Origin of the sequence: Microbacterium sp. NPDC090281 (genome assembly GCF_044769635.1) — a bacterium.
Classification (GTDB): domain Bacteria; phylum Actinomycetota; class Actinomycetes; order Actinomycetales; family Microbacteriaceae; genus Microbacterium.
In genome coordinates, this window is the sequence record NZ_JBIVYH010000002.1 from 931361 (window position 1) to 1041592 (window position 110232).

A 110232-nucleotide genomic window follows, 5' to 3' on the forward strand; every position below is an offset into this window, starting at 1 on the left:
TGAGGCACAGCACGGTGGCCACGAGACCGGTGCCGAGCGAGAGCATGAGCGCCGAGAGAGCAGCCTCCGACGTCACATCGGCCAGGAAGGTCGACCACTGCACCCGCGCGACGAGTGCCGTGAGCGGCAGGATCAGGAAGACCAGACCGATCAGCGCAGGAACCGCGAGCGCACGTGGAGCGTAGCCCCGTGCGCCGGCCGCACTCATGGAGCCCCGAAGCCGAAGTCCGCGAGGATCTTCTGCCCCGCCTCCGACAGCACGAACGCCACGAACGCGTCGGCAGCCTCAGCGTTCGGCGCATCGGAGAGCGCCGCGATCGGGTAGTGGTTGACGACCTCGTCGGCGCCGTCTGGCACGATCACCTCGACGTCGTCACGTCCGATCACGTCGGTGGCGTACACGAGTCCGGCATCGGCTTCGGAAGCGGCGACCTTCGTGAGTACAGCCGTCACGTTCTGCTCGAGGCTCGCGGCATCGACCGTCACACCCGCCGCCGAGAGCAGCTTCGCGGAGGCCGCGCCACAAGGCACCTCCGGCGCGCACAGCACCGTGGTCACACCGGCCAGATCGGCCAGGGTATCGACACCGCCGGGGTTGCCCGCCGGCACCGCGATCACGAGGGTGTTGGAGGCGAAGAGCGTCGGGTCGACCGCGACATCGGCCGCCTTGTCCATGTTCGCCTCGTCGGCGGAAGCGAACACATCGGCCGGTGCACCTTCGAGGATCTGCGTGACCAGGGTCGATGAACCGTCGTAGACGGGGCTGAACTCCACATCGGGGTTCTCAGCGGTGAACGCCTCGCCGATCGCGTCGAAGGCCCCTGAGAGGGATGCCGCGGCGTAGACCGTGAGCTCGCCGCTCACGGTGCTCTCCTTCGCGGTCGCCGACGGTGACGGGGTGTTCTCCGCGGCAGCTGCGCAGCCGGTGAGGGCGAGCGCTGCGACGGCGAGGACGGCGACGGCGGAGCGGCGGAGCGTGCGGTTCATGTCAGCCTTTCGGTACTTCGACGACGACCTGAGTCGCTTTGACGGATGCGGTGGCGAGCGAACCGACCTCGAGCTGCAGTTCCGTTGCAGCTTCCGAAGACATCAGCGAGACCACGCGATGTGGTCCGGACTGGATGTCGATCTGCGCCATCAGTCCGTCGATCTGCACGCGGGTGACGATGCCGACGAATCGGTTGCGGGCGGAAGAGACCACGTCGCCTGCGATCTTCGCCTCTTCGGCGAGGGCCACGGCGCGCGCGGCGACCGCATCGCCGGGGATCTCGGACGGCGCCGCATCGGTGACGGGCAGGAGCCCCTGCTCGATCCAGCGCCGCACGGTGTCGTCGCTCACTCCGAGCAGCTGAGCGGCACGAGCGATCCGGTAGGTCTGCATGGCGTGAATCTACCGCATATGCGGAGAAACTCCTCGAATAAATCCGAGATTGCGACCGCCGCCTCAGTATGTCCACCGAATGGCCTATACCGCATACGTCAGATTTCCGCGAAGATGGCTGTTCGACGCACTGGAGGGGCTCTCGACGATGACGGCACCGAATCAACCGACGGACGACCTGTCCGACTTCGCCGAGCTGATGACCCACGAGCAGGAGTTCCTCTCCCCTCGCGATCGAGTCGATCCGGAGGTGCGCCGGAAGCGCAGGCGGCGGGGGCTCATCATCACGGGGGCCTTCATCTTCCTGCTGCTGGCTGCGGCCGGTGGGTACATCGCGTGGGCTCTCACCACTCCCGTGAATCCGCCGACGGTGACCACCCAGACGCCGCAGGTCCCGACCGTCGAGGCTGCGTCGATAGCCACGCCTCCGGCGGGCGCCTCGGCGCTCAGCGTCGCCGGTGCAGACGCCTATCTGGGCGAGGGAGCGAGCGGAATCTGGTCGTCGAGTGGAACCGGCGATCCCCTCCCCATCGCGAGCATCACCAAGCTCGTCACGGCATTGGTCATCCTCGACGCCGTCCCGCTCGCCTCCGCCGACGACCCAGGCCCCACGATCACCTTCAGCAAATCCGACCACGACCTCTACGACCGGTACTACGTGATGGGCGCGACCATCGCCCCCATGCCCACGGGCACCTCGATGTCGCTGCACGATGCCCTGGCCGCCATGCTGATCCCTTCGGCGAGCAACTACGCCGAGGCGCTGTCGTCCCGGATCTTCGGATCGCAGAACGCGTTCCTCGGCGCGACGCGCGATTGGCTCTCCGCCAACGGGCTCGCCGGAACGACGATCACCGAGCCCACCGGCATCAGCCCCCGCAACACGAGCACGCCGTCCGACCTCCTGGCGATCGGGAAGCTCGCCGCCGCGAATCCAGTGATCGCTCAGATCGTCGCGACCCCGTCGATCTCGCTCCCCGGCGCCGGTCAGCTCCACAACACCAACGGCCTCCTCGGAACCAGCGGGATCACGGGGCTGAAGACCGGCACGCTGGGCGAGGGCACCTACAGCCTGCTGTACACCGCGACCCTCGTCGTTGGCACCGCCGATCCGCTCGCAGTGACCGGCGTCGTTCTCGGAGGATCATCGCGCGAGTCGGTGAACACCAGCGTGATCGCCACACTGGACAGCCTCCGTAACGGTTTCCACGCGGTGCCTGTCGCGACATCCGGGCAGGAGGTCGGCACGATCGCGACGCCCTGGGGTTCCACGGCCCGGCTGGTCATCGGCGAGGAGGCATCGATCTTCACCTGGTCGGATACACCGATCACCGTGACGATGGACATCAAGACCCCGCCGACCTATCGAGATGGTTCGGCGGTGGGGACCGTGACCTGGACCGCGGGCCCGAACACCGTCACCGCCCCGGTCGAGATCAAGGGGAGCATCGACCCGCCGTCCGAGTGGTGGCGGCTCACCCACCCGTCCGAGCTCGGCTCGATGACGGATGCCCGAGACTGAGACACCATGCAACTGCCGGGCATACGCTGAACGCATGCAGCCCCTCGTCGCCCCCGCCGCCGCGCTGGACCCGGAAGAACTCGTGCGCACCGCGCGGCACGCCGTGCTCGCCGGTATCGGCGAAGAAGGGCAGCGCCGCCTGAACGCCGCCCATGTCGCGGTCGTCGGTGCGGGAGGCCTCGGCTCACCGGTGCTGCTCGCACTGGCTGCGGCGGGGATCGGCTCGATCACCGTGATCGATGATGACGTCGTGGAGCTGACCAACCTGCAGCGCCAGCTTGCACACCGCGTGGAAGATATCGGGACCAGGAAGACCGCCTCAGCCGCGCGCGCGATCACCGCGCTCGCCCCGCAGACCGTCGTGACCCAGGCCGCCGAACGCCTCGACGCCGCCAACGCTCGGCGCCTGCTCGAGGGTGCCGACGTGGTGGTCGACACGAGCGACTCCTTCGCCACCCGCCGCGACGTGGCCGCTGCGACCGAGACGCTCGGGCTGCCGCTCGTGTGGGGTGCCGTGCAGGAGTGGCACGCGCAGGCCACCGTGTTCTGGTCGCGACCGACCGAAGGAGACCCTGTGGTGCTCACCGACCTCTTCCCGCTCGACACCGAGGGCGAGCCGCCCAGCTGCGCCCAGGTCGGCGTGCTCGGCGCCCTGTGCGTGCAGGTCGGCGGGATGCTCGCTGGCGAGGCGATAAAACTCGTGACCGGAGCGGGCGAACCGCTGCTCGGACGCCTGGCCATGATCGACGCACTCACCGGTCGACAGCACGAGATCGCGATCCGGTCGGCTGCAACAGCGTCGGCATCGGCGGTGTCGGCATGAGCGGCCGTCGGACGGTCGAAGAGCAGCTCGACCGCGTGCTCGACGCCGTGCAGGTGCTCGAGGCCGAGACGCGCCCGGTGCGGGATGCTGCGGGGCGCACCCTCGCCGATCCGGCGACTGCCGCCCACGACATCCCCCTCTTCGACAACTCGGCGATGGACGGCTTCGCAGTGCGCGAGGCGGATGTCGCCGGCGCATCCGAGGAGCATCCGGTCTCCCTGCGAGTGGTCGCCGACCTCCCAGCCGGCATCGCGACCGACCCTCCTCTCGGCCGAGGTGAGGCTGCCCGCATCATGACCGGTTCGCCGACCCCGACGGATGCCGACGTGATCGTGCCCTTCGAGGACACCGCGGGCGGGCTCGCCGATTCCCTCGGCGAGGTACAGGTGCTGCGGGCGCCGGCCAAGCCCGGCGTCTTCGTGCGGCGCCGAGGGGCGGATCTGCATGCGGGCGACGAGGTCGTGCTCGCCGGCGAGCGCCTCGGGGCCTTCCAGGTCGCGGCCGCCGTCGCCGCCGGCATCGCCGAGGTCACGGTGACGCGTGCGCCTCGGGTGGCCGTGGTGTCGACGGGCAGCGAGCTGCTTGCCCCCGGCGACGCCCCGGAGCGCGGTCGCATCCCCGACTCGAACGGTCCGCTGCTGGAGCAGCTGGTGGCGGATGCCGATGCCGAGGTGGTGCTGGTCGCGCGCGTTCCCGACGAGGCCGACGCCGTCAAGGCCGTCACCGCCGAGGCCACAGCGCTCGGGGCAGACGTGATCGTCTTCACGGGCGGCGTCAGCGCCGGGGCTTACGAGCCCGTGCGCGGCGCCTTCGACGGCGGTGGCGAGGTCGAGTTCAGCGCCGTCGCGATGCAACCGGGCAAGCCGCAGGCCTTCGGGGTGCTCGAGACCGGGTGCCTGGTCTTCGGGCTTCCGGGAAATCCCGTGAGCGTGGCGGTCTCGTTCGAGGTGTTCGTGCGACCTGCGCTGTTCGCGATGCAGGGACGCACTCAGATCCACCGCCCGCGTGCGCCGTTCACCGCCGACGCGTCGTGGACGCCGCCACCCGGTCGTCGCCAGTACCTTCCCGCCGTCGTCGATCTCGCCGCGCGCACCGTGCGTCCGGCCACCGCCGGCGGATCGGGTTCGCACCTGGCCGGCGGGCTCGCCCGTGCACACGCGTTCGCGATCGTGCCGGCGGAGGTCGAGACCGTCGCCGTGGGCGATGTGATCGATGTCATGCTGGTCGGATGAGCTTCCCTCACCTTGACGCGGCGGGCCGCGCACACATGGTTGACGTGACCGCGAAGCAGCCGACCGTCCGCACCGCGACCGCCCGAGGCTTCGTGCGCTGCAGCGACGACGTGATAACCGCCCTCCGCGACGGCACCGTGCCGAAGGGCGACGTACTCGCCGTGGCGCGCATCGCCGGAATCCAGGCGGCCAAGTCCACCCCCGCGCTGCTGCCGCTCGCGCACGTGATCGGCGTGCACCGGGCGAGCGTCGACCTCGAGATCGTCGACGACGGCGTGCGCATCGAGGCCACGGTGGGCACGGCCGACCGCACCGGTGTCGAGATGGAGGCACTCACGGCCGTGTCTGTCACCGCCCTGGCGATCGTCGACATGATCAAGGGCGTCGACCGCGCCGTCGTGATCGAAGACGTGCGCATCGTGGCGAAGTCGGGCGGACGCTCTGGCGACTGGGTGCGCCCCGGCGAAGCCAACCCCTTCGTCGAATCCCGGAACACCGGAGACGCCCGATGACACGCGTACGCTACTTCGCCGCGGCCGCCGAGGCCGCAGGCACCGACAGCGAGGAGCGCGGCGAGACTTCGCTGGTCGCGTTGCGCGCGGAGATCGTGGCCGAGCATCCGGCACTCGCCGGCATCCTGCCGCGCTGCGCGGTGCTCGTCGATGGCGTCCGCACCGACGGCGACCTCGCCCTCGACGACGCCGAGCTCATCGACATCCTCCCGCCGTTCGCCGGCGGTTGACGCGAACGGCTCAGCCGCCGATGCCCTTCCACGACGACGTCCCGTCGACCTCGAGCTGACGCTTCCACACGGGGAGGTCGCTCTTGATCGCCTCGATGACCGCCCGACACACCTCGAACGCCTCGGCTCGATGCTCGGAAGCGACCGCGATCACGACGGCCGCATCGCCGACGTCCAGGTGTCCGATGCGATGGCTCACGGCCACCACGGCCGGGGCCGACGCTCCGGCACCAGCCTCTTCGGCGATCCGCCGCAGCGTCGCCTCGGCATCGGGGTGAGCGCTGTACTCGAGCCCGACCACCGGCGTGTCCGCGTCAGGGTCGTTGTCTCGCACTCGACCGACGAAGGTCGTCACCGCTCCCAGCCGGGGGTCTTCGACCGCCCTCAGGTGCGCATCGAGATCGAGGCCCTCCTCCGACACCGCTGCGATTCTCACGTCGTTCATGAGTGGTCTCCACCCTCTACTTGGTCCAGGATGTGCGCGGCGACGCCGAGCACCACGGGCATGCCGGATGCCACGGCGCGCGTGGATCCGGGAAGGTTCACCACGAGCATGCCGGCGGGGTCGACGATGCCGGCGAGCCCACGCGACAGCACCGAGAGCGGGGTGTCGGCGAGGCCGCTGCGGCGCAGCTCTTCGGCGATACCCGGGATCTCGCGGGTGATCATCCGTCGGGTTCCCTCCGGCGTCAGGTCGCGTGGCCCGACACCGGTTCCCCCTGTGGTCACGACCAGCCGGATTCCACGCGCTGCCGCTCTGCGAAGAGCATCCGCCACCGAGTCGACGCCGTCTGCGACGATCTCGGCATCCGGGCAGTGCCACCCTGCGTCGCGCAGCAGACCGACCGCGATCGGGCCACCGCGATCCTCACGCTCACCCGCGAAGGATCGATCCGAGACGGTGATCACACAGGCGGGGAGCGGCGTCATGGCTCCACCCTAGGTCGCACGGATCGTCACCGCACGGTTCAGTTCACCCGGACGAGCGAGCGCTGCCACCCCGAAGAACCGTTCGGCGCGATCGGCGCACGCTCCTCGATCTGCAGGTCGCCGTTCTTGTTCACCGCGCGCACCGCGACGTAGTGCGTGCCGGGCGTCGCATCCCACTCCATGAACCACTGCACCCAGGTGTCGTCGTTGATCGGAGCCGACAGCGTCGCCGCAACCCAGTCGCCGTCGTCGATGCTCACCTCGACGCGCTCGATGCCCACCGACTGCGCCCAGGCGACCCCGGCGATCGGGATCTTCCCGGCCTCGACGGCCTCGCCGATCTTGGGGGTGTCGACGCGGGAGGCGAACTTGATCGGGGCCTCGGCGCTGTAGCCGCGCGGCGTCCAGTAGGCCTCATCGTCGGCGAAGGTGGTGACCTTGAGCTCGGTGAGCCACTTGGTCGCCGAGACGTAACCGTAGAGCCCTGGCACGACCATGCGCACCGGGAACCCGTGCTCGAGCGGCAGCGGCTCCCCGTTCATCGCCACCGCCAGGATCGCGTCGAGGTTGTCGTCGGTCAGCGCCGCGAGCGGTGTGCTCGCCGTGTAGCCGTCGACGCTGCGCGAGAGCACCATGTCGGCGCCGGACTTCACGCCCGCCTTCTTCAACACGTCTCGTAGCGGAACGCCGAGCCACTTCGCGTTGCCGACGAGCTCGCCGCCGACCTCGTTCGACACGCACGTGAGCGTGATCGCGTACTCGTCGAGCCCCATGTCGAGGATGTCCTGGAAACTCATCTCCACCCGCTGGTCGACCATGCCGTCGATCACGAGACGCCAGGTCTCCGGGTCGATCGAGGGAACCGTCAGGGCGGTGTCGACACGGTAGAAGTCCTTGTTCGGGGTGAACAGCTTGCTGAGCCCCGGGATGTCGAGTTCCGCGCCCTGCGGGACCGGCACGGTGCTCTTCGGCGCTGGCAGCTTGAGCGCACCGCGGATGGCTTCGACCGACGACACGGCCATGCTCACGGTGCGAGCGGTGATGCCGACGATCAGTGCTGATGCGCCGGCGACGGCGGCCAGGACGAAGAACCGACGACGGTCGAACCCGGGCCGGATCGTCTCGCCGTCAGATGCCTCGACATCGGTCGCTGCGGTTTCGTTCTTCTCGTCCGCTCGGACGCCGACGACGGAGGCTCTCCACCCGCGCAGACGCCGGCAGAGGAGGACGAGGATGAACGAGCCAGCGATCGTCCCGAGGACAGGCGGGAGGAAAGCGAGCGGCGCCACGGCGGCCCGGGTCACGATCGCCGCCGTCGAGAGAACCCCCGCGATCACCAGTGCGATCACGCCGAGCGGCGGGCGCACCAGCTGCAGGATGCCGGCGACGGCCGAGGCGATGAGCACTGCCAGGCCGAGGCCGGCCAGCAGCGCGATCTTGTCGTACTCGCCGAAGGTGGCGATCGCGAACTCTTTGAAGGGCTGCGGCACGATGTCGATCACGAACCCGCCCACCGCGAGGATCGGACTGGCCGCGCGCGCGAAGAGCAGGGCGAACACCTCCGCCGTCGCGAGGAAGACGCCGCCGCCGATCACCCCTGCGAGGGCGGCCCAGACGAAGAATCTCTTGCCACTACTGTGCTGCGCCATGGTCGTCTCCCGTTCCACCGTCGCCGGTGCTCCCCCGTTGTTCGGAGCCGAGGCGCGATCGGATGTGAGGAGCTTCGGGAGACGCCTCCGCGGTCAGAGGCGACGTACGGTGATGGCCTCGCGGCCCTGGGCCTGCCGCAGCGTGCGCATGCACCGCGAGCACAGGATCTCGACCCGACGCGGATGGCCCTCGCCGCAGACGCAGTCGACCGTGACGCGCCACTTCGCCTTGCGTCCGCACGGCTGGTAGCCGTCGTCGTCGCCGTGGTCGCACTCGCAGATCTGCCGCCCGCGGTCAATGCCCGCGAGTTCGTCGACGCCCGCGAGCTCATCGACATCGCGCTCGGCGTCCACGGACACGGATTCCTGCGTTCTCACCACTGACCGATGTTCCCAGGGCCGGAGTGCACGCGCAACACAGCTCGAGGCCGCGAGAGGGTCTTGCTGCTGCGGGACGAGAGTTCCTGGACTAGACCCCGACGACGCGCGGGTCGATCGGGGCGGTCGGCGCAGAGGGCGGGGCAGGAGGGGGCGGCGGGGCGAGCTGGCGCAGCGGAACGCCGTGCGCCTCGCGGTGCAGACGCTCCATCCGGCTGTCGAGCTCGGCGGCGGCATCCGCGGCATCCGACAGACTGTCGACGAGGTGAGAGGGCACCTGGTTCGAGAACTTGTAGTAGATCTTGTGCTCGAGACTCGCCCAGAAATCCATCGCTATCGTGCGGAACTGCACCTCGACCGGCACCGACAGCGCACCGGTCGACAGGAACACGGGCACCTCGATGATCGCGTGCAGGCTCTTGTAACCGTTGTCCTTCGGGTGCGCGATGTAGTCCTTGACCGTGCGCACGGTGATGTCGTCCTGCGCGGTGAGCAGGTCGAACAGACGGTACACGTCGGCGACGAAACTGCACGTCACGCGCACACCGGCGATGTCGGTGATCTCCGCGCGGATGCGGTCGAAGTCGGGCTCGTCGATCCCCTTGCGGGCGATCTTCTCGACGATGCTGTCCGGCGACTTCAGCCGACTCTTCACGTGCTCGATCGGGTTGTACGCGTGGTCGTGCGTGAACTCGTCGCGCAGGATCGAGATCTTCGTCTCGACCTCGCGCATCCCGAACTCGTACTCGCGCAGGAACCGCTGCAGCTCGTCGCGCAGCTCGCGGGCCTGGTTGATCGTGTCTTCGGTGACGTGAACGGTCGTCATGCCATCGACGTTACGGCTCCGTGATCGGAAACCGCTGTGGATCCCCGATGTCCCTACGGTTCACGAACGGGTTGACGCGACTTCCGAGGCGGCCTAGAACGGAGCACATGACGACAGCAGGCGAAGACTGGACCAGGGCCTACATCGAGGCGTGGAGATCGAACTCCCCGGAGCGGATCGGGGCCCTCTTCAGCGACGATGCCCGATACCTCACGAGCCCCGACTCCGAACCCCGTGTCGGACGTGAGGCGATCGTGTCGGGGTGGCTGGAGGACGGCGACGAACCGGGCACCTGGACCTTCGAATGGGAGGTCCTCCACGAGGTCGGCGACTTCGTGGTCGTCCAGGGCCGCACGCAATACCCGGCCGAGCGCGACTACCTCAACCTCTGGATCTTCCGGCTCGCACCCGACGGACGGGCCACGGAGTTCACGGAGTGGTACATGCCGCGTCCCCACGCGGAGAGCTGACTGCGCGAGCGCCGTCGCCGATCCGTCGATCACGCGTCGCGCGGAGGGGAAGCGGATCCTGCCCCGACCGACGCAGGGACCACGGCATCCGCCCTCGCGTCGACGAGGTGCTGGCCGGAGAGCACGCCGGGGAGCCCGCGCCCGGAGCGGGTCGTGAACGGAAGAACGATCGCGGCGAGGAACAGCACGGCAGCGGCGAACCCGAAGAACCCGCCGGGCAGCTGGAGCGCACTGATCCCGCCGATGCCGCCCGCCCAGCGCAGGACCCGCGCGAACGGTGCCGGCAGGCGCGACCCCGTGTACCGGAGCTGCACCGCGATGTCGCCGACCGAACGACCGCCGATCAGGATCAGCACCAGGAACAGACTCGAGGGGACGACGGTGGCTGCGGCGGATGCGAGGGTGCCGTCGAGCACCGCAGCACGGTCGTTCGCGACGAACTCGAGCCACACCTGCACGGTCACCCCGGCCCCCATGCTCAGGAATCCGTAGGCGAGGAAGTCGCACAACATCGCGATCGCGCGACGACCGCGGGTGACCGGACGGGGAAGGTCGGCCTCGGGGCTCGCCTTCGCGCCACGCAGTGACCGCGGGACGAGGAGCGCCACGATGCAGCCGACGACCGCGCCGAGGGTGTTCGTCATGAGGTCGCCCACGTCGAAGAAGCGATACGCGCAGGGGTAGACGCCCCACACCCCGGTCAGCTGCGTCGTCTCGACCAGCAACGACAGTCCGAACCCGGCGGCGAGCGCCGTCAAGACGCCACGATTTGCCAGCACCCGCACGAAGAAGCCGAGCGGCACGAACAGAAGCACGTTGAACACCAGCTGCAGCAGAGCCGGCTGCCGCAGTGGATTGCCCGGTGCCGCGAACGCCTTCTGCACGTCGCGCACCACCGACATCGGATCGGTGATCGCTCCGACGCAGCGGATGGTGTCGGGGTCGGGCAGCGGAAGCAGGGTGTAGGTCCAGGTCGCCCAGAAGTAGATCAGGGCCGACAGCCAGAGCAGCGTGCGACCGAGGCCGAGTCGCCCGCGCCGGCGATAACTGACCGCCACGAAAGGCACGAACAGGACGATGCCGAAAGCCACCCCTATCGCGATCGCGATGAATCCGAGCAGCACCTGATCTTCCACCGCGTGCCAGTGTAGCTTTGCGCGTAAGGATTCCGTGAGGACAGCGCATCCCCCCGTAGGGATTCCGTGAGGATCGCGTGAGGATGCCATCAGGAGGCGTAGTGTCGCCGGACGTGTCAGACGAAAACAGGGAGAGCGCGGACGCACCGCCGCTCGCGAAGCGCATCCTCATCGGAGACCCGCTCACGAGCGCTCAGGTCGACGATCAGCTCCTCCCGAAGCGGATGGCACTGCCGATCTTCGCGTCCGACGCGCTGAGCTCGGTGGCCTATGCCCCGCAGGAACTGGTGATGATCCTGCTGATCGGCGGGCTCACCTTCCTGTCGTTCACGCCGCTCGTGGCGAGCGCCGTCGTGGTGCTGCTGATCGTGGTCGTGCTCAGCTACCGGCAGCTCATCAAGGCCTACCCGTCTGGCGGTGGCGACTACGAGGTCGCGTCGAAGAACCTCGGCGAGATCCCCGGTGTGATCGTGGCGGCAGCCCTCCTGGTCGACTACGTGCTGACCGTGGCCGTGTCGGTCGCATCGGGTGTCGACAACATCATCTCGGCGGTGCCGGGACTCGATCCGTTCCGCGTCGAGCTCGCGGTCGGCTTCGTGATCCTCATCATCATCGTGAACCTCCGTGGGGTGCGCGAGGCGTCGCTCGTGTTCGCGATCCCCACGTACGTGTTCATCGCCTCGGTCGGCGTCATGATCGTCACCGGCCTGATCCGCACGTTCCTCGGCGACGCGCCGGTGGCCTCGAGCGCCGACTTCTCGGTGCAGGCCGAGAGCCTCGGTCAGGCGGCCGTGATCCTGCTGATCCTGCGCGCGTTCTCGAGCGGATGCTCCGCCCTCACCGGCGTCGAGGCCGTGTCGAACGGTGTGCCCGCCTTCCGGGCACCGAAGGTGCGCAACGCCCAGTCGACCCTCGTGCTGATGGGATCCATCGCCGCCTGCCTGTTCGCGGGTCTCACAGCCCTCGCCCTGATCACCGGCGTGCACTACGCCGAGAATCCGTGCGACCTGATCGGCTTCGACTGCACGGCCCCGCAGCCCAGCCTGATGGCGCAGATCGCCGCAGCGACGTTCGGCGGCGGCAGCATCGCCTTCTTCATCGTGCAGGCCGCCACCGCCTGTGTGCTGCTGCTCGCCGCCAACACCGCGTTCAACGGGTTCCCGCTGCTGGGGGCTGTGCTCGCCCGCGACGGCTACGCCCCGAAGTCGCTCAACACCCGCGGCGACCGCCTCGTGTTCTCGAACGGCATGATCCTGCTCGGCATCGGCGCGATGATCGTGCTGGTGGTGTTCCAGGCGAAGCTGACGACGCTGATCCAGCTGTACATCATCGGCGTGTTCGTCTCGTTCTCGCTCGGGCAGATCGGCATGGTGCGGCACTGGCGGAGAGTGCTTCGCGGCCCTGCGGAAGGCGCGGCCGGTTCCGGGATCGACGGAGCATCGACATCCGATCGCCGCTCGGCGAAGATCGGCCTCATCATCAACTCGGCCGGCGCCGTCATGACCGTGCTGGTGCTCCTGATCGTGACGATCACCAAGTTCACGCACGGCGCGTATCTGGTGTTCTTCGCGATCCCGATCCTCGCGTTCCTGATGCTGGGGGTGAAGCGGTACTACCGCGACGTCGAGCATGAGATCGCGATCGACGACACCACCAAGTTCGGCGCGACCGGCGACCTCGCCATCGTGCTCGTCAACCGGCTGCAGAAGCCGGTCGTGAAGGCGATCGACTACGCGATCGCCGCCAAGCACGGCAAGACGCTGGCGGTGCACGTCGCTGTGGCCTCCGACGATGCGGCCGCACTGCAGAAGGACTGGGCCGACCACCTCGTGCCGATCCCGCTCGTGATCGTCGAGTCGCCGTACCGATCGTTCGCGCAGCCGGTATCGCAGTTCATCAAGCAGTACCGCGAGAAGCACGGCTCGTCCGTGGTGACCGTGTACCTGCCGCAGTACATCGTGGGGCACTGGTGGGAGTCGTTCCTGCACAACCGCCGCGCCCGTCGCCTGGCCAATCAGCTGATGCTCGTGCACGGGGTGTCGATCACGCTCGTGCCGTGGCTGCTCGACTCGTCGGAGCTCATCTACGGCCGTCGCTCCCGTCCGCTGCCGGGTCAGGAACGCGGGGGCCGTCCTGTGGTCGTCAACGGTCGCCGAGCGCACCGGCCGGGCGGCCCGCCTCAGGACGGCGCACCCGAGGCCTGAGACTGCTTCGACCCGGGCCCTCGTCCTTCCGGTCGCACTTCCCGTCGTCTTCGCGGCGCGCGAGCGGCAGGAAGTGCGACCGGAGCGGTCTCTCGAGCGAATCTCCGTGATGCCTCGGCTGTGCCCCCAAAAGCACAAGGCCCAAGGCCTGCTGAACGATGCCTTGGCCAACGCTGACGAGTCGATGGCCCCCACGATCGGTACCCATGATCGCGAGTCTGCGTGGAGGCGAACACCAGCGGATCCGCATACAACCGATCCAACCAGATCACATACTCGGAGCCGATCGACTGATCTGCCCCTGGCTGAGACCGGATGGGGTCTCTTGCTGCTTTCTCCCGCGCCCCGCTGGGGGCGCCAAGAGGCCCCTGGCCACGAACCGGAGGTCTCTTGCGTGTCGTCAAGCCCAGGATCTTGACGGCTCATCTGCCTAAGGGGACCCTTCAGCGGGAGTGCGACATCCGACAGTTGAATTTCAACCAAAACTCTTTCCGCCAATGTGAGGGCGTAATGGTACGTTTAGGACACCTTCTTCCGTCCTTCACGAAACGCCCTCACGGAAAGCCCACTCATGACCGACACCGCCTCTCTCTCTGACACCGCTGCCCCCGCACCAGGCAACAGCAAGCCTCGCTCAAAGGGCGGCGTACCGCGTGTTCCGCTGGCAACCGCTGAGTCTTATGCCCGCTCGCTTTGGAACACTGCAAGGCGAGCAGAAGCCATTCCGATCGCGGTCGCTCGCGCTATCAGCGGCAAGCCCGATGCCAAAGCCGAAGGCGGCGCATGGCGCACCAAGGCCGCTTCCCTGAGGGTGTTCAACCTCGTCGCCAGGTTGAGCAATGAGAACTTGAAGCTTAGCGAGATCGGTCTCGCTTTGGTCGATGAGTCGAACCCTGACGGGCAGAAGCAGGCGCGCCGCCAAGCCATTCTGAGCGTCCCCGCGTACCTGAAGCTTCTCACCGACCACAACGGCAACCCGCTACCGGCTGAAAGCACCGTCGCCACAACGTTCGAGTTTCAGTACGACCTTGCGACCGCGGCAGCGAAGGAGGCCGCAGGAGTATTTGCCGCATCGGTGACGCATGCAGGACTGATCGACGCAAATGGCAACATCCAGATCGACACGTCCGAGGTCCCTTCCGAGCTGCAACCCGAGACGTCAACCATGGCCAAGCCGGCAAAGACAACAAAGTCAACAAAGACAACCGCCGAAACCACGCCTAGCGAACCTGTTCCTCACACGCCGGAAAATGAACAGACGAACTTCAACGCCCCGCCGCCGCGTAACGCTGCTGGCGGATCTGCTGCACCCGTCGGTGTCAACGTCACGATCGACATGTCCAAGTGGCAGGCGGACGATGTGCTCTCTGTACTGAAGGTGCTTGGGTACGGGCGCTCGGGTGAGTGAGCCTGCGGGTGTTGTCGAACACGGACTATTCGTAGTTGACGTAGACGTCCTACTCGCAGGCGTTCGCCACTTTGCAACCGGCGGAGGGGGGTCCGTTGATGCAAACGTAGTCGAGGTCCTTGAGGACGCCAGGTTGCTTGAGGCAGGAAGCTTGACTCCGGAGGGAATCACGCTGTTTCGCACTGCCTGGGTGTCGAAGCAGCGGGACGCTGCATTGCGAGCGCTCGGACAGGCCCTTCGTGCAACTCTCCCAGTCCAGGTCATCTCTCAGGAGTTGAATAGCTACGGGCCAGTGCACGAAGACGGGGTTCGGGATCTCCTGGCGCACCACCGCATCCTCCCTCCGGATAAGCCTGTTGATCTGATTCGCCGGACGTTCAAGATGCTAAACACCCTTGGCATCGCCGCGTACTCGAGCAAGCTCAAGACAGTGCGATTCATCCCCGACGACCCGGCTGCTGCTAAGGCTGGAGAACAGCCCGACCTCGCCACGATGATTTCGCCTCGTACACCGTTCTCTAACGTGGCCAAGCTGCGGAGGGTGCTTCGCGCCCAATCTGGCATCGTGACCTGGGCCGACCAGCATTTTGGCGCGCGGGCCTTTGAGGAGCTCGTCGACGAACTCGATCCGACTAAGGTTGCCGAGCTACGAATCATCTCCGGCAACGCGTCCAACGTCGCGTCTCCGAAGAGTTTCAAAGACTATGAACGATTCCGCGACGAAATGGGAATGAAGGGAATCATCGTTGAGTGGAGGGTCGACGGGACACGCGAATGGCATGATCGATGGCTGGTGGACGAGAAGACTGTCTACAATGTGCCGCCGGTCAACAGCCTTTTCGCAAACCAGTACTCTGAGATCCTGCCGACCAAGGAACGCCCGCCGGTCGATGAATGGTGGGCGCGGGCAACACCCCGTGCCGAGTAGTTCCGTGGTCCAGCCACCGGGCCACCGTTGATGCCGACATCGAGTGACGTCACAGAAGGCTAACTTTCTTGACACCTAGATTTGGCTCCAACTCTTATCCATGCGTTCGATACCAAAGTGATGCCGCACCGTCGCCGCAAGCGCATCCGCAGACAAGACGAGATCATGAGCTGGTGTGAAGGTATCGCCTGCGGAGTCAGCTCTCAACGCAGCTACACCGAGCTCCCCATGAGCCTGGACCGCCTCGCGTATCGAGGGGGTGCGGGCTGAAAGGCGCAGCGCCAGGGTCGTCGGGAGCTCGTCGGGATGCCACACCCATGGCGCGTTGGTGCGCGCGGAGAGTTGCACGCCGCAGGCCGCGGCGGTGGCCGCACCGCACCGCACCGCACCGCACCGCACCGCACCGCACCGGCATCACGCTCGTCGGTACCCATCAGCGTCCTGCTAGAGCGAGCACCGTCTGCAAGATCGCTCCGGCTCCGATGCCCACGAACCTCCGTGAACTCTTCTGGTCGGAACACGCAATACAGAGTGTGAGCACCTTCGACGACGCGATCTTCCACCCGGCCCTCGACCCGGCATCCGTTTCGCTGCCGCCGACCGTCCAGGTGGATCTCACCTGGCTCTGGGCCGACCTCGGAGCGATGCCCGAGCAACGCTGAGCGCCCGTCACGCCCCGTCGAGCACGGCGCCCAGGATGCCGGCGGCCTCGGCGAACCGCGCAGGGTCGGCGTTCGCGTAGTTGAGGCGCACGTAGGAGCCGGAGGGTTCGGCGGGGAACCACTCGTGTCCCGGCGCGACGATGACCCCGCGCACCTCGCACTCTCGGACGACCTGCACGACATCCGTCCCCTCGGGCAGTCGCACCCACAGGTTGAGGCCGCCCACCGGGACTCCCTCGACGTGCGCGGAGGGGGCGTGCGCGGCCAGACTCGAGATCAACAGATCTCGGCGCACACGCAGGTGCTCGCGGAATCCGCGCAGGTGTGTGCGCCAGGCGGGCTGGGTGACCACGTCGAGCGCGGCCGCCTGCAGCAGCCCGCTCACGTACATGGACTCGGCCGCGCGGTCGGCGAGGATGCGATCCCGCGCCGGGCCACGGGCGATCACGGCCGCGACGCGCAGGGCGGGCGAGGCGCTCTTGGTGAGCGAGCGCAGGTAGACCACGTGACCGTCGTCATCGGACGCGGCGATCGGACGCGGGTCGGCGTCGATCCCCAGGTCGTGCGCCCAGTCGTCCTCGATCAGGAAAGCCCCGTGACGGCGGACCGTTTCGAGCACGGCCTCCCCCGTCGCGACGGGCCACTGCGCCCCGGTCGGGTTGGCGAACGTCGGCTGCGCGTAGAACGCCCGAGCCCCGGTCTGCGCGAACGCCCGCTCGACGTCGTCCGGATCTGGACCGTGCGGACCGGACGGGATCGGCACCAGGACCACACCGGCCTGTGCGGCGGCGAGCATCGCACCCCAGTACGTCGGCGACTCGATCAGCAGCGGTTGTCCGATGCCCACGACCGCCCGGAAGATCGAGCTCAGCCCGCTCTGGCTGCCCGAGATGATGAGGGCGTCCCTGGCCGAGGCCGGGGTGATGCCGGCGGGAGCGGCGGATGCGAGCTCGCCGGCGAACCATGCCTGCAGCTCGGGGATGCCGGCGGCCGGGGAACGGGTCAGCGCCGCATCCGACCGGGCGGCACGCACGAGCGCCTGTCGCACGAGCCGTTGCGGCAGCAGGTCGACCGCGGGGTAGCCCGAGTGCAGTCCGATCGCATCGGGTGCGACAGTGCGCTGCGTCGACGACAGGCCGATGAGGCCCGTGGGCGCCGTGCCGAGGGCCGCCGTCTGCCAGCCGTAGTCGACCGAGCGGGCACGGGGCACGGCACGCACGAACGTCCCCGCACCGGGACGCGACTCGACCAGCCCGAGCCGGACGAGCTGCTGCATCGCCTTCTGCACCGTCACCGGGCTCGCCCCGTATTCGGCCATGAGCGCCCGGTTCGATGGGACGCGTGCCCCCGGGGATGCGGAGGTGATCCACGCACGCACTCCGGCGACGATCCGGTCACTGCTATCCTGACTCATGAAAGTAGACAGTAGCGCTATCGCCTCGCGATCGACAGTGCTATCCACGCGTGCGGGCCTCTGGTGGGGGCTTCTCGGCGTCTTCGCCTTCTCCTTCACCCTCCCGTTCACGCGCATCGCGATCGGCGGGCTCTCGCCGCTCTTCATCGGATCCGGCCGAGCGGTCGTCGCCGCCCTCCTCGCCGGGATCGCCCTGGCTGCGACTCGCCAGCGGCCGCCGACCAGGGCCCAATTGGCGCGCCTCGCGATCGTCGCCGGCGGAGTGGTGGCCGGCTTCCCGCTGCTGACCTCGTTCGCGATGACCACGACCCCCGCCAGCCACGGCGCGGTCGTGATCGGCCTGCTTCCTGCGGCGACCGCGGTCGCGGTGGTGCTCCGCACACGCGAGCGCCCCGCCCTCACCTTCTGGATCTTCGCGCTTCTCGGCGCCGCCGCGGCCGTCGTGTTCGCCGCGTTGCAGAATGGCGGGCTCGGCTCCCTCACCGGCGGCGACCTGCTGCTGTTCGGTGCCGTCATCGCTGCGGCGATCGGGTATGCGGAGGGCGGTCTACTCGCCCGTGAGCTCGGCTCCTGGCAGACCATCTCCTGGGCGCTGGTCGTCGCCGCTCCGTTGATGGCAGTGCTGACCGTCGTGTCGGCGATCCAGCAGCCGCCCGCCGCGACACCCGTGCAGTGGCTCGCGTTCGCCTATCTCGCCGCGGTGAGCATGTTCCTCGGCTTCTTCGCCTGGTACCGCGGTCTCGCGATCGGTCCGATGGCGCAGGTGAGCCAGATCCAGCTCGTCCAACCCGTGATGAGCATCGCGTGGGCCGCGATCCTGCTGCACGAGCCGATCGGCTGGGCCACCGCAGTGGGCGGGCTCGCCGTGATCGCCTGCGCCGCGCTCGCGGTGCGCACCCGCCTGATCGACCGCCGACCGACCACGCGCAGAACAGAGGACTCCTGATGCGTCACACACCGCGCTACCTGATGACCGAGCCCGACGAGGTCAAGCGCCTCATTCGCGGCAACCCGTGGGCGACTTTCGTCTCCCCCGCGAGCGGTGGCCTCGTCGCCTCTCACTACCCCGCGCTGCTGGTGGAGGACGAGGACGACATCGTGATCGCCAGCCACTTCGGCCGGCCGGACGAGCAGCTCCACGAACTCGGTCGACACGAGGTGCTGGTCATCATCCAGGGGCCGCACGACTACGTGTCGCCGAGCCTGTATGCGCCCGGCGACCTAGTGCCGACGTGGAACCACGTCACCGCGCACCTCTACGGCATCCCCGAGATCCTCAGCGAGGAGGAGAACTACGCCATGCTCACCCGACTGACCGACCACTTCGAGAACCACCAGCCGCACGGCCGGCACCTGTCGGAAGACGAGGAAGGCACTCGCCGCGCCGCCAAGGGCACCGTCGGCCTGCGCCTGCGCGTCACCCGCTTCGACGCCCGCGCCAAGCTCAGCCAGAACAAGTCTGCCGAGGTGCGAGCGAACATCACAGCGCGGTTCGCGGAGACGAACACCGCCCTCGCGACCGAGATGCGCCGGGTCGGCGGGGAAGCCTCCGGATCGGTGTCGACGGACGAACGTAGGGTGGAGCAATGACCGACACGCGAACCCCGGCGCCGTGGCCGGCACGGACACCTCGGCTGCAGGTGCGCCCCAGCACTTCCGCCGACATCGATGCGATGTGGGAGTGGCGTCGACTCCCCGAAGTCAACCGGTGGCTCGGGGTCGCTCCCGACACACTGGCGGCATTCCGGGAGCGGTATCTCGACCCCGAGCGGCTCGCGTGCCTGTATGTGGTCGAGCTGCTGCCTGAAGACGAGACGGCGGCCCCGACCCCGATCGGCGACATCATGGTGCGGCGCGGCGACGGGTGGGCGCAGCTCGAAGTCGAGGCCGACGCGAAGGGAGTCGAGGCCGAGCTCGGCTGGGTGCTCGACCCCGCATACACCGGGCACGGCTACGCGACCGAAGCGATCCGCGCCGTGATCGACGTGTGCTTCGGACCACTGGGCCTGCGGCGGGTGCATGCCGGATGCTTCGCTGACAACGAGCCGTCATGGCGCCTCATGGAACGACTCGGGATGCGCCGCGAGGAGTTCAGCCGCAAGACGACACTGCACCGCTCGGGCGAATGGCTCGACGGAATGCACTACGGCCTGCTCGCCGAGGAGTGGCCGACCGCAGACTGACCGTGGCCCGCGCGGTCTCACCGGTGGGGTGAGCCCGCGCGGACGGGCGTCTTAGATGCACGTCCAGCAGTAGAGGCGGTGATCGGATGCCGCGGCACGGCGTGCGAGGGCGGCGAGGTCGCGCGCGAACGCGGCCAACTGGGCCGGATCCGCCCCCTCGAGCTCTTCGGTCTGCGACCACTGCTCCGCTACCTCCGCCAGACGAGCGTCGTCGGCTGCGGCGAGAGCTGTGGCCAACGCATCCGTCACGGTGATGACGATCCGGTCGTAGTCCTCGCTCATCGCGAGGTTGTGGCCGGCACGCGGGTCGTCGGTCACGTCGTCGTAGGGCGTGCCCGTCAGCAGCGCCTCGAGGGTGCCGAGCTGCACTACCGGGTCGATGCCGCCGAGAGTACCGGCGTCGAAACCGGAGTCCGCCGAGGTCGGCCCGCCCTCCACCTCGAGGACCTGCACGGCCTGCTCGTCGTTCGGCGCGGAGAAGTAGTCGTAGAGAACACCCATGACCGACATCCTGTCAGCCCCCGCCGACGCCGGCATGTCGTGACACAAGTCATTGCCGGGGGTGACGCGGCGACACTTCCGAGGAATGCGCGGTTCGGATGGACTGGACATCAGATGCGGAATCCCGAATCCGCGATCGAGAAAGAGAACCATGCGCAAGCCCTGGAAAGTCGTCCTCACCACCCTCGGAGTCATCGTGGCGGTGCCCGTTCTCGCCGTCGCCACGACCGCGATCGTGAACGTGATCGCGACGAAGGTCGAAGCATCCGTCTTCACCCCCTACGGCGAGACCGTGTCGGTCGACGGCAAGAACATGAACGTCGTCGTGGCCGGCGAGGGAGACCAGACCATCGTGCTGCTGCCGGGCCTCGGCACGGCCGCGCCCGCACTCGACTTCCAGCCGCTGATCGCCGAGCTGCAGGATACGTACCGGGTCGTCGCGGTGGAGCCCTTCGGCACCGGGCTCAGCGACCAGACCGATGTCGCCCGCACCGCCGACAACATCACCAGCGAGGTGCACGAGGCGCTGCAGGAGCTCGGCATCGACCGGTACGTGCTGATGGGACACTCGATCTCCGGCATCTACGCGCTGACCTACACCGCCGCCTACCCCGACGAGGTCACAGCCTTTGTGGGCATCGACAGCAGCGTGCCCGACCAGCCGGGGTGGGACGACCCGATCCCGACCTCGACCATCAGCACGCTCTCGACCCTGGGTCTGACCCGCGTGCTGAGCGGGATCGCCGCCGACCCCTACGAGGGACTGCCGTACGACGACGCGACCAAGGATCAGATGCAGGTGCTCACCGCCAGAAACGCGGCAGCTCCCACCCTGCTCGACGAGATGGACCATGCCCCGTCGAACTTCGCCGCGGTCACTGGAACGACGTTCCCCGCAGACCTTCCCGTGCTGCTGTTCGTAGCGGATGAGGATGCCGAAGTTCCCGGCTGGCTGGAGCTGCACGAAGCCCAGGCCGCGAGCGTCACCCGTGGCGAGGTCGTCAGGATCGACGGAGCCCACTACCTCCACCACACGCAGTCGCGCGAGCTGGCTGCTCAGACGAGGACGTTCTTGGACTCGCTCGCGGCCGACTGACAGTCAGACACTTCCGGTTCCGGTCGCAGTTCCTGCCGCGGTTCGCGCCTCGCGGACGGCAGGAACTGCGACCGGAACGCCCCGACGCTAGCCCGAGACGAGCATCAGGACGAACACGGCCGCGAGCACGGTCGGCACCGCGGCCACCACGCCCCACAGCATGAAGCGGCCCCAGCGGATGGTGACGCCCAGCGCGACGATCCGGTGATGCCAGAGCAGGGTCGCCAGCGAAGCCCACGGCGTGATGAGCGGGCCGATGTTCACGCCGATCAGTAGCGCCATCAGCGCGACCGGATCGCCGGCGGCGGGCTCGAGCACCAGGTAGGCCGGGAGGTTGTTGATCGCATTGGCGCTCACAGCCCCGAGCGCAGCCAGCCGGAACAGGTCGCCGGGAGAGTCGCCGTTCGCGGTCGGCGAGGTCAGGAAGTCGAGGAATCCCTGCGCGTGCGCGGCCTCGACCAGCACGAACAGCGACGCGGCGAGCGCGAGCGCCTGCCACGGCACGAGTGAGAGCCGCAGCGCCCGCCGCCGCCGGACGGCGAAGAGTCCGATCAGCGCGAGCGCGGCGACCGTGGCCGGAATCCACACGTCGTGGGTGAGCGCGAGCAGCGGCATCAGCACGAGGAGGATGCCGGTGGCGCTCCAGAACAGCATCGGGTCGGCGGGCCGGCGCGGCGCCGGGGTCTCGTACGCACCGAACACCGTGCGCCGGTGCATGACCGTGAGGATCGCGACGGGCACGAGGATGCCGACGAGCGTGGGCGCCCAGCTCAGCGCGATGAACGCCGCAGGACCGTCGCCGATCGCAGGGGCCGCGAGCAGGTTCGTGAGGTTCGAGACCGGGAGCGCGAGGGATGCCGTGTTGGCGAGCCACACGGTGGCCAGCGCGAACGGCAGGGGTGAGACGCCGATGCTCTGCGCGAGCACGACCACGACCGGGGTGACGATCACGGCGGTCGTGTCGAGCGACAGGAACACGGTGCTCACCACGGCGAGCGTCACGACCAGTGCCCAGAGCACCAGCACCCGCCCTCGACCCCAGCGGGCGAGCCGCTGCGAGACGACGTCGAACACCGCCGCGTCACGGGCGAGCTCGGCGACGATGGTGATCGCGACGACGAACCCCAGAACGGGCGCGATCCGCTCGCCGAGGGCCCCGGCATCGGAGCGCGGCAGGAACCCGGTGACCACGCACACGAGCGCGACGGCCACGATCCCGGCGACGACCCCCGTCCCCGCCCCGATCCGCATCCGTCTGACTCCCACCTCGCGAGCATAGGGCCGTCGAGGGCCGTTCCGGTCGCACTTGCTGCCGCCCGGGGAGCGTCGGAGGCGGCAGCAAGTGCGACCGGAACGAGAGTGGCGGGGACGGTGGGGACACGAATGCCGTGAGCAACCCGCATGCATCGGCTCCGGGGGCGTAGGGGAAGCGTGAGGATGGCGTCCGCGAACCCCGTGCGGGAGTTGTATCGGATCCGTGCTCGACATCATCTACATCGCGCTGACTCTCGCGCTGTTCGCCCTCGTGTCCCTGGTGGCCAAGGGGGTGGAGCGGCTGTGATCGTCTTCGAGATCCTCGCCGCCGCCCTCGCGGTCGCCGCCGTCGTCTACCTCGTGGTCGCGCTCGTCGCACCGGAGAGGTTCTGATGGACGCGTCTGTCTGGTTCGGCATCCTGCAGCTCACGGCCGTCGTGGTCGTGCTCGTGCTCCTCTACCGCCCCCTCGGCGACTACATCGCCCACGTCTTCACTTCGGCACGCGACCTGCGCGTCGAGCGCGGCGTCTACCGGCTCATCGGGGTCAACTCCTCGTCCGAGCAGACCTGGCGCGCCTATGCCCGCAGCGTGCTGGCGTTCTCGGTCGTCGGAGTGCTTCTCGTCTACGGCCTGCAACGGCTGCAGGCATTCCTCCCCCAGTCGCTCGGACTCCCGGCCGTTCCCGAGGGCCTCTCCTTCAACACCGCCGCCTCGTTCGTGGCGAACACCAACTGGCAGTCGTACTCCCCCGAGCAGACCATGGGCTACACCGTGCAGCTCGCGGGCCTCACGGTGCAGAACTTCGTGTCGGCAGCGGTCGGCCTCACGATCGCGATCGCACTGATCCGCGGTCTCGCCCGTCGCGGCTCCACCACGATCGGCAACTTCTGGGTCGACCTGATCCGCGGTCTCGGCCGCATCCTCCTCCCGATCGCCCTGATCGGCGCGGTGGCGCTGCTCGCCGGCGGCGTGATCCAGAACTTCGCAGGCTTCACCGACGTCACCACGGTGTCGGGCGCGACTCAGACGATCCCGGGGGGACCTGTCGCCTCGCAGGAGGCCATCAAGCTCCTCGGCACGAACGGCGGCGGCTTCTTCAACGCCAACTCCGCGCACCCGTTCGAGAACCCGACCGGTTTCACGAACCTGCTGCAGGTGCTGCTGATCCTCGTGATCCCGTTCTCCCTCCCCCGCACGTTCGGCCGGATGGTGGGCGACCACCGCCAGGGCTACGCGATCGCCGCCGTCATGGGCACGATCTTCCTCGTCTCGACGTTCGCGCTCTCGGCACTCGAACTCGCCGGCCGCGGTACAGCCCCCGAGCTCGCCGGAGCCGCGATGGAGGGCAAGGAAGTGCGCTTCGACATCCTGGGCTCCACGCTGTTCGGCAGCGCCAGCACCCTCACCTCGACCGGTGCCGTCAACTCGATGCACGACTCGTACACGGCGCTGGGCGGCATGATGCCGATGCTGAACATGATGCTCGGCGAGGTCGCCCCCGGCGGCGTCGGCTCGGGCCTGTACGGCATGCTCGTGCTCGCGATCATCGCGGTGTTCGTCGGCGGGCTGCTCGTCGGCCGCACCCCGGAGTACCTCGGGAAGAGGATCGGCCCGCGGGAGATCAAGCTCGCGAGCCTGTACATCCTGGTGACGCCGACTCTCGTGCTGGCCGGCACCGCGCTGAGCTTCGCCATCCCCGGCATCCGGGAAGACGTGGAGTCCACGAGCATCCTGAACCCCGGCGTGCACGGCATGAGCGAGGTGCTCTACGCCTTCACCTCGGCGTCGAACAACAACGGCTCCGCCTTCGCCGGACTCACCGCGAACACCCCGTGGTTCAACACCGCGCTCGGCATCGCGATGCTGCTCGGCCGGTTCCTGCCGATCGTGCTCGTGCTCGCTCTGGCCGGCTCGTTCGCGGCGCAGCAGCGTGTGCCGGCGACCTCGGGAACCCTGCCGACGCACCGGCCGCAGTTCGTCGGCCTCCTCCTCGCCGTGACCGTCATCGTCACCGCGCTCACCTACTTCCCCGTGCTCGCGCTGGGACCCCTCGCTGAAGGACTCGTCTGACCATGACACTCATCACCACCCCCTCCGAACAGCAGGATGCTCCGGCATCCACTCCCGCAGAACCCCCGCGCTCCTTCGGCTGGTCGCAACTCGTGCAGGCACTCCCCGGTGCCCTGCGCAAGCTGAACCCCGCGTCTCTGCTGCGCAACCCCGTCATGCTGCTGGTCTGGGTCGGCGCCGCATTCACGACCGTGCTCGCGATCGCCGAACCGTTCCTGGGTGGCCCGGCAGACTCGGGTGGCACCCCGGTCCCCGCCCCCTTCACCTGGGGCATCGCGATCTGGCTGTGGCTGACCGTGCTGTTCGCGAACGTCGCAGAGTCGGTCGCCGAGGGCCGCGGCAAGGCCCAGGCCGCGAGTCTGCGCAAGACCCGCACCAGCACCATGGCCCGTCGCGTGGCCGGCTACGAGCCGTCGACGGATGCTGCCGCGGAGCATGCCGCGACCGCCGAGGTCTCCTCCGCCGAACTGCAGCGCGACGACATCGTGATCGTCACCGCGGGAGAGCTGATCCCCGGCGACGGCGACATCATCGCCGGCATCGCGACCGTCGACGAGTCGGCCATCACGGGCGAGAGCGCCCCGGTGATCCGCGAGTCCGGCGGCGACCGCAGTGCCGTCACCGGTGGCACCCGCGTGCTGTCCGACCGGATCGTGGTGCGCATCACCTCGAAGCCGGGCGAGACGTTCGTCGACCGCATGATCGCGCTCGTCGAGGGCGCGAGCCGGCAGCGCACCCCCAACGAGATCGCGCTGAACATCCTGCTCGCGAGCCTGTCGATCATCTTCGTGGTCGTGGTGCTCGCGCTGAACCCGATCGCCTCCTACGCCGCATCACCCGTCAGCATCCCGGTGCTCATCGCCCTGCTGGTCTGCCTGATCCCGACCACGATCGGGGCGCTGCTCTCGGCCATCGGCATCGCGGGCATGGACCGGCTCGTGCAGCGCAACGTGCTCGCGATGTCGGGGCGTGCGGTCGAGGCCGCCGGAGATGTCACCACGCTGCTGCTCGACAAGACCGGCACCATCACCTACGGCAACCGTCGTGCGCACGAGGTGCTCGCCCTTCCGGGCGTCAACGGCGAGGAGCTGCTTCGCGTCGCAGCGCTGTCGTCGCTCGCAGACCCCACCCCGGAGGGCGCCTCGATCGTCGAGCTCGCCGCAGCACACGACATCCACGTGACCGCGCCGGATGACGCGGTGGTCGTGCCGTTCACGGCGCAGACGCGCATGTCGGGGCTCGATCTGGCCGACGGCACACAGATCCGCAAGGGTGCAGGCTCCGCGGTGCGGGCCTGGCTCGGATTCGACGGCGACGACCTCGAGCTCACGAGCCGCACCGACTCCGTCGCCGAGAGCGGCGGAACCCCGCTCGTGGTCGCGGTGAAGACGCCCGGTGCCGACGGCCGCGTCCTCGGAGTCGTGCACCTCAAGGACATCGTCAAAGACGGCCTGCGCGAGCGCTTCGAGGAACTGCGCGCGATGGGCATCCGCACGGTCATGATCACGGGCGACAACCCGCTCACGGCCAAGGCGATCGCCGCCGAGGCCGGGGTCGACGACTTCCTCGCCGAGGCGACGCCCGAGGACAAGCTCGAGCTCATCCGGCGCGAACAGGAGGGTGGGCGGCTGGTCGCGATGACCGGCGACGGCACGAACGACGCCCCGGCGCTGGCGCAGGCCGATGTCGGAGTGGCGATGAACACCGGCACCTCGGCCGCGAAGGAGGCCGGCAACATGGTCGACCTCGACTCCGACCCGACCAAGCTGATCGACATCGTGCGCATCGGCAAGCAGCTGCTCATCACGCGCGGAGCGCTCACCACGTTCTCGCTCGCGAACGACATCGCGAAGTACTTCGCCATCATCCCGGCGATGTTCATGGGCGTCTTCCCCGGACTCGCGGCGCTCAACATCATGCAGTTGCACTCGCCGGCGTCCGCCGTCACCAGCGCGATCATCTTCAACGCGATCGTGATCGTCTTCCTGATCCCACTGGCACTGCGAGGGGTGAAGTACCGCCCGGCGAGCGCCTCGCAGATCCTGCAGCGCAACCTGCTCGTCTACGGCCTCGGCGGCGTGATCGCCCCCTTCATCGGCATCAAGATCATCGACCTCGTCGTCAGCCTCATCCCGGGCTTCTGACCCGGCTCTGAAAAGGAATCCAGACATGTCCTCCTCGCGCACCACCCTTCGCACCACCGGTGTCGCCGTCCGCGCGATGCTCGTCCTCACCCTCCTGCTCGGGGTCGGCTACACCCTGCTGGTCACCGGCATCGGCCAGCTCCTGCTCCCCTGGCAGGCCAACGGCTCGCCCCTCCCCGACGAGCGGGGCAGCTCGCTGATCGGCCAGTCCTTCACAGATGCCGACGGCGAGGCCCTGCCCGAGTACTTCCAGTCGCGCCCCTCAGCGGCAGGCGACGGCTACGACGGCGCGGGGTCCAGCGGCAGCAACCTCGGCCCCGAGAACGCCGATCTGGTGACCGCCATCGAGGAGCGCAAGACCGCGATCGCGGAGCGCGAGGGCGTGGATCCCTCCGAGGTGCCGGCCGACGCGGTCACCGCATCCGGCTCGGGGCTCGACCCGCACATCAGCGTCGCCTACGCCCTGCTCCAGGTGCCGCGCGTGGCCGAGGCCCGCGGCCTCGAGGTGCAGGAGGTGCGCGACCTCGTGGAGTCTAGGATTCAAGGGCGGGATCTGGGATTCCTCGGTGCGGAGCGCATCAACGTCGCCGAACTCAACCTCGCGCTCGATGATCGGGAGGGCGAATGACCGCAGCGCCGCTTCGCCGACCTCAAGGCCAACCGCGCCGGGGGCGGCTCCGAGTACTCCTCGGAGCCGCCCCCGGCGTCGGCAAGACCTACGAGATGCTCGCCGAGGGACGACGTGTCCTCGACGAAGGCCACGACGTCGTCATCGCGATCGTCGAGACGCATGACCGCGCGGCGACCCACGCCCAGACCGTCGGCATCCCCGAGGTTCCGCGCCGAGTCGACCTCCACCGCGGTATCGCCCTGACCGAGCTCGACATCGACGCCGTGCTCGAGCGCGCGCCCGAGATCGCCCTGGTCGACGAGCTGGCGCACACGAACGCCCCGGGCTCGCGCAACGCGAAGCGCTGGCAAGACGTCGACGAGCTGCTCGATGCGGGGATCGACGTGGTCACGACCGTCAACGTGCAGCACATCGAATCGCTGAACGCCGTCGTCGAGAAGATCACCGGCATCGCGCAGCAGGAGACGATCCCGGACGCCGTGGTCCGCGCCGCCGACGAGATCGAGGTCGTCGACCTCGCCCCGCAATCGCTGCGAGATCGACTCTCCGCAGGGCTCGTGTACCCGGCAGAGCGGATCGACGCCGCCCTGTCGAACTACTTCCGTCTCGGCAACCTCACCGCGCTGCGTGAACTGGCGCTCCTCTGGCTCGCCGACGAGGTCGACAGCGCCCTGCGCAGCTACCGCGCCGAGCAGGGCATCGAAGGCAACTGGCAGGCCAGGGAGCGCGTGGTCGTCGCGCTGACCGGAGGCCCAGAGGGCGAGACGCTGCTCCGTCGCGGCGCCAGGATCGCCGCGCGCTCCGCCGGCGGCGAACTGCTCGCCGTGCACATCTCCGCACAGGACGGCCTGCGCGATGAGACCCCTGGCGCTCTCGCCGCGCAGCGCACGCTCGTGGAATCGCTCGGCGGCTCGTACCATCAGGTCGTCGGCGACGACATCCCGGCCACCCTCGTCGAGTTCGCGCAGGGCGCCGACGCCACCCAGCTCGTGATCGGTGTCAGCAGGCGCAGTCGGCTCACCGCCGCGCTCACCGGACCGGGCATCGGCTCGGAGGTCATCCGCCGCTCGGGCGACATCGACGTGCACATCGTCACGCATGCCGCGGCCGGCGGGCGGATGGTCCTGCCCCGCATCACCGGCGGAGCACTGGGCTGGCGTCGGCAGCTCCTCGGCTTCGGCGTCGCCCTCGTCTTCGGACCGATCCTGTCGTGGATCATGTTCACGTTCCGCAGCCCCGAGTCGATCACCGCCGAGGTACTCGCCTATCAGCTGCTCGTCGTCGTCGTGGCGTTGATCGGCGGCATCCGCCCAGCTGTGTTCGCGGCTGTGCTCTCGGGCGTCACGCTCGACTTCCTCTTCGTCGCCCCGCTCTTCACCATCACGATCGCCCATCCGCTGCATGTACTCGCCCTCGCGCTCTACGTCCTCATCGCGATCCTGGTCAGCATCATCGTCGACCAGGCGGCGCGGCGAGCCCGCACCGCTCAGCGCGCCGCCGCCGAGGCCGAGCTGCTCGCCGCGGTCGCCGGCAACGTGCTCCGCGGCGACAACGCCGTGCTGGCCCTGGTCAGCCGCACGCGCGAGGCGTTCGGCCTGAGCGGCGTGCGCGTGCTCGCCCCCGACGGCGAGGTTCTCGCGAGCGACGGCGAGCCCGTGGCCGACGGCCGTGCCACGACCATCCCGGTCGGTGTCGTCCCCGGCGGCGGACCCCGCGCGGTGCTGGAGCTGAACGGTGAGCCGCTCGCGGGCCCCGAACGCCGCCTGCTCGATGCGATCGTCGCCCAGCTGTCGGCCGCGATCGAGCACACCGACCTGCGTGCGACGGCGAGTGAGGCCGAGGCGCTGGCCGAGACCGATCAGGTGCGCAGCGCCCTGCTGTCGGCCGTGAGCCATGACCTGCGCCGCCCGCTCGCCTCGGCGGTCGCGGCGATCGGTGGTCTGCGCGGCGCGCACGGGCTCTCGCCCTCCGATCGCGAAGAACTGCTCGCCACCGCCGATGAGAGCCTCGCGACGCTGTCGACACTCGTCACCGACCTGCTCGACGTCAGCCGGGTGCAGGCGGGCGTGCTCGCCGTCTCGTCCTCTCGGATGGATGCCGCCGGCAGCGTGCTCGCCGCCGTCGACGAACTGGGCCTGGGACCGGGCGACGTCGAGCTGGCCCTCGACCCCGACCTGCCCCCGCTGCACGCCGACCCCGTGCTGCTGCTGCGCGTGCTGGTGAACGTGATCGCCAACGCGCACCGACACTCCCCCGACGACACGCGAGTCATCGTCTCCACGAGCGCGCTCGGCGACCACGCCGAGATCCGCATCATCGACCGCGGCGAAGGCGTCTCGCCCGAGCGGCGTGATCGCATCTTCCAGCCGTTCCAGCGCTTCGGCGACACCGACAACACCACCGGACTCGGACTCGGACTCGCCCTGTCGCGCGGGTTCACCGAGGGCATGGGCGGTACCCTGACACCCGAGGACACGCCTGGCGGAGGCCTCACCATGGTCATCTCCCTGCCACTGGCCGCAGGACTTGCCGACACGGAGGGCACGGAGTGAAGCTCCTCATCGCCGACGACGACCCGCAGATGGTGCGGGCGCTGCGGATCACCCTCGCCGCGCACGGGTACGAGGTCGTGGTGGCCGCCGACGGCGCAGCCGCGATCGCCGCAGCCGCCCAGACGCACCCCGACCTCATCATGCTCGACCTCGGCATGCCCCGGCTCGACGGCATCGAGGTGATCCAGGCACTGCGTGGATGGACGAACGTGCCGATCATCGTGGTGTCCGGTCGTACCGGATCCGCCGACAAGGTCGAAGCGCTCGACGCCGGCGCCGACGACTTCGTCACCAAGCCCTTCCAGGTCGACGAGCTGCTGGCGCGGCTGCGGGCGCTCTCCCGCCGCTCGGTGCCGGCGAACGGCGAGTCGACGGTGGCATTCGGGGAAGTCCTGGTCGACCTCGCCACCAAGACCGTCACCCGGGGCGGCACGCGCGTGCACCTGACCCCGACCGAGTGGCGCATGCTCGAGCACCTCTCCCGGCATCCGGGTGCCCTGGTCACCCGCCAGGACCTGCTGAAAGAGATCTGGGGCAGCGAGCAGGTCTCCGACTCGGGCTACCTGCGCCTGTACATGTCGCAGCTGCGCAAGAAGCTCGAGCAGGAGCCGGGTGCGCCCGTGCACCTGCTCACCGAAGCGGGGATGGGCTACCGGCTCGTGCTCTGACCCTCGGCGCGGCGACGGCGCAGCGATGCGACGACCGCGACCACGAGCAGCACGACGGCGACGACGATCGCGGTGATGGCGGTGGGGGTGCTCTCGGGCTCGCCGGTGAGGCGTCCGACGGCGAGCCAGGCCAGCCCCCAGGCCGTCGCGAGGGCGGGGGCGATGCGTCCCGTGGCCCACGCCGCGGCGGCTCCGATCACCAGGACGACGGCGAGCACGGCGATGGCCCAGGCATCCGCCGCCTGCGCCCAGCTCTCGGGAGCGATCTGCGTCAGCCACGCGGCGATGTTCGCGACGGTGGCGATCGTGACCCAGCCGAAGTGCAGGCCGTTCGCACCGTCGGTGAGGATGCGGTCGGCGAGGGTGCGCGCCGGAAAGCGGCCGAGCACCACCATCACCCGAGCGAGCACGGCCAGCAGCAGCGCGATCACGACGACGGTGAGCCACAGCGTCAGGAACTGGGCGGTCACCAGCCACAGGCCGTTCAGCACCATCGATGCGGCGATCCATCCGCCCACCGCCTGCTGACGGGGATCCTGTCGCTGCGCCGGCAACGCCTGCCACACCGTGTACGCGATCAGGCCGAGGTAGATGAGCGACCAGATCGAGAACGCCGGCCCTGCGGGCGCGAGATACGAGCCCTGGGCGGAGAGAGCTCCGTCCTGCAGGTCGTCGACGGATGTCCCGCCGAAGGCCCCGGCTCCGACGGCGGCCGCGATCAGCATGAACGTCGCCGACGCGATGATCAGCGACTGACGACCGATGCCCTTCGTTCGTGATTCCATGGCTCGCACGCTACGGGCGTCGAGTCCCGAGCGCATCGGGGTTGACACTCCAGGCCGATTTCGGTAACCAGGTGAGACAAATACTGAGCATCGTGCTCTCGGTCGCGCAACCGCCTTGCGCCCCACGGCGAGACTGGTAAGGATCGGCGCATGGCATACATCACCGTCGGAACCGAGAACAGCACCCCGATCGAGCTCTACTACGAAGACCAGGGGGCCGGGCAGCCCGTCGTCCTGATCCACGGCTATCCGCTCGACGGCCACAGCTGGGAGCGCCAGACCCGCGAGCTCCTCACCCAGGGCTACCGCGTCATCACCTATGACCGCCGCGGATTCGGCCAGTCCTCCAAGGTGAACACCGGGTACGACTACGACACCTTCGCCGCCGACCTCAACACGGTGCTCGAGACCCTCGACCTGCGCGACGTGGTGCTCGTCGGCTTCTCGATGGGCACCGGAGAGCTCGCCCGCTACGTCGCCCGCTACGGGCATGAGCGCGTCGCCAAGCTCGCCTTCCTCGCCTCGCTCGAGCCGTTCCTCGTGCAGCGCGACGACAACCCGGATGGCGTTCCGCAGGAGGTCTTCGACGGCATCGAGACCGCCGCGAAGGGCGACCGCTTCGCGTGGTTCACCGACTTCTTCTCGAACTTCTACAACCTCGACGAGAACCTCGGCTCACGCATCAGCGAGCAGGCCGTGACGGGCAGCTGGAACGTCGCGATCGGCAGTGCCCCCGTGGCCGCCTACGCGGTCGTGTCGTCCTGGATCGAGGACTTCCGCTCCGATGTCGAAGCCGTCCGCGCCGCCGCGAAGCCCACGCTGATCCTGCACGGCACGAAGGACAACATCCTCCCGATCGACGCGACAGGGCGCCGCTTCCACCGAGCGGTGCCCGACGCCGACTACGTCGAGGTCGAGGGCGCTCCGCACGGCCTGCTGTGGACCCACGCCGACGAGGTCAACGCCGCGCTGAAGACCTTCCTCGCGAAGTAGCCCTCGGCGCAGCATCCGCTCCCGCCCGCACCGGCATCCGCGCTCGGGCGCGCCGGCATCCGCGCTCCGGTCGCGCCGGCATCCGCCCCGCCGCCCCGCCCGCCCCGACTTCCGCGCTCCGGTCGCAGTTGCTGTCGCCTCGATCGCGAACATGGCGACAGCAACTGCGACCGGAACGTATGACGCGGTCGGCCCGGCACCCAGGACAAGGCGTCAGACCGGAACGTATGACGCGGTCGGCCCGGCACCCAGGACAAGGCGTCAGACCGGAACGTACGACGAGGTCGGCCCAGAGCCCAGGACCAGGCGTCACACCGGAACGTGCGATGCGGTCGGCCCGGGGCCCAGGACCGCGAGGATCGACGACCGCGGGGATCGACGACCGCGGGTCAGCCGCGCATGGCGACGCCGCGGCGCCAGTAGCCCATGAAGGCCACCTGTCCACGGTCGATGCCGAGGTCCTTCACCAGGTGGCGACGCAGTGTGGTGACCACGCCGCTCTCCCCCGCGATCCAGAAGTAGCGTTCGGCCGGGGCATCCACCGCGGCGATGTCCTCACCGAGGCCGGAGTACTCCGGCGTCTCCCACAGCAGGTCCTCGCCGTCGATGTCCTTCACCCGGATCTCGTCCGCCGCGTCGGCATCGCCGAGGTGCGCGAGTACGGCCGGGATGAGGCGAAGGCCGTGCGGCTCCCCGGCATCGCGGGGCAGCCAGTGCACCTCGACGCCTGAAGGCACGTCGATGCGCAGGATGTCGGCCGGAGAGGGCACCTCGATGAAGGCGACACCGCGCAGGTCGCGAGGCGCGTCTTCCAGGATGCGCGCGATCGCCGGAGCGGCCGTCTCATCGCCCGCGAGCACGACCGATGCAGCGGTACCGGGGGCGAACTCGGCCCCTCCGTGCGCGTCGACATCGACCCCGCGACGAGGCCCGACCAGGTAGAGCTCCTGCCCGACCGCAGCCTGGCTCGCCCACAGCGACGCGGGCCCGGTCAGCCCCGGCTCGAGGTGCAGCACGAAGTCGACGTCGACCTCGGTCCCGCCCTCGGCGTCGACGCGCAGCTCACGCACGGAGTAGGTGCGCATGGATCCGCGCTCTTCCTCCGGCACCGCCAGGAACGCCTGCCACCAGTTGTCCGACGCCCGGTCGAGGTCGGGCAGCACCCCGGATGCCGGTGGGAAGACCAGCTTGATCCGGCTGTCGAACACCTCGCCGGGGGTCCCGAACTCGCTCAACTCGTCGCCGCCGAAGGTGACCCGCACGAACGAGGGCGAGACGCGCGCGACCGCACGCACCTCGGCGCGGGTGAGGATGTAGGTCGGCCGCTCGGTGGTGGTCGTCTCAGCGGACATGATGCCTCCCGATGGGTGTGACCATCGGCTTGCCGGAGACCGGGTCGATGGTGATCTGATTGGCGAGGCCGAAGACCTCTTCGACGAGTTCCGCGGTGACGATGTCCTGCGGGATGCCCGTCGCGTGCACCCGACCGTCCTTCATGGCGACCAGCTCGTCGGCATAGCGGGCAGCCAGGTTGAGGTCGTGCAGCACCATGACGATGGTCGTGCCGCGAGAGACGCTCAGGTCGGTGAGCAGGTCGAGCACCTCGACCTGGTGGGCGACGTCGAGGAAGGTGGTCGGCTCGTCGAGCAGCAGGATGTCGGTCTCCTGCGCGAGCGCCATCGCGATCCACACGCGCTGGCGCTGCCCACCCGAGAGCTCGTCGACGCTGCGATCGGCGAGGTCGGAGATCCCGGTCGCATCGAGGGCATCCGCCACCACCTCGTAGTCGTGCGTGCTCCAGCGCGCGAGCATCTTCTGATGCGGATGCCGTCCGCGACCGACCAGGTCGGCGACCGCGATGCCCTCAGGGGCGACGGGCGACTGCGGCAGCAGGCCGAGGATGCGCGCGACCTCCTTGGTGGGACGGGCGTGCACCGATTTGCCGTCGAGCACGATCTGACCGTCGGTCGGCGAGAGCAGGCGCGCGAGTGAGCGCAGCAGCGTCGACTTGCCGCATCCGTTGGCCCCCACGATGGTCGTGATGCGGCCGGGCGCGATCTGCAGATCGAGCCCGTCGATGATGGTGCGGTCGCCGTAGGCGAGCGTCACCCCGTCAGCGGACAGGCTGTGCGAGACGGTCATAGCGAACCCCCGGAGCGGTTGGTGCGGATGAGCAGGTAGATCAGGTACGGCGCGCCGACCACGCCGGTGATGACGCCGACGGGATAGCGGGTGCCGAAGGCGAACTGGCCGATCAGGTCGCCGCCGAGCACGAGCACGGCGCCGACGAACGCCGACGGCAGGAGCAGGTTGGCCCCCGGCCCCGTGATGCGTGCGGCGATGGGTCCGGCCATGAACGCGACGAACGCGATCGGACCGGTGGCCGCGGTCGCGAAGGCGAGCAGCGCGACCGCACCGAGCATGAGCAGCAGGCGTGTGGCGTTGACCCGGATCCCGAGGCCCGCCGCGGAGTCGTCGCCGAGCTGGAGGGCGCCGAGCGCCCGCCCCTGCGAGAGCATCAGCGGCACGATGACCACCGCGGCGATCGCCATCGGCAGCACTCGCTCCCAGGACGCGTTGTTGAGGCTTCCGGTCAGCCACTGCATCGCCGTCTGGATGTCCCAGTTCGCGGCCCGCGACAGCATGTAGGAGATGATGCTCTGCAGCATCGCCGCGACGCCGATGCCGATCAGGATGAGGCGCGTGCCCGCGAAGCCGCCCTTGATCGAGAGCAGGTAGATCACGAAGGCCGTGAGGATCGCGCCAGCGAGCGCGAGCAGCGAGACGATCGGGCCGTTGAGCGACAGCACGATGATACCGAACACCGCCGCGGCTCCGGCACCGTTGGAGATGCCGATGATGTCGGGAGATGCGAGCGGGTTGCGCAGCATCGTCTGGAAGCAGACGCCGGCCATGCCGAAGCCGATGCCGGTGAGGACGGCCAGGACAGCCCGCGGCAACCGAAGGTCGCCCACGGTGAACGATGCTCCCGGCACCGTCTCTCCGAAGATGACGCGGATCACTTCATCGGGCGTGTAGAACGTGTTGCCCACCATGAGGGCGACCGCGAAGAGGGCGAAGAGCAGCACACCGAGGACGATCGTGGCGACAGCGTGCCGACGGTGGCGTGATCGGCGGCCGGCGACGATGCGTGCGATCCGGGCGGATGCCGGCTCGTCGACCCGATCGAGGGTGTGCTCGGAATGCTCGGTCGTGCTCACAGCTCACGCACCTTCTGCCGACGGACGATCCAGATGAAGAACGGGGCGCCGATGATGGCGGTGATGATGCCGACCTGGATCTCCTCCGACGAGGGCGCGATCACGCGGCCGATGATGTCGCTGGCGGTCAGCAGCGCCGCGCCGGCGATGGCCGAGAAGGGCAGCAGCCAACGATGATCGGTTCCCACCAGCATCCGGCACACGTGCGGGATGATCAGGCCGACGAAGCCGATGGGCCCGGCGATCGCGGTGGCGGCTCCCGCGAGGATCACCGCGCCGAGGGCCGAGATCATGCGCGTGCGGAACACGTTCTCGCCGAGCCCCTTGGCCATCTCGTCGCCGAGGGCGAGGGAGTTCATGCCTCGGGAACACAGGAAGCAGATGAGGGCACCGACCGCGAGGACGGGTGCGGTCAGCGCGATGCGTGGCCACTCCGCCCCACCGACGCCGCCGACCTGCCAGGACTGGAACGTCTGCAGCAAGTCGACGCGGGGCAGCATGACGGCACTGATGAGCGAGGCGAATGCGGCCGAGGTGGCGGCACCGGCGAGTGCGAGCTTGAGGGGTGTGGCGCCCCCGCGCCCGAGCGATCCGACCGTGTAGACGAAGACGGCGGCGATCCCGGCTCCCGCGATCGCGAAGGCCATCTGCCCGTACGGGTCGGCGAGACCGAAGAATGCGATGCCGCACACGACGGCGAGCGACGCCCCATTCGAGACGCCGAGGATGCCGGGGTCGGCGATGGGGTTGCGCGTGACGGCCTGCATGGTCGCACCGGACAGCGCGAGCGCGGCGCCGACGAGGAGGGCGAGGACCGTACGGGGGATGCGCTTGACGATCGCTGCCTCGGCGATCGTGTCGGTATGGCCGGTGAGGGCAGCGACGATGTCGTCGAACGAGACGGCGCGCACGCCGAACGAGATCGACAGGATGCTGAGCACCAGGAGCACCACGACCCCGACGAGCAGCCAGAGGGTGCGCGCCAGCACCGGGCGCCGCAGGTCTGCGGCGCCCGGTGCTGGCGCGATGACGGTTGCTGAGGTCACTGAGTATTCACTCCGCGGGGGCGGATCGAACGACTACGGAGCGAGCGGTGCAGCCAGGATCGCGAAGTAGTCGCTGAGGCCCCACGGGATCGACAGCGGCGACGGGTTCGCGGATGCGGCGATCGGCGAGGCGTCGGGCAGAATCGCGATGCGGCCCTCGGCGATGGCCGGGATCTTCGACAGCAGAGGGTCGGCCTGCAGCAGCGGGATGATCGACTCGTCGCCATACGTGATGAACAGGTCGACGTCGTCGAACTTCTGCGCCTCCTCAGAGCTGACCGTCAGGTAGAACTCGTTGCTGTCCTTGTTCTCCTCCACGATCGAGGGGAACGGCAGGCCGAGGCCATGGAGGTAACCGGGGCGCGTGTCGATCGCGGTGTAGTAGCCGATCTGGCTGAGGTCTGTCGGGTCGATGTACGAGAACAGGACCTTCTTGTCCTTCAGCACGCTGTTCGCCTCGAGCGCCTTCTGCGCATCGGCATCCAGCTGCTTGATGAGGGCCTTGCCCTCGTCTTCGAGGCCCAGCGCCTTGGAGTCCATCTCGATCATGTCGTTGACCGAGGTGCCCCAGGCGACCTCCGGGTACGCGATGACCGGGGCGATCTTGGAGAGGGTGTCGTACTCCTCCTGCGTGAGGCCGGAGTAGGCAGCCAGGATCACGTCGGGCTCGGTGTCGGCGACGGCCTCGTAGTCGATGCCGTCGGTCTCGTCGAAGAGCACCGGAGTCTCGGCACCGAGCTCGTCGAGCTTCTCCTCGACCCAAGGCAGCACGCCGTTGTCGTCGTCGTCGCCCCAGGCGGCCTTGCTCATTCCGACCGGAACGATGCCCAGAGCCAGCGGCACCTCGTGGTTCGCCCAGGCGACGGTCGCGACGCGCTCGGGCTTCTCGGTGATGGTGGTCTCGCCATAGATGTGCTCGACGGTGACGGGGAAGGCGTCATCGGATGCGGGGTTGCCACCGGTGGTCGACGACGACTGCGGCGCGGAGGACGCGCAGGCGGAGAGGCCGACGGCGAGTGCAGCTGCCGCGCCGATGGCGAGAATTCGAGAAGTGCGCACAGGCGTTCCCTTCGGGTTCGGGGTGAGGGGGCGGCGCAGGAGATGCGCCCAGCCTTTGGTAAGCCTGGCCTAATCTAACACGGAGGTTAGGCGAACCTCACTTTGGAAATTCCTATGCGACGGGCACGGTGGGTACACAAAAAACCGGCCGGATCCGTGAGGATCCGACCGGTTTCAGGAAGTCAGCGCGCGCTCAGAGAGCGCGGATGTTCGCCGCCTGCATGCCCTTGGGGCCACGCTCAGCGTCGAATTCGACCTTCTGGTTCTCGCGGAGCTCCTTGAAACCGGAGCCGGCGATAGCCGAGTAGTGGGCGAAAAGGTCGTCCGAGCCGTCATCGGGAGCGATGAAGCCGAAGCCCTTTTCCGCGTTGAACCATTTCACAGTGCCAGTGGCCATGTGTTTCTACTTTCTGTTGACTTAGCCGTTTACACGGCCTACGCCGAATCGGAACATCCGACACGCGCGCACAGTCACGCTACCACGGCAGGCTGATGACTGTCACTGAACTGCAGATTCTTCTGCAGAAGCGCCGCCTCGGTGCGCGTGCTCACTCCGAGTTTGCGCAGCACGGCAGAGACATGGACGCTCACGGTCTTCACGCTGATGAACAGCCGCTCGCCGATCTGTTTGTTGCTCAGCCCCTCGGCAATGAGCTCGAGCACCTGCTTCTCCCGCGCGGTGAGCGGGTCGGTGCCGGCGGAGGGGGCAGCAGCCTGCCCGGCAGCGGAGCGGAGCCCTGCATCGGCGGCGAACCGCGCGACGGCGGTCTGCAACTGCGCATTCCCCAAGGCCTCCGCGAACTCGGCCGCCTCGGCGAGCACGGACGACGCCGCAGCACGATCGCCGTCGTGCACGAGCATCCGCGCACGCTCCAGTCGCAGGACGACCCGGAACGTGACCGGCACGTCGTCTCCGTCGGCACGCCGCATCGCGTCATCGATTGCGTCGGGGCGCGGGTCGAGCAACGCGTCGAGGATCGTCGACCAGGCGTCGCGCTGCAACTGCGCCGGTTGCGCGAGCCAGGCCGAGCGAAGGGTGCCGGACGCTGCGGTGACGTCAGCCCCCTCGGCACGCAGCTCGGCGATGATCGCTCCCCCTTCGAGCAGCAGACGGCGCTGATGCAGGAGAGCAGGCTGGTCGTCTTGCAGCATCTCGAGGATCGTGTCGAGCGCACCGCGGAGGTCGCCCTCGCTCTCGGCCACCGCGACCGTCATCATCACCCGGTCGTACCAGATCTGCCGCTCCGAGGCGCCGGTCTCCTGGAACGCCGGCAACCAGTCGCGCAGCATCTCCGCCGCCTCGGCCGAGCGTCCGCGCCAGGCCAGCACCCGCACGCGCGTCATGCTCATGTACATGCGGAAGACGCGCAGCGTCCCCTGCACGAAGTCTCTCGACAGCATCTCTTCGACCCGCTCGATCTCGCCGAGCTCGAGCAGGGGCACGACCATGTTCTGCGCCATGATCGACCCCGAGGTGCGTTCGACGCGGAGCTCGCGAGCCCGACGCAATCCTTCTTCTGCGACCTCGACCGCCTCGCGGTAGCGCCCGAGCAGCGTGAGCAGGTCGGAGTAGTTCACGCGATAGCGCATCTCGGCGTTCGAGCCCGTCGCGAGTTCACGGGCCCGTTCGTATTCGCGCACTCCTGCCTCGACCTCGCCCAGGTGCGCCAGCGAGCCTCCGCGGACGTTCGCCGCGATCGACAGCTGGTCCGTGGACTCGGCTCCCGCCGCCCCGCGCTCTGCCTCATCGGCCAGGCGGATCGCCTCTTCGCGGTCGCCCGCGATCATTCGGCGGCTGGCGAGCTGGTTGAGCAGTTCTGCCCGGAACACCTCGTCACCGATGCGCTCTTCAGCGATGGCCAGCGCCTGCTGCAGCAGCGGGATCGCCCCGAGGCGCCCGAGGTTGACGAGGTACAGCGCCTTGTTGCGGAGGAGTCGTGCGTGCAGGCGCGGGTCTACCGTCGCGGGGTCGACCTCGGCGAGTGCCACGTTCGCCACCGCGAGCGCACGCTCCCCATCGCCCGCGTTGCGCAGGATGGAGCCCAGCACGAGAAGCAGATCGAGACGCTCGACGCGTGCGGCCTCGGCCGGATCGGGTACCAGCGGCCACAGCTCCAGCGCGAGCTCGCCGAAGCGGGCAGCGCTCGCGAACGCGTACTGCGCCTTCGCGTGGCGCATGGCATCGGCGGCGGCGACGAGTGCCTTTCTGTTGTCTTGTGCGAGTTGCCAGTGATAGGCGAGCGCGGCGGCGTCGTTGGTGTCTGAGCCCACGCACTGCGCCTCGAGCGTCTCGGCGTAGGCGCGATGCAGCCGCGCCCGCTCTCCGGGGAGCAGATCGTCGTGCACGGCCTCGCGCAGGAGCGCATGCCGGAACCGGTAGTCGTCGTCGCCCACGACGAGGATGCCACTGCGGGTCGCCTCGCGGATCGCCTCATCGAGGCGCTGCTCGGGGAGGTCGACGAGGCGCGTGATCAGAGGGTGCGACAGCGGGCGCTCTGCGCCGGAGACGACCTGCACGACGTGACGCGCATCGTCGCCGAGCCTGTCGAAGCGGGCCAGGAGCAGGTCGCGAAGCCCGTCGGGGAGGGGTCCGTCCGTGCATCCGGCGATCTCTTCGATGAAGAAGGGGACGCCCTCGGCCCGCTCCTGCATGCGGTCGAGCGCTGTCTCGGTGAGCGGGCGGCCGGTGATCTGCTCGGCCAACTCGCGCACGGCGGCGTCGTCGAGCCTGGCGAGGGTGAGGCGTTCGAGCAGTCGGGCCCTCGTGGCCTCGCCGATGAAGCGGCTCACCGCGTCGCCACGGCGAACATCGTCGCTGCGGCAGGTGATGAGCAGCAGGATGCGCCCGCGGCCGAGCGCACGCAGGAGGAAGGAGAGGATGGCGAGCGTCGACTCGTCGGCCCAGTGCAGGTCTTCGACCACGAGCACCTGCGGGGCGCGTTCGGCAGCCGCCTCGATGAGAGAGGCGATCGCGTCGCGGAGGCGCTCAGGGCTCGTGCGATCGCGGTCGGTGGGCGAATCGACGAGCTCGGGCAGCAACATGCCGAGGGCTTCAGCGCCGACCCCGACCGACTCTCGCACCCGGTCGACGCCCATGCGCGTGACGATGGAGCGGAGGATGCCGGTGAGCGGGCCGTAGGGCGTGCGCGACGCGCCGAGGTCGAGGCACCAGCCCACGTGCACATCGGCGGTCTGCTCGATCTCTGCCGCGAACTCTCGCAGCAGACGCGACTTGCCGATGCCGGCCTCACCCTCGACGAGCAGGGCTGCAGGGACCCCCTCGCGCACCCCGGCGAACGACCGGCGCATCTCGGCGAGCTCGGCCGCACGACCGACCATCGCAGCGCTCGAGGCGGAAGGGGGCATGGACTCATCGTCCCACCCCCGACCGACATTCGGGGCGGCCTGCGTCTCGATCCGAGCGACGACGGCACTCACCGCGCGGTGGCGGTTTCGCAACCGGTTGTGGCGCGCGCGGTCGACGCGCTACGGGTCGTGCTGCCGGCGGCGCGACCGGACAAGCGGCGCAGCATCCGGCGCATCGCCCCCGCAGGACGCGGCACGATCTGATCGGCGTGCTCGAGCAGGAACAGTCGCCGCGCGGCGGCGCGCTCCATCTGCTCCTGGTCGTGCTGGGTGAGCTGCTGGCTGAAGTACGGGTGCTCGAACATGGGGTTCTCCTCGACGGTTCGCTGTATCCCTACACTCCGCTCTGAGGTACCCGGCCGACATCGGACAGATGCCCTATCTTTCGCCGGGCTGGGACTAGGGATGCCGCGGGTCCGCCGCCGTCGGCCGTCACCCCACATCAGGCCATCGCGCCGCAGCAGGCCGATCTGCGCCAGAACGGCCTGATCTCGCGTGTTCGCCTGACCCGGCAGGAGGGACCTGACCCGGCAGGAGGGACCTGCCCCGGCGGGAGGAAGAAGTGGAAGCCGCCGGTCTAGCGAGGAGGAGTGCCGAGGCGCAGCAGCGCGCGCCGCGCCGACGGGCGCGACTGCGAGGGCACGAGGATCGCGAGCACGCGCACCAGGGTCGCCATCCACAGCAGTCCGAGTCCGACGATGACTGCTTCGAGAGCGGTAGCCGGATACAGGCCGAACGGAACCCACAGCACGACAGCGACCGCGATGAGGAGACCGACGCCGATCGACGTGATCAGCAGCGCACGGGGGCGCCCGGGAATCGAGGTCACGGTGGTCGCGGCCGCCACGGCGAACAGCACGAGCGTCGCGAAGGCCGCGATGTCGTGCGGGATCGGCGCCCGATGCAGCGGCAGCAGCCCGACCGCGGCGAGCGCCAGGCCCGTGGCTGCCCACAGCGCCACGACCCCGGCGATGCGTGTGAGCGCGGCGTCGCCGAGCAGGCGGTGCAGGTCGCGGCCGATGTACGAGCCGACGGTCGCGATGAGAAGGCCGGCGACCAGGAGCGTGCCGTTGAAAGCCCAGGATCCGGAGCCGAGCTGCGAGAAGTTCTGCTCCCACCAGCGGGGGTCGGCCGCGGTGACCATCGCGAAGAGCGTGCCGATCACGAGGAACCCGAACAGGAGGGCGGCGAGGTCGACCGTGCGCAGGTCGACTCCGGCTCCGAACGCGAAACGCCCGCCGACTGCGGACGCCACCCCCGTCAGGAGTCCGCCCCCGATCGCCGCGAGTTGCAGGCCCTGGAGCCCGGCCGCGAGGACTTCGGCAGCCAGCAGCACTCCCATCATCGTGACGGCCCCGAACGCGACGGTGAGAGCGCCGGTCGAGAGGTCGGAGACCACTGCCTGCCACCGCGGCATCGGCGTCGTCTCGCCGCGGCGGTGCATCAGCGTGCTCGCGAGGAACGCGACGGCGGCGACCACGCCCGCGATCACCGCGGCCGGCATCGCGAGCGCCCCCTCCCCCGTGAGCGGGCGCGCCTCACCGCCCAGGAAGAGCATGCCGACAGACGTGCCAGCCACGAAGCAGACCACGGTCGCCCAGACCGCCCTCGTCTCGCCCCGCAGCTTCGCGTCCTGCTCCATGCGCCCATGCAAGCACGCACCTCGGACGGACGGAACCCCGCCCGTCCGAGGTGCGTGAGCAGACCGACGCTCAGGCCGCCAGGCGACCGACCGCTCTGGCGCGGATGAGCACCGTGGTGCCGTCGGAGTAGGCCACCGGGAGCTCCTCCACGGCGACGACCTCGATCGTCGCGGGGTCCGCTCCCGCGAGCCGGGCACGCTCGGTCGCCTCGGCCGCCGCATCCGCGCGGGAGGCCCGCTGGTCGGTGGGGTCGACGCGATAGATCTTCTCGATCTGACCGGCGACCTCGCCGAGAGCCGCACCCACCGCGTTGGCTGCGCCGAAGTGATCGGGGCGGATCAGTTCGGCGACGCCGTCGAGCTCGGTCGGGGCGATGATGCCGCCCCCGCCGACGAGGATCACCGGCACGGGGGCCGCGTTCGGCTTCATCCGGTCGATCGAGTCTTCGAGGATCTCCCGCATCGCGGTCCATGCTGCAGCGCCGACCGCCCCAGGAACGGCCGGAGCATCGAGCCCGTCGATCTCGGCACCGCCGACTGCGAGGGCGATGTCGGTGGCCGTGAGGGTGCTTCCTCCGAAGGCCAGGCCCTCCTGCGGAAGCCGATAGCCGACGCTGTCCGGTCCGACAGTCATACCGTCCGCGGTCTCACGGATGATCGTGCCGCCGCCGAGGCCGACCGACAGCACGTCCGGCATGCGGAAGTTCGTGCGGATGCCGCCGATCTCGACCGCGTGCGCCGACTGCCGAGGGAACCCGTCGACGAGCACGCCGATGTCGGTCGTGGTGCCGCCGATGTCGACCACCAGGGCATCCGTGGCGCCGGAGAGGTGCGCGGCACCGCGGATCGAGTTCGTCGGGCCGCAGCCGATCGTCAGCACCGGGAACTCCAGCGCGTACTCGAGCTGCATGAGGGTGCCGTCGTTCTGACCGAAGTAGGGGGTGGCCGGGATGCCGCGTTCGCGCAGGGCGGCGACGAAGCCCGCGGCCATCTGCCGGAGCGTCTGCATCAGCGCCGCGTTCAGCACGGTCGCGTTCTCACGCTCTAGCAGTCCGAGCGAGCCGATGCGCGCCGACCGCGAGACGGGAACACCCAGCTCCTCTGTCACGATCTCGGCGACGCGCTCCTCCTGGCTCTCGTCGATCGGGGCGAAGACCCCCACGATGGCGACCGCGTCGACCTCGCCGCGCATCCGTGCGCAGGCCTCGCGCACGGCATCCTCGTCGATCGGGGAGAGCACGCGTCCGTCGACCTCGAAACCCCCGGCCAAGAGGTGGGCGTGGTCGCCGATCGCCGCACGCAGGTCGTCGGGCCAGCCCTCCAGCGGCGGGACGGCCGTGGTGGCCGGTGCGCCCAGGCGGAGGATGCCGACGCGGCCGAGGCCGCGCCGCTCGACGATCGCGTTGGTGCAGTGGGTGGTGCCGAGCATCGCATGCCCGATCAGGGCGGCATCGACTCCGGAGGCCGCGAGCACGGCGTCGATCGCCGCGGCAACGCCGTCGCCCGTGTCGGCCGTGGTCGGGCGCTTCACCGAGGCGACGACATCGAGCCGCTCGTCGAGGATCACTGCGTCGGTGTTCGTGCCGCCGACGTCGATGCCGATGCGATACCTGCCTGCCATCACGCGGCCTCCCCGTCCGTCGTGTGCGCACCGGAGCGCTGCGCGATGTCTTCGACCGGAATCCACTCCACGTCGTATCCGAAGTGGGCGGGACCGGCGGTCTCCACGCCGATCGGCGTTCGCCACTTGTCGTGGCAGGGAATCGCGATGACCGCGACCCGAGCGCCGTAGCGGAGGGACTCGGTCGTGATCGGCATCCCGGTCGACAGGTCGAGCACCGCGATAAGGTCGGGCGTGACCGCCGCCAGCACGCCGTCGCGGCGGCCGAGCAGCATCTCGTTCTGGAAGTCGAGGCGGAACGCGCTCCCCCGGTCGGTGCCGACGCCGACGAGCTCGGCCGCCCCGCGGGTGAAGCCGCCGTCGACGGAGCGCTGCAGGTCAGCCACCTTGCCGTCGAACAGCCGCACCGCATCGAGGTCGGCGCACAGGGCGTCGATCCGCTCGTCGTCGCGCAGCTCGCGTCCGGCAGCGTCTCGTCCCCGCAGGATTCGTCCGATGCGCTGGGCGAGCCCGAGGGTTCCGGGGATCGCGCACTCGCGCACGACCTCGCCGCCGTAGGCGTAGTCGATCATGGTCGCCCCTCCGCCCATCTCGACCGTGACGGCCCGCGCGATGCGCTCCGACCAGCCGCCGTCGATCGGTCGGCTCACCACCTCGTTGCCGTGGTGGTCGACCAGCACGGTCGTGCCAGGTCCGTAACCGGCGAGGTGGAAGGTGACCATCTGCGCCTCGGGGAAGGCTCGTCCCATCGCGTCGCCGTCGACCACCGGGAGACCGGCGAGGGCGGCTGCCGCGATCGGGATCATGGAGTTGCCGCCGCCGACCTCGATCGGCATCACGGCAGTGGCCTTGCGGCCGACGGCGCGCTCGATCGCGTGCAGGGCAGCGAGCAGCTCGGATTCGGCCTGGATGCGCTCGACACTCACCGACGGCGCACCGATCCCGCCGATCGGGATGACGAAATCGTCGTCGGTCAGGTCGTCGACCGCCACCAGCGGCACCGGTCCGTGCAGACGGATCAGGCGCTTGGCGATCAGCGAACCGACGTGGGGGTCGCCCCCTCCTCCGGTACCGAGCACGGCAGCCCCGAGAGCGATCTCGTCGATGTCTGCTTCTGTGAGGAAGGGCGCGGTGGTGCCGGAGGTCATGCGTTCACCTCATCCGTGACGGATGCCGCGGCATCCTGCTGCACGCGACGCCGGAACGGCAGCAGCGCGAGGTAGGCGACGAAGCCGACGAGGAGACCGTCGAGAGCCGAGATCGAAGTGATCGTGAACCAGCCGAAGCCGGGCCCGTCGGCCGGGTTCGTGGTCGCGACGGCCACGAAGATCCCGACCACCCACGCCGCGATCGACCAGCCGTCGACCAGCGGCACCGTGGCGCCGTGCGCCCAGCGAGCCGTCTTGCGGCCTGTGAAGAACGACGCCAGGTAGACACCGCCGTAGGGGGCGATGATCGTGCCGATCACGAGGATGAACTGCACGAAGTAGTCGGCCGCCCCGATCACACCGACGACGATGCCGATGGCGCCGAGCACGATCGTCACGGTGCGCCGGCTCAGTCGCTCGCTGATCGACGCGAACGAGAGTCCGGCCGAGTAGAGGTTGGTCGTGTTCGTGGTCCACTGCGCGAGGATCAGCACGATCACGGCGACGCCGCCGAGGCCGAGCGCGAAGAAGATCGCCATCAGCTCCGTGCCGTTCATGATGCGCGCGAGCAGGATCGCGACGACCAGGATGATCGAGTTGCCGAAGAAGAAGCCGACGAACCCGGCGATCATCGCCTGCTTCGGCGTCTTCGCCCAGCGAGCCATGTCGGGGGCGAGCACGACACCGAGGATGAAGATGCCCATCACGAGCGACACCGCGCCGCCGAAAGTGAACGTCGCCTCGACGGGAGCATCCAGTCCCGCCGAGCCGTTCACCGTGAAGGCGACGATGACTCCGACGATCAACAGCAGAAGCAGCAGCGGCACCGCGAGCGTGCTCAGGCGGTTGATCGAGCGGTAGCCCCAGAACGCGGTGATCGCCATCAGCACGCCGCCGATCGCGGTGAACACCTGCACCGGCACGTCGATGCCGGTGAACTCGGTGAAGGCGATCTGCGCGTTCGCGCCGAAGAAGCCCGCCTGCACGGCGTACCAGCCGACGAGGCTCACAGCGATCGCCAGTGCGAGGATCGCGCCGCCGATGCGGCCGAATACGGCGCGCGAGATCATCGCGGTGGAGAGGCCAGTGGCAGCTCCCACATAGGCGCAGGCCATCGCGAGCAGCCCGAGCAGGAGTGAACCGAGCATCGTCGCGCCGATCGCCGGCCAGAAGGCCATGCCGGAGGCGAGCGAGACGCCCAGGAACGCCCCGGACAGGTCGATGCCGATCGCGATCCACACGGTGGCGATCGACAGCCAGCTCTTGCGCTGATCCTGCGGCACGACGCCGTGCTCGTAGTCGGTGGAGGTCATCATCTATTCCTTGAGAAGTGGCCCTGCGAGTCCGTCGGCGGGGATTCGGGTTCCCGGAGTGCGGACGACTCGCAGGGCGGGTCGGGGCGGCCTGTCGTTTCGGCCGGATCATGCGATGCCGGTCGGAGTTCGTGGCTCCGAGCCGGCGAGGGGTGTGCCGCATCGGTGCGGCGGGAATCATCGGGAGAGGATCGTGGAGAGGTGTCGCCAGGCCTGGTCGAAGCGCTCGCGGTAGACCTCGGGCGTGTAGTGGGTGAGCTGGAGGAACAGCCCGTCCATGACGACGAACACCAACGCCGTGAAGCCGTCGGCGTCACCGGCTGCGAAGGTGCCGGCAGCGACACCGTCTTCATAGGTCCGGCGCACGGCGGCAGCGAGCGTCGATTCCGAGTCGAGGAAGATCTGCCGCAGCTGCTCGCCGCCGGGGCCGTACTCGGTGACGGCAGCCCTGAGGCTGAACTCCGCGAGGTCGGGCCGGTCGCGGTAGTAGGCCTCGATGCCGCCGAGGAGGTGCTGCAGGCGCGCGAGCGGCTCCATCTCGGAGCTGCGCCGCACGAGCTCGTCGAAGAACGAGGTGTGATCAACCGAGACCGCGGCATACACCTCGGCGTAGAGCGCCTCCTTGCTCGGGAAGTGCGCATAGAGAGAAGGCGTCTTGATCCCGACGGCCTCGGCGATCTCGCGCAGGCTCGTCTCGGCGTAACCCTGGCGCGCGAAGATCGTGCGGGCCTCAGCGAGGATCGTTGCTCTGGTCATCATCTGCCTAACGACTATTAGTTAGGCAGAGCGTAACCCCGCATCTCCCCGTGACGCAAGGGCCGTAGAGCGATGCAGCGAGGCCCCGCAGGATCAGGGAGCGGGAATCGACACCACGGCGTTGCTCTTGCGCGCCTCCTCGGCGAGCCACACGATCCGGTGTGTGGCGAGACTCTCGGCAGGACCGGACAACAGTCCGGAGCGGTTCCCCGTGCGCAGCGCCTCGAGGAAGGCATGGACGAGCGCATCGTCCGCGCCGCCGTGCCCATCCGCAGCGCTCGCATTGCCCCGCGACTCCGGCACGACCTCGTACTTCTCGTCGCGCGCGAAGTCATGGACGATGAGGGTGCGGCCATCGCCCTCGATACTGCCCGCGGTGCCGAACAGACGCGTCTTGCGGAAGTCGAGCTCGGTGAAGGCGGTGACCGTGAACGATGCCGTCACACCGCCCCGATACTCGATGTTGACCACCTGATGGTCCACGACATCGTTCTGCCCGTCGAAGACGCAGCGACCGTACGGCCCATCGCGAAGGGCTCGATCGACCCCCGCTGCCGAGACGTCGGTCGTGAGTACCGCGAGTGGCCAGCGCTCGAACGTCTCGTCTCCGAGGAACCCGCGATAGATCTTGGTCGCCGAGTAGGCGCACGAGTTCTGGAGCGGGCAGTCGAGACAGCGCGCGGTCGCCTCAGCCGGCTTGTTCTCCGGACGGAAGTGCAGCAAGCTTCCGAACGACGAGACCCGCTCCGCAGGGAGTCCGACGATGTACGAGAGCCAGTCGATGTCATGACTGCTCTTGGTGAGCAGCATCGGACCGGAGTCTTCTTCCCGCGCCCAGTTCCCCCGCACATAGGAGTGCGCGAAGTGCCACCATCCGATCGGTTCGAGATGCTCGACGGACACGAGATTTCCGATGGCACCGTCGTCGAGCAAGCTCTTGAGCGCGCGGGAGTAGCCGGAGTACCGCATCACGTGACAGACGGCGAGCATCACCCCCGCGTCTTCTGCCGCGGCGACGATGCGGGCGGATTCCTCTTCAGTCGGCGCGATCGGCTTCTCGAGCAGCAAGTGATAGCCCGCCCGAGCGAGACCGATCGCGGGTTCGGCATGCAGTCGATCCGGGGTGGCCACGACCACCGCATCCGCGACTCTCTCTGCACGGACGGCGACGTCCTCCCAGGTGTCGAAGAGCTCGACCGGCTGCGCGGCGAACTCCGCGAGGAACACTCTCCGCCGCGCCGGATCCGGCTCGACCACAGCGGTGATCGTCGCTCCCTCCGCCACTGCGCGCCGCGCATAGCCCGTGCCCCGCGATCCCGCCCCGATGATCGCCAGGCGGAGAGGATCTGCGACGGTCATTTGAGTGCTCCTTGGACGAGGCCCGCGACGAATTTGCGCTGGAAGATGAAGTAGAGGACGACGATCGGGACGATCACGATGATCGTGCCGGCCGCCAGAAGCGGAATGTTCTCGCCGTACTGCTGCACGAAGGTGCCGAGTCCGGACGGGGCAGTCCGTCGTGCGGGATCGCGGATCAGGATGAGCGCGAGGAGGAACTGGTTCCACGCCCACATGAAGGTCAGCAGCGCATAGGTGATGATGGCCGGCTTCGCGCCGGGGATGAGGATCTGCATCAGGGTGCGGAATCGACCGGCACCGTCGAGCTGCGCAGCTTCGATGAGCTCGGGCGGCACAGACTCGAAGTGCGTGCGCATCCAAAAGATGCCGAAGGGCATGAAGGCGCCGACCAACGGCAGGATGACCGCCCAGTAAGTGTCGATCAACCCGGTCGACCTCATGGAGAAGTAGAGCGGGATGACGATCGCCTCGTAAGGGAGCGTGAGCCCGGCGAGGAAGAACGCGAACAGCACGCCCTTCGCAGGCATCCTCATCGTCCCCATCGCATATCCGGCGAGGGTGGAGCAGATCACCGAGATGGGCACGACGACGACCGCGATGATCGCACTCGAGGCGAGCAGCGAGCCGAAACCGGCCATGCTCCAGGCGGTGAGGAAGTTCTCCCAGTGCGGCTCGCTCGGCCAGGTCAACCGGGGCACCAGGGTGCCTGACGGCTGGAGGGCGGCGGACACCAGGGCGAGGAACGGGAGGATGACGCTGAGCACGGCGACGAGGAGGAAGCCCGCGGAGAGCAGGCGGGAGGTACGTGATCTCATGCGTTGCGACGTCCGATCCTGCCGATGACGGCGACGAACACGAGGATGATCGCGCTCAGCACGGTGGCCAGAGCACAGGCGAGCCCGACCTCGTTCGATGTGAAGACGAGCTTGTAGATGAGCACTCCCGGCACGATCGTCTGGTAGCCGGGACCACCTCCGGTCGTCACGTAGACGATGTCGAAGCTCGCCAGCGCCGCGATCATGGTGACTGTGGTCGCGACGACGACCTCCGCCCGGACTCCGGGGACGGTCACATGCCAGAACTGTCGGATCGGACCGCAGCGATCGAGGCGCGCCGCCTCGTAGAGCGACGGATCGATCTTCTGGATGCCGGCGAGCAGCAGCATCATGCACAGGCCCGTGGTCACCCAGGTGCCGATCACCCCGACCGCGGGGTAGGCCCAGGTGAAGTCGCCGAGCCATGCCCGCGCCACGTCCCCCAGCCCCACGGCCGTGAGCACCTGGTTGATAGGCCCGTCGGCGGCGTAGAGGTAGCGCCACACGACGCCGACAGCGACGAGCGGGAGGATCTGCGGGAGGAACAGCACCGTGCGGACGAAACCCGAACCTCGTCGGGGACGAGCAGCGATCACCGCGGCGATGATGAGTCCGAGGATGACGGGGAACACCGTGTAGAAGACGATGAACCCGAGCCCGTTGCGCAACGCCACCAGCAGTCGCTCATCGGTCGCGACCTTCACGTAGTTCTCGATGCCGGCCCAGGTGGCGGCGCCGATGCCGTCCCATTCCCAGAACGACAGCCAGATGCTCTGCACCCAAGGAGCGATGGTGAATGTGCCGTAGAACACGAGGGCCGGCAGCAGGTACAGGAGCGCGCTCCAGCCCCGACGAGAGGGACGGGAGGAGGCGACCTTGGGGCCGGACTCCTCCCGCTCCCGAGACAAAGTCGTCGTCATCGATCAACCGGCGTGGGCGGCGGCCCAGTCGGCCTGGACCGACGTGAGGAAGGCGTCGACGGTCGTCTGACCGGCGATGAGCTGCTGCGTGCCTGCCTTGAGCACGTCGTTCATCGTCGCGGTCGCATTGTTGTTGAACGCTACGAGCCCATCGGCGTCGGCGATCTGCGCCCACGCGGCGACGATGTCGCCCTGGAGGGTCCCGTCTTCGGCCACGGCCACGGTCGGGTCGTTCGGCATGAAGCCCTGTGCGAACTGCTGCTCACTCGCCTCGGGCGAACGCAGGAAGTCGAGGAACGCCGCGGCCTCGTTCGGATGCTCGCTCTGCGAAGAGATGGCGTATGCGACCGAGGTGCCGATCCCCGTGACATTCTCGCCGGGGAAAGGAAGGAAGCCCGCATCGGCGCCGAGGCCGTCGCCGATCTTGCCGGCGTCCCAGATTCCGTCGACGAGGAAGAGCCCCTTGCCGGCGATGAAGTTGTCGACGGCGCCCTGGAGGTCGGTGCCGTTCACGGTGGTCGGGTCGCCGAGGTAGCCCGCCTTCTGCCAGTCGACGAGCGTCTGCGCCGCGTCGCGATTCGCATCGGTCTCGAAGGTCTCGCCCTCGTGGCCGAACGCCCAGGCGTTGGCGGTGTCGGCGCCGGAAGCGCCTTGTCCGAGCAACTGCACGACGAAGGCGGCATGCCCTTCGGCGTTGCCGACCTGCACCGGAAGGGTGCCGGCGGCGGCGGCGGTCTGCAGCGCCTTCTCGAAGTCGGCCGGCGACTGCGGCGCCTCGATCCCGAGCTGCTCGGCGAGCGCCTTGTTGTAGTAGGCGCCGACGAGCGAGAACCCCGCCGGTGCGGCATAGAGGGCACCGCCCTCGCCGAGCGTGCTGCCGTCGTCGGCGACGCGCCACTGGTTGAGCTGGTTGGCGGGATAGAAGTCGTCCCACCCGTACAGGTCGGCGTAGTCGTCGAGTGGCAGCACGAGCTTGTTCTTGACGGTGTTGGCCACGGCGTTGAGAAGCACGATGTCGGGCGACTGGTCGCCGGACAGGTTCAGGTTCACGCTCTGGTTGTAGTCGTCGTAGTTCGTCTGGGAGTACTCGATGGTGATGTTCGGGTGCTCGGCCTCGAAGGCCGCGATGGTCGCCTCCGTGGCGGCTCCGGACTCCGGGGTCGACATCAGCGTGAGCGTGATCTCGTCGGTGGTCAGCTCGGTGCTGGCTTCGACGTCTGCTGCGGGACCGCTGGTCGTCGCGCCGGGTGCGCAGGCGGTGAGAGCGATGCCGAGGAGGGTTCCGGCCGCAAGCGGCGCGAGGACGAGTCGGGTGCGTCTTTGCATGAGTGTGTCGCCTTCGGGTGAGGGGAGCGTATTTTGCAACACTCCGGGGTAATTCATAATTTAGAACTCGACGGGCCGCACTGTCAAGCGACGTGCGCACCGGATGTGATAGTCAGGACTCGTGACATCTCAGCCGCTCGGCACCGACCTCGCAGCCATGCGGCGACTCAACGACCATGCCGTGCTGACAACCCTCTGGGAGGCCGACGGACCGTTGACCGCCACTCAGCTCGCGACCGTCACCGGCCTTTCCCGCACCACCGTCGAGGCCGTGCTGCCCGGGATGCTCGAGAGCGGGCTCGCGCTCGCCGAGCAGTTGCGCCCCAACCGAGCTGGGCGCCCAGCGAGGGGCTACAGCTTCGCGGCCGAGCACGGCGTGTCCGTGGGCATCGACATCGGCCCGCACGGCATCGCCGGTATCGCCGGGGACCTGCGAGGCACGGTCACCGCACCGCACCGCCGGATCGAGCGCGACCTGTCCGACGGGGAGGATGCCGTCGCCGCCGCCGTCGACCTCGTCGGCGCACTCCTCGACGAAGCTCCGGCCACACGCGAACTGGCCGCACTCACGGTCGGAATCCCCGGCATCGTCGATGCGAGTGGGCACCCCGTGAAGACCACCGTCGTGCCCGACTGGTTGGCGGCGGACATCGACGCGCACCTGCGGCGAGCTTTCCCCGAAGCCAGGATCGCCTTCGACAACGACACCAAGCTCGCCGCGATCGCCGAGATCGAGACCGGCGCCGTCGGCCCCGACGAGACGGCCGTCGTGCTCCGGATCGGCAACCGGATCTCGGCCGCATCCATCGTCGACGGCCGCGTGGCCCGGGGCGCCCATGGAGCGGCGGGCGAGATCGGCGCACTCGGCCGCGTCGCTTGGCCCCAGGCCCAGCAGCGCCTCACGACGCGCGCCGCCGGCCAGATCGAACGACTGTTCCGCGGGGGCGACGAGCTCTCCGATCAGGCCGATGCCGCCGTCTCGGAGTTCGCGGCCGACATCGCCGACGGCCTCGGGGCCCTCGTCTTGGCGATCGACCCGCACGCCGTGGTGATCAGCAGCAGCATCCCGGCGGCGTCGGTCCGACTCGCCGAAGCCCTGCGACGCGAGCTGAGCGGGCGGGCGCTGTTCCTGCCCGAGGTCAGAGCATCCGTCCTGGGAGCGGCGGCCCCCTGCCTGGGAGCACTCGCCGTCAGCACGGCAGCAGTCCACGAGCGGCTGTTCGCCCGGGAGTATTGACAATTACGCCAGAGTCCGGGTTAATTACCTCGCCGGCCGCTTTCTCATCGACGCGTCCGGGAACACGATCACCGCCGATCCCCGAGGAGCATGATGACCCGCCCGAAATCCGCACGTCGCCTCACGGCCTCCGCCGCAGTCGTGGCCTCCGTGGCCGCCCTGACCCTCGCAGGCCCCGCCGCCTGGGCGGCCGACACGCCTCCGAACCCCGTCGACAAGCCGGGGTACACCCTCGATTTCAGCGAGGAGTTCAACGGCACGACGCTCGACACCAGCAAGTGGATGCCGAACTATCTTCCGCACTGGGTCCCCGCAGAGGACTTCGCCGACACGGCGGCTCGCTACACGATCTCGAACGGCACCATCAAGCTCCGGGTCGAGCAGAACCAGCCGCCGTGGAACCCCGACCAGGACGGAACCGTGGTGTCGTCCGCGATCCAGACGCACAACCAGAACAATTGGCATCCCTTCAACGGCAGCGCCGTGAACCGCAACAACCTGCCGACATTCGACGGGTACTCCACGAAGTACGGCTATTTCGAAGTGCGTGCGAAGAACTCCAATGCCGGAGGCGGCGGGCACCAGGCCCTGTGGCTCGTGGGCACCAACACCACCGGCGGGCAGTCGGAGATCGACATGATCGAAACGTTCTTCAGTACTCCGAACAGCTGGCGCATCGCCGCCTACGGGTGGGGCGACCCGAACTTCCTCGGTTCGTGGTCTCTCGACACCGTTCCTGTCTCCGGCTCTCCGACGACCGAGTTCCACGTCTACTCGATGGACTGGACGCCCACACAGCTGCGGTTCTACTACGACGGCCAATTGGTGAAGACGCTCAACGACGCTCCGAACACGGCCATGGGCATCATCATGAACATCTACACGGGAGCGGGCTCCGGCCAGCCCAACAGCGTCTGGCCCAAGCAGTGGGAGGTCGACTACCTGCGCGTCTACAAGGACAACGCCGGCTACTCCGAAGCCGTGTCGCCCACGTGGAAGCTCATCAACAACCGGCACCGCGCCGGCGCGATCAACATCGAGCCGAATGACGGGCTGGTGCGCTTCGGAGAGGTGCCGTCGACGTACTGGAGCGCGCAATGGGTGCCGGAGACGGCTTCGGGCACGACGAAGTACCGGAACCGGTGGACCAATCAGTACCTCTACGTGAACGGCACGAACGTGCGGCACGGAACCGCGGCAGCGGCGGGAACGGCCGCCGAATGGTCGACTCCCGACGCCGGCGGAGGGTTCACGCGCATCCAGAACGCCTCGGGTGCCCTCCACGTCGAGAACAACACCGGCAAGGTCGAGTTCGCAAACGTGTCCAGCAGCTGGTGGTCTTCGCACTGGCAGCTCAAAGCCGCTCCCGCGAACTGACCCCGACATCGGGAGGGGGACCCGTCGGTCCCCCTCCCCTCCGAGGAGAACCTCATGCGCACGACACGACCGCGATCCGCCTCCGCACTCCTGCTGACTCTCGCTCTGCTGGCAGGAAGCGGAAGCCTGATCGGCTGCACCGACTCGTCGTCACCGGTCGCCTCCGCCGCCCCGAGTGCGACACCGACGCCCGGGTTCGATCCGGACGCGACCCTGTGGACTCTCGCCTCGACCGGAGAGGAGCTGTCGCTCGAGGACGAAGATGTGCAGGCTCTGCAAGAGGTCGTGGCTCTGCACTCCGGAGCCTCGGACAACCGTTCACCCGCCACCATCGTGGACTCCGTCGATGCCGAGGAATCGTTCTTCACGCCGCTGTTCGTCGAGAAGCTCGGGACCGACAGCTACCGCGACGCCCTCGTGGCGATGTACGTGGACAACGACCTGACGATCGAGCAGACCGGCGTCGCCTGGACTCCGTCGACGATCGACGCCGGGCGCACGAAGGCGACGGTCGGGTTCGAGTCACTCTTCCGCATCGTCAGCGCATCCGAGGGGTACCTCCACGAACTCGGCGTCGACGCCGGTGCGGAGTTCGCCCAGCCCCGGGAGTACACGCTCACGAAGATCGACGGCGAGTGGCTCATCGACGACATCGCCAAGGGGCCGTTGCGCCCCACGTCGCAACCCACGCCGTAGCCTCGATCCCGCGGCGACCACTTCCGCACGACTAGCGTGGGGGTCATGCGCATCCCCGCCGCGATCCGCGCCTCCAAGCGCTCCCCGCTGCTGCAGGTCGTGAAGTCGGCCGCAGCGACGATCGCTGCGTGGCTCATCGCCGGATGGGTGTTCCCCGCACAGCTGCCGGTCTTCGCCGCGATCGCCGCCCTGCTGGTGGTGCAGCCCAGTGTGAACCAGTCGCTGTCGAAGGCGCTCGAGCGCAGCATCGGGGTGATCGCGGGTGTCGTGATCGCCGTCGCGCTGGGGCTGCTGCTCGGCTCGCCCAGCTGGATCGTGCTGCTCGCGATCGTCGTCGCGATGCTCGTCGCCTGGATCTTCCGGGCCTCACCCGGCACCGGCAACCAGGTCGCGATCTCGGCGATGCTCGTGCTGGCGCTGGGGTCTTCCAGCCCCGAGTACGCGTTCGCGCGCATCGTCGAGACCCTGATCGGCGTCGTGATCGGCATCGTCGTGAACGCGCTCATCGTGCCGCCCGTGCTGGTCGCGCCCGCACGCCGAGATGTCGGACTGCTCGGCAGCGAGCTCGCGGCGAGCCTGGATCGCCTGGCGGATGCGCTTCCGGAACCGCAGACCCCGGCGAAGCTGCAGGAGCTGATGCTCGAGGTGCGGCTGCTGCGCCCGATGAAGGACGCCGCAGAGGCATCCATCGCCGCCGGCGAGGAGTCGCTCACCCTGAACCCACGGCGCTCGACCCATCGCGCCGACCTTCGCGAGATGCGGACACTGCTCGACCGGCTCTCCCCCATCGTCACGCAGACGATCGGCATGACCCGCGCCTACTTCGACCACTACGACGACACGATCGGCGAAGAGCCTGCGGTGGCCGCGATCGCCGAGCAGCTGCGGCGGGCAGGGCATGACGTGCGACTCGCCGTGCAGATCGCCGAGGCCTCGCCCGAGCCCGACACCATGACCTCGGCGATCCCCGCGCTCACCGCTCCGCTCGTGATCCGGCCGCCGTCGTCGCAGCACTGGATCCTGATCGGCTCGCTCATGGAAGACCTCCGCCGAATCAGGGGCGAACTGGTCGACGAGGACTGAGCCCGGCTTACGCTGGAGGCATGTCCGACTTCACCGTCCCGGAAGCACTCGGGGAACTCGCCGCTCTGGAAGACCCGAAGATGCGCGCGGCCAACGAGAAGCGCGGCGACGACCACGGCATCAACCTCAGCCGCCTGCGGGCGCTGGCCAAGCGGATCAAAACCGACCAGCCCCTCGCCCAGGAGCTGTGGGCCACCGGCGAGACGCCCGCGCAACTGCTGGCCCTGCTGATCTGCCGCCCTCGCGACTTCTCGGCCGACGAACTCGACGCCATGCTGCGCGAGACCCGAGCACCCAAGGTCAACGACTGGTTCGTCAACTACGTCGCCAAGAAGACCCCACTCGCCGAAGAGCTGCGACTGCGCTGGTTCGACGACGTCGACCCGACCGTCGCGGCTGCGGCCTGGTCGCTCACGACCGTGCGTGTGATGAAGGACCCCGAAGGACTCGATCTGCCGCACCTGCTCGACCTGATCGAGCGGGATATGAAGGATGCGCCGTCGCGCCTGCAGTGGGCGATGAACGAGACCCTGGCGAACATCGGCATCTTCCACCCGGAGCACCGCGCGAGGGCGCTGGAGATCGGCGAGCATCTGCAGGTTCTCGCCGACTACCCGACGCCTCCGGGCTGCACCTCACCGTTCGCGCCACTCTGGATCGGCGAGATCGTGCGGCGCCGCGAGGGCTGACCCCGCGCCGGCATCCTCTCTGAGCTGCGGCACCGTGGCGTGTCTGATGCACGTTCCGCAGCACAGTCGGTAACGTTATACACTTTATTCATTCGCATGTGCACTGGGGGCGACCGCAAGGGGCGGTCACCGGCACCTGCGATCGAAACTGGGGACGCATCACCATGGCTACGCAAGATCAACTGAACGCGCTCATCGCCGACATCGCGAGCGACATCAATGGATTCATCGGAGCATCCGTCGTCGATGTCGAGTCCGGCCTGCCGCTCGCCTCGAACTCGGTCCGTCCGGACTTCGACCTCGACGTCGCCAGCGCGTACAACAGCGAGATGGTCAAGAGCAAGCGGAAGACGATCGACGCCCTCCACCTCGACGCGACGCTCGAAGACATGCTGCTGACGCTGGACACGCAGCTGCATCTGCTCAAGATGATCGACGACGACACGTTCATCTACCTCGCGGCCGACCGCCAGGCGACGAACATCGCCCTCCTCCGCTCCGCTGTGAACCGCCACGTGGCGGCCTTGAACGCTTGACCGGCGAGGCCGTCGGAGACGACCGCCCCGAGAACGGCTCGTGGGTGCGCACCACTGCGTCGGATCTTTCGACGCGGCGCGCACGCTGGCGACGCGTGAGTCTGCCGACGCGCTTCCGCCTCGTCTTCGCCGGGCCTGTGGGCGCGGGAAAGACCACAGCGGTCCGCGCGCTGAGCGACATCGTGCCGGTCGACACCGACGTTCCCATCTCGGCAGGCTCCGTGGAGTACGGCGACGGAGAGAAGACGACCACCACGGTGGGACTCGACTACGGCGCCTGGAAGCCCACAGACGAGATCTCGGTGGCGCTCATCGGCGTTCCGGGTCAAGATCGCTTCGCTCACGCACGGCAGAGTGCCTCATCGTCCGACACGCGCATCCTGCTGTGGCTGCGTGCAGACCGCGGGAGCATCGTCGACGACGCCGGCGAATGGCTGGCGCGATTCGCTGACGACCACGATCGGCTGGTGATCGCCGTGACACACTGCGCTGACGATGCGATCGATACAGTGCGCGCGGAGCTCACCGAGACGTTGGACCGCTACGGGATACCCCACACGCGCGTTCTCGCGGCCGACGCCCGCGACCGCGAAAGCGTCATGCGGGCGGCCTGCGTGGCACTGGACCTCCCGGAAGAAGAGTCATGAACGCCTCCACCCGAGGGGACCACCCCGCTCCGACGAACGAGTCGACGCCTGCGCCGGACGCCGTGCTGATGCATCCGGATCTCGCGGCGAACTGGTCGCTCTGGTCCGGCGTGGTGAGTCAGGCCGCACTCACCCGGCTGCGTCATCTCGAGGAGCGATTCCCCGAGCTGACCACAGCGGTCCTCTCGACCGCCGACGGCCTGCACATCGCCTCCGTCGGCACCCTCGGTGAGACCGGCGAGCGTCTGGCGGCCATGAACGGTTCGCTGTTCGCCGTCGCCAGGGCCGAGGCCGAGATCATCTCGCGCGGAACGGAACCAAGCCTCTCCGCCGTGGTCTCGGTGTCGATCGGGCAGAGTCAACTGTCGCTGCTCAGCTTCATCCTCGCCCCCTACGGCCAGCTGCTCCTCTCGGTGTCGGCGAAGGGCGTGCAGGTCGGGACAGTGATCGTGCAGGCCCGTTCGGCCGCGTACGAACTCATCACCGCACTGGGGCTCGCGGGCGCACCGGGATGAGGCTGGCTACGCTGAGGCCATGAGCACGCACATCGCCGCAGAGCCCGGTCAGATCGCCCCCATCGTCCTGTTCCCGGGCGATCCGCTGCGGGCGAAGTGGATCGCCGAGACCTTCCTCGACGACGCAGAACTGTACTCCGAGACACGCGGCATGCTGGGTTACACCGGCACCTGGGAGGGGCATCGCGTCTCGGTGCAGGGCTCCGGCATGGGGCAGCCGTCGATGGCGATCTATGCGAACGAGCTGTTCGACTCCTACGACGTGCAGACGATCGTGCGCGTCGGTTCGTGCGGAGCGCTGACCGAGCGGGTGAAGATCCGCGACATCATCATCGCGAACGGCGCCAGCACCGACTCCGGCATCAACCGGGTGCGCTTCCACGGACTCGACTACGCGCCCGTGGCCGACTTCTCGCTGCTGCGTGCCGCGGTCGAGGCGAGCGAGACCGAACCTCTGGAGTCGACCGTGCACGTGGGACAGCTGTTCTCGAGCGACCAGTTCTACAGCACCCGCCCCGAGCTCACGGAGCCGTTCGTGCAGCACGGCATCCTCGGCGTCGAGATGGAGGCCGCCGGGCTCTACACGCTCGCGGCCTACTACGGTCGACGCGCCCTCGCCATCTGCACGGTCAGCGACCACATCGTCACGGGCGAGGAGACCACCGCGCAGGAGCGCGAGCAGACGTTCGGCGACATGATCCGCATCGCCCTGCGCGCCGCGACCGCCTAGCGCGTATCCGCTCTCGGCCGTCGGCGGACGCTACGGGGTGTCGCCGACGGCGTGCGGGCGGGGCAGTGCCACCATCACGCCGGTCTCGGTGAACTCCTGCTGGATCTCCTCGTCGTGCTTGTAGGTGACCAGGCTCACGCCCACGGCGGCGAGCATCGCGAACACGAAGGCGGGAAGCAGTTCGTAGAGCCCGGTGTCCAGCGACTTCCAGATGAACACGGTCGCCGCACCGACGAACATCCCGGCCAGCGCGCCCCAGTTGGTGAGCTTGCGCCAGTAGAGGCTGAGCAGGATGACCGGCCCGAAGGCGGCGCCGAATCCCGCCCACGCGAAGGAGACGAGGCCGAGGATCGTGTCGTTCGGGGTGATCGCCAGCACCGCAGCGACGATCGCGACTCCGAGCACACCGAGCCGCCCCATCAGCATGAGCGTCTTCTGCGACGGTGGTGTGCGTCGGAACACGCCGTACAGGTCTTCCACGAGGGCCGAGGAGCACACGATCAGCTGGCTGGAGATGGTGCTCATGATCGCCGCGAGCACGGCGGCCAGGACGAGGCCGGCCACGAACGGATGCAGCAGCGTCTGCGACATGAGCAGCACGACGGTCTCCGGGTTGGCCAGGTCGACACCCGTCTTGGCGATGTAGGCGACGCCGACCAGGCCCGACAGCACTGCGCCGCCGAGGGAGACGATCATCCACGAGATGCCGATGCGGCGAGCACTCTTCGCCTCCTGCGGCGACCGCAGCGCCATGAACCTCACGATGATGTGCGGCTGCCCGAAGTATCCGAGGCCCCAGGCGAGCGACGAGACGATGGCGAGGATGGTGCCGCCGGTGAGCGCTGTGCCGGAGAGCATGGAGAGGTGGTCCGGCGCGACCTCGTTGATCAGCTCCCCCGTCTCGGCCAGGCCGCCGATGGCGACGATCGCGGCCACGGGGATCACGACGAGCGCGATCACCATCATGAGCCCCTGCACGACGTCGGTCAGCGACGCACCGAGGAAGCCGCCGAAGAGCGTGTACGCGAGGGTGACGCCCGTGACCAGCAGCATGCCGGTCAGGTAGTCGCCGTTGAAAGAGCTCTCGAAGAAGACACCACCGGCGACCATTCCCGAGGAGATGTAGAGAGTGAAGAACACGAGGATGACGACACCGGAGACCACGCGCAGCAGTCGCGTCGTGTCGCGAAGGCGGTTCTCGAAGAAGCTCGGCACCGTGATGGAGTTGCGCGACACCTGCGTGTAGGCGCGAAGCCGGGGAGCGACGAGCAGCCAGTTCAGGTAGGCGCCGATGGTGAGCCCGACCGCGATCCACGCCTCGATGAGACCGGAGACGTATATCGCTCCCGGGAGCCCCATCACGAGCCAGCCGGACATGTCGGAGGCACCGGCGCTGAGCGCAGCCACCCACGGCGGAAGATTCCGTCCGCCGAGCATGTAGTCCTCGTGGTCGCCGGTTCGCCGGAAGGCGATCCAGCCGATGAGCAGCATCGCCGCGAAGTACACACCCAGCGCTGCGAAAGTGAAGATCTGGTCGGGCATCGTCGTCCCCCCTCGCGGTGAGGCCACCGCATCCGGTCGTCGTTCGATGATGCCAAGCTCGGGCGATGCCCCGCAGAGGTCGCTCGGCGCGGCGGCACTTCGGCCGTGCAGAGCAGGAGCACTCACGGATGGGGGATGATCGAGGGACCATGACTTCCACTCCGCGGCTCGACCCCGCCCTCGTTCCGGACGCCGCGGATCCGGATGCCGTCTACCTCGCCTTCGTCGAATGGGCGGAATCGACGGGCATCAGCCTGTACCCCGCACAGGACGAGGCGGTCATCGAGATCGTCTCCGGCAACAACCTGATCCTGTCGACGCCGACCGGCACCGGAAAGTCGCTCGTCGCGATCGGCGCACACTTCAGCGCCCTCATCGCGGGGCGACGCAGCTACTACACCGCCCCGATCAAGGCGCTGGTGAGCGAGAAGTTCTTCGCCCTGGTCGACGTGTTCGGGGCCGAGAACGTGGGCATGGTCACGGGCGACTCCTCTGTCAACGCGGATGCGCCGATCATCTGCTGCACGGCCGAGATCCTCGCGAACCTCTCGCTGCGCCAGGGCACGGATGCCGACGTCGGCCAGGTCGTCATGGACGAGTTCCACTTCTACGCCGACCCCGACCGCGGCTGGGCGTGGCAGGTGCCGCCGCTCGAACTGCCGCAGGCGCAGTTCATCCTGATGTCGGCGACCCTCGGCGACGTCACCGAGCTCGCCGCCGACCTCACCCGTCGGACCGGTCGCGAGACGGCGACCGTGACCGGTGTCGAGCGCCCCGTCCCCCTGCACTTCTTCTACGAGACCACGCCGATCCACGAGACGATCGACGACCTGCTGAACACCGGGCAGGCGCCGATCTACGTCGTGCACTTCTCGCAGGCCGCGGCCATGGAGCGGGCGCAGGCGCTGTCGAGCACGAAGGTCGCCACCCGTGAGCAGCGCGACGCGATCGCGGCGCTGATCGCCGAGTTCCGATTCACGACGGCGTTCGGAAAGACGCTCTCGCGCTTCCTGCGCGCCGGGATCGGCGTGCACCACGCCGGAATGCTGCCGAAGTACCGGCGCCTGGTCGAGCAGCTCGCCCAGCGCGGACTGCTGCGCGTGATCTGCGGCACCGACACCCTCGGCGTCGGCATCAACGTGCCGATCCGCACCGTGCTGCTCACCGCGCTCACGAAGTTCGACGGCACCCGGATGCGGCAGTTGAACGCCCGCGAGTTCCATCAGATCGCCGGTCGCGCGGGCCGTGCAGGCTACGACACCGCCGGCACCGTGGTCGCCCAAGCCCCCGAGCACGAGAGCGAGAACGTCGCCGCGGTCAAGAAGGCCGGCGACGACCCGAAGAAGAAGCGCAAGATCGTGCGCAAGAAGGCACCGGACGGCTTCGTGTCGTGGGGCGAGCCGTCGTTCCGCAAGCTGATCGACGCCGTACCCGAGACTCTGACTTCGCACATGCAGATCACGAGCGCCATGATGCTCAACGTGATCGCGCGCGGCGGCGACGTGTTCGCGAATATGCGTTCGCTGGTATACGACAATCACGAGCCGCGGAAGCGTCAGCGACAGCTCGCACTCCGAGCCATCGGCATCTACCGCACCCTCCGAGAATCGGGCATCGTCGAGAAGACCCCGGAGGGCGACATCCGTCTCACGGTCGACCTGCAGCCGAACTTCGCGCTCAATCAGCCGCTGTCGCCGTTCGCCCTCGCCGCATTCGAGCTGCTCGACCCCGATCCGGCTGCCGGCACGGGCACGGGCTCGTACGCGCTCGACATGATCTCGATCGTGGAGGCCACCCTCGACGATCCGCGCGCCGTGCTGAGCCAGCAGGAGTTCCTGGCCCGCGGCGAGGCGGTCGCGATCATGAAATCCGAGGGCATCGAGTACGACGAGCGGATGGAACTGCTCGAGCAGATCACCTACCCGAAGCCGCTCGACGAGCTGCTGACGGCCGCCTTCGAGACCTTCAGCGCCGCCCAGCCCTGGATCCGCGACTTCGAACTGCACCCCAAGTCGGTCGTGCGCGACATGTATGAGCGGGCCATGTCGTTCGGGGAATATGTCGCCTACTACAAGATCGCGCGCTCCGAGGGCGTGGTGCTGCGCTACCTCTCCGACGCCTACCGTGCGGCCTCGCAGACCATCCCGGAGGAGTTCAAGGACGAGGATCTGCGCGACCTCATCGAGTGGCTCGGCGAACTCGTCCGCCAGGTCGACTCCAGCCTGCTCGACGAGTGGGAGGAGCTGATCGCCGGCGTCGACAACGGACGCTTCGATCCGCACGCCCCCGACGAGCCGATCGTCCCGCCCGCACCCAAGCGCCTCACGAGCAACATCCGCGCCTTCCGCATCCTGGTGCGCAACGAGCTCTTCCGCCGGGTGCAGCTCGCAGCGCGGGAAGACGTGAACGCGCTGGCCGAACTCGATCCGGGCTTCGGCGCCGACGCCTGGTCGGATGCCCTCGACGGATACTTCGCCGACCACGACGAGATCCTCACCGGAGGGGACGCCCGCAGCTCGAAACTGCTGATCCTCACGGAGGGCGCCACCTCGTGGACCGCACGGCAGATCTTCGACGATCCCGCCGGCGACCACGACTGGGGCATCTCCGCGACGATCGACCTCGCCGCCTCCGACGAAGCCGGTCAGGCCGTCGTCACGGTCACCGGAGTCGACCGGCTGTAGCCGCTGCCCCCTCGCGCTCGACGTCTTCCCTCTCCACGCCGACCACCCGGCCGAACCGCCCCAGCGTCTCGCGCCGATGGGAGGCGGCGATCACCGTGCCCTCGAAGCCTTCGAGCACGTCGGAGATGATGCGTTCGGACTCGGCATCGAGGCTCGCGGTGATCTCGTCGACGATGAGCACGCGGGGCTCGCGGCACAGTGCCCGCGCCAACGCCAGCCGTGCACGCTGACCGCCGGACAGCCGCACCCCGTGCTCGCCGAGTTCGTCATCGAGCGTGATCCAGCCGTCGGCGCCCACCTGCGTGAGCGCACCGCGCAGTTGCTCGTCGGTGCGGGTGTCGGAACCGCGTACGAGGTTGTCGCGCACGGTGCCGTGGAAGAGCCGGGCATCCTGCTCCACCACGGCGACGGTCCGGCGGAGATCTTCATCGCGGATGCGGCCGAGCGGGTACACGATGCCCGCCGCATCGACGAGGGCGACCGTGCCGGCCGCGGGATCCCACAGCCGTGCGGCGAGCGCGATGACCGTGCTCTTGCCTGCACCGGAGGGACCTGCGAGACCGATGTGCTCCCGGGCATCGACGTCGATCGACCAGTCGTGCAGCACCTCCTTCTGATCGTCGTAGGAGAACGACACCTTCTCGAAGCGCACCCCGAGCGGACCGTCGGGCAACGGGAGCGGACGGTCGACCGGCGCCACTACGGGTGGACGGTGAAGGCCCGCCCCCACGCGATCGGCACTGGCGATGAGCGGATGCAGCTCCGACACGGTGTGCGCGGCATCCGCCACGGCAGCGACTCCTGCGACGGCGAGCGCGATCACCGCCGGAAGCACCGCAGCCTGGGTACCGCCGACCGCACTGCCGAGAAGGAGCGAAGCCGCGATCACGCCGATGACGACGGCGGTGAGGATGAGCTCGCGCATCCCGTCGACGAGGTGGGCGATGGCCTCCCGCCGACGGCTGATGCCTGCCGACCGCCGGGTTCCCGCGACCGCCTCGTGCACGACCCGGCGTTGCAGGCCGTAGGCGAGGATCTCGCGCAGCGCACCGAGCGCGTCGACCAGCCGTTCGGACTGCTCCTCGCGCTCCCGCTGCTCCAGCGCCCCGATCCGTCGTGCCGGGCCCGCGCCGGCCCAGGCGGTGAGTGCCACGGCGATCGCGCCTCCGAGCATCACGAGAGCGGCCATCGGCATCACGAAGAACGCGCAGACCAGGGCTCCGACGAACAGGGTGAGCGCAGCACCGATCTGCGCCACCGTGTGCGCGTAGAAGAACTCCAGCTTCTCGATGTCGGTCATCGCCACGGATGCCGCCCGACCGGAGTGCTCACGACGGCGCCCCGGAACACTGCGGGAGTAAGCGTCGAACAGTGCCATCCGCAGCCGGGCGAGCACGCGGTAGGCGAGAGCGTGCGACACGTCCATCTCGCGCCAGGTGAGGAACGTGCGCAGCAGCACGAGGGCTCCGAGCGCTGCCCACCAGACGACCGGCGGCCACTCGCCGTGCACCACGGCTCCACCGACACCGAGGGCGGTGAGCACCCCGATGGCGGCGAGTGCGCACAGGCTCGTGGTGGCGATCAGGTAGCTGCCGACGATGCGCCGCCATTCCGGTCGCAATGGGGGAAGCAACCGGGCGAGGATGACTGCGGACGAGGTCATGAGGCCTCCTTCACGAGCATCCCGTCGCGGAGCACCCGCACGTCTGCGACCCTGGCAAGGGCCTCGGGGCGGTGGCTGATCATGAGCACGATCCTCTCTGCGGCGACACGTTCGAGCGTCTCGGCCACGGTCAGGGCGCTGCGGTCGTCGAGCGCGCTGGTCGGCTCGTCGACGAGCAGTACCGGGCGCCGGGCGAGCAGCGCCCTGGCGAGGGCGAGGCGCTGTCGTTGCCCGCCCGACAGGCTCGTCCCCGCCTCCGCCACCATCGCGTCGAAGCCTCCCGGGATGGCCCTGATCTCGTCGAGCACGCCTGCCGCAGCACACGCGCCTTCCAGCGCCTCCTGCCCGGCGTCGAACAGGTCGACGTTCTCCCTGATGGTCCCGGCGAACAGGACGGGCCGCTGTGAGACCACGGCCACGTCGCTCGGCTGGAGGGGGCGCCCATCGAGCTCGACCGTCCCCGCAGTCGCCGGCAGGAAGCCGAGCACGAGATCGAACAGCGTGGATTTGCCTGCGCCCGAAGGTCCGGCGATGGCGTGCACCTCTCCTCGCGCGGCGCGGAGGTCGACACCGCGGAGCACGTCGTGGTCGGCGCCGGGGTAGCGGTACGAGAGCCCGGAGATGCGAAGCACCTCTCCCCCGACCGCCGGCACCATCTCGGCCTCCGGCACCATCCCGGGAGACCGACGGAACGCCCCGAGCGCCGCCAGTCCGGGGACGGCAGTGAGCCCGAGGAATCCGGCATGCCAGTGCCGTGAGAGCTCGCGCACCGGACGGAATGCCTCGGAAGAAAGCAGGAGCAGCGCGTAGACCTCGACGGCGGGTGGCTGCCCGGTCAGGACGGAGACGACCGCGAGCCCGGCAGCGATCACCACCCCCGCCTGCACGGCGAAGTCGGTGATGGCCGTCTCCGCGAGCGACGATCGCATCACTCGTTCCGTGGCGAGGCGCAGGGCCTCCGATCGGGTGTGGAGCCGCGCACGCGTCGCGGGAACATCCCCCAGCGCGCGCAGCGTCGACATGCCGCGGAGTGACTCGAGCAGATCACCACTGAGAGCCTCATAGCTGTCCCAGTGCTCGAACCCGCGCCGGGCGAGCATCCGCTTCCACAGCAGGGGCCCCAGCACCGCAAGCAGGATCCCCGCGGCGACGCACAGCGCGATCAGGGGAGACAGCACCGCGACGAGGCCCACCGCGATCAGGCTGCCGACGACGAGCTGCGCCACGGCGGGGATGTACTTCGACACGTAGGCGTCGGTGCCGTCGATGCCGTCGCCGAGCGCAAGCTGGGTCGAGCCGTCGCGCAGCGTGGCATCGTGCAACCGCTCAGGGACGAGGGCTGCCGCGACGGCCGCACCGCGCAGGTCTTCTCTCACTCGTCCGCCGAGGCGAGCAGCCGCATCGCCCTGCACCAGCGTCAACAGCACCCGCGTCAGCCCGATCGCGAGGATCGCACCGATGCCTGCCACCGCGCCCGCCGCGTCACCACGCACGAAGGCGGCGAGCGACCACGCGAGGGCGAGCGCCTGCAGAAGGTGCGTCGCGAACACGAGGAGGAGGAGAAGGATGCTCACGGACAGGAGCCAGGGATGCCGTCGCGCTTCACGCCACAGCTCGGGGACGATCATCATCGTGCACCTCCGGGGGAGTCGAGGAAGGCGAGCGCGTGGAGGATCCAGCGATCACCGGTCGAGGAGAAGCCGGAGACCGGGCGCGTTCCCCTGTCTCCGGTGAGTGCGGCCTCGTAGCAGAGACGGGCCGCGGCGAGATGGGCGCTCCAGAGCGCGGCGCCGACGACGGTCGAAGGGGCCGTGATCGGCACGGACCAGGAGCGGGCCTCGGTCGCCCCGCGCACCCAGGCTTGGCCGGATGCTCTCGCGATATGCCCGACCTCGGGCGCGGGTGCGACACCGATCCGGGCTGTGAACTCCGCCATGTCCGGCGAGCGGCGGGCTCCGAGCGCGTGCAGCGCCGTGGGGTCGGGAACCGGGGCGCGCGGGATCTCGACCGCGGCGAGGGGGATCTCCGGCACGAGGCCTCGGCGCATCCAGGCGTCGACGTCGCCTGCGCGGGGAACACCGAGCAGCGAGCGCAGCCGGGTCGAGGGGCCGACCTCCGTCGCACCAGCTCGCTCCCCCAGCAGGAATCGGAGGGCGGCGACCGCGTAGGCGGCATCGGCGATCCACAGCGGCCAGGCCCGATGCCGGTAGCGCCCGAAGGAGCGCCCCGGCAGCACGGTGAACACCGCGCGCGCGATGCCGTCGTCTGCAGCAATCGACGGCCATCCGTCCGCACGATCGGCGGCGGGATCGCGGCGATGGAAGACACCCCTCTCGTGATCGACCGCCCAGCGCAGGCCCGACGCGTCGATCAGATGCGTCTGCACCGGGTAGCACGCCCCGGCGGAAGGCACCGGGCGTCGGCGGATGCGTGTGGCCCGGCCGTCCGTCGTCCGATGGAACTCCCCCGGGTGCCACAGGCCGTCGACGAGCTCGCGCACACCGACAGGAGGATCGTCCGCCACCGCCCCGGCGCGTTCCCAGGCGTTCGCCCGAGGCCCCGGTGGCAGCGGCCCCTCGGGCAGGCGCGACGTCTGCACCTCGACGAGCGGGGCAGGAAGACCAGGGCCCTCCGGGAGTATGCGATGCATGACCGGCCTCACATGTGCGGAGCCGGGAGGAGCGTGAAGTCCTCCGGGCCACCGGTCCAGGTCGAGCGCCAGCCGCGCTCCTGCGCCGCCTCGCGGAATCGCGGCATCCCGAGGTACGAGAACGCCGCCGGCGCGTTGGGCACGAGGCCGGTCACGATCGAGCGCACCACGCGCAGGTCGGTGCGCCGCACGTCGGAGGTCGTGAGGTCACGCGTGAGCACCCGATGCCCGCGATCGCGCAGCCGCTCGTACACCTCGACCATCGTCACCGAGCCGACCTCGCTCAGCGGTCGCACCCCCTGCGCCGGCGACTGGAACCGGCGCGCCTCGCCGTGCACGGCCGGGTCGAGCCACACCTGCACGTGCGCGCCGAGATCGATCACGTTCTCGAACTGCGACCCCGCAGTGGCCGTGTAGTCGGCGTCGGGACGGAAGTCGAGCGTGAGCCCCTTCGCCATCAGCCCTTCCGCGACCGCGCGGAACACCCACCCGTCGGCCGTCGTGCAGCCCTGCGTGTAGATCCAGGTGTGCACGGCTTCGAGCACCGCCTTCCGCGCGGCGCGCGCCGGATCGAGGGAGGCCGAGAACCCCGCGGCGTAGAGCCCCCGCTCCTCGTCGTGCACGAGCGCGCCGATCGCGGGGGCGAACTCCGAGGGCATCGACACCAGCCACACGCGCAGGCTGCTCCCCTTCAGATCGTCGAGCAGTCCGGGAACAGTCGCCGGATCGATGCCGAACGTCGGCCCGTCGAGGTGCCACCACACCTCGAGCGCATCCCGCTCGATGACCTCGATCACGCCGCGGTCGCGCGCGTCGTCGAAGCCTGCGCCCGTGGCGATGCCGGCGTAGTTCAGGTGGTGCGTCCGCGGCAGCGAGCGGAAGCGCGACTGCCGCCAGTTCAGGTGCACGAGCGAATCCGGCATCCAGACGGATCCGCCGCCGAGGTCGTCACAGCGAGCCCAGAGGGTCGGCGTCGAAGGGAGCAACCGCTGATACGGGAAGCCGGGGCGCGCGAGCTGCCAGTCGGTGAAACGAGGAAGATCGGCCTCGTCGATGACGGTCGCCCCGTCGGTGCGCAACTCGTCGGCCGTGCTGACCCGGAGCTCACCGGGCGGAAGCACATCGGGCAGCCAGTTGCCGCAGTAGCGCTCGACGCCCTCGCCGATCGCGGCGATGTGCGCCTGGGCCGGGTCGCCGAACGACGTGCCGAGCGAGACCCGATCAGCGGGCCACTCGCCGAGGATGCGGGCGTCGGCGACGGATGCCGTGAGCGCCAGGTACCGGTGCGGAGCGCCGACCGGATGCGGCACCTCCCGCACCGAGCGGATGATCCCGGTCTCCGCATCGACCAGCGCCTCAGCCGGCAGCGTCGCGCGTTCAGGGGATCGGTCCAGGGCGTCGTGCGCGGTCATGCTGTCCTCTCGTACCGCCAGCGGCCCGTCTCGGGTTCGAAGGCGGATCTGGTGCGGCGGATCGGCCGTAGAACCGCCTCGGTCGGAGTGGGCGTCGGGGTGGATGCCGGGGTGGATGCCGTCACGGATTCCCCGGATGGCAGGCCGTTCTCGATGAGCCAGGAGTCGAGCACGCCCCCGATGCCGCCCGCGGTGCGCAGCCGGGTGCGCACCTCTTCGTCGTCGATGTCCGCAGCCAGCCGGTGTCCCCACGGCCCGTCGACCAGGTGGACCGGCCCCCGCCATGCGTCCGCGAGCCGACCGGCATCCGCGAAGAAGAAGTCGTGATCGCCGCGGATCAGGAGCAGCGGCACACGGAGGGCGCCATACGCGCGGTCGAGATCGACGGCAGGAGCAGACCAGAGCCGTCGCCATCCGGACAGGGCGTCCTGCGACCACCCCCATTCGTCCACCACACGATCCACGCCGACCTCGGTCGCCCGCACCACGCGTGCGTCGAGCTCCTCGTCGGTCAGCGGCGGGTGGGAGCGCGCCCCACGACCGTGCTGGTGCCACCACCCGATGCGGTTGAGCAGCTGAGGTCGCCCGCTCTCGTCCCAGGCGGTCTCGGCGAGCCCGAGCGCGGGGACCAGGAGCACCAGCGCGTCGACGTCGACGGCTCTGGCTGCCTCCAGCGCGGTGTGCGCGGCGTACGAGCCGCCGGACAGCACGAGCGGGAGTCCGGGATTCTCGGCCGTGATCGCCTCGAGCACTGCGCGTCCGTCTTCGCGCTCGGCGAGGTAGGGGTGCCATTCACCGTCGGACGAGTGCCGCCCGCGCACGTCATGGATCACGCAGCGGTATCCCCGTCTGCCCCAGGCGCGGGCGGTGTCACCGTGACGCCAGGCGCCGTAGGGCGTGCGGATGATCACCACCCCCCGAGGCTCTGCGGGCTCCCAGACCCAGCCGCACAGCAGGGCGCCGTCGTCCGCGATCACGGCGTGCCGGCGGGCGTCGCGCGGCGGGGTCATCGGGTCACCCGGGGCGGGGCCGCGGGGAAGGGGAGCACCGTGTGCTCGCTGACGGAGCCGGTCGCCGGCACCAGCTTCCACAGCGTCGTGCGCAGGCGGTCGAGCTCCGCGTCGCCTCGCGCCCAGGTGAGGATCATGTGCAGCAGGCGGGCGAGGACCAGCACTCTCGCCGCCTCATCGATCTCCGCATCGGCAGGGGGCGCCGACCGCTGCCACGCCTCGATGGAGGCCGGCGCGCTGCTCGCGGCCATCCGTCGTGCGGCCACCTGGACCGAGGTGGGGTCATCGTCGTCGATGGCGAGCGGATCGATCAGGAGGCATTCGCCCTCACGGTAGGCGCGGAGCCAGGTGGCGCCCCGCTGCGGAAGCCGGTCGAGCTCGGCCCAGCGGCGACGGCCGTGCGCATCCTCGGCGTAGGCGGCCACGAGCGCCGCGTCTTCCGGAATCTCTGCGTCCGCGTCGAGAGCCGTGATCTGTGCTCCCCAGGCCGTGAGCACGCGCTGCAGATCGTCCACGAGCGGGCCGGAGCCGAGGAGGCAGACGGCGCGGCGTTCGGTCGGCCAGCGGCGCAGCGCGTCGGCGGATTCGCGTTCCTGCACCTCGGCGGCCAGGCGGCGGAGGTAGTCCGCGGCGGCGCCGTCGGTGCCACCGGCGAGCGCGGTGTCCAGGTCGGTCGGCGGTGTGTCGAGCAGCACGAAGCGTCCGGTGCGCAGACGGATCCGGGGGCGACCGTCGGCGCCGGTGACGAGATGCGCCCCCGAGTCGGGGAGCGGCAGGATGCGAGGTTCGGAAGTCATGGATTCTCTCGGTGATGGGCCCGGCCGGGCGCGAACGCCCGGCCGGACTGGAGTGCGCTCGAGAGCGCGACGGAAGGATCCGCGATCAGTCGAAGGGGTTCTCGACCAGTGCGTTCGAGTGCGATGCCGACAGGTGCGCCAGCTGCTCGGACTCTTCGATCTCGGCGAGGATCTGCTTTTCCATTTCGTGCTCCTTCAGTGGGGTTTCCGTCCCGCGATCTGAGACAGCGGGTCGGGTTCACGGTGTGTGAACACTGTCGACCCTAAATGATAATGATTCTCAATATCTACTAGGATCGCTGACATGTCCTCCTCCACACCCCTCCTCGCCGCTGATCACCGGGCCGGAGTCGTCTACGAGATTCACGACGACTCGCGGCGTGTCGTCGTCGCCGACAACTGGCTCGCCGAGCACGCGGGCTTCCTTCGCCTTCCCGCCGGAGCACCCGGGCGCTGGGCCTTCGCCGACGACCGGGGCGGCGCGCTGGTCGTCGGGGATGCAGACTCCGCACGCCGCATCCCGATCGCGATTCCGGCCGAGCACCTCGCCTGCGACGCCACCGGACGACACGTGGTCATCTCGACCGGTCTGGGGATGAACGAGGAGGCCTGGAGCGACCTGGTCTCGGTCGTCGACCTCGCGACCGACACTTCGGCGCGCTTCCGTGTGCGCACCGGCGAACCCGGGGTCGTGATCGCTCCGGATCAGGCCACGGGAGAGCCGACTATCGTGCTCCGCCACCGCGAGCCCGGAGCGGTCGAGGCACTGCCGCTCGCGACGGCTCTCGACGTCGGGCCGCACACCCCGGTCCTCCGCGGACATCTCCTCGACGACCTCGCCGCAGACGGACACGGCGACGTGGTCGACCCGGCGTCCGGCATCGTCGGCATCGCGACGAGCCGTGGCCTGGAGCGCTTCGTCATCGATGCGGGCGTGCCCCGCGCGATCGGCATCATCCCGTGGCCCGTCGAAGGGCGCGCGTACTACCTGCGCCTCGCCGGCGACACCGGACGCGCCACGGGCATCGTCCGCGGAGGACCGGCATCCCCCGGTTCATGGCCGGAGTGGACCAACACCTTCGTCGAGATCGACCTCGCGTCCGGAGCATCCCGCGCCGTTCCGCTGCCGCCGGGGCTCGCGTTCCGGTTCGCCCTCGCCACGGGTGTCGCGGCCGTCTCCGTCATCCACCCCGACGGCGATGTCGTGATCGTGATCGATCGTGAAAACGCGCGCGTCTCGCGGATCACCCCGATCCCGACGATGGCGCATCCGCCCCGCGCAGGACAGATGCCGTGGGACGGCGTCGACGGGCGTCCCGCACAGCGCCGCTCCATCGCGATCGATCCCGACGCCGGAACGGTCGCCGTCACCAGCGGCGGGGACGGCACGGTCCACCTCGTCGACGACAGCGGCATCTCGACGATCGAACTCCCCACCCCGCTCGATGAAGGCGGACACCTGCTGTGGACCGGCGGCGACGACCGCGTAGACGACCTGGTGGGCCGATGAGCGCGCATCGATCGGTGCTCGACGACGCCCTCACCCGTGCGGAGCGCCACGGTCGCCCCGGCCTGCCGATCGGTGGTTTCACGCTGGGCCGGGCGGACGACCGCTCGCGCCGCGGCATCCATCGCCTCGACGGCACGACCGTGATCGAGCCCGACGGCCACCTGCACCGGATCTTCCCCTCCCCCGACCGCCGACTCATCGCCGTCGAGTGGGCGCCCTCCGCCGACGAGAACGCCGTCTTCGGCATCGTCGATGTCGCCGCCGGCACGCTGCGCCTGCACCCCGACATCCGCCTGCGCTACGACACCGTGCTGTGGGCCGCCGACTCGCGGAGCCTCGACGTGGTCGCCAGGCGCGACCGGATGCTCGTGACCCTCGACCTGCAGACCGGCGAACAGCGCGCGGTGCCCCTCGAGCCCGACGTGCGACTGCGACTGTTCCCCGGCGGGGAGAGCGGTCTGCGTGCCCTCAGCTCGGGTTCGCGAGGCGCGACGCTGACCGACCGGGCCACCGGCACGTCACTGGGTCGGTGGCCGACGCTCCTGCGCGCATCCCCGCTCGACACCTTGGATCCACGCACCGGAGTGCTCGTGTGGCACGACGGCGGTCTCGATGCCGTGGCGAACGACGGCGTGGGGAACGACGGTGTGGGGAGCGGCAGCGGCGCGAAGGGCGGCTTGCTCTGGCGCTGGCACGACCCCGACGCACAGATCGTCGATGTCGCGGTGCACGATGACCGCGTCGTCGTGCTCGCCGTGGTGGACGGACGCAGCGTACTCATCGACCTGGTCGACGGCATCGAGGTCGAACGTTCCGAAGCGGTCTCGACCGCCGCCGATGCGCTCACCACGACCATGATCGGCGTCGACGACGGCGTGCTGCGACTGGGCGTCGAGGGGCCGCTGACTCCCCCGCAGATCGTCGAGCGCACGAAGGAGGGCCCCACGATCATGCCGTCCCTCATCCGCACCCTCGGCACCACCGTGCGCTACGACTTTCCGGCCGATGACGGCGAGATCCTGACCGTCCACGTGACATCGCCGAGCGGAGTGGAGGGTCCGCTGCCGATGATCCTGACCTGCTACGGCGGGTTCGGCGTGCCCCTTCTCCCGCTCTTCGAACCCACCGTGCCCGCGTGGGTCGAGTTCGGCGGGGCCTACGCCTCCGCGCAGCTCCGCGGTGGTGGCGAGCGCGGACAAGCCTGGCGCGAGGCGGGTCGTGGCGCCCGCAAGAACCGCACGATCGCCGACCTCGCCGACGTCGCGCGCGGGCTCATCGAGGCAGGGATCACCCGCCCCGAGCTGCTCGTGCTCGCCGGGGCCTCCCTGGGCGGAGTCGTCGCGGCCGGCTGCGCGATCGAGCATCCGGAGCTGTGTGCGGGCTTGGCGACCACCGCCGCTCCACTCGATCTGCTCGCCCTGGACGATCATCCGCTCGGTGCACGCTGGCGAGCGGAGTTCGGCGACGACGGCACCCCCGAATCGCACACTCGACTCCGCGCCCTCTCCCCTCTCGCCCGTGCCGAAAAGCTTCCGGTCGGGGCTCCGATCCCCTCTTACCTGGGGGTCGTGCTCGGCGAGGACACCAGGGTGCTCGCTCGCGACACGCACCGAATGGTGGAGGCACTTCAGAAGGCCGGCGGGTCTGCGCGGCAGTGGACGGCGGCGGGAGCAGGGCACGGTGCGAACGAGTCCGCTGCACTGCACGAACTGGGCATCGCGGTGCTCGACTTCGCTGCCGAGGTCACAGCCGGGGCCACCACGGGAGTCAGCCTGTGAGCGATTCGACCGCCACCCTCACCGAACGGCGCGGACGACGCCTCCCCTTCCTGCGGCGACGCAGCGGGGACCGCGCCCGGGGCCGGAGCAGGGGTCGGCGGATGCTGCCCGTCGGTCCGACCGTGGCGACGATCGCCGTGCTCGCGGTGCTCGTCCTCGTCTTCTCCGCCGCCACCGGACCCGTCGCGGTGTCGCCCGTCGACGCCGCGAGGATCGTGATCGGTCACCTGGTCCCCGGCATGCCCTGGATGGCGGACGGCACGCTCACGCCGTTGCAGGACCAGGCCGTGTGGCAGTTCCGGGTGCCGAGATCGCTCCTGGCCGCGCTCTCGGGCGCAGGGCTCGCTCTCGCCGGGGCGATGATGCAGGCAGTCGTGCGCAACCCGCTCGCCGAACCGTACATCCTCGGCGTCTCGTCCGGTGCGAGTGTCGGTGCCGTGCTGGTGATCGTCTCGGGCGGCGCCACGTTCCTCGGCCTCACGATGAGCGGGGCAGCGTTCGTGGGCGCGATGGTCGCCTGCATCCTCGTGGCGATGCTCGCGCGCATCCGCGGAGAGCTTTCGCCGACCCGGATGATCCTCGCCGGTGTCGCACTCGGCGCCCTGCTGAGTGCGGTGACCAGCTACCTCACGCTCACCACCGACGCCCAGAACGTCGTCAGTGTGATGTTCTTCCTCCTCGGCAGTGTGTCAGCCGCCGACATGTCGTCGCTCGTGATCCCCGCGGTCGCGCTCGCGATCGCCTGCATCGCCGTGTTCGGACTCTCCCGGTCGATGAACGCACTGCTCGCCGGCGACGAGTCGGCGATGGCGGTCGGCGTGCGCACGACCAGATTGCGGGGCCTGTTGCTGGTGCTCGCCTCCCTCCTGACCGGCGCGATCGTCGCGGTGAGCGGTGGCATCGGCTTCGTCGGCCTCGTCGTCCCGCACATGGCCCGGCTCCTGGTCGGCTCGGATCATCGGCGGATGCTGCCGATCACGGTGCTCGGCGGCGCGCTGTTCCTCATGGTCGCCGATCTGCTCGCCCGCACGGTCGCGATGCCGACCGAGATCCCCCTCGGGATCCTCACCGCCTTCGTCGGGGCGCCCTTCTTCCTGTGGCTGATGCGCAGCGGTGGCGAGCGGGCGGGGTTCGACCGATGAGCGTGCTGTTCGACGACGTGAGCGTCGCCCGCGGCGGCCGCACCGTGCTGCACGGGATCGACCTCGAGGTCGGCACCGGACGCATCGTGGGGCTGCTCGGCCCGAACGGCAGCGGCAAGTCCACGCTCCTGCGTGCACTCTTCACCGGTCAGCGCCCACTCAGCGGACGCGTCCTCATCGACGGCGCCGACGTCTCGCAGCTGGCCCCGCGCACACTCGCCCGCACCGTGTCGGTCATGCTGCAGGACTCCCCATCCGAGTTCGACCTCACCGTGCGGGAGACCGTGCTCGTGGGCCGGTCGCCACATCGCCCGCCCTTCAGCCGGGACACCCCGGAGGATCAGCGCATCGTCGACGAGGCTCTGCGCACCGCCGACGTGCACGACCTCGGCGACCGCCTGGTGCGGTCGCTCTCCGGCGGTCAGCGCCAACGCGTGATGCTCGCCCGCGCGCTCGCGCAGAGCGGCGAGATCCTGGTGCTGGACGAGCCGACCAACCACCTCGACATCGCGCACCAGCTCGACCTGATGCGTGTCGTGAGCGGGCTCGGCACGACGGTGATCGCGGCTCTGCACGACCTCAACATCGCCGCGGCGTTCTGCGACGACGTCGCCGTGCTCGACGAGGGCAGGCTCGTGGCCTTCGGTCCGCCCGACGTCGTGCTCACCCCGGCGCTCGTCGACGAGGTCTTCCATGTCACCGCCCGCATCGCCATCGAGGTCGACACGGGTGCCAGGGCGATGACCTTCCACCCGCGCCAGCCCGTCGGCTGATCTGCCCGACACCCGAACCCGTACCCCTCAACCAAGGAGAAGAAGAATGACACCCCGTACCCGAACCACCCGCCTCATCGCCGCCGTCACCGTCGGTCTGGGCGCGATCGCCCTCACCGGGTGCGGCGGAGGAGTCTCCGCCGGAACCACGCCCGCCGCCTCCGGCGAGGCGATCACGATCGAGAACTGCGGCCGCACGGTCGAGATCCCGGCCATCCCCACCGCCGTCGTCGGGATGCACCCGTCGCAGACCGAGCTCCTGCTGCGCCTCGGCCTCGCCGACTCGCTCGCAGGTCAAGCCCAGGCCACGGCTCAGAAGCTGCCGGCCGACCTCGCAGAACTTGCCGCCGACGTGCCGGTCATCGGCGGAGACTCCCCGCCCAGCCGCGAGGAGCTGCTCTCCGTCGAACCTGACTTCGTGTACTCGCCCACCACTTACGAGTTCACCGCCGAGCAGGGCTTCGCCAGCATCGAGCAGCTCGCAGACGCCGGTGTCGCCGCGTACACCGCGACCGGCGGATGCTTCGAGCGTCGCATGGAGGGCACGGTCGACGACCTCTTCATCGACCTCGAGAACCTCGGCGCGATCTTCCACGTCGAGGACGAGGCGAACGACCTGATCGAGTCATCCAAGACCGAGCTCGCCACCGTGGACAAGGCGATCGACGGGCAGGAGCGCCCGCGCGTCGCGCAAGTGTTCGTCGAGGGGACGACCCTCACCGCGATCGGCGCCGGCATCGAGTACGACATCCTGCAGCGCGCCGGTGCCGACAACGTCTTCACGCCGGACGACCCCGCGTTCGCCGACTTCTTCGCCGCTGAGATCACCCCGGAATCCCTCGCCGCCGAAGCACCCGACGCGCTCGTCTTCGCGGTGTCAGACCCGGAGCACGAGGCCGCCGTCCGCTCCTACCTCGCAGCGACCTTCCCCGACATGCCCGCCGTACGCGACGGTCGCCTGATCGCGGTGCCCTCGACCGACCTGTTCCCCGGCACGCTCGGCAACGTCTCGGCTGTGCGACTGATCGCCGAGGGGCTCTACCCCGACGCCGCCTTCGACTGAGCCGCGGCGACCGCAAGACGGCGCCCCGGGGACCTCGGTCTCCGGGGCGCCGTCTCTCTCCGGACTCGCCGTCAGGCCTGCATGACCGCGAGCACATTGCCCGCAGGGTCGCGGAACCACGCGATGTCCGGGCCCCGGCCGTTGCCGCGCACGATGCCGCGGGAATCGGAGGGGAACTCCTCGTCGCTGTAGATCTTGGTCTGCACACCCCGGGCGATGAGCTCGTCGACCGCGGCATCGACATCCGCCACCGGGAAGTTCAGGATCGTGAAGCTCGCCGGCGTGTGGTTGGGCTTCGGGTAGATGAGGATCGACCCGCCGTTCGGCAGCCGCAGATTGAGGAACCCCATCCCGTTGACCTCGACATCGAGCCCGAGGGCCGTGCCGTAGAACTCTTTCGCCGCGTCGATGTCGTCGACGCTGAATCCGCTGAATGCGTTGTCCGCTGTGAAGGCCGCCATGGTTCCAGCATCCGCCGTCGTCCGCCGATTGTCGAGGGGTTCATCGCCGCAGTCGCACCAGGCGGTCGGTCGCCTGCAGGGGGTCGAACAGCACCCCGAGCCCGCAGCGCACCAGCAGCGCATGCACTCCCAGACAGATCGCGATCACGGCCGCCGTCAGCACGATGGGGCCGATAGCTTCGAGCACCGGCGTCGTCCTCCATCCCGCAGCATCCAGCCCCGCATCGATGAGCGCGAGCGGCATCATGTGCAGCACGTAGATCGGCAGGGTCCGCTGTCCGATCCAGCGCAGTGGTCGCGCGATCGCACCCGCATGCCGGTCGAGGAGCACGCTGAGCGACACCCCGAAGGCCACGGCGATCAGCGCGAGCGCCGGCCACACCCCCGGCAGCAGGCGGATGGCGAGCCCCGCCACGACCGCCAGGCCCCCGACGTACACGGCCGCGAGCGCGAGAGCACCGCCGACTCCGACGCTCTTCGCGAAGCGTTCGACCACCGCGCGCAGCCGCAGCCCGACGAGGAAGAAGAACAGGTTCTGCACCAGCTGCCACAGGTTGCCGAGGTCGGGGATGACCCCGGACCCTGCGATCGCCGCGATCACGAATGCGACGGCCAACACGGCGACGGTCGGGAGTCCGCGGGTCAGGCGACCGATCGCCAGATACACCGCGAGCGCGAGCAGATACCAGAGGTTCGTCGGACTGATGGTCAGCTGTGCGAGCAGCTCCCACCCGTTGGTCGCCCGAGCCGTGTCGAAGTCGGGCGTCAGTGCGAGCACGAACGTCTGGATGAGCACCCAGACGACATAGAGCAGCGAGAGCCGTGCGGCCCGCCGCCGCCACGAGCTCCCGTCGTCGGCGAGCACCGCCCGCGCAGCGAACATCCCGGAGACCAGGAAGAACAGCGGGATCCGCAGCGGCAGCAGCTGGGCGTTCAGCGTCGCCCAGACGTCGGTCACGGGGCCAGCACCCGCGACGCCGATCGCATGCTTGGTCACCACATGCCACAGCACGACCAGGATGATGCAGATGCCCTTCGCGACATCGGGCCATCCGACGCGAGAGGTGGAAGCCGCCGTCACGATGCCGCGCGCACGAGCCGTGCCACCAGGTCGACATAGGTCACGCCCACCGCCGCGAACATCCGCGGCACCTGCGACGCAGCCGTCAGACCCGGCATGGTGTTCACCTCGTTCAGCACCGGGCCACGCTCGGTGAGGAAGAAGTCCATCCGCGCGACCCCATCGCATCCGAGGGCGTCGAAAACCGCGATCGCCGCCCGCTTGAGCGCCGCCACCTCGGCCGCGTCGAGCTGCGCCGGAACCGTGAACCGCGCACTGCCGTCGTACTTCGTCGCGGTGTCGAAGAGCCCTGTCGCATGGATCTCCAGCGGCGGCGCCGCCCAGCGGATGCCGCCCTTCTCGCGCAGCACCGCGACGTCGATCTCCCGCCCCCGCACGACCTCTTCGACCAGGATCCGCCGGTCGAAGCGCGCCGCTTCGCGCAGTGCCGCGAGCAGTTCACCCTCTTCGGTCACGAGACTCACTCCGTGGCTCGATCCGGCCGACACCGGCTTCACCACGACCTCTCTCTCGAACTCCACATCCCCGATGTCGTCCGCCGAGACGAGGCGACCGCGTGCGGTTCCCAGTCCGACGGCATCCGCCACCAGCTTCGTCGTCCACTTGTCCATGCCGATGGCCCCGGCGCGCAGCCCCGAACCCACCACGCGCACTCCGGCGAGCGCGCACAGCGCCGCGAGGGCGCCGTCTTCGCCGAGGGCGCCGTGCACCGCGGGGAAGACCACGTCGGTGCGGGCGAGCAGCGGGAGTGCCAGCGCGAGCGACTCGGCTGCGGACTCCCCGGTCGGCAGACCGTCGACGCGCCAGATCCCGTCACGGTCGATCGTCGCTGTCGTGACCTCGTGATCGCCCATCCGCAGGGCTGCGGCGACCGCGGCGGCTGACGCCAGTGACACCTCGTGCTCGGCGTTCTGCCCGCCGCCGATGACCAGCACCTTCGTCGTCATGCGACGCTCCTCTGCACTCGCGTTCCGATTCCGGTGACGATGGCGTGCGGGATCGTGTCCGCCCACCGCGCCCACTCCTGCACCGAGGGCACCGGCCCTCCCTCCGGCCCGAACACGGTCGCGACCGTGCCCCGCGGGACCAGCACCGTGCCCGTGTCGACCACGATCTGGTCCATCGACACCCTGCCGACGATCGGATGCCGCATCCCGCCGATCTCCAGCCCTGCGCCGGATGCGAGCTCGCGCGGGATGCCGTCGGCGTATCCGACCCCGACCACGGCCAGATGCGTCTCCCGGTCGGTGTGGTGTGCGCCCCCATAGCCGACGGCCGTCCCCGCCGGCACGAGAGCGCTGTGCACGACGGGTGCGGTCCACCGCGAAGCGCCGACCAGCGCGGTCGTCTCCGAGGGATCGATGCCGACCAGACCCGCACCGACCCGGACCATCCCGAAGTGGGTCGACGGATCGGTCAGCGCACCGGACGTCGCTGCGAGGTGCACGAGCACCGGGCCCAGGCCCGCCCGCAGCACGGCGTCTCGCCCCTGTCGTATGCGCAGCACCGCGGCCGCGTTCGCCGCGGGATCGGCCTCGTCCGCTCGCGGCAGGTGTCCCATCACTCCCACGACTTCGACCCTGCCGCGGCCGACGCGCGCCAGCCGAAGCAGCTCCGGCCATTCGGCGAGCGGAGACCCGCCGCGAGCCATCCCGGTGTCCAGGTGAAGGTGCACGCGCACCGGGGAGGAGGCGTCGGCGATCAGCTGGCGCAGCTCTTCGACCGAGCCGACCGCGATGTCGATGCCATGCCTGGCTGCCGCCTCAGCGTCGATGCCGGCCGGGTTGAGCCACGACAGTATCGGCACCTCGAGTCCGGCTTCACGGAGCGCGACCGCCTCGGCGACCTGCGTCACCCCGAGCCATTCGGCGCCGGCGGCGACCGCGGCCTTCGCCACGGTGACGGCGCCGTGCCCGTAGCCGTCGGCCTTCACCACGGCCATGATCGGCACGGCGGCCCCCGCCTGCACGCGCCGCATGTTCTCGGCGACGGCATCGGGGAGCGTGCACAGCGTCGGTGCGTGCAGGCGCGAGAGGATCGCGCGCTGGGGGGAGAGAAGAGTGGTCATCGCTTCGTCCTCGGATCCTGGGTCGGGTCGGCGAGCATCTCGGGGCAGCCGTCGTGGATGGCTTCCGGGCGCAGCTCGTAGTGCCACGATTCGTTGGCGTAGATCTGGCACAGTCCGTAGCGCGATCCGCGCTGCACGAGCCAGTCGAGCGCCGACCACGGGCCGAGGTCGACGGCATAGCCCGTCACATGCTCCGAGGTCTCCGGGGTGGCCACCCAGCGTCGCGCCTCGGCCTCCGAGCCGTACTGGACGATCGCGTCCTGCAGCGTCTTCTCCTGCAGCGCGGGTGAGCGCCATCCGCTGTTCACACGGAATTCGACTCCGTCATCCGCAGCGTCCGATGCCGCCCGCTGCAGCGCGTCGAGCAACGCCCGATCGAGCTTGCCGACAGCGGGGCGGTCCTCGTCGAAGACGGTGGGCTGCTCGCCCTCGCGGATCACGCCGTCCGCCTCGCTCGGGGCGATGACCGAGCCGGGCACCTGGCCGCTCGGCACGGGGGTGGAGGCCGGCGACGGACCCGTGTGCGCCGTGTCGGCGAACGCCACAGACAGAGACTGCTGCACGGCGAAAGCGAGGATCACTGCCCCGGCGAGCGCGATCGCTGTGACGATGACTCGACGACGGCGACGAACTCGCGGCGCCGATGAAGTGGTGGGGGTGTTCATGCTCCCAGTCAAGAAGGAAGCCGGTTGCCAGGGCGTATGCGCTTTTGCATATGCTGCCGATATGCCGCACTGCGTAGGATCGCAGCCATGCGTGTACTGATCGTCGAGGACGAGCCCTACCTCGCCGAGGCGGTACGCGATGGGCTGCGCCTGGAAGCGATCGCCGCCGACATCGCGGGCGACGGCGACACCGCCCTCGAGCTGCTGAGCATCAACTCCTATGACATCGCCGTGCTCGATCGCGATGTGCCCGGCCCTTCCGGCGATGACATCGCCCGGTGGATCGTGGCCTCGGGCAGCGGTATCCCGATCCTTATGCTCACCGCCGCCGATCGCCTCGACGACAAGGCGACCGGCTTCGAGATCGGTGCCGACGACTACCTGACCAAGCCGTTCGAACTCCGCGAGCTGGTACTGCGACTGCGTGCCCTCGACCGGCGCCGACAGCGTAGCCGTCCGCCCGTTCTCGAGGTCGCGGGCCTGCGTCTGGACCCCTTCCGCCGAGAGGTGTACCGTGACGACCGCTACGTCGCCCTGACCCGCAAGCAGTTCGCCGTGTTGGAGGTGCTGGTCGATGCCGAGGGCGGAGTGGTCAGCGCCGAGGAACTGCTGGAGCGGGCCTGGGACGAGAACGCCGACCCGTTCACGAACGCGGTGCGCATCACGGTCTCGTCTCTGCGCAAGCGCCTGGGTGAGCCGTGGCTGATCCTCACCGTTCCGGGCGTCGGGTACCGGATCGGGACGGATGCCGATGCCTAGGCGCCGCGGGATGAGCGCCCGCCTGAAGCTCACGCTCAGCTATGCGGCGGTCGTGCTGGTATCCGGACTCCTGCTCCTCGCCGCGGTGGCCCTGTATCTGCTGCGGTACGTGCCGGATGTGCAGCTCCCCTACTTCGATTTCTTCGTGCCGAACCGCTCCGACCTGATCAGGGCGTTCGTGCCGGTCGCCTCGATCGTCATGGTGGTGCTTCTCGCGCTGGGCCTCGGCGGAGGGTGGCTGCTGGCCGGACGCATGCTGGCGCCACTCACACGCATCGGCGACGCCGCGCGGCTGGCGGCGCAGGGATCGCTCTCGCACCGGGTCGCGCTCGCCGGCCCGCGCGACGAGTTCCGCGACCTCGCCGACGTCTTCGACTCGATGCTCGAACAGCTCGAGGCCCATGTCGCGGAGCAGCAGCGGTTCGCTGCAAATGCCTCGCACGAGCTGCGGACTCCGTTGGCGATCTCGCAGACCCTTCTCGAGGTCGCCCGCGAGGATCCCGACCGCGACGTCGATGCACTGATCTCTCGTCTGCAGGAGGTCAACACCCGTGCGATCGACCTGACCGAGGCGCTGCTGCTGCTCAGCCGCGCGGATCGCAGGACGTTCTCGCGCGAGATCGTCGACCTCTCGCTCCTCGCGGAAGAGGCCGTGGAGGCGCTGGTGCCTCTCGCCGATCGCCGTGGGGTCGCCGTGGAGGTGGGAGGTGTTCCGGCACCGGTGCTCGGATCGTCCGCGCTCCTGCCGCAGCTGGTCACGAACCTCGTGCTCAACGCGATCGTGCACAACCTGTCATCCGGCGGGTCGGTGGCCGTGCGCACGCACTCGCTGCCCCATGCGGTCGCGCTGGTCGTCGAGAACACCGGCGACCCGCTCCCGGCTCACCGTGTCGCGACGCTCATCGAGCCGTTCCAGCGCGGAGCCGAGCGCACCCGCGATGACGATCACGCGGGGGTCGGGCTCGGCCTCGCGATCGTCGACCGCATCACGCAGGCGCACGGAGGCACGCTGGTGCTCACCCCGCGGACGGACGGCGGTCTGATCGTGACGGTGTGGCTGCCGCATCCGTACCCGGCGGCGACGCCCGCCTGACCCGACCGTCGTCCGCGCGACTCAGGCCACGCGGGGGTCGCGCGTCGCGGCGAGCTCGCGGCCGTAGGTGCGGGCGTCGGACTCGGCGTTCTCCTTGAGTTCGCGCGCGGTGTCGGCGAAGGCGTCGAGCGCCGGGTTCACACCGACGAGCGTGAACGGACGCTGCACGACGCGCAGGTCGAGGCCCCAGACGTCTTCGAGCACGCGGCGCAGCCATCCGGTCGAGTGGTCCCAGCCCTCCTTGGGCGAGCCGGCCGCATAGTTGCCGCCGAGCACCGTGACGAGTGTTGCGGGCTTGCCGTTCAGCGCGGTGCCGGTCGGGTCGATGCGCGAGTCGGTGTACGACAGGTCGAACCAGGTCTTGAAGTGCTGCGAGACGCCGTAGTTGTACAGCGGCACCGCGAACAGCAGCGCATCGGCGCCGATGAGCTCGTCGGCGAACTGCGTGGCGAGAGCACGGGCGTCGTTCTGGGCGGGAGTGCGCTGGGCCTCGTCGACGAAGCCGCCGGTCACGGCATCCGCCCAGGCGGTCGCAGGTACAGGGTCGCTCGCCAGGTCGCGGCGGGTGACGGTGGAGTCGGGGTGGGACGCGGTCCACTCGGCCTCGACGATGTCGGCGAGCGCACGGCTGGCGGACGACGCGGGAAGGATGCTGGCATCCAGGCGGAACAAGGACATGGGCCTACCTCTCATATTCGTAGTCGCTAGGTTTTTCTTAGCGACATCGGTTAACGTAGCACGGGTAGGATGGGGCCATGTCCGAGGTCGACGAAGAGCGTCAGGTGTGCGACGTTGCCGTCACACTGGCTTTCAGCGTGCTCGGCAAACGGTGGAACGGCATGATCGTGTCATCGCTCGGCGGTGGGCCATCGACCTTCGTCGCCCTGCGACGCAGCGTCGGCGGGATCAGCGACACCGTGCTCTCCGACCGCCTGGCAGAACTCGCCGACGCCGGACTCGTCGCCCGCACGGTCGATCCCGGCCCGCCGGTCGCCGTGTCGTACGCGCTCACCGCCAGCGGCGAGGGGCTGCTGCCGATCCTCGACCAACTCGGTCAGTGGGCGTCGGCGAACCTCGCCGAACGCGCCCACTGACCCGCGCGACCGCGAGTCACCAGGGGCTGGGCTCGTAGTCCTTCAGGAACACACCCTGCACGTCTTCGCCGGCCTCGCCGCGCACGATCGGGTCGTACACGCGGGCAGCGCCGTCGACCAGGTCGAGCGGGGCGTGGAAGCCCTCCTCAGCAAGTCGCACCTTCGTGTAGTGCGGGCGCTCGTCGGTGATCCAGCCGGTGTCGACGGCGGTCATCAGGATGCCGTCGGTCTCGAGCATCTCGCCGGCGCTCGTGCGCGTGAGCATGTTGAGCGCTGCCTTGGCCATGTTCGTGTGCGGGTGCCCCGGCCCCTTGTAGCGGCGCGAGAACTGGCCCTCCATCGCCGAGACGTTCACGACGTACTTGCGGCGGGAATCGGATGCCGCCATCGACGCGCGCAGGCGGCTGATCAGCAGGAACGGCGCCGTGGTGTTCGCGAGCTGCACCTCGAGCATCTCGAGCGGGTCGACCTGGTCGATCGACTGCACCCAGCTGTTGACGCTGTTCACGTCGGGGACGAGCCCGCCCGCGTCGATCGCGGTGCCATCGGCGTGCTTCTCGAGCGAAGAGGATCCGGGGGCCATCGCGAGCCGCGCCAGGTCTTCGGCGGTGAGCGCCTGGCCACCCTGCTCGGCGACCGTGCCGCCGAGGGCTGCGACCGAGAGGAGCGGATGCGCGTCGACCGAGGCCTGCAACGCCTGCGGGTGCGGATCGGCCGTGTGCCCGAAGGTCTCCATCTCGGGCAGCGGTCCGTCGGGAAGCGGCTGCAGTTCAGCGTCCGCCAGCAGCGAGTACGAACCCGGCGAGCGCCGCACGGTCTGCGCGGCGTTGTTGATCAGGATGTCGAGTGGGCCTTGGGCTGCGACCGAGTCGGCGAGGCCGATCACCTGAGCGGGATCACGCAGGTCGATGCCGACCACGCGCAGACGGTGCAGCCACTCGGCCGAATCCGGCAGGGCCGAGAAGCGGCGCACGGCGTCGCGGGGGAACCGGGTCGTGATCGTGGTGTGCGCGCCGTCGCGCAGCAGCCTCAGCGCGATGTGCATGCCGATCTTGGCGCGGCCGCCGGTGAGCAGGGCGCGCTTTCCGGTGAGGTCGGTGCGGGCGTTGCGCTTGCCGTGGCTGAAGCGGGCGCAGTCCGGGCAGAGCTGGTGGTAGAACGCGTCGACCTGCGTATACGGCTGCTTGCAGATGTAGCAGTTGCGGGGCTTGAGCAGCTCGCCGGCGATCGGGGCATCCGTGACGCTGGTCGCGAGGTCATGCCCGCGGGTCTCGTCGTCGATGCGGTCGGGGGCACCCGTGGCCGTGCGGGCGACCACGGCCCGGTCGGCGTCTGCGATGGCGTCGCGGATCTCCTTGCGGCGCACGCGCTTGACGGCCTTGAACATCGCGGCAGTGGCATGACGCACGGCGACGAAATCGGGATGCTCGTTGTCGATCTGGTGCAGCTCTGCCAGCACGCGCAGTGTCGTGGCGAGATCGTCGGGGTCGACGCCCGGTCCGAGGTCGGGTGCAGCGTCGGAGGGGGCGTCGGTCATTGTGCCGATTTTACGCCAGTGCCCTGGGGGTACGCCCGACGCCCCGGCATCCGCCCCTCCCGCACTCGCCTCCCGCCCGCGACTCCCGCCCGCAACCCCGCCGAGTGCACGGCTTGTCGTCGAGTGCACGGCTTGCCGACGCAGGGAAGCCGTGCACTCGACAGGTTCCCGTGCACTCGACCGCGACCGAACGCGGATGCCTGAACCTCGACCTTGAGATGCCTGGGTCGCCGTGCTCGACGACACCTGCGGCAACCTCATCCAGCTGATCCAGATGAAGGCCGCCTGACCGCGGCTACGCGATCCCGCCGCCGTCCACGACGAGCGCCGACCCCGTGACGTACGAGGAGTCGTCGCTCGCCAGCCAGACCACGGCCTGAGCGACCTCGCCCGGTTCACCCATGCGACGCAGCGGACGGTCGGCGGCCTCCGCGAGGAAGGCGTTCGTGTCCTGCGCGAGCTGGCGGGCCTCTTCGCGCAGCATCCCGGTGTTCACATCTCCCGGGTTGACCGAGTTCACGCGGATACCGGCGGGCCCGTGGTCGATCGCCAGCGCACGGGTCATGTTGACCACGGCGCCCTTCGAGGCGCAGTACGAGATGGCTTGACCGCCACCCTTGAGGCCCCAGCCCGATCCGGTGTTGATGATCGAGCCGCCTCCGGCCGCCTCCATGACCGGCACGATGTGCTTGCACATCAGGAATATCGAGCGCACGTTCACCCCGAAGACGCGGTCCCACTCCTCGACGGTCGTCTCGACCGCGGTGGTGCGACGGATGATCCCGGCGTTGTTGAAGACGACGTTCACTCCGCCGAGCTCCGCGAGAGAGGTGGCGATGACGCGTTCGATGTCAGGCTCGCTGGCCACGTCAGCCGCGATCGCGATAGCGGTGCCGCCGGCCGCGCGGATCTCTTCCGCGACGGCTTCGGCCGCGTCCGCGTTCAAATCGACGACGGCGACAGCCGCGCCCTCGGCAGCGAGCGCGAGCGACGTGGCACGACCGATCCCGCCGGCGCCGCCGGTGACGATGGCCTTCTTGTTCTCGAGACGCATGGGGTGTCCTTTCGGGTTCGTTCAGGGGGTCAGTTCGGGGCACTCACGGCGTACAGGCTGCTGGTGCCGACGCCGGTGACGATGCGGACGTGTCCGGCGAGTCTCGCATCGAGTTCCGGGTCACCCGTGTCGACGAGGAGCGGGCGACCGTGCAGATCGATGAGCTTCTGCTCGGGGGCGACGACGAGGAGTGGATCGTCGCCGATGGCGCGCAGGACGGATGCCGAGAGCTGCTGGTTGCCACGGCCGAGCAGGAATCCCTGCCCACCGATCACGGTGATGACCGCCTGTGCGGGGCCCGACGCGATCTCGGCGAGGAGCTCCTGCTCGCTCGCGCCGCGGACGACGGCGGCTCCGTCGAGGACGACGTCGACACCGAGCGGTGACCCTTCGACGCCGAGTTGTCCGGCGATCTCGGCGGTCGTGCCGCCCGGCCCGAGCAGATAGCGGACGCCAGGCAGCATGCGTGCGACGGCACCACGGGCCGCGGCTTCGACCGCCGCAGCCTCGGTCACGGGCGTCGGCGCCTTGCGCGCCTGGGTGCGCCCGGTCCGGTACGGCACTCGCAGCATGCCGTACAGCGTGGGGTCGACGCGGGCGCGGCGCATCGCGGCCTCATCGATGTCGAGCACCTCGCGCTCGTCGGTGGGAAGCCCGCCGTGATCGATCCAGTCCGCAGCGATGGCTCCGGCTGCGCGCGGGCTGACCGCGAACACGGGCGAGTACATCTTCACTCCGGCCGGGACTCCGAGCACGGCCGGTTTCTCCACCGCCTGATCCTCTTCATTCAGGAGCACCTGTCGGGAGGTTCCCTCCGCAGCCACGGAATCGCCGCCATATCTTCCGACAGCCGTCCCGCCGCCCGACGGATGCTCCGCCGCCCCGAGCCCCGCGACAGCATCCCGCAATGTCCCGTCCCCGCCGACCACGAGGATCAGCTCGGCCCCGGATGCCCAGAGCGCCGTCACCGCACGCGACGTGTCCGCAGCCTCCGTCGCCCCCTCCGCCTTCCCCGCCCGCGCCCCCTCATCCCCGCTGAGTGCACCGGCTATCGCCGAGTGCACCGGATCTCGACGTGAAGAGGCCGTGCACTCGGCGGCAAGCCGTGCACTCGGCGACCCCGGCCACACCACACGCGGCACGAGACCCGCGGCACGCACCGCGTCGGCTCCCATCGCACCGGCAGCGGTCGCCACCACGAGCCCCGGATGCCGCTCCGCGAGTGTCGTCAGGGCGAGGACCGCCCGCTCCTGGGCACGCGAACGGGCACCGCGCGCGAGGGCGAGGCGCTGCACGTCCGCACCGTCGGAACCGGCGAGACCCGCAGGCCCGCCAACACCGGCGACAGGGTTGACGACGAGTCCGATCACGACGCGACGGACTCCGCGGGGAAGTACTTGCGCTGATACGCGCGCCACGTGATCGCCCACCGGTCGGGGTCGTCCAGGTCGTCGTGGTGCGTGTGGTGCACGGTCTGGTTGTGCGGGGCGGTGCGCACCACCTCTGGGGTCTCTCGTGCTTCGCGTGCCACTTCGGCGAGGGTCGCCACGTACTCGTCGAGTTCGACCATCGAGTATGACTCCGTGGGTTCGAGCGTGAACGGCTGCGGCACCACGTAGGGGTGGTGGCTGGTCCAGTAGTGCATGCCGAAATCGGTCATGCGCACGCCGATCTCCTCCGAGGAGATGCCCGTGTCCTGGAACAGCTCGTCCCACGAGTAGCGCACCTGTTCGATGCGGCGGCGGCCGGTGGCGTACGGGGCCGACGCTCCGGGGATCGCCAAGACACGAGCCATCAGGTAGTTGTTGTTCAGCACGGCGGTCTCGGCGGCGGCGAGCAGCCCTTCGGCCCCCAGCGCCATGATCCACGAGTAGGCCTTCACGAGCGCGGGGATGACTCCGAAGAACGGCCCCACCGCCCCGATCGAGACCTCGCCCCCCTCGGCCACCGCGAACGTCCCGTCGTCGGCCCGCACCACCCGCGGTCCTGGCAGGAACGGTGCCAGCGCCGCGCTCACGGCGTTCGCGCCCGAACCGGGTCCGCCGCTGCCGTGCGGGGTACCGAAGGTCTTGTGCAGATTGAAGTGGCACACGTCGAAGCCGGCGTCACGGGCACGGGTGACGCCGAGGATGCCGTTCGCGTTGGCCTGGTCGTACGAGGCGAGGGCGCCGACGGCGTGCGCGGCATCCACCCATTCCCGGATCGCCGGGTTGTAGATCCCGGTGTCCTCGGGGTTGGTGACCATGATCGCCGCGGTGCGGGGCGACAGCGCGGCCTTCAGCGCGTCGAGCGACGGGTAGCCCTCGGCGTCGGGGTAGACCGTGATGACCTCGTACCCTGCGGCCTTCGCGGCGGCAGCGTTCGAGGGGTGGCTGAAGATCGTGGTGATGACCTCTCGGCGCTGCTCACCCTCGCCGTTGGCCTCGTGGAAGGCGCGGATCATGGCGATGTTCGCCCAGATCGCGGCCGAACCGCCCTGCGTGTGCAGCGAGACCTCGTCCATGCCGGAGATCTCGGCGAGCATCCGCTCGAGCTGCCAGACGATCTCGAGAACGCCCTGCGCGTCGGCCGGGTCCTGATGCGGGTGCATCGCGGTGAGCTGCGGGGTGTTCGCGAGCTGGTCGTTGATCTTCGGCGCGTACTTCATGGTGCAGGTGCCCTGACCGATGTCGACGTTGAAGTCGGCGCCGAGGTTCTCCTGCGACAGACGCAGATAGTGCTTGAGCACGCGCATCTGCCCCATCTCGGGCAGTTTCGGCTTGGCGGCACGGCGCAGCGAGGCTGGCAGCGCGGCGACCACGTCGCCCACCACCTCGCGCACCCCGGGCTCGAGCTGCGAGACCAGTACGCCGCGCTCGCCGGGCGTGGTGAGCTCGAAGATTATCGGCTCGTCCCAGCGGGCCTGCTGGAAGCGGCGCAGCGCGGGCTTCGGGGCGACGGGGAGGCTCATCGGTTCTGCTCCTTCGCAGCCTGGTGTGATGCACGGGATGAAGAGGCGTCGGATGCCGTGACCTCGGCGAGCGCGCCGGCCAGGGTGTCGATGTCGGCCTGGGAGGTGAGTTCGGTGACGCAGACGAGCAGGCGGTGCTCCCCCACGACGACGCCGGGTTCGATGCCCTGGGCGCGGAGCGCGGAGACGACCACGTCGGCCCTGACCCCGGCGAAGGTCACCGTGAATTCGCGCAGGTGCACGGCGTCATCGTCGAGCGAGACACCGGGCACCGCGGCGAGCGCTTGCTGCGCGTACCGGGTGCGGGCGAGCAGCACTTCGCCGAGTTCGGCCATGCCGGCGGGTCCCATCAGCGCGAGGTAGACCCCGGCGGCGATGCCCCAGAGGGCCGCGGCCGTGCCGACCCACTCCTTTCCCTCCTCGCGGTGCGCGAACGAGGTGCGGTCGTACGCCACGTCGCCGAAGCCGTATTCGCCGGGCACGTCGGTGGTCGCGAGTCCGAAGAGCCGGGACGGCATCTCCATCACGAAAGCGGGGTCGTCATGCACGGCGATGAAGCCGCCGTGGGCGCCGCCGAACCACTGGTGCAGGCCGAGGGACTGGATGTCGCCGGTGACGATGTCGGCTCCCGAGGCCGAGGGCGGGGTGAGGATGCCGTAGCCGATGGGGTCGGTGCCGACCACGAGCACGGCACCTGCCGCGTGTGCGGCATCCGCGATCTCCTGCAGTGCCGCTTCGACCGCGCCGGTGGCGCTGGGCGTCTCGACCCAGACCGCGGCCACCGTGTCGTCGAGCGCCGCACGGATCGCATCGACGTCAGCCGTTCCGCCCACTGTCGGCAGGTGTTCGAGCGTCAGGTGCGCGCGGACGAAGTCGTGCACCTTGGCGAGCTTCGCCGGCAGCACGTCGCTGACGACGAGCACCCGTCCACGGCCGGTCAGGCGCCCGGCCATCGCGAGACCTGTCGCGGTCGCCTGATAGCCGTCGTACGTCGGCACGTTCACGACGTCCATCTCGAGCAGCTCGGCCATCAGCGACTGGTACTGGAACAGCGCCTGGAAGCGGCCGTGGTCCTCGTAGGGTTCGCCGGCATAGGCGGTCAGGAACTCGCTACGGCCGATGACCTCGTCGACGACCGCGGGCACATAGTGGTTGTAGGTACCCGCGCCGAGGAAGCTCAGCCGCTCCTCGGTCGAGCGGTTCTTCGCCAGCAGCCCGCGCACATGACGGGCGAGATCCTGCTCCGCGAGGAACGGCGTGGGCAGGTCGAGCGGCCGGCCGAGCCGAAGCGATTCCGGGATGTCGGCGTAGAACTCGTCGACCGACGCGGCACCGACGGCCGCGAGCATCGCCGCTCGCGACTCCGGGGCGGTGTTGGGGATGTACGGATGCACGAACGGGGCGGTCATGCGTCCTCCTTAACGGGGATCAGAGTGGCGAAGGGGATGGACTCGGCGCGGGGTGCGGCGAGCACGGCGACGCCGTAGCGGTCGAGCTCCAGTCGGCCCTCATGGCGGCTGCCGGTGAGCAGGTCGACCGCCGCGGAGGGGATCTCGAACGTGACGGGCGTGCGCCCATGGTTCAGATAGAACGTGTAGTCGGTGGTGTCGTCGGCGCGGGTGACGACCTCGACCTCGACGTCGGTGTGTTCGCGGGCAGGGAGGCCGGCGGTGCACAGCACGTCGCGAAACACCGGGATCAGGCCGGACGGGTCGAACATCGCGCTGACGTACCAGGCCGACCCTGCGCCCGCGGCACGACGGGTCACGGCGGGCAGCCCGTCGAGCTCGCCGCTGGCATAGGTCCCGCGCACCTCGACGTCGTCATCCACTTCGAGCCATTCGCTCCAGGACGGCACGGTCAGGGTCTCGCCGGCGTAGTCGATGTGCTCGGTCAGACCGTCGGCGATCGGCCACTGCTCGTCGACTTCGATGCCGAGCAGGTCGCGCAGCAGCCCTGGAGCTCCCCCGTCGTGCACCTTCTCGGTGGCATCCACCACTCCCGAGAACGGTCCGACCACGAGGTGCCCTCCCCGCTCCACGAAGGCACGCAGCGCGTCGGCCTGCGGCTGCTCCACGATGTAGAGGTTCGGCACCACGACCACGTCGTACGCGTCGAAGGGGCCCGTGGCGCGAACGGCATCCACCGGCTGGCCGAGCGTGTAGAGCGCTCGATGCCAGGCGCGCGCCTGCTGCGCCCACTGCAGCCTCTGCGAGGGCAGCGACTCGACGGCGCTGGTGCCCCACCACGAGTCCCAGTCCACGACCAGCGCGACCCGTGAGCGCACGCGGGTGCCGCGCACCTGCTCGAGCTTCTTCAGCTCGAGCCCCAGCGCCTTGGTTTCCTGGAAGCTGCGCGAGCGCTCTCCGCGGTGGCCGAGCATCGAGGAGTGGAACTTCTCCTGGCCGTACTTGGCCTGTCGCCACTGGAAGAACATCACCGCGTCGGAGCCGTGGGCTATGGCCTGCAGGCTTTCGATGCGGATCTTGCCCGGCGCCTTGGGCACGTTCACGTCGCGCCAGCTGGTCGCACTGGCCGACGATTCCAGCAGCAGCCACGGCTGACCGCCCTTGAGCGAGCGCATGAGCCCGTAGTTGAGGGCAGCGCCGACGTGCGAGGTCGGATCCGCGGGCTCGGGGTAAGCGTCGTCGGTCACCACGTCTTCGACCGCCGCGAAGTCCCAGTAGTCGAGGTCGCGGAACATGCTCATGAAGTTCGTCGTCACCGCGATGTCTGGGGTGACCTCGCGCAGCACGTCGATCTCCACCTGGAACAGCTCCAGCAGCGCGTCGGACGAGAAGCGCTCGAAGTCGAGCAGCTTGGTGGGGTTGATCGGGCCCGGCGCTTTCTTCGGCGTCTCGATGTGCTCCCACGAGGTGTAGCGCTGCCCCCACACGTTCACGCCCCACGCCTCGTTCAGGCCATCGAGGTCGCCGTAGCGATTCTGCAGCCAGCGGCGGAAGTGCCTGGCCGATTCGGGGCACCAACAGCGCGAGGTGTGATCGCCGTACTCGTTGGAGATGTGCCACATCGCGAGCCCGGGATGCGTGCCGTAGCGCTCGGCCATGGCCCTCGTCATCCGCGCGACGTTCTCCCGCCAGATCGGCGATGAGGGGCAGTAGGTCTGCCGGGAGCCGAACTCGAGGCGGTGTCCATCGGCGTCCCACGGCGCCATCTCCGGGTGCGCGCGCAGCAGCCACGACGGCGGGGTCGCGGTGGCGGTCGCGAGGTCGATCGCGATGCCCGCCTCCCAGAGCAGGTCGATGATGCGGTCGAGCCAGGCCCAGTCGAAGACCCCCGGTTCCGGTTCCAGCTGGGGCCAGCTGAAGATCGGCAGACTCACCATGTTCACGCCCGCTTCACCCATCAGGAGGATGTCTTCGTGCCAGGTCTGCTCCGACCACTGGTCGGGGTTGTAGTCGCCGCCGTAGGCGAGGGCGTCCAGGCGAACGCGTCGGGCGGGCTGGTCGCCACCGGGTGCGGGCACGAAGTCTCCTCTCTGAGTCGTCACCGGCCGATCCGGCGTTGCGCTGGCGCGAATCCGGGATCAGCTGTATTCTGTATACACACACTAGGACGTCGCCAGAGGCCCGTCAACCCATAGGCTGACGGGCAGGCGGCAGAAGAGGGGACGCATGGCGATCGAACGCAAGAACCTGCGCTCGCAGGTTCGGCAGGAGCTGCTGACCCGCATGCGTGCCGGACTCGTGCAGCCGGGCGAGGGCATCAACGAGGTCCAGCTCGCCACCGAACTCGGCGTCAGCCGCACTCCGCTGCGCGAAGCGCTCATCGCCTTGGAATCCGAGGGGCAGATCGAGAGCGAGAACGGCAAGGGCTTCCGGTTCGTCCCCCTCAGCGCCTCGGAGTTCCGCGATCTCGCCCCCGTTCTGGCGGCACTCGAGAGCCTCGCGCTCGAGCTGAGCCCACCCGACGAGCTGCGTCGCGTCGGCACGCAGCTCAAAGAGATGGCCGACTCCTTCGCCGACGAGCTCGTGGAGCACCAGCTCGTCATCACCAAGGACGACGAGTGGCACACCGTGATGCTGTCGGCCTGTCCGAACACCCGGCTCCTGGCCGTGATCGACAACGTGCGCAGCTCATTCCACCGCTACGAGTCACTGCTCGTCCCCGAAGACGTCAAGGTCGAGCGCGTCGCCGCCGAGCACGTCGAGATCGCCCGCCACCTCGCCGACGGTGACATCCCCGGCGCGGTCGAGGCCCTCAAGCTCAACTGGATGCACGGCATGCAGCGCATCCTCGACAACGCCACGAGCTCCTACTTCACCGCGTAGGCCCCGGTGAGCTCGCCGCTTCACCACCTCTTGCTCGCCGTTTCACCAGTTCTTGCTCGCCGTTTCACCAGCGCTTGCTCGCCGTTTCACCAGCGCTTGCTCGCCGTTTCACCAGGAGTCTTCGCGCTTTTTCGCCGCCGTCGGGAATCGCGGACCGGATGTGTCCGCGTTTCCCGGAAGAGTGAGTCCCACCACGAAGAAGGGGACTCCTCATGACAATCCTGGTCACAGGCGCAACCGGCACGGTCGGACGCCACATCGTCAGCCAACTGGTGGAACGCGGCGAGAGCGTTCGCGCGCTCACCCGTGATCCGCAGCGCGCGAACCTCCCCGAGGGCGTCGACGTCGTCCGCGGCGACCTCACCGACGCCGACGCGTTCCGTCGGGCCATCGAGGGCTGCGACGCTGTGCACTTCATCACGTTCAACGGCGAGTTCGGCGAGACGCTGACCAACGGCGCCGAGCTCGTCGCCGCGACGGCGGCGGCTGGTGTGCAGCGCGTGAGCGTGCTCGGCGGATGGGACGAGAGCACCCTCGAGCCGGCACTGCGCGAGAGCGAACTCGCCTGGGCGCTGCTGGCCCCGGTGGAGTTCATGTCGAACGCGCGTGAGTGGGCTCCGGAGGTCGTGTCCGACCGACGAGTGCGCACGCTGGCGGACTGGCCGAGCGCCATGGTGCACGAGGCCGACATCGCGGCAGTCGCCGTCGAGGTGCTGCTCGGCGCGCCCGCCGAAGGGCAGACGTACTACCTGACCGGGCCCGAGGCGCTGACCCCGGCCGAGCGCACCGCGCGCATCGCCGACGCCCTCGGCGAAGAGGTCACCTGGATCCGACTCACCGAAGACGAGGAGCGGGAGCGACTGCGCGCCTTCGGGTACGACGAGGGGTACGTCGAGTTCGGTGTCGAGCTGGCAAAGAATCCTCCCGAGATCGGGCAGGTGGTTCAGGACACGGTGACCCGCCTCACGGGTCGTCCCGGTCGCACGTTCGCGCAGTGGGCACGCGAGAACGTCGAGCTGTTCCGCGCCTGATCGGCACAAGCCGAGGCGGGCCTGCGTTCGCACGCCGACCCGCCTCGGATTGCGAGAGACCTCTCTAGTCGCGCATGCTCCCGGTGGACTCGGCGAGTTCCTCGACAGTGGCGACGCGAAGGCTTCGTCCGCGCGTCTCCGGTCCGAGGACCGTGGCGACCGCGCCGACGACGCACGCCGCGATGATGAAGGCCGCGACCATCCAAGACGATCCCCCGGCGGCCGCGACGAGAGCCACTGCGATGAGCGGGGTGAAGCCGCCGGAGACCGCACCGGCGACCTCACGACTGAATGCGAGACCGGTGAAGCGCGCGCGACTCGTGAACAGTTCGGAGAAGTACGCACCCTGGGGCCCGAACATCGCGCCGACTCCGAGGCTCAGGCTCGCCGTCACCGCGATCGCCACCCCGATCGTCGTCTGCGTTCCGTCGATGATGAGGAAGTAGGGGTAGGCGAACACCGCCGAGAAGATGATTCCGGCGAGCACGACGGGCTTTCGTCCGATGCGGTCCGACAGTGCGCCGAACAGGGGGAGGGTCACCATCGTGACCGCGGTCCCCACGGTCACGGCGATCGGCCCCACGCTGTTGGCGAGCATCAAAGTGCTCGTGAGGTACGCGGCGATGAAGGTCAGGTTGATGTACGCGATGACGTTCTGCGGTGTCTGCGTGCCGATGAGCACGAGCATGCTCCGCCATTCCTTCGTGAACACCTCGCGCAGCGGGGCGACCGGAGCCTTGTCCTGTTCGACAGCCTGCTGGAACGCCGGGGTCTCCGAGAGACGGAGCCGGATGACCAGTGCGACGGCGACGACGACGATGCTCGCAGCGAACGGGATCCGCCACCCCCAGGTCAGGAAGTCCTCCTCCGGGAGAGACGAGACCAGCGCGAAGGCGCCGGAGGCGAGCAGCAGCCCGAGGTAGACGCCGACGGCGGGCCAGGACCCCTGCAGGCCCCGACGTTTCGGATCGGCGTGCTCGACGGAGAAGATCGCCGCGCCGCCGAACTCGGCACCGGCTCCGATGCCCTGCACGAGGCGCAGGAGGATCAGCAACGCGGGAGCCCACAGCCCGATCTGCGCATAGGTGGGCATGAAAGCCATCAGCACTGTCGAGATGCCCATGATCATCAGGGTCAGCACCAGGACGTACTTGCGTCCGAAATGATCACCCAGTCGCCCGAAGATGAGTCCGCCGAGCGGGCGGATGATGTAGCCGAGCCCGAACGCGGCGAAGGCGGCCATGGTGCCGACCAGGGGGTCTTCGTTGACGAAGATGATGCGGTTGAACACCAGCGCCGCGGCCGTGCCGTACAGGTAGAAGTCGTACCACTCGAGCGCTGACCCGACCAGCGCGGCAGCGGCGACTCCCCGGGATCCGGTCGGTTTCCTGCCGGATCGCACCGGCTGCTGCGCGGGACTGCGGGTGGGTGATGACATCATCGTCCTTTCATGACGGCGAGCGCCGCCTGCTCATCGGTGAGCGCGGGTAGTGCGGATCTGCGGTGTGGGGTGCGTTCAGGCGACGGTGCGGTCGTCGAGCGCGTCCAGATTCCAGTCGATGCCGAGGCCGGGCGTCATCGGCGCGAGGGCGTGCCCGTCTTCGATCACGATCTCGCTGTCGGTCACGGCCCGCAACTGCGGGATGTGCTCGACGAAGCGGCCGTTGGGGATCGCCGCGGCAAGGCTCACATGCAGCTCCATGAGGAAGTGCGGGCTCACCTGCACGTTGAAGGCCTCCGCGAGATGGGCGACCTTGAGCCAGGGGGTGATGCCGCCGATGCGCGCGACGTCGACCTGCACGATCCCTGCCGCACCTCGCTCGAGGTACTCGCGGAAGTGTCCGAGGGAGTACATCGATTCACCGACGGCGATGGGGATGCTGGTCGACTGGGCGAGCCGCACGTGGCCGGTCACATCGTCGGCAGGGAGCGGCTCCTCGAACCAGCTGAGGTCGAACGGCTCGAACGCGTGGGCACGGCGGATGGCCTCGGCCGATGTCAAGCTCTGGTTGGCATCGACCATGATCTCGACGTCCCGGCCGACGGCCTCGCGCACGGCGGCGATGCGACTCACGTCCTCGCCGATGCTGGGCTTGCCGACCTTGATCTTCACGCCCTTCCACCCCCTGGCCGATGAAGCGCGGGCTTCGTCGACGAGTTCGTCCACCGAGACGTGGAGCCACCCACCTTCGGTGTCGTAGAGCGGCACGGCGCGACGGTGCCCACCGGCGATCATCCACAGCGGCTGAACTGCGCGCTGCGCACGCAGATCCCAGAGGGCGGTGTCGACGGCCGCCAGCGCGAGCGCGGTGATGACGCCGATCGAGGTGGCGCGCGTGGAGTCGTAGAGGCGCCGCCACAGGTGTTCGACGAGGCGCGAGTCCTCACCGACGAGAGTGGCCAGCAGGTGTTCGTTGAGCATCGAGAGCGTCGCGCGGCCACCGGTGCCGATCGTGTAGGAGTACCCCCGGCCGGTGAGTCCGTCTGCGGTCTCGACCGTGACGATGATGGTCTCCTGCTTGAGGAAGGACTGCATGGCATCGGTGCGGACCTTCTCCACCTCGATGTCGACCAGTCGGGCGGTTGCAGCGGTGATGCGGGTCACGGTTTCTCTTCCTCGAGTGCTCATAAATCAAATTCAATTTGATTCTGCGACCGTACCCCGCTCCTCGATTCGATGTCAACCGCGCCCCTCGGATGCCACGGGCGACCGGCATCCCCCGCACTAGGATTGCGGGCATGGCGCCAGCAGACGACGAGCGGGATCCCGAGGATCCGACGCTTGCCGAGAACGTCTACGAAGGACTCGTGTCCCTCATCCTCAGCAACGAGCTTCCCGCAGACGCCCGGGTGAACATCAATGCCCTCGGCAAGCGACTCGATGTGTCTCCGACGCCCATCCGGGAAGCATTGACGCGACTCGAGGATGCCGGCCTGGTGCGCAAGACGCACCTCAAGGGCTACCGCACCACGCCGGTGCTCACCGCACGCGAACTGGCCGACCTCTATGATCTCCGCCAGCTGCTCGAGCCCGTGTCCGCGCGCCGGGCCGCTGAACGCGCGACCGATGCGGAGCGTGAGGCTCTGGCGGCCGAGCTTCACCGATACGCGGACGCCCCCCGGTCGGCAGATCTGACGGACTACGCCAGATTCAGTGAGCACGACGCGCTGCTGCATCAGCTGATCGCGAGAGCGTCGGGAAACATCGCGGTCGCCAGAGCGCTCGAGCGCACCCATTTCCATCTCCATGCCTTCCGACTCGCCTACGACGTGGAGACGGGAGAGGCCACTCTCGAGGAACACGTGCGGATCGTGGAGACGATCCTCTCGGGCGACGGCGCCGGAGCCGAAGCCGCCATGGCCGAGCACCTGCGCACCGCACAGGAGCGGCTGGCCACACGTACCCGCGGGTAGGCGATCGCGGGCCAACCGATATTTCACGGCCCCATCCGGGTGCATTTCCGTCGCATGCGTGATGGACTCATGGTTTCGGGCATGGGCGCCCGCCCGCTTCCCGGCCGGCCCGAAGCGAGGGATGGATCATGGACTCCGAGATCACCGCCCGACACTTCGAGGGGATCGAGTTCGTCGACACCCGCATCGACCACAACGAGACGGGCTTCGATGCGATCCCTCGCGCGATGGCGGCGGCGTACGGAACACCCGCCGGCGCATCGCTGCCACTGGACCCCCAGCTCGGCGAACTCGTCCGGCTCCTCGTGGCCGTGAACAGCCGGTGCGCGTACTGCACGATCCTCCACGCGCAGGAGGCTCGGCGCCTCGACATCCCGTCGGTGAAGGTCGACGTCATCTCGGCCTGGCGCGAATCCTCGCAGTTCACCGACGCCGAGACGGCGGCTTTCGCGTACACGGAGGCGCTCTCCGGCCTGCGTCAGGGAGACATCCAGCCCGCACACGACGAGCTTCGCCGGCACTTCGACAATGCCGCCATCGAGGCCCTCACGATGGTGATCATCAACATGGATGTCTGGACCCGGCTGTTCCTCGCGCGGGGCCACACACCGCGGAGCACCGTCTGAACCACTCCGCCTGCCACGCAGGATCCCATCCACCGACAGGAGCAAGATCATGGCCGTGATATCCCGAGGTTTCGGTGCTCGACGCAGGGAGAGCAAGCCGGAACTCCCGCCGGGGCAGTACCTCACCGAGGACTTCCCCGTACTGTCCGCGGGGCCGACACCGAACATCCACATGTCGGAGTGGAGCTTCGGCATCCGCAACGAGGTCGGCGAGGTCGTCTCCTGGACGTGGGACCAGCTGCACGAGCTGCCCATCGAAGACGTGCACACCGACATCCACTGCGTGACGCGATGGTCGAAGCTCGGCACTTCCTGGCGCGGGGTTTCTCTCGACACGCTCTTCGAGGGGATCGACACCGCCGCCTCCTTCGCGATGGCGCATTCCTACGGCGGATACACCACGAACGTCGCACTCGATGACCTTCTCGGCGGACAGTCGTGGGTCGCTTTCGAGTTCGAAGGCGAGCCTCTCGACCCGGAGCACGGCGGCCCCGCCCGCCTGATCGTGCCGCACCTGTACTTCTGGAAGAGCGCGAAGTGGCTCAGGGCGCTCACTCTGATGGAGGAGGATGCCCCGGGATTCTGGGAGCAGAACGGCTACAACATGCACGGCGATCCGTGGACGGAGGAACGCTATTGGTGACGGTAGGCGGCTGGCGTGAGGCGCGGGTGACGGGCGCGCACGCCGAGACGGATTCGGCTCGCACGATCCGGCTCAGCGTGCCGGGCTGGCCGGGGAGCGACCCGGGACAGCACGTCGATGTCCGGCTCACCGCCGAAGACGGCTACCAGGCGGTCCGCTCCTACTCGCTCGCCTCCTTCGGCGACAGCGAGACGATCGAACTCGCGGTCGACGAGATCCCCGACGGCGAGGTCTCCCCCTACCTGGTGCGGGACATCCGTGTCGGCGACGAGCTCGAGGTGAAGGGCCCACTGGGAAGATTCTTCGTGTGGCGCCCGGAGACTCCCGGTCCCGTGCAGCTCATCGCCGGCGGTTCCGGCATCGTGCCGCTGATGTCGATAGTGCGGGCGGCTCAGTCCACCGGCGCGACCGACTCGGTGAGGTTGCTCTACTCGGTGCGCGCTCCGGACGAGGCCCTCTATCGCAGCGAGCTCGACGCGGCACCCGCAGGTGCGGCAGCGGATGTGCGATGGGTATTCACCCGCTCCGCTCCCGCCGGATGGGCGGGAACCGTCGGACGCGTCACTGAAGACGTGCTCCGGGACGCCACCTGGCCGCCGGAACGCGCTCCCCTGGTCTTCGTGTGCGGGCCCACCGGGTTCGTGGAACATGTGGCCGACCTGCTGGTCGGTCTCGGGCATGCGCCGGAACGTGTGCGCACCGAACGATTCGGAGGAAAGTGATGGATGCTGCCGCCCCCGCTCAGATCGTCGACGGAAACGCGATCGCGGGCATGCTCTGGGACCTCTTCGGCGCCGACGTCACCGCACTGGTCGGCACCTGCGGTGGATGCGGCTCGCTCGCGGCGTTCGCCGAGGCCGTGGTCGAGCTGGATCGCCACGCCGCCATCGTGCGGTGCCGCACCTGCACCCGCACCCTCTTCACCGTGCTGCAGTCCCCCGACGGCACGTCGATGCGCGTCGGGCTGCTGCACGCGGTCGGCTCCTCCGGCTAGCGCCCCGGGTCATCCCCGTTCCCGATCACGGAGCCCGTCATCGATCTCCTTACGAGGACGGCGCATCCAGCTTCTTCGCCAGCTGGTGGTCGGCGTAGGGCGAGTCGGAGAAGGGGACGACTGGTACATATCCGAGTCGCTGGTAGAGCCGATGCGCCTCGGCGAGGTCACTGCGAACGGTCAGCCGGAGAGTGTGCAGACCACGCTCGGCGCTCATCGATTCGAGCTCGTGGATCAGCGAGCGGCCGACACCGCGCCCGCGCGCGACGGGATCGATGTACACCCGGGTGATCTCCCCCGCTCCCGGTCCGACGAATCGAACGCCTCCGCAGCCGACCGCCTGGGCGCCGTCTCGAACCACGAGGAGGAATCCCGCGTCATCCCGGAGATCGTCGCTGGGGTCGCGGAGCATCTCCTGCTCGACCTCCGTCGGGGTGGCGGGCCTGCCCCAGTACCGACCGATGACTTCCGCGAAGAAGGACTCCAGGATCGCTCGACCATCCGGTGAGCGCGGGTCTTCGAGCGTGATCGTGCGCGGTTCATGCATCACATCAGCTAAGCAGGCACCCACGGGGCGCAGCTACTTCGAAGGCGCTCAGCTGAGCTGAACGGCGAGGTCGATGAACAGCGCAGCCGACCAACCGAAGGCCGTCGTCGCACGCTCGGCCTTGAATCCGGTGCGGGGGTTGAAGTACTCGTGCGGTCCCCCGCCGTGGATCACGAGCGCAACGGTCTGCTCTCGCAGCTCCCGCGCACGCTCGGCATACCCCGAGGCCTCGAGCCCCTCGGCGACGAGCATGCTCGTGTTGACCCATACCGGCCCGCGCCACATCCGCTCCTCCGAGAAGTCGGGATCGGATGCCGCGACCGTGGGCAGCCCCCACGGCAGGGCGAAGCGCTCCGGATCGTCGACGGCCGCGCGCAACGCCCCGGCGATCGGTTCGGGCAGCGTGCCGGTGAGCAGCGGCATCAGCCCGACGACCGTGTCGCTGAGCTGCTGCTCCCCGCCGCCGTACGCGAGGAACCGTGCCCGCTCGGGATCCCACATGCGCAGCAGCCGCTTCTGCGTGGTCGCTGCCCGCTCGCGGAGCCGCGTCGCGTCGGCATCCGGCTCGTAGGTCTCCAGCAATGACGCGAGCTCGAGGTCCTGCCGCACGAGGTAGGCCCCCAGGTCAGGAGCCGCGGTCGGGAGCGGACCGTCGAAGATCGGGCTGTCGTCGAGGCCGGAGGAGTACGGATGCCCGTACTCCGGCATCCCGTCGTGGTCGAGGTCGCTCCCGGCGAACCACCAGTCCTGCGAACGGACGATGCGGGCCAGCTGCACGCGCGCGTAGTCGGGCGCGTCCTCGACCTCGAGCACCTTGCGCAGCGCCCACGCGGCGAGCGGCGGCTTGGTCAACGGCACCGGCACGGTCGGATCGGCGATCTGCGATCCGGCTCTGCGCAGGTTCGCACGGTCGCTCTCCGGCAGGTCATCGCTGGTCGCGAGCACCCCGAGCTCATGCACGACATCGGGCAGCTGCCCGTCGTGCTGCGGGAACCGGAAGGCGATGTCGAGTTGCTCGCGAGCGAGCTCCGGGTCGCCGTGCCGCAGCCCTACGGCGATGAAGTACGCGTCCCACTGCCACAGCCCCACGTACCCGATCTTCGACGGCACGATCGCCCTGGCATCGCCGAGCGACGGCAGCTCGACGATGTTCGCACCCAGCACCCACCAGCAGAACGCGGTCATCTCCTGCAGGTCGTCTCGCACGATCGGGCACTTCGCGAACCACTCGGCCCAGATCCGCTCGGTCGCGGCGAGCGCTGCGGCATGATCGCCGGGTTCGGCCTCGACAGCGCGGTCGGCGGCGATGCAGAGGCGGATGCCGTCGCTCAGCGGATGCTCCTCCTCGCTCCCGTCCGGACGCCTCAGCCGCACCCGCAGCCCTGGTTCGCCGCCGAGGCTCAACGTCGACGGGTCGGCGAACGTCAGCGTCGCCGCGCCCCCTCCGAACATCACCTGCGCCGGAAGCACATCCGTCACCGGAAGCACTTCGCCCGCGGCATCCACCACGGTCAGTAGATCCAGCACCCGGCACTCCGACAGCCGCCGCTCATACTCCGAGGTGTGCACGCGCACGCCGTCGCCCTCCCGGAACACGATCACCCGCGAGCGCGGCAGCGTGAAGGGCGCGGAAACCAGATCGAGGTGTCGCCCGGCGAGGGCCGCGGCATCCGTCATCATCGTCCTCCGAGCCCTGACGCGGCCATGCTGTTGAGGATCTTGCGCTGACCGATCACGAACACGATCAGCATCGGCACGGTCGCGATCGCAGAAGCCGCCATCACGAGCCCATAGTTGATCGAGCCCTGCTGACCCTCGAAGGCGTTCAGCAGCAGCGGCACCGTGAACAGGTCGGGCGAGTTCAGCAGCACGAGCGGGAACAGGAAGGCGTTCCACACGTCGAGGGCCACGATGATGCTGAGCGCGGCAAGGCCGGGCTTCAGGTTCGGGAGCACGACGCTCCAGAAGATGCGCAAGCGGCCGGCGCCGTCGACGATCGCCGCCTCTTCGAGCTCACGCGGCAACGCCAGCACGAACTGCCGCATCAGGAACACCGCGAACGGGTTCGCCATGATGCCCGGCACGATCAGCGCGAGATGCGAGTCCACCCACCCGAGGTTCGACATCAGCAGGTAGAACGGGATGAGCGTCACCTGCTTCGGGATCATCTGGGTCGCGAGGAACACGATGAAGAGCACTTTGCTGCCGCGGAACCGGATGCGCGCGAACGCGTAGCCGGCCATCGATGCCGTGAGCAGGGTGCCCGCCACCACGAGGATCGCGATGTAGGCGCTGTTCAGGTACGCCTGGCCGAAGGGCACGGCGTTCCAGGCCTGGGTGTAGTTGTCGAAGGTCCAGGGGTCCGGGAGGAACTGGAGCGGGTTCTTCAGCAGCTGCGGCAGCGTCTTGAACGAGGTCAGCAGCATCCAGATGAACGGGAACACCATGCCGATCCCGGCGATGATGAGCACGACGTGCAGCACGGTCGAGCCGACGCGTCGGCGCGCGCGGTCGACGGCGGGGCCACCTCGACCACGCGAACGGTAGCCGGGCGCGGTGATCGCGATGGTGGAGTCGGTCGCCGGGGCGGGACCGGTCAGCGGGGGCGTCTGGATGCTCATGCGGGGTCATCCTCGTAGTGGACGAACTTCTTCTGCGCGCCGAACTGCACCGCGGTGATGACGAGGGTGAGCACCAGCAGGATGATGCTGGCGGCACTCGACGGACCGAACTCGAAGCGCCCGAAGCCCAGATCGAAGATGTGATAGACGATCGTGCGGGTCGCGTTGTCGGGCCCCGCATCCTGCACGAGCACGTAGACCGTGTCGAAGGTCTGCAGGGAAGAGATGAAGGCGACCACCGATGAGAAGAACACGATCGGCGAGAGCAGCGGCAGGCGGATGCTGGTGAACAGCCGCCAGGGGCCGGCACCGTCGATCCGCGCGGCCTCGATCACCGAGGGCGAGATGTTCTGCAGCCCGGCGAGGAAGATCACGACGTTGAGGCCCATCGACGACCAGATCGTGACGATGCAGACGGCGAGGAGCGCGAGCTTCGGGTCCTGCAGCCAGTCGGGAGGGGTGACCCCGAAGACCTTCGAGATCGTCGTGGACAGCAGGCCGTCGGAGCGGAACATCTGCTGCCAGATCATCGCCACCGCGACCGTGGAGGTCACGACGGGGGCGAAGAACAGGATCAGGTAGAGCGTGCGCGTCTTGAGCTTCTCGAGCGCGACGGCGACGATCACCGAGAGGCCCAGGCCGATCGGGACCGTTACGATCGCGATGATGAGCGTGTTGATGATCGCACGGCCGAGGAGCGGATCGGTCAGCTGGTCGGCGAAGTTGGCGAAGCCCACCCAGGTGAGGTCGGTCAGGCCGTCCCAGTCCGCGAACGCCAGCACCAGGCTCGCGGCGAACGGCAACACGACGAACAGCCCCATGCCGATCATCTGCGGGCCGACGAAGACGTACCCCCACAGTCGGTCGCGGCGGCGCCACAGCGCCTCCTTCCGCAGGGGCGGGGCGGATGCCGCAGGGGTGACCTGCGGCATCCGCCCGTTCTCGGTGAGAGTGCTCACGCCTACTTCTCCGACCGTTCCTTGACCACGTCGGCGATGGTGTCGAGCGTCGCCTGTGCGTCGGTCTTGCCCTGGTAGAGCTTCAGGAACTCGTCGGCGATCGCGGTCGGCAGACCGGGCACCCGCGCCTCGGCGGGGTAGTCCTCGAAGCCGATGTCGCGCATGTCGAGGAAGGTCTGTGCGTGCGCGGGGTAGTCGCCTTCGAGCACGACGTCGTCGGCACCCTTGATCGACGGGACCGCGTTGCCACCGCCCTGGAGGCGGAACGTCTGGCCCTCGGCCGAGAGGAACTCGGTCCAGAACGTGAACGCCGCGTCTTTCACCTTGGTCTTGCCGTTGATGGCGAGGAAGCTGGTCGCCACCCCTGTGGGCGCGGCCTCACCGTCAGGAGTCGGCCACTGCACGATGTCGTAGCTGTCCTGCTCGCCGGTCGCATCGACCGTACCGATCGTGTACCGACCCTGCACGAAGAAGCCGGCCTTGTGCGTGACGAAGACGCTGTCGGCGCCGGCGCCGTCCGGAAGAGAATCCGCGACGACGAAGGTGCCGTCCTCGAACAGGTCACCGAGCTGCTGCACAGACTCGACGGTTGCGGCATCCTTGTTCGCGACGAACGCGCCGGAGTCGTCGTACGGAGCGTCGAGGCCCTGTGACGAGAGCCAGCTCCAGTGCGTGGCCCAGTAGTTCCAGTACATGGTCCCGGTGAGGCCCGCCTCGTGGAGCTTCTTGTTCATCTCGAGGAACTTGTCGGTCGTCCACTCGCCGTTCTCGGCCAGGGTCGCCGGGTCCTCGGTGATGCCGGCCGCGGCGAGCGCCTGCTTGTCGTACCAGAACACGTCGGGGTTGGAGTCGTTCGGAGCGGCGTACACCTCGCCGTCGTTCTCGGCCGCGCCGAAGAGCCCGGGGAAGAAGTCATCCTTCTTCGTCTTGCTGTCCTTCGAGTCCATCAGGTCGCTCAGCGGCATCAGTCGCTTCGAGTCGACGAACTGGCCGATCTTGTCATCACCGACGTAGAACACGTCGGGAGCGGTGTTGCTGGTGAGCTGCGCGAGCAGCTTGGAGTGGTAGTCGCCGTAGTCGGCCACCGGCTGGAGCTTGACCTTGATGTCGGGGTGGCGCTTCATGAAGTCCTTGTTGAACTCCTCGTAGCGGGTGAGCTCGTCGGCCGTGCCCCAGGTGGACCAGACGACGGTCGCGTTGCCGTCGGCGTCGACGCCACCGCCGCCGCCTCCACCCCCACCGCTGCACGCGGCGAGTCCGAGTGCCAGAGCGCCGGCGACGCCCAGGGCCAGATACCGCGTCACGTTCGCACGTGCCATCTCGCTACCTCTTTCATCATTGGAAGATCAGGTCGGGATCACCCCTTCGGGCGTACTGGTATTCTGTATACAGAACGCAATCCTGTCAAGGAATCCCGATGCGGACCAGGCCATCGAGACCATCCCGTGACGTGAGAGTCGGACCAGGGCGCAGACTGTCTTCATGACCGATTCCGACCCGCACCTGCTCGGACCAGGGCTCCTGCCGACACCGTTCACCGCCGACGAGATCCGTGACGCCACCGGAGCCGGGAGGCTGATCCGGCTCCTCCTGGAGGGACCGGACGGCCCGATGGGCGAACACGTCAACCGCTTCAGCGACACCGATGAAGAGGGCGCGACCCTCGCGCGGTGGGCGGCCGAAGACCCGAGTGCCGTCGTCTCGAACCGCGTTACCTGGGCCGAGTTGCAGGGCCACGCGGCGTTCGACGCCGACACGACGAGTGTGTCGACCGTGCGCCTGTCGACACCGCTCGGCGAACTCACCTGCCGCAGGTACGACACCGACGACGGCGTCTTCTGGTTCTCGATCGACCATCCGGGCATGCCGGTGCAATACGAGTCCGACGGCCTGCGGACGACCGTGCTGAGCATCGAAAGGGACTGACCCCGCATCCGGGGCGGGCGGAGAACTCCGCGTCCGGCGGACAACCGGACCACATCCTTCCTCCCTTCGGGGACATCTCCGCCCCGCAACGCCCGAACGTCTGCGCCTCGGCGTAGGGTCGCAACATGAGCAGCACAGCATCCGAAACACGTCATGGAGTGGTCCCCTCCTATCTGCTCGCACGCCTGGCCGAGTCGGGTCGTTTCCCGAAGGCCGCCGCCGCCGCACGGCAGACGCTGACGGCCGGGCGCCCGCCGTTCCGCGCCCGCATCGACCTTTCGATCGACGAGAACGGCGACCTCGTGGCACAGTTGTCGGATGCTCCGAACCGCACGATCAGCGACGCCGGCAACACGCAGCAGCTGCCCGGCGCCGTCGTGCGCGGCGAAGACGATGCCCCGGTCGAAGACACCGCGGTGAACGAGGCCTTCGACGGACTCGGCGCCACGTTCGAGATGCTGCTGGCCGCGTTCGAGCGCAACTCCCTCGACGATGCCGGCGCACCGCTGGATGCGACCGTGCACTACGGCGTCGACTACGACAACGCGTTCTGGGACGGCGAGCGCATGGTGTTCGGCGACGGCGACGGCGAGGTTTTCCAGCACTTCACCGGCTCGCTCACGGTCATCGGGCACGAGCTCGCCCACGGCGTGGTGCAGCACACCGCGAACCTCGAGTACCAGGGGCAGCCCGGCGCCCTGAACGAGTCGATCGCCGATGTGTTCGGCGCCCTCACCGAGCAGTACGCCCTCGGGCAGAGTGCCGATCAGGCGACGTGGCTCATCGGCGCCGAGATCTTCACCGACGCCGTCGAGGGCGCCGCGCTGCGCTCGATGATCGCGCCGGGCACCGCCTACGACGATGACGAGCTCGGCAAAGACCCGCAGCCCGACCACATGAGCGGCTTCGTACGCACGACCGAAGACAACGGCGGCGTGCACATCAACTCCGGCATCCCCAACCGCGCGTTCGCCCTGTTCGCCATCGACCTCGGCGGCAAAGCCTGGGAGCGCGCGGGAACCGTCTGGTACCGCGCCCTCACCGGCGGCCTGTCGAGCACCGCGACGTTCACGCAGTTCGCCGACGCCACTGTCGCCGCGGCCACCGCGATCGATGCCGCCACAGCCGCAGCGGCTCGACGGGCGTGGACGACCGTGGGAGTCTATGAAGATGAGCGAGTCCCCTCCACCGACTGACGCGCAGGTCGTGATCGCGGTGGTGCGCACAGGCGGCATCGCCGGCATCCGCCGTCAGTGGCAGGTCGAGGCGGAATCTGACGACGCCGCAGTGGAATGGATCGACCTGATCGACCGGTGCCCGTGGGACCAGGAGACGGATGCCGGCGTCGGCGCCGACCGGTTCGTCTGGAGCATCAGAGCACGCACGCCATCGGAGCGCCGAGAGCGCGAGCTGCCGGACTCCGCGCTCGATGGCCCCTGGCTCACCCTCGTCGAAGCTGTGCGCGCGGCATCGGTCTGACGCCATCAGGCGACGTACGCTCTCAGGTGAAGTTGCGGGCGACACCGGCGCGAAGGGGGATCATGCTGACATCCGACGAAGCAGAAAGACTGCTCGGCGCGGCGCGCGAAGCGCACACCCGAGGCGACCCGCTGCTTCACCTGCATGTCGAGGTCAGTCGCCTCATCGGAGCCCCTTCGTCGTGGGGTTCGGCCGCGAACGACTACCTCCAGAACGAGAGCATCGGGTACTTCCTCGGCCAAGTCGAGCGGGTCGGTTGGCGGCTCGAGCACACGGGGTACGCCTTCGTCGAGTCAGGAGCCACGACCTCAGAGCGGGTGCTGAGCACGGGCGCCGGCGTTGTGAATCACGGAGCCGTTTCGGGATACTTCACCTTCCGCCGCGCGGCCTCGGCCTGAGCGGTACGCCTCGACCGACGGCATCCGATCAATCGCGTGTGAATCCGGCCCGGCCGCTCGCACACGGGTTCACAATGGACCCATGGGACTGTTCCAGCAGAAGTCTGAAGAAGAAGAGAACCAGTGGGTGCTGCCCTCTGAGCCGCTCGAGCGCCCTGAGGCAGAGGTGCTCGACACCGCGCCCGTCGTCGATCCGCTGTCGATCGGCCTCGGCGCGGAGACCAGCGGCGACCTGAGCTCGATCCTGTTCCCGGTCGCGCCTCCCGTCCCCGAGGCCGCCTCGGCCGGCAACGGCGAACCCGAGAACGACGAACCCGTCGACGACTGACCGATCTCAGCAACTCACGGCGGCTGGGCCGCAGGCCGCTCACCGTTACGGTTGAGGGATGACGATCACCGCCGCCGCAGACGGCTCCGCCCTGGGCAACCCCGGCCCCAACGGCTGGGCCTGGTACATCGACGACGACAACTGGGCGGCCGGCGGTTCCCCGCACGGCACGAACAACCAGGGCGAGCTGCGGGCCGTTCTGGAACTGCTGCTCGCGACGACCGGCATCGACGAGAAGCTGATGATCGAGTGCGACAGTCGCTACGTGATCGACTCCGTGACGAAGTGGATGCCGGGGTGGAAGCGCAAAGGCTGGCGCAAGTCCGACGGCGGGCCCGTGCTCAACCGTGACCTGTTGGAAGGCATCGACGAGGCGATCCGCGGCCGGGACGTCGAGTTCTCCTGGGTCAAGGGACACGCGGGGCACCCTCTGAACGAGGCCGCCGACGAGCGCGCCAACGCCGCGGCCAAGGCTTACCAGGCGAAGCAGGAGCCGCGTCGA

At 69.0% G+C, this 110232-nt stretch carries 109 protein-coding genes (2 of these 109 only partly in view); 52 read left to right on the forward strand and 57 right to left on the reverse strand.

Annotated features, from left to right (window positions below; translation table 11 throughout):
• The 3 genes in view from modB to ACIQTX_RS18605 are tightly spaced (at most 1 nt apart) and all read right to left on the reverse strand, a layout consistent with a single transcriptional unit that may run on beyond the window.
• Positions 1–208: the start of a molybdate ABC transporter permease subunit gene (gene modB / locus ACIQTX_RS18595; RefSeq protein ID WP_402975064.1), read on the reverse strand. 581 nt of this gene lie to the left of the window's left edge; 208 of the gene's 789 nt are visible here — the first part of the coding sequence; the start codon lies at positions 206–208; the stop codon falls past the left edge of the window.
• Positions 205–987: a molybdate ABC transporter substrate-binding protein gene (gene modA, locus ACIQTX_RS18600; protein WP_402975067.1), complete on the reverse strand. Its 783-nt coding sequence runs from the start codon at positions 985–987 to the stop codon at positions 205–207. Before modA ends, modB begins: the two co-directional genes overlap by 4 nt.
• 1 nt (position 988) lies before the next feature.
• Positions 989–1381 carry a molybdopterin-binding protein gene (locus ACIQTX_RS18605; protein ID WP_402975070.1) on the reverse strand — a complete coding sequence of 131 codons (393 nt, stop codon included), beginning with the start codon at positions 1379–1381 and terminating at the stop codon, positions 989–991.
• A gap of 148 nt (positions 1382–1529) precedes the next feature.
• Between ACIQTX_RS18605 and ACIQTX_RS18610 the strand changes: the two genes are divergently transcribed.
• Genes ACIQTX_RS18610 through ACIQTX_RS18630 form a run of 5 tightly spaced genes read left to right on the forward strand, consistent with a single transcriptional unit; the run spans position 1530 to position 5700 of the window.
• Positions 1530–2903 carry a D-alanyl-D-alanine carboxypeptidase family protein gene (locus ACIQTX_RS18610; RefSeq protein WP_402975073.1) on the forward strand — a complete coding sequence of 458 codons (1374 nt, stop codon included), beginning with the start codon at positions 1530–1532 and terminating at the stop codon, positions 2901–2903.
• Positions 2904–2937: 34 nt separating this feature from the next.
• Positions 2938–3726, forward strand: a complete 789-nt coding sequence (locus tag ACIQTX_RS18615; protein WP_402975076.1) for a HesA/MoeB/ThiF family protein — start codon at positions 2938–2940, stop codon at positions 3724–3726.
• Positions 3723–4958: a gephyrin-like molybdotransferase Glp gene (gene glp, locus ACIQTX_RS18620; RefSeq protein WP_402975079.1), complete on the forward strand. Its 1236-nt coding sequence runs from the start codon at positions 3723–3725 to the stop codon at positions 4956–4958. The genes ACIQTX_RS18615 and glp overlap by 4 nt, the downstream gene beginning before the upstream one ends.
• Entirely contained in the window at positions 4955–5470 is a 516-nt protein-coding gene (moaC, locus tag ACIQTX_RS18625) for a cyclic pyranopterin monophosphate synthase MoaC (RefSeq protein WP_402975082.1), read from the forward strand. The genes glp and moaC overlap by 4 nt, the downstream gene beginning before the upstream one ends.
• Positions 5467–5700 (forward strand): MoaD/ThiS family protein, encoded by a 234-nt coding sequence (locus ACIQTX_RS18630; RefSeq protein WP_402975085.1) that lies wholly within the window; start codon positions 5467–5469, stop codon positions 5698–5700. Before moaC ends, ACIQTX_RS18630 begins: the two co-directional genes overlap by 4 nt.
• A 10-nt stretch (positions 5701–5710) precedes the next feature.
• Here the strand turns inward: ACIQTX_RS18630 and ACIQTX_RS18635 are convergent, their stop codons facing one another.
• The 5 genes from ACIQTX_RS18635 to ACIQTX_RS18655 form a co-directional block, all read right to left on the reverse strand.
• Positions 5711–6145 (reverse strand): molybdenum cofactor biosynthesis protein MoaE, encoded by a 435-nt coding sequence (locus ACIQTX_RS18635; protein ID WP_402975088.1) that lies wholly within the window; start codon positions 6143–6145, stop codon positions 5711–5713.
• Complete coding sequence (locus ACIQTX_RS18640; RefSeq protein WP_402975091.1) at positions 6142–6630, reverse strand: molybdenum cofactor biosynthesis protein B; 489 nt, start codon at positions 6628–6630, stop codon at positions 6142–6144. Before ACIQTX_RS18640 ends, ACIQTX_RS18635 begins: the two co-directional genes overlap by 4 nt.
• A gap of 38 nt (positions 6631–6668) precedes the next feature.
• Positions 6669–8279 carry a molybdopterin-dependent oxidoreductase gene (locus tag ACIQTX_RS18645; protein WP_402975094.1) on the reverse strand — a complete coding sequence of 537 codons (1611 nt, stop codon included), beginning with the start codon at positions 8277–8279 and terminating at the stop codon, positions 6669–6671.
• 93 nt (positions 8280–8372) lie between these two features.
• Positions 8373–8633 (reverse strand): hypothetical protein, encoded by a 261-nt coding sequence (locus ACIQTX_RS18650; RefSeq protein WP_402975096.1) that lies wholly within the window; start codon positions 8631–8633, stop codon positions 8373–8375.
• 115 nt (positions 8634–8748) lie between these two features.
• Positions 8749–9483: a GTP pyrophosphokinase family protein gene (locus ACIQTX_RS18655; protein WP_402975099.1), complete on the reverse strand. Its 735-nt coding sequence runs from the start codon at positions 9481–9483 to the stop codon at positions 8749–8751.
• 107 nt (positions 9484–9590) lie between these two features.
• Here ACIQTX_RS18655 and ACIQTX_RS18660 point away from each other — a divergent pair, with 107 nt between their 5' ends.
• The gene (locus tag ACIQTX_RS18660; RefSeq protein WP_402975102.1) at positions 9591–9953 is read left to right on the forward strand and encodes a nuclear transport factor 2 family protein; all 363 of its coding nucleotides are present in this window, start codon (positions 9591–9593) and stop codon (positions 9951–9953) included.
• A gap of 29 nt (positions 9954–9982) precedes the next feature.
• On the opposite strand, the gene ACIQTX_RS18665 is transcribed toward ACIQTX_RS18660, so the two are convergent.
• Positions 9983–11089: a VanZ family protein gene (locus ACIQTX_RS18665; RefSeq protein WP_402975105.1), complete on the reverse strand. Its 1107-nt coding sequence runs from the start codon at positions 11087–11089 to the stop codon at positions 9983–9985.
• An 83-nt stretch (positions 11090–11172) separates the two neighbouring features.
• Here ACIQTX_RS18665 and ACIQTX_RS18670 point away from each other — a divergent pair, with 83 nt between their 5' ends.
• The 4 genes from ACIQTX_RS18670 (at position 11173) to ACIQTX_RS18685 (ending at position 16291) form a co-directional block, all read left to right on the forward strand.
• Positions 11173–13293: an APC family permease gene (locus ACIQTX_RS18670; RefSeq protein ID WP_402975108.1), complete on the forward strand. Its 2121-nt coding sequence runs from the start codon at positions 11173–11175 to the stop codon at positions 13291–13293.
• A gap of 571 nt (positions 13294–13864) precedes the next feature.
• A complete protein-coding gene (locus ACIQTX_RS18675; protein WP_402975111.1) occupies positions 13865–14701 on the forward strand; it encodes a hypothetical protein in 837 nt (278 codons plus the stop codon).
• Positions 14694–15629: a hypothetical protein gene (locus ACIQTX_RS18680; protein ID WP_402975114.1), complete on the forward strand. Its 936-nt coding sequence runs from the start codon at positions 14694–14696 to the stop codon at positions 15627–15629. Before ACIQTX_RS18675 ends, ACIQTX_RS18680 begins: the two co-directional genes overlap by 8 nt.
• Positions 15630–16162: 533 nt before the next feature.
• Positions 16163–16291, forward strand: a complete 129-nt coding sequence (locus ACIQTX_RS18685) for a hypothetical protein (protein WP_402975117.1) — start codon at positions 16163–16165, stop codon at positions 16289–16291.
• Between the two features lie 7 nt (positions 16292–16298).
• On the opposite strand, the gene ACIQTX_RS18690 is transcribed toward ACIQTX_RS18685, so the two are convergent.
• Positions 16299–17705 carry a PLP-dependent aminotransferase family protein gene (locus ACIQTX_RS18690; protein ID WP_402975120.1) on the reverse strand — a complete coding sequence of 469 codons (1407 nt, stop codon included), beginning with the start codon at positions 17703–17705 and terminating at the stop codon, positions 16299–16301.
• Between ACIQTX_RS18690 and ACIQTX_RS18695 the strand changes: the two genes are divergently transcribed.
• From ACIQTX_RS18695 to ACIQTX_RS18705, 3 genes are read left to right on the forward strand one after another with little or no spacing between them, the layout of a single operon-like run.
• Positions 17704–18651, forward strand: a complete 948-nt coding sequence (locus ACIQTX_RS18695) for a DMT family transporter (protein ID WP_402975123.1) — start codon at positions 17704–17706, stop codon at positions 18649–18651. The two genes, ACIQTX_RS18690 and ACIQTX_RS18695, sit on opposite strands and share 2 nt — an antisense overlap.
• Positions 18651–19295, forward strand: a complete 645-nt coding sequence (locus tag ACIQTX_RS18700; RefSeq protein WP_402975126.1) for an FMN-binding negative transcriptional regulator — start codon at positions 18651–18653, stop codon at positions 19293–19295. The genes ACIQTX_RS18695 and ACIQTX_RS18700 overlap by 1 nt, the downstream gene beginning before the upstream one ends.
• Positions 19292–19888 (forward strand): GNAT family N-acetyltransferase, encoded by a 597-nt coding sequence (locus ACIQTX_RS18705; protein WP_402975129.1) that lies wholly within the window; start codon positions 19292–19294, stop codon positions 19886–19888. The genes ACIQTX_RS18700 and ACIQTX_RS18705 overlap by 4 nt, the downstream gene beginning before the upstream one ends.
• A gap of 51 nt (positions 19889–19939) precedes the next feature.
• On the opposite strand, the gene ACIQTX_RS18710 is transcribed toward ACIQTX_RS18705, so the two are convergent.
• The gene (locus ACIQTX_RS18710) at positions 19940–20389 is read right to left on the reverse strand and encodes a hypothetical protein (RefSeq protein ID WP_402975132.1); all 450 of its coding nucleotides are present in this window, start codon (positions 20387–20389) and stop codon (positions 19940–19942) included.
• A 151-nt stretch (positions 20390–20540) separates the two neighbouring features.
• Here ACIQTX_RS18710 and ACIQTX_RS18715 point away from each other — a divergent pair, with 151 nt between their 5' ends.
• On the forward strand, positions 20541–21485 hold the full coding sequence (locus tag ACIQTX_RS18715) for an alpha/beta fold hydrolase (protein ID WP_402975135.1): 945 nt from the start codon (positions 20541–20543) through the stop codon (positions 21483–21485).
• Positions 21486–21572: 87 nt separating this feature from the next.
• Here ACIQTX_RS18715 and ACIQTX_RS18720 read toward each other — a convergent pair whose 3' ends face one another.
• Positions 21573–22736 (reverse strand): SLC13 family permease, encoded by a 1164-nt coding sequence (locus ACIQTX_RS18720; protein WP_402975586.1) that lies wholly within the window; start codon positions 22734–22736, stop codon positions 21573–21575.
• A gap of 306 nt (positions 22737–23042) precedes the next feature.
• On the opposite strand from ACIQTX_RS18720, the gene ACIQTX_RS18725 reads away from it, so the two are divergent.
• From ACIQTX_RS18725 to ACIQTX_RS18750, 6 genes are read left to right on the forward strand one after another with little or no spacing between them, the layout of a single operon-like run.
• Positions 23043–23132 (forward strand): potassium-transporting ATPase subunit F, encoded by a 90-nt coding sequence (locus tag ACIQTX_RS18725; RefSeq protein ID WP_017201862.1) that lies wholly within the window; start codon positions 23043–23045, stop codon positions 23130–23132.
• Positions 23132–24811: a potassium-transporting ATPase subunit KdpA gene (gene kdpA, locus ACIQTX_RS18730; protein WP_402975139.1), complete on the forward strand. Its 1680-nt coding sequence runs from the start codon at positions 23132–23134 to the stop codon at positions 24809–24811. Before ACIQTX_RS18725 ends, kdpA begins: the two co-directional genes overlap by 1 nt.
• A gap of 2 nt (positions 24812–24813) precedes the next feature.
• On the forward strand, positions 24814–26955 hold the full coding sequence (gene kdpB, locus ACIQTX_RS18735; protein WP_402975142.1) for a potassium-transporting ATPase subunit KdpB: 2142 nt from the start codon (positions 24814–24816) through the stop codon (positions 26953–26955).
• Positions 26956–26980: 25 nt separating this feature from the next.
• Positions 26981–27583: a potassium-transporting ATPase subunit KdpC gene (gene kdpC, locus ACIQTX_RS18740; protein WP_402975145.1), complete on the forward strand. Its 603-nt coding sequence runs from the start codon at positions 26981–26983 to the stop codon at positions 27581–27583.
• Positions 27580–30138: an ATP-binding protein gene (locus ACIQTX_RS18745; protein ID WP_402975148.1), complete on the forward strand. Its 2559-nt coding sequence runs from the start codon at positions 27580–27582 to the stop codon at positions 30136–30138. The genes kdpC and ACIQTX_RS18745 overlap by 4 nt, the downstream gene beginning before the upstream one ends.
• Positions 30135–30806: a response regulator gene (locus ACIQTX_RS18750; RefSeq protein WP_402975151.1), complete on the forward strand. Its 672-nt coding sequence runs from the start codon at positions 30135–30137 to the stop codon at positions 30804–30806. The genes ACIQTX_RS18745 and ACIQTX_RS18750 overlap by 4 nt, the downstream gene beginning before the upstream one ends.
• Here ACIQTX_RS18750 and ACIQTX_RS18755 read toward each other — a convergent pair.
• The gene (locus tag ACIQTX_RS18755) at positions 30788–31591 is read right to left on the reverse strand and encodes a tryptophan-rich sensory protein (RefSeq protein WP_402975154.1); all 804 of its coding nucleotides are present in this window, start codon (positions 31589–31591) and stop codon (positions 30788–30790) included. The genes ACIQTX_RS18750 and ACIQTX_RS18755 overlap by 19 nt on opposite strands.
• Positions 31592–31741: 150 nt before the next feature.
• Between ACIQTX_RS18755 and ACIQTX_RS18760 the strand changes: the two genes are divergently transcribed.
• Positions 31742–32584 (forward strand): alpha/beta fold hydrolase, encoded by an 843-nt coding sequence (locus ACIQTX_RS18760; protein ID WP_402975157.1) that lies wholly within the window; start codon positions 31742–31744, stop codon positions 32582–32584.
• Between the two features lie 389 nt (positions 32585–32973).
• Here ACIQTX_RS18760 and ACIQTX_RS18765 read toward each other — a convergent pair whose 3' ends face one another.
• From ACIQTX_RS18765 to ACIQTX_RS18845, 17 genes are all read right to left on the reverse strand, one after another.
• Positions 32974–33936 carry a siderophore-interacting protein gene (locus tag ACIQTX_RS18765; protein WP_402975160.1) on the reverse strand — a complete coding sequence of 321 codons (963 nt, stop codon included), beginning with the start codon at positions 33934–33936 and terminating at the stop codon, positions 32974–32976.
• The gene (locus ACIQTX_RS18770) at positions 33926–34726 is read right to left on the reverse strand and encodes an ABC transporter ATP-binding protein (RefSeq protein ID WP_028503035.1); all 801 of its coding nucleotides are present in this window, start codon (positions 34724–34726) and stop codon (positions 33926–33928) included. Before ACIQTX_RS18770 ends, ACIQTX_RS18765 begins: the two co-directional genes overlap by 11 nt.
• Positions 34723–35805, reverse strand: coding sequence for a FecCD family ABC transporter permease (locus ACIQTX_RS18775; protein WP_402975163.1), 1083 nt, complete (start codon positions 35803–35805; stop codon positions 34723–34725). Before ACIQTX_RS18775 ends, ACIQTX_RS18770 begins: the two co-directional genes overlap by 4 nt.
• Positions 35802–36851, reverse strand: coding sequence for an iron ABC transporter permease (locus tag ACIQTX_RS18780; protein ID WP_028503033.1), 1050 nt, complete (start codon positions 36849–36851; stop codon positions 35802–35804). The genes ACIQTX_RS18775 and ACIQTX_RS18780 overlap by 4 nt, the downstream gene beginning before the upstream one ends.
• Before the next feature lie 33 nt (positions 36852–36884).
• Positions 36885–37910: an iron-siderophore ABC transporter substrate-binding protein gene (locus ACIQTX_RS18785; RefSeq protein ID WP_402975166.1), complete on the reverse strand. Its 1026-nt coding sequence runs from the start codon at positions 37908–37910 to the stop codon at positions 36885–36887.
• A 193-nt stretch (positions 37911–38103) separates the two neighbouring features.
• Complete coding sequence (locus tag ACIQTX_RS18790) at positions 38104–38307, reverse strand: cold-shock protein (RefSeq protein WP_017831237.1); 204 nt, start codon at positions 38305–38307, stop codon at positions 38104–38106.
• A 74-nt stretch (positions 38308–38381) separates the two neighbouring features.
• Entirely contained in the window at positions 38382–41276 is a 2895-nt protein-coding gene (locus ACIQTX_RS18795) for an AAA family ATPase (RefSeq protein WP_402975170.1), read from the reverse strand.
• A 68-nt stretch (positions 41277–41344) separates the two neighbouring features.
• The gene (locus tag ACIQTX_RS18800; protein ID WP_402975173.1) at positions 41345–41581 is read right to left on the reverse strand and encodes a hypothetical protein; all 237 of its coding nucleotides are present in this window, start codon (positions 41579–41581) and stop codon (positions 41345–41347) included.
• 272 nt (positions 41582–41853) lie between these two features.
• On the reverse strand, positions 41854–42918 hold the full coding sequence (locus tag ACIQTX_RS18805) for a DUF998 domain-containing protein (protein WP_402975176.1): 1065 nt from the start codon (positions 42916–42918) through the stop codon (positions 41854–41856).
• 70 nt (positions 42919–42988) lie between these two features.
• Complete coding sequence (locus tag ACIQTX_RS18810; RefSeq protein WP_402975589.1) at positions 42989–44539, reverse strand: hydantoinase/oxoprolinase N-terminal domain-containing protein; 1551 nt, start codon at positions 44537–44539, stop codon at positions 42989–42991.
• On the reverse strand, positions 44539–45687 hold the full coding sequence (locus tag ACIQTX_RS18815; protein ID WP_402975179.1) for a DUF917 domain-containing protein: 1149 nt from the start codon (positions 45685–45687) through the stop codon (positions 44539–44541). Before ACIQTX_RS18815 ends, ACIQTX_RS18810 begins: the two co-directional genes overlap by 1 nt.
• Entirely contained in the window at positions 45684–47000 is a 1317-nt protein-coding gene (locus ACIQTX_RS18820) for a cytosine permease (protein ID WP_258131463.1), read from the reverse strand. Before ACIQTX_RS18820 ends, ACIQTX_RS18815 begins: the two co-directional genes overlap by 4 nt.
• A gap of 177 nt (positions 47001–47177) precedes the next feature.
• A complete protein-coding gene (locus ACIQTX_RS18825) occupies positions 47178–47756 on the reverse strand; it encodes a TetR/AcrR family transcriptional regulator (RefSeq protein ID WP_105527241.1) in 579 nt (192 codons plus the stop codon).
• Between the two features lie 93 nt (positions 47757–47849).
• Positions 47850–49115, reverse strand: a complete 1266-nt coding sequence (locus ACIQTX_RS18830; RefSeq protein ID WP_402975182.1) for a Gfo/Idh/MocA family protein — start codon at positions 49113–49115, stop codon at positions 47850–47852.
• Entirely contained in the window at positions 49112–49930 is an 819-nt protein-coding gene (locus ACIQTX_RS18835; RefSeq protein WP_402975185.1) for a carbohydrate ABC transporter permease, read from the reverse strand. The genes ACIQTX_RS18830 and ACIQTX_RS18835 overlap by 4 nt, the downstream gene beginning before the upstream one ends.
• Positions 49927–50850: a carbohydrate ABC transporter permease gene (locus ACIQTX_RS18840; protein ID WP_402975187.1), complete on the reverse strand. Its 924-nt coding sequence runs from the start codon at positions 50848–50850 to the stop codon at positions 49927–49929. Before ACIQTX_RS18840 ends, ACIQTX_RS18835 begins: the two co-directional genes overlap by 4 nt.
• Before the next feature lie 3 nt (positions 50851–50853).
• The gene (locus tag ACIQTX_RS18845; protein WP_402975190.1) at positions 50854–52176 is read right to left on the reverse strand and encodes an ABC transporter substrate-binding protein; all 1323 of its coding nucleotides are present in this window, start codon (positions 52174–52176) and stop codon (positions 50854–50856) included.
• Positions 52177–52297: 121 nt separating this feature from the next.
• Here ACIQTX_RS18845 and ACIQTX_RS18850 point away from each other — a divergent pair, with 121 nt between their 5' ends.
• The 9 genes from ACIQTX_RS18850 (at position 52298) to deoD (ending at position 59686) form a co-directional block, all read left to right on the forward strand.
• Entirely contained in the window at positions 52298–53413 is a 1116-nt protein-coding gene (locus ACIQTX_RS18850) for an ROK family protein (RefSeq protein ID WP_402975193.1), read from the forward strand.
• Positions 53414–53506: 93 nt separating this feature from the next.
• Positions 53507–54790, forward strand: a complete 1284-nt coding sequence (locus ACIQTX_RS18855; protein ID WP_402975196.1) for a family 16 glycosylhydrolase — start codon at positions 53507–53509, stop codon at positions 54788–54790.
• 54 nt (positions 54791–54844) lie between these two features.
• Positions 54845–55486 carry a hypothetical protein gene (locus ACIQTX_RS18860; protein ID WP_402975199.1) on the forward strand — a complete coding sequence of 214 codons (642 nt, stop codon included), beginning with the start codon at positions 54845–54847 and terminating at the stop codon, positions 55484–55486.
• 45 nt (positions 55487–55531) lie between these two features.
• Positions 55532–56569 carry an aromatic acid exporter family protein gene (locus tag ACIQTX_RS18865; RefSeq protein WP_105527249.1) on the forward strand — a complete coding sequence of 346 codons (1038 nt, stop codon included), beginning with the start codon at positions 55532–55534 and terminating at the stop codon, positions 56567–56569.
• Positions 56570–56589: 20 nt separating this feature from the next.
• Entirely contained in the window at positions 56590–57258 is a 669-nt protein-coding gene (locus ACIQTX_RS18870; protein WP_402975202.1) for a DNA alkylation repair protein, read from the forward strand.
• Positions 57259–57422: 164 nt separating this feature from the next.
• On the forward strand, positions 57423–57794 hold the full coding sequence (locus ACIQTX_RS18875) for a hypothetical protein (protein WP_105527251.1): 372 nt from the start codon (positions 57423–57425) through the stop codon (positions 57792–57794).
• Between the two features lie 95 nt (positions 57795–57889).
• Positions 57890–58441 (forward strand): GTP-binding protein, encoded by a 552-nt coding sequence (locus tag ACIQTX_RS18880; RefSeq protein ID WP_402975205.1) that lies wholly within the window; start codon positions 57890–57892, stop codon positions 58439–58441.
• The gene (locus tag ACIQTX_RS18885) at positions 58438–58956 is read left to right on the forward strand and encodes a hypothetical protein (protein ID WP_402975208.1); all 519 of its coding nucleotides are present in this window, start codon (positions 58438–58440) and stop codon (positions 58954–58956) included. Before ACIQTX_RS18880 ends, ACIQTX_RS18885 begins: the two co-directional genes overlap by 4 nt.
• A 19-nt stretch (positions 58957–58975) precedes the next feature.
• The gene (gene deoD / locus ACIQTX_RS18890) at positions 58976–59686 is read left to right on the forward strand and encodes a purine-nucleoside phosphorylase (protein WP_402975211.1); all 711 of its coding nucleotides are present in this window, start codon (positions 58976–58978) and stop codon (positions 59684–59686) included.
• A gap of 30 nt (positions 59687–59716) precedes the next feature.
• On the opposite strand, the gene putP is transcribed toward deoD, so the two are convergent.
• On the reverse strand, positions 59717–61228 hold the full coding sequence (gene putP / locus ACIQTX_RS18895; RefSeq protein WP_402975214.1) for a sodium/proline symporter PutP: 1512 nt from the start codon (positions 61226–61228) through the stop codon (positions 59717–59719).
• Positions 61229–61377: 149 nt separating this feature from the next.
• Between putP and ACIQTX_RS18900 the strand changes: the two genes are divergently transcribed.
• The gene (locus tag ACIQTX_RS18900; protein WP_402975217.1) at positions 61378–63912 is read left to right on the forward strand and encodes a DEAD/DEAH box helicase; all 2535 of its coding nucleotides are present in this window, start codon (positions 61378–61380) and stop codon (positions 63910–63912) included.
• Here ACIQTX_RS18900 and ACIQTX_RS18905 read toward each other — a convergent pair.
• From ACIQTX_RS18905 to amiA, 7 genes are all read right to left on the reverse strand, one after another.
• Positions 63890–65575 carry an ATP-binding cassette domain-containing protein gene (locus tag ACIQTX_RS18905; protein ID WP_402975220.1) on the reverse strand — a complete coding sequence of 562 codons (1686 nt, stop codon included), beginning with the start codon at positions 65573–65575 and terminating at the stop codon, positions 63890–63892. The two genes, ACIQTX_RS18900 and ACIQTX_RS18905, sit on opposite strands and share 23 nt — an antisense overlap.
• Entirely contained in the window at positions 65572–67206 is a 1635-nt protein-coding gene (locus ACIQTX_RS18910) for an ATP-binding cassette domain-containing protein (protein ID WP_402975223.1), read from the reverse strand. The genes ACIQTX_RS18905 and ACIQTX_RS18910 overlap by 4 nt, the downstream gene beginning before the upstream one ends.
• Entirely contained in the window at positions 67203–68225 is a 1023-nt protein-coding gene (locus tag ACIQTX_RS18915) for a hypothetical protein (RefSeq protein WP_402975226.1), read from the reverse strand. Before ACIQTX_RS18915 ends, ACIQTX_RS18910 begins: the two co-directional genes overlap by 4 nt.
• An 8-nt stretch (positions 68226–68233) precedes the next feature.
• The gene (locus ACIQTX_RS18920; RefSeq protein WP_402975229.1) at positions 68234–69637 is read right to left on the reverse strand and encodes a YcaO-like family protein; all 1404 of its coding nucleotides are present in this window, start codon (positions 69635–69637) and stop codon (positions 68234–68236) included.
• Positions 69634–70647, reverse strand: coding sequence for a CocE/NonD family hydrolase (locus tag ACIQTX_RS18925; protein ID WP_402975232.1), 1014 nt, complete (start codon positions 70645–70647; stop codon positions 69634–69636). Before ACIQTX_RS18925 ends, ACIQTX_RS18920 begins: the two co-directional genes overlap by 4 nt.
• Positions 70644–71444, reverse strand: a complete 801-nt coding sequence (locus tag ACIQTX_RS18930; protein ID WP_402975235.1) for a hypothetical protein — start codon at positions 71442–71444, stop codon at positions 70644–70646. Before ACIQTX_RS18930 ends, ACIQTX_RS18925 begins: the two co-directional genes overlap by 4 nt.
• Before the next feature lie 85 nt (positions 71445–71529).
• On the reverse strand, positions 71530–71628 hold the full coding sequence (amiA, locus tag ACIQTX_RS18935) for a streptamidine family RiPP (protein WP_017831216.1): 99 nt from the start codon (positions 71626–71628) through the stop codon (positions 71530–71532).
• A gap of 120 nt (positions 71629–71748) precedes the next feature.
• Between amiA and ACIQTX_RS18940 the strand changes: the two genes are divergently transcribed.
• The 5 genes from ACIQTX_RS18940 to ACIQTX_RS18960 are packed head-to-tail and all read left to right on the forward strand — an operon-like array spanning position 71749 to position 77710.
• Positions 71749–72954: a hypothetical protein gene (locus ACIQTX_RS18940; RefSeq protein ID WP_402975238.1), complete on the forward strand. Its 1206-nt coding sequence runs from the start codon at positions 71749–71751 to the stop codon at positions 72952–72954.
• The gene (locus ACIQTX_RS18945) at positions 72951–74732 is read left to right on the forward strand and encodes a prolyl oligopeptidase family serine peptidase (RefSeq protein ID WP_402975241.1); all 1782 of its coding nucleotides are present in this window, start codon (positions 72951–72953) and stop codon (positions 74730–74732) included. Before ACIQTX_RS18940 ends, ACIQTX_RS18945 begins: the two co-directional genes overlap by 4 nt.
• Positions 74729–75874 carry a FecCD family ABC transporter permease gene (locus ACIQTX_RS18950; protein WP_402975244.1) on the forward strand — a complete coding sequence of 382 codons (1146 nt, stop codon included), beginning with the start codon at positions 74729–74731 and terminating at the stop codon, positions 75872–75874. Before ACIQTX_RS18945 ends, ACIQTX_RS18950 begins: the two co-directional genes overlap by 4 nt.
• Positions 75871–76647, forward strand: coding sequence for an ABC transporter ATP-binding protein (locus ACIQTX_RS18955; RefSeq protein ID WP_402975247.1), 777 nt, complete (start codon positions 75871–75873; stop codon positions 76645–76647). Before ACIQTX_RS18950 ends, ACIQTX_RS18955 begins: the two co-directional genes overlap by 4 nt.
• Positions 76648–76693: 46 nt before the next feature.
• Positions 76694–77710: an ABC transporter substrate-binding protein gene (locus tag ACIQTX_RS18960; RefSeq protein WP_402975250.1), complete on the forward strand. Its 1017-nt coding sequence runs from the start codon at positions 76694–76696 to the stop codon at positions 77708–77710.
• A 71-nt stretch (positions 77711–77781) separates the two neighbouring features.
• Here the strand turns inward: ACIQTX_RS18960 and ACIQTX_RS18965 are convergent, their stop codons facing one another.
• Genes ACIQTX_RS18965 through ACIQTX_RS18985 form a run of 5 tightly spaced genes read right to left on the reverse strand, consistent with a single transcriptional unit; the run spans position 77782 to position 81985 of the window.
• On the reverse strand, positions 77782–78171 hold the full coding sequence (locus ACIQTX_RS18965; RefSeq protein ID WP_402975253.1) for a VOC family protein: 390 nt from the start codon (positions 78169–78171) through the stop codon (positions 77782–77784).
• Between the two features lie 40 nt (positions 78172–78211).
• Positions 78212–79252 carry an acyltransferase family protein gene (locus ACIQTX_RS18970; RefSeq protein WP_402975256.1) on the reverse strand — a complete coding sequence of 347 codons (1041 nt, stop codon included), beginning with the start codon at positions 79250–79252 and terminating at the stop codon, positions 78212–78214.
• Positions 79249–80199 (reverse strand): D-alanine--D-alanine ligase, encoded by a 951-nt coding sequence (locus ACIQTX_RS18975; protein ID WP_402975259.1) that lies wholly within the window; start codon positions 80197–80199, stop codon positions 79249–79251. The genes ACIQTX_RS18970 and ACIQTX_RS18975 overlap by 4 nt, the downstream gene beginning before the upstream one ends.
• Positions 80196–81320: an alanine racemase gene (gene alr / locus ACIQTX_RS18980; RefSeq protein WP_402975262.1), complete on the reverse strand. Its 1125-nt coding sequence runs from the start codon at positions 81318–81320 to the stop codon at positions 80196–80198. Before alr ends, ACIQTX_RS18975 begins: the two co-directional genes overlap by 4 nt.
• Positions 81317–81985: a M15 family metallopeptidase gene (locus ACIQTX_RS18985; RefSeq protein WP_402975265.1), complete on the reverse strand. Its 669-nt coding sequence runs from the start codon at positions 81983–81985 to the stop codon at positions 81317–81319. Before ACIQTX_RS18985 ends, alr begins: the two co-directional genes overlap by 4 nt.
• 87 nt (positions 81986–82072) lie before the next feature.
• Here ACIQTX_RS18985 and ACIQTX_RS18990 point away from each other — a divergent pair, with 87 nt between their 5' ends.
• Together ACIQTX_RS18990 and ACIQTX_RS18995 are read left to right on the forward strand one after the other, a co-directional pair.
• The gene (locus tag ACIQTX_RS18990; RefSeq protein WP_402975267.1) at positions 82073–82744 is read left to right on the forward strand and encodes a response regulator transcription factor; all 672 of its coding nucleotides are present in this window, start codon (positions 82073–82075) and stop codon (positions 82742–82744) included.
• Positions 82745–82754: 10 nt separating this feature from the next.
• On the forward strand, positions 82755–83837 hold the full coding sequence (locus tag ACIQTX_RS18995; protein WP_402975270.1) for a sensor histidine kinase: 1083 nt from the start codon (positions 82755–82757) through the stop codon (positions 83835–83837).
• Between the two features lie 21 nt (positions 83838–83858).
• On the opposite strand, the gene ACIQTX_RS19000 is transcribed toward ACIQTX_RS18995, so the two are convergent.
• Positions 83859–84515 (reverse strand): FMN-dependent NADH-azoreductase, encoded by a 657-nt coding sequence (locus tag ACIQTX_RS19000; protein WP_402975273.1) that lies wholly within the window; start codon positions 84513–84515, stop codon positions 83859–83861.
• Between the two features lie 77 nt (positions 84516–84592).
• Between ACIQTX_RS19000 and ACIQTX_RS19005 the strand changes: the two genes are divergently transcribed.
• Positions 84593–84931: a winged helix-turn-helix transcriptional regulator gene (locus ACIQTX_RS19005; protein ID WP_402975276.1), complete on the forward strand. Its 339-nt coding sequence runs from the start codon at positions 84593–84595 to the stop codon at positions 84929–84931.
• Between the two features lie 16 nt (positions 84932–84947).
• Here the strand turns inward: ACIQTX_RS19005 and ACIQTX_RS19010 are convergent, their stop codons facing one another.
• From ACIQTX_RS19010 to ACIQTX_RS19035, 6 genes are all read right to left on the reverse strand, one after another.
• Positions 84948–86468: an SDR family NAD(P)-dependent oxidoreductase gene (locus tag ACIQTX_RS19010; RefSeq protein ID WP_105527279.1), complete on the reverse strand. Its 1521-nt coding sequence runs from the start codon at positions 86466–86468 to the stop codon at positions 84948–84950.
• A 295-nt stretch (positions 86469–86763) separates the two neighbouring features.
• On the reverse strand, positions 86764–87522 hold the full coding sequence (locus ACIQTX_RS19015) for an SDR family NAD(P)-dependent oxidoreductase (RefSeq protein ID WP_402975280.1): 759 nt from the start codon (positions 87520–87522) through the stop codon (positions 86764–86766).
• Between the two features lie 29 nt (positions 87523–87551).
• Positions 87552–88892 carry an ATP-NAD kinase family protein gene (locus ACIQTX_RS19020; protein ID WP_402975283.1) on the reverse strand — a complete coding sequence of 447 codons (1341 nt, stop codon included), beginning with the start codon at positions 88890–88892 and terminating at the stop codon, positions 87552–87554.
• A complete protein-coding gene (gcvPB, locus tag ACIQTX_RS19025) occupies positions 88889–90472 on the reverse strand; it encodes an aminomethyl-transferring glycine dehydrogenase subunit GcvPB (RefSeq protein ID WP_402975286.1) in 1584 nt (527 codons plus the stop codon). The genes ACIQTX_RS19020 and gcvPB overlap by 4 nt, the downstream gene beginning before the upstream one ends.
• Entirely contained in the window at positions 90469–91881 is a 1413-nt protein-coding gene (gene gcvPA, locus ACIQTX_RS19030) for an aminomethyl-transferring glycine dehydrogenase subunit GcvPA (protein ID WP_402975289.1), read from the reverse strand. Before gcvPA ends, gcvPB begins: the two co-directional genes overlap by 4 nt.
• On the reverse strand, positions 91878–93959 hold the full coding sequence (locus tag ACIQTX_RS19035) for a beta-galactosidase (RefSeq protein ID WP_402975292.1): 2082 nt from the start codon (positions 93957–93959) through the stop codon (positions 91878–91880). The genes gcvPA and ACIQTX_RS19035 overlap by 4 nt, the downstream gene beginning before the upstream one ends.
• Positions 93960–94107: 148 nt before the next feature.
• On the opposite strand from ACIQTX_RS19035, the gene ACIQTX_RS19040 reads away from it, so the two are divergent.
• Positions 94108–94764: a GntR family transcriptional regulator gene (locus ACIQTX_RS19040; protein ID WP_402975295.1), complete on the forward strand. Its 657-nt coding sequence runs from the start codon at positions 94108–94110 to the stop codon at positions 94762–94764.
• A gap of 212 nt (positions 94765–94976) precedes the next feature.
• Positions 94977–95795, forward strand: a complete 819-nt coding sequence (locus ACIQTX_RS19045) for an SDR family oxidoreductase (protein WP_402975298.1) — start codon at positions 94977–94979, stop codon at positions 95793–95795.
• Between the two features lie 64 nt (positions 95796–95859).
• Here ACIQTX_RS19045 and ACIQTX_RS19050 read toward each other — a convergent pair whose 3' ends face one another.
• Together ACIQTX_RS19050 and ACIQTX_RS19055 are read right to left on the reverse strand one after the other, a co-directional pair.
• Complete coding sequence (locus ACIQTX_RS19050; protein WP_402975300.1) at positions 95860–97233, reverse strand: MFS transporter; 1374 nt, start codon at positions 97231–97233, stop codon at positions 95860–95862.
• 78 nt (positions 97234–97311) lie between these two features.
• Complete coding sequence (locus tag ACIQTX_RS19055; RefSeq protein WP_402975303.1) at positions 97312–98400, reverse strand: mandelate racemase/muconate lactonizing enzyme family protein; 1089 nt, start codon at positions 98398–98400, stop codon at positions 97312–97314.
• Between the two features lie 134 nt (positions 98401–98534).
• Here ACIQTX_RS19055 and ACIQTX_RS19060 point away from each other — a divergent pair, with 134 nt between their 5' ends.
• The 5 genes from ACIQTX_RS19060 to ACIQTX_RS19080 all read left to right on the forward strand — a co-directional run bounded on the left by ACIQTX_RS19060 (position 98535) and on the right by ACIQTX_RS19080 (position 101472).
• Positions 98535–99209 (forward strand): GntR family transcriptional regulator, encoded by a 675-nt coding sequence (locus ACIQTX_RS19060; protein WP_402975306.1) that lies wholly within the window; start codon positions 98535–98537, stop codon positions 99207–99209.
• Positions 99210–99337: 128 nt separating this feature from the next.
• Positions 99338–99835, forward strand: a complete 498-nt coding sequence (locus ACIQTX_RS19065; RefSeq protein WP_402975309.1) for a carboxymuconolactone decarboxylase family protein — start codon at positions 99338–99340, stop codon at positions 99833–99835.
• 49 nt (positions 99836–99884) lie between these two features.
• Positions 99885–100478, forward strand: coding sequence for a sulfite oxidase-like oxidoreductase (locus ACIQTX_RS19070; protein WP_402975311.1), 594 nt, complete (start codon positions 99885–99887; stop codon positions 100476–100478).
• Positions 100475–101200 carry a ferredoxin reductase gene (locus tag ACIQTX_RS19075; RefSeq protein WP_402975314.1) on the forward strand — a complete coding sequence of 242 codons (726 nt, stop codon included), beginning with the start codon at positions 100475–100477 and terminating at the stop codon, positions 101198–101200. Before ACIQTX_RS19070 ends, ACIQTX_RS19075 begins: the two co-directional genes overlap by 4 nt.
• A complete protein-coding gene (locus ACIQTX_RS19080; RefSeq protein ID WP_402975316.1) occupies positions 101200–101472 on the forward strand; it encodes a DUF6510 family protein in 273 nt (90 codons plus the stop codon). Before ACIQTX_RS19075 ends, ACIQTX_RS19080 begins: the two co-directional genes overlap by 1 nt.
• A 49-nt stretch (positions 101473–101521) precedes the next feature.
• Here the strand turns inward: ACIQTX_RS19080 and ACIQTX_RS19085 are convergent, their stop codons facing one another.
• From ACIQTX_RS19085 to ACIQTX_RS19105, 5 genes are read right to left on the reverse strand one after another with little or no spacing between them, the layout of a single operon-like run.
• Positions 101522–102019: a GNAT family N-acetyltransferase gene (locus tag ACIQTX_RS19085; protein ID WP_402975319.1), complete on the reverse strand. Its 498-nt coding sequence runs from the start codon at positions 102017–102019 to the stop codon at positions 101522–101524.
• A 48-nt stretch (positions 102020–102067) separates the two neighbouring features.
• Positions 102068–103699, reverse strand: coding sequence for an amylo-alpha-1,6-glucosidase (locus ACIQTX_RS19090; RefSeq protein ID WP_402975322.1), 1632 nt, complete (start codon positions 103697–103699; stop codon positions 102068–102070).
• Entirely contained in the window at positions 103696–104640 is a 945-nt protein-coding gene (locus ACIQTX_RS19095) for a carbohydrate ABC transporter permease (protein WP_402975325.1), read from the reverse strand. Before ACIQTX_RS19095 ends, ACIQTX_RS19090 begins: the two co-directional genes overlap by 4 nt.
• Positions 104637–105599 (reverse strand): carbohydrate ABC transporter permease, encoded by a 963-nt coding sequence (locus ACIQTX_RS19100; RefSeq protein ID WP_402975328.1) that lies wholly within the window; start codon positions 105597–105599, stop codon positions 104637–104639. The genes ACIQTX_RS19095 and ACIQTX_RS19100 overlap by 4 nt, the downstream gene beginning before the upstream one ends.
• Positions 105600–105601: 2 nt before the next feature.
• Positions 105602–106918 carry an ABC transporter substrate-binding protein gene (locus tag ACIQTX_RS19105; protein ID WP_402975331.1) on the reverse strand — a complete coding sequence of 439 codons (1317 nt, stop codon included), beginning with the start codon at positions 106916–106918 and terminating at the stop codon, positions 105602–105604.
• Positions 106919–107081: 163 nt separating this feature from the next.
• On the opposite strand from ACIQTX_RS19105, the gene ACIQTX_RS19110 reads away from it, so the two are divergent.
• The 6 genes from ACIQTX_RS19110 to ACIQTX_RS19135 all read left to right on the forward strand — a co-directional run.
• Positions 107082–107525, forward strand: a complete 444-nt coding sequence (locus tag ACIQTX_RS19110) for a hypothetical protein (protein WP_402975334.1) — start codon at positions 107082–107084, stop codon at positions 107523–107525.
• Between the two features lie 125 nt (positions 107526–107650).
• A complete protein-coding gene (locus ACIQTX_RS19115) occupies positions 107651–108721 on the forward strand; it encodes a M4 family metallopeptidase (protein WP_402975337.1) in 1071 nt (356 codons plus the stop codon).
• Entirely contained in the window at positions 108696–109004 is a 309-nt protein-coding gene (locus tag ACIQTX_RS19120) for a protealysin inhibitor emfourin (protein ID WP_402975340.1), read from the forward strand. Before ACIQTX_RS19115 ends, ACIQTX_RS19120 begins: the two co-directional genes overlap by 26 nt.
• Positions 109005–109066: 62 nt before the next feature.
• On the forward strand, positions 109067–109402 hold the full coding sequence (locus ACIQTX_RS19125; protein ID WP_028502985.1) for a hypothetical protein: 336 nt from the start codon (positions 109067–109069) through the stop codon (positions 109400–109402).
• Between the two features lie 82 nt (positions 109403–109484).
• Entirely contained in the window at positions 109485–109730 is a 246-nt protein-coding gene (locus ACIQTX_RS19130) for a hypothetical protein (protein WP_402975343.1), read from the forward strand.
• Positions 109731–109788: 58 nt separating this feature from the next.
• Positions 109789–110232 carry the 5' portion of a ribonuclease H gene (locus tag ACIQTX_RS19135; protein ID WP_402975346.1) on the forward strand. 303 nt of this gene lie beyond the right edge of the window, so the window shows 444 of its 747 coding nt (coding positions 1–444); the start codon lies at positions 109789–109791; its stop codon lies beyond the right edge, outside the window.

What these genes read in the sequence shown, in the direction of transcription:
- modA (WP_402975067.1), bottom strand. Translation starts at nt 987, where the DNA reads ATGAACCGCACGCTCCGCCGCTCCGCCGTCGCCGTCCTCGCCGTCGCA.
- ACIQTX_RS18605 (WP_402975070.1), bottom strand. Translation starts at nt 1,381, where the DNA reads ATGCAGACCTACCGGATCGCTCGTGCCGCTCAGCTGCTCGGAGTGAGC.
- ACIQTX_RS18610 (WP_402975073.1), top strand. Translation starts at nt 1,530, where the DNA reads ATGACGGCACCGAATCAACCGACGGACGACCTGTCCGACTTCGCCGAG.
- ACIQTX_RS18615 (WP_402975076.1), top strand. Translation starts at nt 2,938, where the DNA reads ATGCAGCCCCTCGTCGCCCCCGCCGCCGCGCTGGACCCGGAAGAACTC.
- glp (WP_402975079.1), top strand. Translation starts at nt 3,723, where the DNA reads ATGAGCGGCCGTCGGACGGTCGAAGAGCAGCTCGACCGCGTGCTCGAC.
- moaC (WP_402975082.1), top strand. Translation starts at nt 4,955, where the DNA reads ATGAGCTTCCCTCACCTTGACGCGGCGGGCCGCGCACACATGGTTGAC.
- ACIQTX_RS18630 (WP_402975085.1), top strand. Translation starts at nt 5,467, where the DNA reads ATGACACGCGTACGCTACTTCGCCGCGGCCGCCGAGGCCGCAGGCACC.
- ACIQTX_RS18635 (WP_402975088.1), bottom strand. Translation starts at nt 6,145, where the DNA reads ATGAACGACGTGAGAATCGCAGCGGTGTCGGAGGAGGGCCTCGATCTC.
- ACIQTX_RS18640 (WP_402975091.1), bottom strand. Translation starts at nt 6,630, where the DNA reads ATGACGCCGCTCCCCGCCTGTGTGATCACCGTCTCGGATCGATCCTTC.
- ACIQTX_RS18645 (WP_402975094.1), bottom strand. Translation starts at nt 8,279, where the DNA reads ATGGCGCAGCACAGTAGTGGCAAGAGATTCTTCGTCTGGGCCGCCCTC.
- ACIQTX_RS18655 (WP_402975099.1), bottom strand. Translation starts at nt 9,483, where the DNA reads ATGACGACCGTTCACGTCACCGAAGACACGATCAACCAGGCCCGCGAG.
- ACIQTX_RS18660 (WP_402975102.1), top strand. Translation starts at nt 9,591, where the DNA reads ATGACGACAGCAGGCGAAGACTGGACCAGGGCCTACATCGAGGCGTGG.
- ACIQTX_RS18670 (WP_402975108.1), top strand. Translation starts at nt 11,173, where the DNA reads ATGCCATCAGGAGGCGTAGTGTCGCCGGACGTGTCAGACGAAAACAGG.
- ACIQTX_RS18675 (WP_402975111.1), top strand. Translation starts at nt 13,865, where the DNA reads ATGACCGACACCGCCTCTCTCTCTGACACCGCTGCCCCCGCACCAGGC.
- ACIQTX_RS18695 (WP_402975123.1), top strand. Translation starts at nt 17,704, where the DNA reads ATGAAAGTAGACAGTAGCGCTATCGCCTCGCGATCGACAGTGCTATCC.
- ACIQTX_RS18690 (WP_402975120.1), bottom strand. Translation starts at nt 17,705, where the DNA reads ATGAGTCAGGATAGCAGTGACCGGATCGTCGCCGGAGTGCGTGCGTGG.
- ACIQTX_RS18700 (WP_402975126.1), top strand. Translation starts at nt 18,651, where the DNA reads ATGCGTCACACACCGCGCTACCTGATGACCGAGCCCGACGAGGTCAAG.
- ACIQTX_RS18705 (WP_402975129.1), top strand. Translation starts at nt 19,292, where the DNA reads ATGACCGACACGCGAACCCCGGCGCCGTGGCCGGCACGGACACCTCGG.
- ACIQTX_RS18710 (WP_402975132.1), bottom strand. Translation starts at nt 20,389, where the DNA reads ATGGGTGTTCTCTACGACTACTTCTCCGCGCCGAACGACGAGCAGGCC.
- ACIQTX_RS18715 (WP_402975135.1), top strand. Translation starts at nt 20,541, where the DNA reads ATGCGCAAGCCCTGGAAAGTCGTCCTCACCACCCTCGGAGTCATCGTG.
- ACIQTX_RS18720 (WP_402975586.1), bottom strand. Translation starts at nt 22,736, where the DNA reads ATGCGGATCGGGGCGGGGACGGGGGTCGTCGCCGGGATCGTGGCCGTC.
- kdpA (WP_402975139.1), top strand. Translation starts at nt 23,132, where the DNA reads ATGGACGCGTCTGTCTGGTTCGGCATCCTGCAGCTCACGGCCGTCGTG.
- kdpB (WP_402975142.1), top strand. Translation starts at nt 24,814, where the DNA reads ATGACACTCATCACCACCCCCTCCGAACAGCAGGATGCTCCGGCATCC.
- kdpC (WP_402975145.1), top strand. Translation starts at nt 26,981, where the DNA reads ATGTCCTCCTCGCGCACCACCCTTCGCACCACCGGTGTCGCCGTCCGC.
- ACIQTX_RS18745 (WP_402975148.1), top strand. Translation starts at nt 27,580, where the DNA reads ATGACCGCAGCGCCGCTTCGCCGACCTCAAGGCCAACCGCGCCGGGGG.
- ACIQTX_RS18755 (WP_402975154.1), bottom strand. Translation starts at nt 31,591, where the DNA reads ATGGAATCACGAACGAAGGGCATCGGTCGTCAGTCGCTGATCATCGCG.
- ACIQTX_RS18760 (WP_402975157.1), top strand. Translation starts at nt 31,742, where the DNA reads ATGGCATACATCACCGTCGGAACCGAGAACAGCACCCCGATCGAGCTC.
- ACIQTX_RS18765 (WP_402975160.1), bottom strand. Translation starts at nt 33,936, where the DNA reads ATGTCCGCTGAGACGACCACCACCGAGCGGCCGACCTACATCCTCACC.
- ACIQTX_RS18770 (WP_028503035.1), bottom strand. Translation starts at nt 34,726, where the DNA reads ATGACCGTCTCGCACAGCCTGTCCGCTGACGGGGTGACGCTCGCCTAC.
- ACIQTX_RS18790 (WP_017831237.1), bottom strand. Translation starts at nt 38,307, where the DNA reads ATGGCCACTGGCACTGTGAAATGGTTCAACGCGGAAAAGGGCTTCGGC.
- ACIQTX_RS18795 (WP_402975170.1), bottom strand. Translation starts at nt 41,276, where the DNA reads ATGCCCCCTTCCGCCTCGAGCGCTGCGATGGTCGGTCGTGCGGCCGAG.
- ACIQTX_RS18800 (WP_402975173.1), bottom strand. Translation starts at nt 41,581, where the DNA reads ATGTTCGAGCACCCGTACTTCAGCCAGCAGCTCACCCAGCACGACCAG.
- ACIQTX_RS18805 (WP_402975176.1), bottom strand. Translation starts at nt 42,918, where the DNA reads ATGGAGCAGGACGCGAAGCTGCGGGGCGAGACGAGGGCGGTCTGGGCG.
- ACIQTX_RS18810 (WP_402975589.1), bottom strand. Translation starts at nt 44,539, where the DNA reads ATGGCAGGCAGGTATCGCATCGGCATCGACGTCGGCGGCACGAACACC.
- ACIQTX_RS18815 (WP_402975179.1), bottom strand. Translation starts at nt 45,687, where the DNA reads ATGACCTCCGGCACCACCGCGCCCTTCCTCACAGAAGCAGACATCGAC.
- ACIQTX_RS18820 (WP_258131463.1), bottom strand. Translation starts at nt 47,000, where the DNA reads ATGACCTCCACCGACTACGAGCACGGCGTCGTGCCGCAGGATCAGCGC.
- ACIQTX_RS18825 (WP_105527241.1), bottom strand. Translation starts at nt 47,756, where the DNA reads ATGACCAGAGCAACGATCCTCGCTGAGGCCCGCACGATCTTCGCGCGC.
- ACIQTX_RS18830 (WP_402975182.1), bottom strand. Translation starts at nt 49,115, where the DNA reads ATGACCGTCGCAGATCCTCTCCGCCTGGCGATCATCGGGGCGGGATCG.
- ACIQTX_RS18835 (WP_402975185.1), bottom strand. Translation starts at nt 49,930, where the DNA reads ATGAGATCACGTACCTCCCGCCTGCTCTCCGCGGGCTTCCTCCTCGTC.
- ACIQTX_RS18840 (WP_402975187.1), bottom strand. Translation starts at nt 50,850, where the DNA reads ATGACGACGACTTTGTCTCGGGAGCGGGAGGAGTCCGGCCCCAAGGTC.
- ACIQTX_RS18845 (WP_402975190.1), bottom strand. Translation starts at nt 52,176, where the DNA reads ATGCAAAGACGCACCCGACTCGTCCTCGCGCCGCTTGCGGCCGGAACC.
- ACIQTX_RS18855 (WP_402975196.1), top strand. Translation starts at nt 53,507, where the DNA reads ATGACCCGCCCGAAATCCGCACGTCGCCTCACGGCCTCCGCCGCAGTC.
- ACIQTX_RS18860 (WP_402975199.1), top strand. Translation starts at nt 54,845, where the DNA reads ATGCGCACGACACGACCGCGATCCGCCTCCGCACTCCTGCTGACTCTC.
- ACIQTX_RS18865 (WP_105527249.1), top strand. Translation starts at nt 55,532, where the DNA reads ATGCGCATCCCCGCCGCGATCCGCGCCTCCAAGCGCTCCCCGCTGCTG.
- ACIQTX_RS18870 (WP_402975202.1), top strand. Translation starts at nt 56,590, where the DNA reads ATGTCCGACTTCACCGTCCCGGAAGCACTCGGGGAACTCGCCGCTCTG.
- ACIQTX_RS18875 (WP_105527251.1), top strand. Translation starts at nt 57,423, where the DNA reads ATGGCTACGCAAGATCAACTGAACGCGCTCATCGCCGACATCGCGAGC.
- ACIQTX_RS18885 (WP_402975208.1), top strand. Translation starts at nt 58,438, where the DNA reads ATGAACGCCTCCACCCGAGGGGACCACCCCGCTCCGACGAACGAGTCG.
- deoD (WP_402975211.1), top strand. Translation starts at nt 58,976, where the DNA reads ATGAGCACGCACATCGCCGCAGAGCCCGGTCAGATCGCCCCCATCGTC.
- putP (WP_402975214.1), bottom strand. Translation starts at nt 61,228, where the DNA reads ATGCCCGACCAGATCTTCACTTTCGCAGCGCTGGGTGTGTACTTCGCG.
- ACIQTX_RS18900 (WP_402975217.1), top strand. Translation starts at nt 61,378, where the DNA reads ATGACTTCCACTCCGCGGCTCGACCCCGCCCTCGTTCCGGACGCCGCG.
- ACIQTX_RS18905 (WP_402975220.1), bottom strand. Translation starts at nt 65,575, where the DNA reads ATGACCTCGTCCGCAGTCATCCTCGCCCGGTTGCTTCCCCCATTGCGA.
- ACIQTX_RS18910 (WP_402975223.1), bottom strand. Translation starts at nt 67,206, where the DNA reads ATGATGATCGTCCCCGAGCTGTGGCGTGAAGCGCGACGGCATCCCTGG.
- ACIQTX_RS18915 (WP_402975226.1), bottom strand. Translation starts at nt 68,225, where the DNA reads ATGCATCGCATACTCCCGGAGGGCCCTGGTCTTCCTGCCCCGCTCGTC.
- ACIQTX_RS18920 (WP_402975229.1), bottom strand. Translation starts at nt 69,637, where the DNA reads ATGACCGCGCACGACGCCCTGGACCGATCCCCTGAACGCGCGACGCTG.
- ACIQTX_RS18925 (WP_402975232.1), bottom strand. Translation starts at nt 70,647, where the DNA reads ATGACCCCGCCGCGCGACGCCCGCCGGCACGCCGTGATCGCGGACGAC.
- ACIQTX_RS18930 (WP_402975235.1), bottom strand. Translation starts at nt 71,444, where the DNA reads ATGACTTCCGAACCTCGCATCCTGCCGCTCCCCGACTCGGGGGCGCAT.
- amiA (WP_017831216.1), bottom strand. Translation starts at nt 71,628, where the DNA reads ATGGAAAAGCAGATCCTCGCCGAGATCGAAGAGTCCGAGCAGCTGGCG.
- ACIQTX_RS18940 (WP_402975238.1), top strand. Translation starts at nt 71,749, where the DNA reads ATGTCCTCCTCCACACCCCTCCTCGCCGCTGATCACCGGGCCGGAGTC.
- ACIQTX_RS18945 (WP_402975241.1), top strand. Translation starts at nt 72,951, where the DNA reads ATGAGCGCGCATCGATCGGTGCTCGACGACGCCCTCACCCGTGCGGAG.
- ACIQTX_RS18955 (WP_402975247.1), top strand. Translation starts at nt 75,871, where the DNA reads ATGAGCGTGCTGTTCGACGACGTGAGCGTCGCCCGCGGCGGCCGCACC.
- ACIQTX_RS18960 (WP_402975250.1), top strand. Translation starts at nt 76,694, where the DNA reads ATGACACCCCGTACCCGAACCACCCGCCTCATCGCCGCCGTCACCGTC.
- ACIQTX_RS18965 (WP_402975253.1), bottom strand. Translation starts at nt 78,171, where the DNA reads ATGGCGGCCTTCACAGCGGACAACGCATTCAGCGGATTCAGCGTCGAC.
- ACIQTX_RS18975 (WP_402975259.1), bottom strand. Translation starts at nt 80,199, where the DNA reads ATGACGACGAAGGTGCTGGTCATCGGCGGCGGGCAGAACGCCGAGCAC.
- alr (WP_402975262.1), bottom strand. Translation starts at nt 81,320, where the DNA reads ATGACCACTCTTCTCTCCCCCCAGCGCGCGATCCTCTCGCGCCTGCAC.
- ACIQTX_RS18985 (WP_402975265.1), bottom strand. Translation starts at nt 81,985, where the DNA reads ATGAACACCCCCACCACTTCATCGGCGCCGCGAGTTCGTCGCCGTCGT.
- ACIQTX_RS18990 (WP_402975267.1), top strand. Translation starts at nt 82,073, where the DNA reads ATGCGTGTACTGATCGTCGAGGACGAGCCCTACCTCGCCGAGGCGGTA.
- ACIQTX_RS18995 (WP_402975270.1), top strand. Translation starts at nt 82,755, where the DNA reads ATGAGCGCCCGCCTGAAGCTCACGCTCAGCTATGCGGCGGTCGTGCTG.
- ACIQTX_RS19000 (WP_402975273.1), bottom strand. Translation starts at nt 84,515, where the DNA reads ATGTCCTTGTTCCGCCTGGATGCCAGCATCCTTCCCGCGTCGTCCGCC.
- ACIQTX_RS19005 (WP_402975276.1), top strand. Translation starts at nt 84,593, where the DNA reads ATGTCCGAGGTCGACGAAGAGCGTCAGGTGTGCGACGTTGCCGTCACA.
- ACIQTX_RS19010 (WP_105527279.1), bottom strand. Translation starts at nt 86,468, where the DNA reads ATGACCGACGCCCCCTCCGACGCTGCACCCGACCTCGGACCGGGCGTC.
- ACIQTX_RS19015 (WP_402975280.1), bottom strand. Translation starts at nt 87,522, where the DNA reads ATGCGTCTCGAGAACAAGAAGGCCATCGTCACCGGCGGCGCCGGCGGG.
- gcvPB (WP_402975286.1), bottom strand. Translation starts at nt 90,472, where the DNA reads ATGAGCCTCCCCGTCGCCCCGAAGCCCGCGCTGCGCCGCTTCCAGCAG.
- gcvPA (WP_402975289.1), bottom strand. Translation starts at nt 91,881, where the DNA reads ATGACCGCCCCGTTCGTGCATCCGTACATCCCCAACACCGCCCCGGAG.
- ACIQTX_RS19040 (WP_402975295.1), top strand. Translation starts at nt 94,108, where the DNA reads ATGGCGATCGAACGCAAGAACCTGCGCTCGCAGGTTCGGCAGGAGCTG.
- ACIQTX_RS19045 (WP_402975298.1), top strand. Translation starts at nt 94,977, where the DNA reads ATGACAATCCTGGTCACAGGCGCAACCGGCACGGTCGGACGCCACATC.
- ACIQTX_RS19050 (WP_402975300.1), bottom strand. Translation starts at nt 97,233, where the DNA reads ATGTCATCACCCACCCGCAGTCCCGCGCAGCAGCCGGTGCGATCCGGC.
- ACIQTX_RS19060 (WP_402975306.1), top strand. Translation starts at nt 98,535, where the DNA reads ATGGCGCCAGCAGACGACGAGCGGGATCCCGAGGATCCGACGCTTGCC.
- ACIQTX_RS19065 (WP_402975309.1), top strand. Translation starts at nt 99,338, where the DNA reads ATGGACTCCGAGATCACCGCCCGACACTTCGAGGGGATCGAGTTCGTC.
- ACIQTX_RS19070 (WP_402975311.1), top strand. Translation starts at nt 99,885, where the DNA reads ATGGCCGTGATATCCCGAGGTTTCGGTGCTCGACGCAGGGAGAGCAAG.
- ACIQTX_RS19080 (WP_402975316.1), top strand. Translation starts at nt 101,200, where the DNA reads ATGGATGCTGCCGCCCCCGCTCAGATCGTCGACGGAAACGCGATCGCG.
- ACIQTX_RS19085 (WP_402975319.1), bottom strand. Translation starts at nt 102,019, where the DNA reads ATGCATGAACCGCGCACGATCACGCTCGAAGACCCGCGCTCACCGGAT.
- ACIQTX_RS19090 (WP_402975322.1), bottom strand. Translation starts at nt 103,699, where the DNA reads ATGATGACGGATGCCGCGGCCCTCGCCGGGCGACACCTCGATCTGGTT.
- ACIQTX_RS19095 (WP_402975325.1), bottom strand. Translation starts at nt 104,640, where the DNA reads ATGAGCATCCAGACGCCCCCGCTGACCGGTCCCGCCCCGGCGACCGAC.
- ACIQTX_RS19105 (WP_402975331.1), bottom strand. Translation starts at nt 106,918, where the DNA reads ATGGCACGTGCGAACGTGACGCGGTATCTGGCCCTGGGCGTCGCCGGC.
- ACIQTX_RS19110 (WP_402975334.1), top strand. Translation starts at nt 107,082, where the DNA reads ATGACCGATTCCGACCCGCACCTGCTCGGACCAGGGCTCCTGCCGACA.
- ACIQTX_RS19115 (WP_402975337.1), top strand. Translation starts at nt 107,651, where the DNA reads ATGAGCAGCACAGCATCCGAAACACGTCATGGAGTGGTCCCCTCCTAT.
- ACIQTX_RS19120 (WP_402975340.1), top strand. Translation starts at nt 108,696, where the DNA reads ATGAGCGAGTCCCCTCCACCGACTGACGCGCAGGTCGTGATCGCGGTG.
- ACIQTX_RS19125 (WP_028502985.1), top strand. Translation starts at nt 109,067, where the DNA reads ATGCTGACATCCGACGAAGCAGAAAGACTGCTCGGCGCGGCGCGCGAA.
- ACIQTX_RS19130 (WP_402975343.1), top strand. Translation starts at nt 109,485, where the DNA reads ATGGGACTGTTCCAGCAGAAGTCTGAAGAAGAAGAGAACCAGTGGGTG.